This is a genomic window from Luteimonas colneyensis, from assembly GCF_014836665.1.
GTDB classification, from domain to species: domain Bacteria; phylum Pseudomonadota; class Gammaproteobacteria; order Xanthomonadales; family Xanthomonadaceae; genus Luteimonas; species Luteimonas colneyensis.
In genome coordinates, this window is sequence record NZ_JACSQJ010000003.1 from 108,859 (window position 1) to 222,895 (window position 114,037).

The 114,037-nt window shown below is 70.5% G+C and carries 97 protein-coding genes and 1 tRNA gene (2 of these 98 running past the window's edge); 32 read left to right on the plus strand and 66 right to left on the minus strand.

Annotated elements, in window-relative coordinates:
• Together H9645_RS07455 and H9645_RS07460 are read right to left on the minus strand one after the other, a co-directional pair.
• Positions 1-652 carry the 5' portion of a TerC family protein gene (locus H9645_RS07455; RefSeq protein WP_191729073.1) on the minus strand. Its footprint begins 86 nt before the window's first position, so only the first 652 of its 738 coding nucleotides appear in the window; its start codon is at positions 650-652; its stop codon lies beyond the left edge, outside the window.
• 46 nt (positions 653-698) lie between these two features.
• Positions 699-1,079, minus strand: a complete 381-nt coding sequence (locus H9645_RS07460; protein WP_191729074.1) for a diacylglycerol kinase — start codon at positions 1,077-1,079, stop codon at positions 699-701.
• Between the two features lie 252 nt (positions 1,080-1,331).
• On the opposite strand from H9645_RS07460, the gene H9645_RS07465 reads away from it, so the two are divergent.
• Positions 1,332-2,099, plus strand: coding sequence for an SGNH/GDSL hydrolase family protein (locus H9645_RS07465; protein WP_191729075.1), 768 nt, complete (start codon positions 1,332-1,334; stop codon positions 2,097-2,099).
• 159 nt (positions 2,100-2,258) lie between these two features.
• Positions 2,259-2,789: a hypothetical protein gene (locus tag H9645_RS07470; protein WP_191729076.1), complete on the plus strand. Its 531-nt coding sequence runs from the start codon at positions 2,259-2,261 to the stop codon at positions 2,787-2,789.
• 60 nt (positions 2,790-2,849) lie between these two features.
• Here H9645_RS07470 and H9645_RS07475 read toward each other — a convergent pair whose 3' ends face one another.
• The 10 genes from H9645_RS07475 to nudE form a co-directional block, all read right to left on the minus strand.
• Positions 2,850-3,509 carry a LysM peptidoglycan-binding domain-containing protein gene (locus H9645_RS07475; protein WP_191729077.1) on the minus strand — a complete coding sequence of 220 codons (660 nt, stop codon included), beginning with the start codon at positions 3,507-3,509 and terminating at the stop codon, positions 2,850-2,852.
• 108 nt (positions 3,510-3,617) lie between these two features.
• The gene (locus tag H9645_RS07480; RefSeq protein WP_191729078.1) at positions 3,618-4,853 is read right to left on the minus strand and encodes an ABC transporter permease; all 1,236 of its coding nucleotides are present in this window, start codon (positions 4,851-4,853) and stop codon (positions 3,618-3,620) included.
• A complete protein-coding gene (locus tag H9645_RS07485; protein ID WP_191729079.1) occupies positions 4,850-5,554 on the minus strand; it encodes an ABC transporter ATP-binding protein in 705 nt (234 codons plus the stop codon). Before H9645_RS07485 ends, H9645_RS07480 begins: the two co-directional genes overlap by 4 nt.
• Positions 5,551-7,047, minus strand: coding sequence for an efflux RND transporter periplasmic adaptor subunit (locus H9645_RS07490; RefSeq protein WP_191729080.1), 1,497 nt, complete (start codon positions 7,045-7,047; stop codon positions 5,551-5,553). Before H9645_RS07490 ends, H9645_RS07485 begins: the two co-directional genes overlap by 4 nt.
• A gap of 61 nt (positions 7,048-7,108) precedes the next feature.
• Positions 7,109-8,407 carry a sensor histidine kinase gene (locus H9645_RS07495; RefSeq protein WP_191729081.1) on the minus strand — a complete coding sequence of 433 codons (1,299 nt, stop codon included), beginning with the start codon at positions 8,405-8,407 and terminating at the stop codon, positions 7,109-7,111.
• A gap of 17 nt (positions 8,408-8,424) precedes the next feature.
• Positions 8,425-9,138 carry a response regulator transcription factor gene (locus tag H9645_RS07500; RefSeq protein ID WP_189498789.1) on the minus strand — a complete coding sequence of 238 codons (714 nt, stop codon included), beginning with the start codon at positions 9,136-9,138 and terminating at the stop codon, positions 8,425-8,427.
• A gap of 70 nt (positions 9,139-9,208) precedes the next feature.
• A complete protein-coding gene (locus tag H9645_RS07505; protein ID WP_191729082.1) occupies positions 9,209-9,511 on the minus strand; it encodes an Mpo1-like protein in 303 nt (100 codons plus the stop codon).
• A 36-nt stretch (positions 9,512-9,547) separates the two neighbouring features.
• On the minus strand, positions 9,548-10,372 hold the full coding sequence (gene mazG / locus H9645_RS07510; protein ID WP_425490219.1) for a nucleoside triphosphate pyrophosphohydrolase: 825 nt from the start codon (positions 10,370-10,372) through the stop codon (positions 9,548-9,550).
• 239 nt (positions 10,373-10,611) lie between these two features.
• A complete protein-coding gene (gene cysQ / locus H9645_RS07515; RefSeq protein ID WP_191729083.1) occupies positions 10,612-11,406 on the minus strand; it encodes a 3'(2'),5'-bisphosphate nucleotidase CysQ in 795 nt (264 codons plus the stop codon).
• Entirely contained in the window at positions 11,396-11,947 is a 552-nt protein-coding gene (nudE, locus tag H9645_RS07520; RefSeq protein ID WP_191729084.1) for an ADP compounds hydrolase NudE, read from the minus strand. The genes cysQ and nudE overlap by 11 nt, the downstream gene beginning before the upstream one ends.
• Before the next feature lie 38 nt (positions 11,948-11,985).
• On the opposite strand from nudE, the gene bioA reads away from it, so the two are divergent.
• Entirely contained in the window at positions 11,986-13,392 is a 1,407-nt protein-coding gene (bioA, locus tag H9645_RS07525; protein WP_191729085.1) for an adenosylmethionine--8-amino-7-oxononanoate transaminase, read from the plus strand.
• 410 nt (positions 13,393-13,802) lie between these two features.
• Complete coding sequence (locus tag H9645_RS07530) at positions 13,803-14,540, plus strand: 16S rRNA (uracil(1498)-N(3))-methyltransferase (protein ID WP_191729086.1); 738 nt, start codon at positions 13,803-13,805, stop codon at positions 14,538-14,540.
• 26 nt (positions 14,541-14,566) lie between these two features.
• Here the strand turns inward: H9645_RS07530 and H9645_RS07535 are convergent, their stop codons facing one another.
• Genes H9645_RS07535 through pilG form a run of 7 tightly spaced genes read right to left on the minus strand, consistent with a single transcriptional unit; the run spans position 14,567 to position 26,501 of the window.
• Positions 14,567-15,052 carry a chemotaxis protein CheW gene (locus tag H9645_RS07535; RefSeq protein ID WP_191729087.1) on the minus strand — a complete coding sequence of 162 codons (486 nt, stop codon included), beginning with the start codon at positions 15,050-15,052 and terminating at the stop codon, positions 14,567-14,569.
• A gap of 11 nt (positions 15,053-15,063) precedes the next feature.
• Positions 15,064-16,704 (minus strand): chemotaxis protein CheB, encoded by a 1,641-nt coding sequence (locus H9645_RS07540; RefSeq protein WP_191729088.1) that lies wholly within the window; start codon positions 16,702-16,704, stop codon positions 15,064-15,066.
• Positions 16,697-23,095 carry an Hpt domain-containing protein gene (locus H9645_RS07545; RefSeq protein ID WP_191729089.1) on the minus strand — a complete coding sequence of 2,133 codons (6,399 nt, stop codon included), beginning with the start codon at positions 23,093-23,095 and terminating at the stop codon, positions 16,697-16,699. Before H9645_RS07545 ends, H9645_RS07540 begins: the two co-directional genes overlap by 8 nt.
• Positions 23,096-23,105: 10 nt before the next feature.
• On the minus strand, positions 23,106-25,127 hold the full coding sequence (locus tag H9645_RS07550; RefSeq protein ID WP_191729090.1) for a methyl-accepting chemotaxis protein: 2,022 nt from the start codon (positions 25,125-25,127) through the stop codon (positions 23,106-23,108).
• A 31-nt stretch (positions 25,128-25,158) separates the two neighbouring features.
• Positions 25,159-25,713 carry a chemotaxis protein CheW gene (locus H9645_RS07555; protein ID WP_191729091.1) on the minus strand — a complete coding sequence of 185 codons (555 nt, stop codon included), beginning with the start codon at positions 25,711-25,713 and terminating at the stop codon, positions 25,159-25,161.
• 1 nt (position 25,714) lies between these two features.
• Positions 25,715-26,080, minus strand: a complete 366-nt coding sequence (locus tag H9645_RS07560) for a response regulator transcription factor (protein ID WP_191729092.1) — start codon at positions 26,078-26,080, stop codon at positions 25,715-25,717.
• A 19-nt stretch (positions 26,081-26,099) separates the two neighbouring features.
• The gene (gene pilG / locus H9645_RS07565; RefSeq protein ID WP_191729093.1) at positions 26,100-26,501 is read right to left on the minus strand and encodes a twitching motility response regulator PilG; all 402 of its coding nucleotides are present in this window, start codon (positions 26,499-26,501) and stop codon (positions 26,100-26,102) included.
• A 176-nt stretch (positions 26,502-26,677) separates the two neighbouring features.
• Here pilG and gshB point away from each other — a divergent pair, with 176 nt between their 5' ends.
• Together gshB and H9645_RS07575 are read left to right on the plus strand one after the other, a co-directional pair.
• A complete protein-coding gene (gene gshB, locus H9645_RS07570) occupies positions 26,678-27,640 on the plus strand; it encodes a glutathione synthase (protein WP_191729094.1) in 963 nt (320 codons plus the stop codon).
• Between the two features lie 25 nt (positions 27,641-27,665).
• Entirely contained in the window at positions 27,666-28,538 is an 873-nt protein-coding gene (locus H9645_RS07575) for an energy transducer TonB (RefSeq protein WP_191729095.1), read from the plus strand.
• Positions 28,539-28,542: 4 nt separating this feature from the next.
• On the opposite strand, the gene tsaB is transcribed toward H9645_RS07575, so the two are convergent.
• The 4 genes from tsaB to mrcB form a co-directional block, all read right to left on the minus strand.
• On the minus strand, positions 28,543-29,280 hold the full coding sequence (gene tsaB, locus H9645_RS07580; RefSeq protein ID WP_191729096.1) for a tRNA (adenosine(37)-N6)-threonylcarbamoyltransferase complex dimerization subunit type 1 TsaB: 738 nt from the start codon (positions 29,278-29,280) through the stop codon (positions 28,543-28,545).
• A gap of 45 nt (positions 29,281-29,325) precedes the next feature.
• Positions 29,326-31,431 carry a DNA repair helicase YoaA gene (gene yoaA, locus H9645_RS07585; RefSeq protein WP_225218095.1) on the minus strand — a complete coding sequence of 702 codons (2,106 nt, stop codon included), beginning with the start codon at positions 31,429-31,431 and terminating at the stop codon, positions 29,326-29,328.
• A 91-nt stretch (positions 31,432-31,522) separates the two neighbouring features.
• Complete coding sequence (locus tag H9645_RS07590; protein WP_191729097.1) at positions 31,523-32,071, minus strand: tetratricopeptide repeat protein; 549 nt, start codon at positions 32,069-32,071, stop codon at positions 31,523-31,525.
• Entirely contained in the window at positions 32,068-34,497 is a 2,430-nt protein-coding gene (gene mrcB, locus H9645_RS07595) for a penicillin-binding protein 1B (protein WP_191729098.1), read from the minus strand. The genes H9645_RS07590 and mrcB overlap by 4 nt, the downstream gene beginning before the upstream one ends.
• Positions 34,498-34,634: 137 nt before the next feature.
• Between mrcB and H9645_RS07600 the strand changes: the two genes are divergently transcribed.
• The gene (locus tag H9645_RS07600; RefSeq protein WP_191729099.1) at positions 34,635-36,728 is read left to right on the plus strand and encodes a glycosyltransferase; all 2,094 of its coding nucleotides are present in this window, start codon (positions 34,635-34,637) and stop codon (positions 36,726-36,728) included.
• Positions 36,729-36,735: 7 nt separating this feature from the next.
• Here H9645_RS07600 and H9645_RS07605 read toward each other — a convergent pair whose 3' ends face one another.
• Together H9645_RS07605 and H9645_RS07610 are read right to left on the minus strand one after the other, a co-directional pair.
• A complete protein-coding gene (locus H9645_RS07605) occupies positions 36,736-38,115 on the minus strand; it encodes a hypothetical protein (protein ID WP_191729100.1) in 1,380 nt (459 codons plus the stop codon).
• 25 nt (positions 38,116-38,140) lie between these two features.
• Positions 38,141-40,336, minus strand: coding sequence for a bifunctional (p)ppGpp synthetase/guanosine-3',5'-bis(diphosphate) 3'-pyrophosphohydrolase (locus tag H9645_RS07610; RefSeq protein WP_191729101.1), 2,196 nt, complete (start codon positions 40,334-40,336; stop codon positions 38,141-38,143).
• A 55-nt stretch (positions 40,337-40,391) separates the two neighbouring features.
• Between H9645_RS07610 and H9645_RS07615 the strand changes: the two genes are divergently transcribed.
• The gene (locus H9645_RS07615; RefSeq protein WP_191729102.1) at positions 40,392-40,874 is read left to right on the plus strand and encodes a hypothetical protein; all 483 of its coding nucleotides are present in this window, start codon (positions 40,392-40,394) and stop codon (positions 40,872-40,874) included.
• Here H9645_RS07615 and hrpA read toward each other — a convergent pair.
• The gene (gene hrpA / locus H9645_RS07620) at positions 40,867-44,994 is read right to left on the minus strand and encodes an ATP-dependent RNA helicase HrpA (protein ID WP_191729103.1); all 4,128 of its coding nucleotides are present in this window, start codon (positions 44,992-44,994) and stop codon (positions 40,867-40,869) included. The two genes, H9645_RS07615 and hrpA, sit on opposite strands and share 8 nt — an antisense overlap.
• A gap of 81 nt (positions 44,995-45,075) precedes the next feature.
• On the opposite strand from hrpA, the gene H9645_RS07625 reads away from it, so the two are divergent.
• A complete protein-coding gene (locus tag H9645_RS07625) occupies positions 45,076-45,633 on the plus strand; it encodes a Dps family protein (RefSeq protein ID WP_191729104.1) in 558 nt (185 codons plus the stop codon).
• Positions 45,634-45,739: 106 nt separating this feature from the next.
• Positions 45,740-47,575, plus strand: coding sequence for a DNA helicase RecQ (gene recQ, locus H9645_RS07630; protein ID WP_191729105.1), 1,836 nt, complete (start codon positions 45,740-45,742; stop codon positions 47,573-47,575).
• A 31-nt stretch (positions 47,576-47,606) separates the two neighbouring features.
• Here recQ and H9645_RS07635 read toward each other — a convergent pair.
• Positions 47,607-47,682 (minus strand) — tRNA-Lys (locus H9645_RS07635).
• 91 nt (positions 47,683-47,773) lie between these two features.
• Between H9645_RS07635 and H9645_RS07640 the strand changes: the two genes are divergently transcribed.
• The gene (locus tag H9645_RS07640) at positions 47,774-48,268 is read left to right on the plus strand and encodes a group III truncated hemoglobin (protein ID WP_191729106.1); all 495 of its coding nucleotides are present in this window, start codon (positions 47,774-47,776) and stop codon (positions 48,266-48,268) included.
• Here the strand turns inward: H9645_RS07640 and queC are convergent.
• The 24 genes from queC to aspS all read right to left on the minus strand — a co-directional run bounded on the left by queC (position 48,256) and on the right by aspS (position 69,343).
• The gene (gene queC / locus H9645_RS07645) at positions 48,256-48,924 is read right to left on the minus strand and encodes a 7-cyano-7-deazaguanine synthase QueC (protein WP_191729107.1); all 669 of its coding nucleotides are present in this window, start codon (positions 48,922-48,924) and stop codon (positions 48,256-48,258) included. The two genes, H9645_RS07640 and queC, sit on opposite strands and share 13 nt — an antisense overlap.
• A 67-nt stretch (positions 48,925-48,991) precedes the next feature.
• Positions 48,992-49,678, minus strand: a complete 687-nt coding sequence (queE, locus tag H9645_RS07650) for a 7-carboxy-7-deazaguanine synthase QueE (protein WP_191729108.1) — start codon at positions 49,676-49,678, stop codon at positions 48,992-48,994.
• Between the two features lie 61 nt (positions 49,679-49,739).
• Positions 49,740-50,576 carry a tol-pal system protein YbgF gene (gene ybgF, locus H9645_RS07655; RefSeq protein ID WP_191729109.1) on the minus strand — a complete coding sequence of 279 codons (837 nt, stop codon included), beginning with the start codon at positions 50,574-50,576 and terminating at the stop codon, positions 49,740-49,742.
• A gap of 94 nt (positions 50,577-50,670) precedes the next feature.
• Positions 50,671-51,183, minus strand: a complete 513-nt coding sequence (pal, locus tag H9645_RS07660) for a peptidoglycan-associated lipoprotein Pal (RefSeq protein ID WP_189499206.1) — start codon at positions 51,181-51,183, stop codon at positions 50,671-50,673.
• Between the two features lie 64 nt (positions 51,184-51,247).
• A complete protein-coding gene (gene tolB / locus H9645_RS07665; RefSeq protein ID WP_191729110.1) occupies positions 51,248-52,588 on the minus strand; it encodes a Tol-Pal system beta propeller repeat protein TolB in 1,341 nt (446 codons plus the stop codon).
• A 177-nt stretch (positions 52,589-52,765) separates the two neighbouring features.
• Positions 52,766-53,719 (minus strand): TonB C-terminal domain-containing protein, encoded by a 954-nt coding sequence (locus H9645_RS07670; RefSeq protein WP_191729111.1) that lies wholly within the window; start codon positions 53,717-53,719, stop codon positions 52,766-52,768.
• Positions 53,719-54,159, minus strand: a complete 441-nt coding sequence (gene tolR / locus H9645_RS07675; RefSeq protein WP_191729112.1) for a protein TolR — start codon at positions 54,157-54,159, stop codon at positions 53,719-53,721. The genes H9645_RS07670 and tolR overlap by 1 nt, the downstream gene beginning before the upstream one ends.
• A gap of 3 nt (positions 54,160-54,162) precedes the next feature.
• Positions 54,163-54,972, minus strand: a complete 810-nt coding sequence (gene tolQ / locus H9645_RS07680; protein ID WP_191729113.1) for a protein TolQ — start codon at positions 54,970-54,972, stop codon at positions 54,163-54,165.
• Complete coding sequence (gene ybgC, locus H9645_RS07685; protein WP_191729114.1) at positions 54,969-55,409, minus strand: tol-pal system-associated acyl-CoA thioesterase; 441 nt, start codon at positions 55,407-55,409, stop codon at positions 54,969-54,971. Before ybgC ends, tolQ begins: the two co-directional genes overlap by 4 nt.
• Complete coding sequence (gene ruvB / locus H9645_RS07690; RefSeq protein ID WP_191729115.1) at positions 55,406-56,428, minus strand: Holliday junction branch migration DNA helicase RuvB; 1,023 nt, start codon at positions 56,426-56,428, stop codon at positions 55,406-55,408. The genes ybgC and ruvB overlap by 4 nt, the downstream gene beginning before the upstream one ends.
• A gap of 67 nt (positions 56,429-56,495) precedes the next feature.
• Entirely contained in the window at positions 56,496-57,134 is a 639-nt protein-coding gene (locus H9645_RS07695) for a cytochrome c3 family protein (RefSeq protein WP_191729116.1), read from the minus strand.
• Positions 57,131-57,661 carry a nitrate reductase cytochrome c-type subunit gene (locus H9645_RS07700; RefSeq protein WP_191729117.1) on the minus strand — a complete coding sequence of 177 codons (531 nt, stop codon included), beginning with the start codon at positions 57,659-57,661 and terminating at the stop codon, positions 57,131-57,133. Before H9645_RS07700 ends, H9645_RS07695 begins: the two co-directional genes overlap by 4 nt.
• A 1-nt stretch (position 57,662) precedes the next feature.
• A complete protein-coding gene (gene napA / locus H9645_RS07705) occupies positions 57,663-60,161 on the minus strand; it encodes a periplasmic nitrate reductase subunit alpha (protein WP_191729118.1) in 2,499 nt (832 codons plus the stop codon).
• On the minus strand, positions 60,158-60,460 hold the full coding sequence (locus H9645_RS07710) for a chaperone NapD (RefSeq protein WP_225218096.1): 303 nt from the start codon (positions 60,458-60,460) through the stop codon (positions 60,158-60,160). The genes napA and H9645_RS07710 overlap by 4 nt, the downstream gene beginning before the upstream one ends.
• A complete protein-coding gene (gene napF / locus H9645_RS07715) occupies positions 60,450-60,971 on the minus strand; it encodes a ferredoxin-type protein NapF (protein WP_191729119.1) in 522 nt (173 codons plus the stop codon). The genes H9645_RS07710 and napF overlap by 11 nt, the downstream gene beginning before the upstream one ends.
• Positions 60,972-60,987: 16 nt before the next feature.
• The gene (locus H9645_RS07720) at positions 60,988-61,149 is read right to left on the minus strand and encodes a periplasmic nitrate reductase, NapE protein (RefSeq protein WP_189499230.1); all 162 of its coding nucleotides are present in this window, start codon (positions 61,147-61,149) and stop codon (positions 60,988-60,990) included.
• A gap of 137 nt (positions 61,150-61,286) precedes the next feature.
• The gene (locus H9645_RS07725) at positions 61,287-62,276 is read right to left on the minus strand and encodes an LLM class flavin-dependent oxidoreductase (protein ID WP_191729120.1); all 990 of its coding nucleotides are present in this window, start codon (positions 62,274-62,276) and stop codon (positions 61,287-61,289) included.
• A 66-nt stretch (positions 62,277-62,342) separates the two neighbouring features.
• Entirely contained in the window at positions 62,343-64,286 is a 1,944-nt protein-coding gene (locus tag H9645_RS07730) for a potassium transporter Kup (protein ID WP_191729121.1), read from the minus strand.
• A 22-nt stretch (positions 64,287-64,308) separates the two neighbouring features.
• Complete coding sequence (gene ruvA / locus H9645_RS07735; RefSeq protein ID WP_191729122.1) at positions 64,309-64,899, minus strand: Holliday junction branch migration protein RuvA; 591 nt, start codon at positions 64,897-64,899, stop codon at positions 64,309-64,311.
• Entirely contained in the window at positions 64,896-65,432 is a 537-nt protein-coding gene (gene ruvC, locus H9645_RS07740; protein WP_191729123.1) for a crossover junction endodeoxyribonuclease RuvC, read from the minus strand. Before ruvC ends, ruvA begins: the two co-directional genes overlap by 4 nt.
• A 9-nt stretch (positions 65,433-65,441) precedes the next feature.
• Positions 65,442-66,173: a YebC/PmpR family DNA-binding transcriptional regulator gene (locus H9645_RS07745; RefSeq protein ID WP_191729124.1), complete on the minus strand. Its 732-nt coding sequence runs from the start codon at positions 66,171-66,173 to the stop codon at positions 65,442-65,444.
• A 73-nt stretch (positions 66,174-66,246) separates the two neighbouring features.
• On the minus strand, positions 66,247-66,972 hold the full coding sequence (locus tag H9645_RS07750) for an esterase/lipase family protein (protein WP_191729125.1): 726 nt from the start codon (positions 66,970-66,972) through the stop codon (positions 66,247-66,249).
• Positions 66,973-66,988: 16 nt separating this feature from the next.
• Positions 66,989-67,516 carry a GNAT family N-acetyltransferase gene (locus tag H9645_RS07755; protein WP_191729126.1) on the minus strand — a complete coding sequence of 176 codons (528 nt, stop codon included), beginning with the start codon at positions 67,514-67,516 and terminating at the stop codon, positions 66,989-66,991.
• A gap of 57 nt (positions 67,517-67,573) precedes the next feature.
• Positions 67,574-69,343, minus strand: a complete 1,770-nt coding sequence (aspS, locus tag H9645_RS07760) for an aspartate--tRNA ligase (protein WP_191729127.1) — start codon at positions 69,341-69,343, stop codon at positions 67,574-67,576.
• A gap of 682 nt (positions 69,344-70,025) precedes the next feature.
• Between aspS and H9645_RS07765 the strand changes: the two genes are divergently transcribed.
• Positions 70,026-71,309: an MFS transporter gene (locus tag H9645_RS07765; protein WP_191729128.1), complete on the plus strand. Its 1,284-nt coding sequence runs from the start codon at positions 70,026-70,028 to the stop codon at positions 71,307-71,309.
• A 12-nt stretch (positions 71,310-71,321) separates the two neighbouring features.
• Here H9645_RS07765 and H9645_RS07770 read toward each other — a convergent pair whose 3' ends face one another.
• From H9645_RS07770 to H9645_RS07795, 6 genes are all read right to left on the minus strand, one after another.
• Positions 71,322-72,536 carry a cation:proton antiporter gene (locus tag H9645_RS07770; RefSeq protein ID WP_191729129.1) on the minus strand — a complete coding sequence of 405 codons (1,215 nt, stop codon included), beginning with the start codon at positions 72,534-72,536 and terminating at the stop codon, positions 71,322-71,324.
• Complete coding sequence (locus H9645_RS07775) at positions 72,533-72,922, minus strand: FmdB family zinc ribbon protein (protein ID WP_191729130.1); 390 nt, start codon at positions 72,920-72,922, stop codon at positions 72,533-72,535. Before H9645_RS07775 ends, H9645_RS07770 begins: the two co-directional genes overlap by 4 nt.
• Before the next feature lie 126 nt (positions 72,923-73,048).
• Positions 73,049-73,729, minus strand: a complete 681-nt coding sequence (locus tag H9645_RS07780) for a hypothetical protein (RefSeq protein ID WP_225218097.1) — start codon at positions 73,727-73,729, stop codon at positions 73,049-73,051.
• Between the two features lie 77 nt (positions 73,730-73,806).
• The gene (locus H9645_RS07785) at positions 73,807-74,259 is read right to left on the minus strand and encodes a universal stress protein (RefSeq protein ID WP_191729131.1); all 453 of its coding nucleotides are present in this window, start codon (positions 74,257-74,259) and stop codon (positions 73,807-73,809) included.
• A 63-nt stretch (positions 74,260-74,322) separates the two neighbouring features.
• Positions 74,323-75,852 (minus strand): hypothetical protein, encoded by a 1,530-nt coding sequence (locus H9645_RS07790; protein WP_191729132.1) that lies wholly within the window; start codon positions 75,850-75,852, stop codon positions 74,323-74,325.
• Between the two features lie 60 nt (positions 75,853-75,912).
• Positions 75,913-77,841 (minus strand): ABC-F family ATP-binding cassette domain-containing protein, encoded by a 1,929-nt coding sequence (locus tag H9645_RS07795; protein ID WP_191729133.1) that lies wholly within the window; start codon positions 77,839-77,841, stop codon positions 75,913-75,915.
• A 69-nt stretch (positions 77,842-77,910) separates the two neighbouring features.
• Between H9645_RS07795 and H9645_RS14355 the strand changes: the two genes are divergently transcribed.
• The 4 genes from H9645_RS14355 to H9645_RS07815 all read left to right on the plus strand — a co-directional run bounded on the left by H9645_RS14355 (position 77,911) and on the right by H9645_RS07815 (position 83,844).
• Positions 77,911-78,867 (plus strand): 2OG-Fe(II) oxygenase, encoded by a 957-nt coding sequence (locus H9645_RS14355; RefSeq protein ID WP_191729134.1) that lies wholly within the window; start codon positions 77,911-77,913, stop codon positions 78,865-78,867.
• 126 nt (positions 78,868-78,993) lie between these two features.
• Positions 78,994-81,366, plus strand: a complete 2,373-nt coding sequence (locus H9645_RS07805; RefSeq protein WP_191729135.1) for a TonB-dependent receptor plug domain-containing protein — start codon at positions 78,994-78,996, stop codon at positions 81,364-81,366.
• A gap of 85 nt (positions 81,367-81,451) precedes the next feature.
• Entirely contained in the window at positions 81,452-83,239 is a 1,788-nt protein-coding gene (ybaL, locus tag H9645_RS07810; RefSeq protein WP_191729136.1) for a YbaL family putative K(+) efflux transporter, read from the plus strand.
• 125 nt (positions 83,240-83,364) lie between these two features.
• Positions 83,365-83,844, plus strand: a complete 480-nt coding sequence (locus H9645_RS07815; protein WP_191729137.1) for an REP-associated tyrosine transposase — start codon at positions 83,365-83,367, stop codon at positions 83,842-83,844.
• A gap of 178 nt (positions 83,845-84,022) precedes the next feature.
• Here the strand turns inward: H9645_RS07815 and clpB are convergent, their stop codons facing one another.
• Complete coding sequence (gene clpB / locus H9645_RS07820) at positions 84,023-86,608, minus strand: ATP-dependent chaperone ClpB (RefSeq protein WP_191729138.1); 2,586 nt, start codon at positions 86,606-86,608, stop codon at positions 84,023-84,025.
• 213 nt (positions 86,609-86,821) lie between these two features.
• Here clpB and otsB point away from each other — a divergent pair, with 213 nt between their 5' ends.
• Positions 86,822-87,577, plus strand: coding sequence for a trehalose-phosphatase (gene otsB, locus H9645_RS07825; RefSeq protein ID WP_191729139.1), 756 nt, complete (start codon positions 86,822-86,824; stop codon positions 87,575-87,577).
• On the plus strand, positions 87,574-89,355 hold the full coding sequence (locus H9645_RS07830; protein WP_191729140.1) for a glycoside hydrolase family 15 protein: 1,782 nt from the start codon (positions 87,574-87,576) through the stop codon (positions 89,353-89,355). Before otsB ends, H9645_RS07830 begins: the two co-directional genes overlap by 4 nt.
• Before the next feature lie 15 nt (positions 89,356-89,370).
• On the opposite strand, the gene gloA is transcribed toward H9645_RS07830, so the two are convergent.
• The 3 genes from gloA to rluD all read right to left on the minus strand — a co-directional run bounded on the left by gloA (position 89,371) and on the right by rluD (position 91,937).
• On the minus strand, positions 89,371-89,904 hold the full coding sequence (gene gloA, locus H9645_RS07835) for a lactoylglutathione lyase (RefSeq protein WP_191729141.1): 534 nt from the start codon (positions 89,902-89,904) through the stop codon (positions 89,371-89,373).
• A gap of 138 nt (positions 89,905-90,042) precedes the next feature.
• Complete coding sequence (pgeF, locus tag H9645_RS07840) at positions 90,043-90,834, minus strand: peptidoglycan editing factor PgeF (protein ID WP_191729257.1); 792 nt, start codon at positions 90,832-90,834, stop codon at positions 90,043-90,045.
• A 77-nt stretch (positions 90,835-90,911) separates the two neighbouring features.
• On the minus strand, positions 90,912-91,937 hold the full coding sequence (rluD, locus tag H9645_RS07845) for a 23S rRNA pseudouridine(1911/1915/1917) synthase RluD (protein ID WP_191729142.1): 1,026 nt from the start codon (positions 91,935-91,937) through the stop codon (positions 90,912-90,914).
• A 90-nt stretch (positions 91,938-92,027) separates the two neighbouring features.
• Here rluD and H9645_RS07850 point away from each other — a divergent pair, with 90 nt between their 5' ends.
• Positions 92,028-92,882, plus strand: coding sequence for an outer membrane protein assembly factor BamD (locus H9645_RS07850; protein ID WP_191729143.1), 855 nt, complete (start codon positions 92,028-92,030; stop codon positions 92,880-92,882).
• 35 nt (positions 92,883-92,917) lie between these two features.
• Here the strand turns inward: H9645_RS07850 and H9645_RS07855 are convergent, their stop codons facing one another.
• The 5 genes from H9645_RS07855 to sucC all read right to left on the minus strand — a co-directional run bounded on the left by H9645_RS07855 (position 92,918) and on the right by sucC (position 97,507).
• Complete coding sequence (locus tag H9645_RS07855) at positions 92,918-94,555, minus strand: NAD+ synthase (RefSeq protein WP_191729144.1); 1,638 nt, start codon at positions 94,553-94,555, stop codon at positions 92,918-92,920.
• A gap of 1 nt (position 94,556) precedes the next feature.
• On the minus strand, positions 94,557-94,871 hold the full coding sequence (locus tag H9645_RS07860; RefSeq protein ID WP_191729145.1) for a CcdB family protein: 315 nt from the start codon (positions 94,869-94,871) through the stop codon (positions 94,557-94,559).
• The gene (locus H9645_RS07865) at positions 94,868-95,134 is read right to left on the minus strand and encodes a type II toxin-antitoxin system CcdA family antitoxin (protein WP_191729146.1); all 267 of its coding nucleotides are present in this window, start codon (positions 95,132-95,134) and stop codon (positions 94,868-94,870) included. Before H9645_RS07865 ends, H9645_RS07860 begins: the two co-directional genes overlap by 4 nt.
• 186 nt (positions 95,135-95,320) lie before the next feature.
• Positions 95,321-96,199: a succinate--CoA ligase subunit alpha gene (gene sucD, locus H9645_RS07870; protein ID WP_191729147.1), complete on the minus strand. Its 879-nt coding sequence runs from the start codon at positions 96,197-96,199 to the stop codon at positions 95,321-95,323.
• Between the two features lie 141 nt (positions 96,200-96,340).
• Positions 96,341-97,507 (minus strand): ADP-forming succinate--CoA ligase subunit beta, encoded by a 1,167-nt coding sequence (sucC, locus tag H9645_RS07875; RefSeq protein ID WP_191729148.1) that lies wholly within the window; start codon positions 97,505-97,507, stop codon positions 96,341-96,343.
• A 99-nt stretch (positions 97,508-97,606) separates the two neighbouring features.
• Between sucC and H9645_RS07880 the strand changes: the two genes are divergently transcribed.
• The 13 genes from H9645_RS07880 to H9645_RS07940 all read left to right on the plus strand — a co-directional run.
• A complete protein-coding gene (locus tag H9645_RS07880; protein WP_191729258.1) occupies positions 97,607-99,184 on the plus strand; it encodes a sensor histidine kinase in 1,578 nt (525 codons plus the stop codon).
• A gap of 81 nt (positions 99,185-99,265) precedes the next feature.
• Complete coding sequence (locus tag H9645_RS07885) at positions 99,266-100,663, plus strand: sigma-54-dependent transcriptional regulator (protein WP_191729149.1); 1,398 nt, start codon at positions 99,266-99,268, stop codon at positions 100,661-100,663.
• A 383-nt stretch (positions 100,664-101,046) separates the two neighbouring features.
• Positions 101,047-101,475, plus strand: a complete 429-nt coding sequence (locus H9645_RS07890; RefSeq protein WP_191729150.1) for a pilin — start codon at positions 101,047-101,049, stop codon at positions 101,473-101,475.
• Positions 101,476-101,541: 66 nt separating this feature from the next.
• On the plus strand, positions 101,542-103,476 hold the full coding sequence (locus tag H9645_RS07895) for a tetratricopeptide repeat protein (protein ID WP_191729151.1): 1,935 nt from the start codon (positions 101,542-101,544) through the stop codon (positions 103,474-103,476).
• 56 nt (positions 103,477-103,532) lie between these two features.
• The gene (locus H9645_RS07900) at positions 103,533-105,332 is read left to right on the plus strand and encodes a tetratricopeptide repeat protein (RefSeq protein ID WP_191729152.1); all 1,800 of its coding nucleotides are present in this window, start codon (positions 103,533-103,535) and stop codon (positions 105,330-105,332) included.
• Positions 105,333-105,533: 201 nt separating this feature from the next.
• Positions 105,534-105,956, plus strand: coding sequence for a pilin (locus tag H9645_RS07905; protein WP_191729153.1), 423 nt, complete (start codon positions 105,534-105,536; stop codon positions 105,954-105,956).
• 45 nt (positions 105,957-106,001) lie between these two features.
• A complete protein-coding gene (locus H9645_RS07910; RefSeq protein ID WP_191729154.1) occupies positions 106,002-108,044 on the plus strand; it encodes a hypothetical protein in 2,043 nt (680 codons plus the stop codon).
• Complete coding sequence (locus tag H9645_RS07915) at positions 108,041-109,399, plus strand: ArnT family glycosyltransferase (RefSeq protein ID WP_191729155.1); 1,359 nt, start codon at positions 108,041-108,043, stop codon at positions 109,397-109,399. Before H9645_RS07910 ends, H9645_RS07915 begins: the two co-directional genes overlap by 4 nt.
• Positions 109,392-111,122 (plus strand): ABC transporter ATP-binding protein, encoded by a 1,731-nt coding sequence (locus H9645_RS07920; RefSeq protein WP_191729156.1) that lies wholly within the window; start codon positions 109,392-109,394, stop codon positions 111,120-111,122. Before H9645_RS07915 ends, H9645_RS07920 begins: the two co-directional genes overlap by 8 nt.
• 13 nt (positions 111,123-111,135) lie before the next feature.
• Positions 111,136-111,894, plus strand: a complete 759-nt coding sequence (locus H9645_RS07925) for a class I SAM-dependent methyltransferase (protein WP_191729157.1) — start codon at positions 111,136-111,138, stop codon at positions 111,892-111,894.
• Positions 111,891-112,490, plus strand: coding sequence for an HAD-IB family phosphatase (locus tag H9645_RS07930; protein ID WP_191729158.1), 600 nt, complete (start codon positions 111,891-111,893; stop codon positions 112,488-112,490). The genes H9645_RS07925 and H9645_RS07930 overlap by 4 nt, the downstream gene beginning before the upstream one ends.
• 50 nt (positions 112,491-112,540) lie before the next feature.
• Complete coding sequence (locus H9645_RS07935) at positions 112,541-113,149, plus strand: NTP transferase domain-containing protein (RefSeq protein WP_263598380.1); 609 nt, start codon at positions 112,541-112,543, stop codon at positions 113,147-113,149.
• A gap of 38 nt (positions 113,150-113,187) precedes the next feature.
• Positions 113,188-114,037, plus strand: partial view of a LicD family protein gene (locus H9645_RS07940; RefSeq protein WP_191729160.1) — the 5' portion only. It continues 62 nt past the right edge of the window; the window shows 850 of its 912 coding nt (coding positions 1-850); it begins with the start codon at positions 113,188-113,190; its stop codon lies beyond the right edge, outside the window.

The window sequence follows — 114,037 nt, forward strand, 5'->3', positions numbered from 1 at the left end:
AGATGTAACCGCGCGGGATGTGCAGGTCGAAGCCCTCGGTGAGCAGGTACACGCCGATCAGCACGATGAAGGCCAGCGCCAGCATCTTGACCGTGGGGTTGTTGTCGATGAAGCGGCCCAGCGGTTCGGCCGCCAGCAGCATCACGCCGACCGCGATCAGGATCGCCGCGACCATCACCGGGATGTAGTCGCCGGCCATGCCCACCGCCGCGATCACCGAGTCGAGCGAGAACACGATGTCGATGATGGCGATCTGGGTGATGACCATGGCGAACGAGGTCGCGGCCTTGCCCATGCCGTCCAGGTCCTCATGCTCGCCGGCCACCAGCGAGCGGATCTCCATGGCGCCCTTCACGATCAGGAACAGGCCGCCGAGGATCAGCACCAGGTCGCGGACCGAGATCCCCTGCCCGAACAGCGTGAACAGGTCGGACGTCAGCCCGGCCAGCCAGGCCAGCGTCAGCAGCAGGCCCAGGCGGGTGATGCAGGCCACCGCGATGCCGAACTTGCGCGCGAACTCGCGGCGCTCGGCGGGCAGGCGGCTGACCGCGATCGAGATGAACACGAGGTTGTCGATGCCGAGCACGATCTCGATCGTGGCCAGCGTGACCAGCAGGATCCACACCTGCGGGTCGGTGATGAGTTCGATCATGGCTTGCTTGTCCTTCGGGAAACGGGGGCCGCGGCGTACACGGCGGTCATGGCAGGCGTGGCAGCAGGATCGCGCCCCACACCATCAGCACGTTGAGCATCAGCACGAACACGGCGGCCGAGCCCATGTCCTTGGCACGTCCGGCAAGCTCGTGGTGCTCGTCGCCGTAGCGGCCGATCACGGCTTCGATGGCGGAATTCAGCAGTTCGATGGCCAGCACCAGCATCAGGCTGCCCACCAGCAGCGCGCGCTCGACACCGTCCTGCCCCAGCCACCAGCCCAGGGGGGCCAGGACCACGAACAGGTAGGCCTCGAGCCGGAACGACGACTCGTGCAGCCAAGCGGCACGCAGGCCCTGCAGCGACCAGACGGTCGCCTTGAACATGCGTGCGGGACCGCGGGGCAGGTGTCCGGTCTGGTCGGCCATCGTCGTCCCCCGCTCAGCGCGAACCGCTGCGGGGCGGCGGCGCGACCGGCAGGGCGCCGGCAACGCCGGCGGCGGGGATGCGGCTGCCGCGCGGGCACCGCTGGGATGGGAACTGCATGCGAATCAGCCGCCGCGTCCGACCAGTAAGCGGGCAATTTTGCCACAAGGCGGCGTGCGGGACCGGGTCGCCCCGGGTTGCGCCCGGGGACCGGCGCTGCTCCACTCGTGGCAGGCCTTGCCCGGAGTCCACGCATGGATCGCCCCAGCCGCACGCGCGCCACAGACACGCGCATCTCGATCCCCGGCGCCGCGGCCGCCCTGGCCTGCGTGGTCCTGGCGCTGCTGGCCGGCGCCTGCGGCACGACGCCCGCGCCTGCCGCCGGGTCGACTGCGGCATCCGCGCCGCTCGCCGGACGCCTGGATCCCGTGTCATCGCCGGACTGGGAGGCGGACATGGCACGGTTCGCGGCGGAGGACGAGGCGCACGCGCCGCCGTCGGAACCGGTGGTCTTCGCCGGCAGCTCCTCGTTCCGGATGTGGGATTCGCTGCGCGCGGACTTCCCGGGGACGCCGGTGCTCAACCGCGGGTTCGGCGGCTCCCAGGTGCGCGATCTGGCATGGCACGCCGACCCGGTTGCCATCCGCTACCGCCCACGCGTCGTGCTGCTCTACGCCGGCGAGAACGACATCGACGCCGGGCGCACGCCCGCGCAGGTGCTGGCGGACACGCGCCTGCTGGTCGCGCGGTTGCGGACGGCGCTGCCGGACACCCGCATCCTGTGGGTCTCGATCAAGCCCAGTCCCGCGCGCTTCGCGCAGCGGCCGCTGCAGCGCGAGGCCAACGCAAGGGTCGAGGCCTGGCTGCGCGACCAGCCCGGGACGGGCTACGTCGATGTCGCCACGCCGATGCTCGACGCCTCGGGCCAGCCGCGCAGCGAGCTCTTCATTGCCGACCGCCTGCACATGAACGCGCGCGGCTACGCCATCTGGCGGGATGCGATCGCGCCGCTGCTGCGATGAGGCGATGCGTCCGTGGCTGCTTCACGTCCTGCCGCTTCACCCGTTGCCAAGACCGCGCCTGCGATGATGCAGGCGTCGCACAACCGGATCAGGAGGCTGGGCATGCGCCAGGCCGCTGTTATCCTCGGGACGCTCACCGCCCTCGCCCTCGGAGCCGCCATGAATCCTTCGTTCGCACAGGCCAGCCCGCAGGCGCTGGTCGCCGGCGACCCCGACCAGGGCGCGGTTCTCGACGCCGCGCTGGCGCCTTTGCGCGCCGAGTTCGGGACCGTCGACCTCGTGGTCGAACGCATGGACCGCCTGGGCAACTGGGCCTTCGTGATCGGCGACATGCGCTCCCCCGGGGGCGGTCGCCTCGATATGTCGGGCACGCGCTTCGCCGATGCCGCGGAACAGGGCGCGATGTCGAGCGTCTATGTCGCGCTGCTGCGTCGCGAGGGCGACGCGGCAGGCGATGCGTCCGATGCCGCCACGGAATCCACGGCGGCAGGAGCCGGTCCGGCCGCGCCTGCCGAGGCGGCGGCCCGCGACCAGGCCGGCCTGCAGCAGGAGGACGCCGACCCGGCCGTCGCCGCGGAAACCCCGCGCGGCCGCTGGGTGGTGGTGGACTTCGCCATCGGCCCGGGCGACGTGGCCTGGCTGGGCTGGCCGCAGGAGCATGCGGCGCCGCGCGCGCTGTTCGGCTTCTAGCCCCGAACGCAGTGAGCCGGGACGGGACCCGGCTCACTGTGGACCACGGCGCGGATGGGCTCAGCGCGGCGGGGTGATGATCTCGTAGTTGCCCGACGCGCCGCCCCAGCTGATGCGCTGCGAGCCGTCGGCGTTGACGTTGTTGGAGCCGATGAACTTCGGCTGCCCGTTCTCGAAGCCCGCGAACAGCACCACGTGCGACTGCCCGTCGCGCTGCATGAGCACCACGTCGCCGGGGCTGGCGTTGGCCAGCGACACCGTCTGCCAGCCGTCGCCCTTGAGGTTGTTCGCCAGCTGGTCGACCGAGGCGCTGGCCTGGCCGGCATCGATCAGGCCGGCCTTCTGCAGGCACGCCGACACGAAGTTGGCGCAGTTCACGTTGTTGGGCACCCAGCTCTGCATCGGCAGCTCGTCGCTGTGCTTCAGCTCGCCGGCGTTGCGGCCGATGAACTGCTCCGCGATCGCCGCGGCGTTGTTGCCGCTGACCGGACCGCCCCCCTTTACGCCTTCGACGCCGGTGGCGCCGCCCGGGCCGCCGCCGGCGCCCGCGCCGCCCTGGGAACCGGTCGCGCCCGGGATCTTGAGCGAATCGCCGGCGTAGATCAGGTCGGCGTCCTTGATCTGCGAGTTGGCGTCCATCAGCGCGTCGACCGAAGTGCCGTAGCGCTGCGCGATCTGGGACAGGGTGTCGCCCCAGGAGATGCTGTGGATGGCGGTCATCGGTGTCTGCGTCCCGCGGGAGCGGCGTCCGCCGCGATGCAACGAGTCTCCCGCCCGCGCCGGCGGCCGCCAACCCGGGGCCGCCCCCGATGGGGGCGACCCTAGTGCCTACTGCGAGCGCAGCGCCTCGATCGGATCGAGCATCGACGCCTTGCGCGCCGGGTAGTAGCCGAAGAACAGCCCGGTGGCGACGGAGAAGCCGGCGGCCATGGCCACCACCTGCCCGTTCAGTACCACCGGCAGGTCGCCGAAGCGCCCGACCAGCAGGGCACCGGCGACGCCGATCACGATGCCGAGCGCGCCTCCGACCAGCGACAGCAGCATCGCCTCGGCCAGGAACTGCCGGCGCACGTCCGACGGGCCCGCCCCCACGGCCATGCGCAGCCCGATCTCGCGGATGCGCTCGGTCACCGACACCAGCATGATGTTCATGATCCCGATGCCGCCGACGATCAGCGAGATCGTCGCCACCGCGCCCAGCAGCAGCGACATCAGCCGCGTGGTCGCGGTGCGCGTGGCCACGATCTCGGAGATGTTGCGCACGCTGAAGTCGTCCTCCGCGCCAGGGGCAAGACGATGGCGCTGGCGCAGCAGCGATTCCACCTCGCCCTGCACGTAGCCCAGGTCGTCCGCGTCGGCGACGGTCAGCGCGATCTGCATCACCGCGCCCGGCGGCAGGCCCATGGAGCCCAGCAGCCGGCGGCGCGCGGTCTGCATCGGCACCATCACCACGTCGTCCTGGTCCTGGCCCCAGCCGCCCTGGCCCTTGGGCGCGAGCACGCCCACGACCACGAAGGGCACGCGCCCCAGGCGCACGGTCTGGCCGATCGCGGGCTCATCGCCGAACAGCTCGCGGCGCACGGTCTCGCCCACGATCACTTCCTTGGCCGCGCCGCCGTAGTCCTGGGCGTCGAAGGCCTCGCCCTCGGCCAGGGTCCAGGCGTTGATGTCGAAGTAGTCGGGCTGCACGCCCTGCCAGCGGCTGGACCAGTTGTTCTCGGCGTAGACCACCTGGGTGCTGCCGTTGAGCGAGCCGGAGACGTACTGCACTTCCGGGATGTCGCTGCGGATCGCCTCGACGTCGCCCTCGGTGAGCGTGTAGTAGCTCGACGCGCTCTGGCGCACGCCGCCCGGGCCGCGGCGCGAGCCCGGCGAGATGTCCAGGCGCTGCGAGCCCAGGCCCGAGACCATCTTGTCGATCTCCGACTGGGTGCCCTGCCCCACCGAAACCATCACGATCACCGCGGCGATGCCGATGATCACGCCCAGCGAGGTGAGGACGCTGCGCATCCAGTTGCCGCGCAGGGCATGAACGGCCGTGCGGATGACGTCGCTGAACTTCATGCCGCGGCCTCCGCGTGTTCCGGATGCAGTTCGCCGTCGCGGATGACGTAGGTGCGGTCGGCATGCGCGGCGACCTCGGCATCATGGGTGATGAGCACCACCGTGTGGCCCTCGTCGCGCAGCCGCTTGAACAGCGCCAGGATCTCCTCGCCGGTCTTCGAATCCAGCGCGCCGGTGGGCTCGTCGGCCAGCAGCAGCGGCGGGCGGTTCACCAGCGCGCGAGCGATCGCCACGCGCTGCTGCTGGCCACCCGAGAGTTCGTTCGGCCGGTGGCCGGTGCGGCCGCCCAGCCCCACTGCCTCCAGCACCTCGGCGGCCATGCGCTCGCGCTCTTCAGGGGGCACGCGGGCATAGGCCAGGGGCATGGCCACGTTGTCGAGCGCGCTCATCCGCGGCAGCAGGTGGAAGCCCTGGAAGACGAAGCCGATCTTCTCCCGGCGCAGCGCCGCCAACTCTTCCGCATCCAGCGTGGAGACGTCGACGCCGTCGCAGTGGTAGCTGCCGGTGCTGGGCGTGTCCAGGCAGCCGATGAGGTTCATCAGCGTCGACTTGCCGGAGCCCGACGGGCCCATGATCGCGACGAACGCGCCGCGCTCGATGCGCAGGTCGACGTCCTTCAGCGCCACGACCTCGGCCTCGGTGCCGGCCGAGTAGACCTTGCCAAGGGTCCGCGTTTCGATGATCGGGACGGCGGAGGTCATCGCGCCGCGCGCTCGCCGGTCACCAGCACGTCGCCGGCCTGCACGCCGCCGGAGATCTCGGTCATGGTGCCGTCGGAAGCGCCGACGCGGACCACCACCGGCTCGGGCCCGCCGGCAGACAGGCGGTACACCGTCGTCCGCGTCGCCCCGACCAGGCTGGCCACCGCCGCGTCCCAGCGCCGCGCCTGGCCTTCATCGAGGCTGGCGCGGAAGCCGGCGAAATCGTCGCGATAGCGCTGCAGCATGCGCTGGCGGATCTGCGAGGACATGGCCGCCGACGGCGCACCTCCGCCGCCGCGCGGGCCGAAGCCGGGACCTCCGCCGTTCTGCTCCGCGGGAGCCGCCCGGCGCGCTTCCTGCCGGGCCTGGATCGCGGCGATCGCCTCGTCGAAGGCCGCCTGTTGCGCCGGCGCCAGCTCCAAGGCGGCGGCTTCGCGGCGCAGGTCGTCGGTGACGCCGGCGCGCGCGCCCCGGTCCGGGGCCATGGCCACCGGACCCTCGGCGCTGGTGGGCTTGTAGCGCAGCGCGGCGTTGGACACCTTGAGCACGCCGTCGCGGCGGCTGACCTCGATCTCGGCGTTGACCGTCAGCCCCGGCAGCAGCGTGCCGTCGCTGTTGTCGACGGTGACCACGACGGGATAGGTGACCACGTTGCTGGTGTTCGTCGCGGCCAGCCGCACCTGCTCCACGACGCCGGAGAACTCGCGGTCGGCGAAGGCGTCGGCGGTGAAGCTCACCCGTTGCCCGGCCTGGACCTGGCCGATGTCGGCCTCGTCCACGGCGAGCTCGATCTTCATCTTCGACAGGTCTTCCGCGATCGTGAACAGTTCCGGCGCCTGCAGGCTCGCGGCCACGGTCTGGCCCGGCTCGATCGTGCGCGTGAGCACCACGCCGTCCACCGGCGAGCGGATCACCGTGCGCTCGAGGTTGATGCGCGTGGTCTGCGTGGCCGCCGTCTGCTGGCCGATCTGGGCCTGCGCCGAGGCCACCTGCGCGCGCGCCTGGTCGAGCGCCGCGCGCGCCAGGTCGATGTCGCTCTGCGCGACCAGCTGGCGGTCGCCGAGCTCCGCCTTGCGGCGGTAGTCGAGCTCGGCGTTCTTCAGGCTGGCTTGGGCCTGGGCCAGGCTGGCCCGGGCGTTGGCGATCTGCGCCGAGCCCTGTTCGATCTGCGCCTGGTAGCTGCTGGGGTCGATCTTCGCGATCACCTGCCCCTGTTCGACCTTGTCGTTGAAGTCGACCAGCACGTCGGTGACCTGGCCCGAGATCTGGCTGCCCACGACCACGGTCGAGATCGCGCTCAGCGTGCCGGTGGCGGAGATCGCGACGCGGATGTCGCCCTGCTCGACCTCGACGGTGCGCCAGGTGCCGGTATCGGCGCCGGCGTCGCGCTGGACGAGGTACCAGGCACCCGCCGCCACGGCCAGGGCCACGGCGACGATGGCGGCAAGCGGCTTGCGGGAACGCCTGGCGGTGCGCTTGGGACGTGGGCTCATGCTGTGCGGGATCCGGATGGGGTCGGGGAGCCTAACGCACCACGGCCACGCCGGTTGACCGCTAGCGTGCGCGCGGAAAGTTCAGGGTGACCCGGGTGCCCTGTCCCGGCGTGCTGTCGATCGAGATCGTCCAGCTGAAGCGTCCCGCGAGGCGGCGCACCACCGCGAGGCCGAGGCCCCGGCCGCCCACGTACTGGTCGGCGCGGTAGAACGGTTCGAAGACGCGTTCCAGCACGTCGCGATCCATCCCGACGCCGGTATCGTTGACCTCGACACGGTCGTCGCCGACCACGACTTCGATGCGGCCGGCAGCGGTGAAGGTGCAGGCGTTGCGCACCAGCTGCTCGAGGATCACCGACATCGCCCGCCGCGACCCGGACAGGACCGGCGCGGCGCGCTCGACCAGCGCCAGGTCGACGACCGCAGAATGCCCGAGCTCGTCGAGCAGCACGGTACCGATGCGGACCGCCTCCGTGGCCACTTCCAGCACCTCGAATTCCTCGGTCGCGACCGGTTCGTCCTCCCGCGCCAGGATCAGCAGGGCATCGACGACCGCCTCCATGTCGCGCGCGGCCACCTGCACGCGATCCAGCGAGCGCTGCATTCGCGGCGGCAGCTCGGGGTCGCGGCGCAGCATGTCGGTCGCCACGCGCACCACGGTCAGCGGCGTGCGCAGCTCGTGGCTCGCCTCCCGGGTGAAGTCGCGCTCGCGGCGGATGAACGACTGGCTGCGCTCGGCCAGGCCACGGATGGCACCGCCCAGCAGCCGGACCTCGCGTCCGACCTCGCCCGGGAGCTGTCCCGGTTCGATGGCACCGAGGTCAGGCTGGCGCGGATCCCAGCGCGCGACCTCGCTCGCCATCGCGGTCACCGGAAGCACCATCCGGCGCGCGATCCGGTAGCTCAGCCAGCTGACGGCGCCGATCGCCCCCATCGCCACCAGGGCCGCGATCACCAGCGACCAGCTGCCCACGCGGTCCATCAGGTGGAAGGTCACCCGCAGGTAGAGCCGGCCGCCGGGACCGTCCTGGACCAGCAGCCGCTGCGACGGCCCGGGTTCGCGCAGCAGGTGGCGGCCGGGTCCCGCCTTGACGAAGGTGGCGGGCACCCCCAGCGCCAGCGCATCGGCGCCCTCGGGCACGAAATAGCCGTTCACCGACTGTGTCCAGGGCGGCGGATAGGCGGGGTCCCGCGCGAGTTCCTGCCAGAAGCGGTCCGCTTCGGCCTGCATCCAGTCGGACGCGATCCGGGCGCGGGCGAACACGGTCGCCACGTACATGCACGTGACGACCGCGACGATCGCCAACACGGCCTGCAGCACGAACACGCGCCGCAGCTTGCGCGGTAGTCCCTGGGGCATCAGCGGATCCGCTGCCCTCAGGCGGGCGGCTGCTCGATGTCGGCGATCCGGTAGCCGGCGCTCTGGACGGTATGCAGCAGCGGCTTGTCGAAAGGCTTGTCGATGGTCTTGCGCAGGTTGTAGAGATGGCTGCGCAGCGTGTCCGAGTCCGGCAGGCTGTTGCCCCAGATCTCGCGCTCGATCTCCTGCCGGTTCACCACCCGCGGTGACTCCCGCATGAGGATCGTCAGCAGCTTGAGCCCGATCGGCGACAGCTGCAGCTCGGTGCCCGAACGCGTCGCGCGCAGGCTGGCCGGATCGAGCACCAGGTCGGCGACCTTGAGCACTTCCGAGCCCACCTGGCGGCGCTCGCGCCGGATCAGCGCGCGCAGTCGTGCCTCCAGCTCCTGCACCGCGAAGGGCTTGACCAGGTAGTCGTCGGCGCCCGCGCCGAGACCGGTCAGCTTCTCGTCCAGCGTGTCGCGGGCGGTCAGCATCAGCACCGGCGTCGACTTGCGCGCTTCCTCGCGCAGGCGCTTGCAGACCTCGATGCCGTCCAGCCGCGGCAGCATCAGGTCGAGCACGATCACGTCGTAGTTGTTCTCGCTCGCCAGCCGGTAGCCATCGAGGCCGTCGGCCGCGTAGTCCACCTCGAAGCCGCGGCTTTCGAGGTATTCACCCACCATTTCCGAGATGTTCCGGTTGTCCTCGACGATCAGAACAAGGCCACCGGGTTCCTGCGATCCGCGCATGAGTCCTCCACAAGGACAGTCTTCAGCTTTGTGAAAGGCTGCCGCGCGGCCTGTCCAGAGCGCGTGAAGATCAGAAGCGGATCCGGCCGGCCAGGATGTCGCGGAACATCACCCAGTCGCCCGCGAAGGAATACAGGGGATGGCGGAAGGTCGCCGGGCGGTTCTTCTCGAAGAAGACATGGCCGACCCAGGCCAGGGCATAGCCGCAGGCGAGCGCCGCCAGCAGCCACCACGCATTGCCGGTGACGAGCGCCACGACGGCGAAGGCGAGCGCTCCGCAGCTGCCGATGAAGTGCAGGCGCCGCGACGTCCGGTTGCGGTGTTCGCCGAGGTAGTACGGATAGAACTCGCGGAAGCTTGCGAAGCGGGCCATGTCGCCTCCCGTTGCGGCCGACCGCCCGATGATGCCTCAGCCGTCGCCGCTACGCTCGGCGTCCTTCACCCGCGCCCAGAGCGCCTCCTGCGCATCGAGCGTGCGCTCCGACAGCGGCGTGCCCTCGGCGGACGCCAGGGCCTCCATCGCGCGGAAGCGGCGTTCGAACTTGTGGTTGGCCCGCCGCAGCGCCCCGCCGACGTCGACCTTCGCGTGCCGCGCCAGGTTCGCGGCGACGAACAGCAGGTCGCCGAGCTCGTCCTCGAGCCGCGCGCGGGCGCCGGCGTCGTCCGGCGCGACGGCCAGCGCCTCGAACTCGACGCGGACTTCCTCGAGTTCCTCCGCCAGCTTGTCCATCACAGGCTCGGGGCCTGGCCAGTCGAAGCCGGCCCGCGCCGCGCGCGCCTGCAGCTTGAGCGCGCGCTGCCACTCCGGCAGCCCGCGCGCGATTCCCGCCAGCGCCGAGCTGTCGGCGTCGCCCGCGGCCGCGCGCTCGGCCTGCTTGATCTCCTCCCAGCCCGCGCGCACGGCGTCGGCATCCCCGTGCGAAGCGTCACCGAACACGTGCGGATGCCGCCGCTCCATCTTGTCCGCGATCGCGCGCGCCACGTCGTCGAAGCCGAACATCCCGGCCTCGCGCGCCATCTGCGCATGGAACACGACCTGCAGCAGCAGGTCACCGAGTTCGTCGCGCAGGCCGTCCATGTCGCCGCGATCGATCGCGTCGGCGACTTCGTAGGCCTCCTCGATCGTGTACGGCGCGATCGTCGAGAAGTCCTGCGCAAGGTCCCACGGGCACCCGCCCTGCGGATCCCGCAGCTTCGCCATGATCGCCAGCAAGCGGTGCAGCTGTTCGGACACTTCGGGACTCCCGGAAAGGCTTTTGCCACGGATGAACGCGGATGGACGCGGATTTACACGGATCGAGCAGGAAAAGCAGAAAAAGCCAAGAGCATTCTTTCACCGCGGATTTGCGCGGATCTGGCCGAGGCAAGGTTGTTGCCGAAAGCCCATGTGAGGAGACAGCGAGTGCAGAGCGTGGTGTTGGCAACGACCTCGGCCAGATCGGCGTAATCCGCGCAAATCCGTGGCAAACGCTCTTATAGCCACTCTCGCCACGGCAGCCCCGGATCGCCCAGCGCGATGAAGTCGCCGTTGAGCAGGGTGTCGCGCTGGTTGTAGCGGAAGGGGCGACCGCGGAGGTCGAGGACGCAGCCGCCGGCGGCCTCGAGGATGGCCTGGCCGGCGGCGGTGTCCCACTCGCTGGTCGGGCCCATGCGCGGATAGGCGTCCATGCCGCCTTCGGCCAGCAGGCAGAACTTGAGCGAGGAGCCGAGGCCGATGGCGTCGTGCTCGCCGATGCGCTGCAGCAGGGCGGCGGTGCGCGGGTCGAGGTGCGAGCGGCTCGCGGCGACGCGCAGCGGCGCGGTGGCCGGGCTGCGGGTGGCGATGCGGCGTTCGCCGTCGCCGTCGCGGCGGAAGGCGCCCTGCCCCGGCACGCCGTGCCAGACGGCGCCGCTGACCGGTGACTGGATCACGCCGAAGACCGGCACGCCGTCCTCGATGAGCGCGATGTTGACGGTGAACTCGCCGTTGCGCTTCAGGAACTCGCGGGTGCCGTCGAGCGGATCGACCAGCCAGAAGCGCCTCCAGCTGCGCCGCTGCTCCAGCGGAACCGTGTGTGCGGACTCTTCCGACAGTACCGGGATCTCCGGCGTCAGCCGCGCCAGGCCGTCGACGATGCAGCGGTGCGCGGCGAGGTCGGCCGCGGTGACCGGGCTGGCATCGGCCTTGGCGCGCACGGCGAGGTCGTCGCCGTCGTGCACCGCCATGATCGCGACGCCGGCGTCGCCGGCGATGGCGATCACGCCTTCGCGCAGGGACTCATCCAGCATGGTGCTGCAGCCAGTCGCGGGCGATGAACAGCGCGGCGATCGAGCGGCCCTCCGAGAAGTCCTCGCGCAGGATCAGTTCGTGCAGGCGGTCGAGCTTCCACGGCACCACCTCCAGCTCCTCCGGTTCGTCGCCGGGCAGGCGCTCTGGATAGAGGTCGCGCGCGAGCACGAGATGGGTGGAGTGGCTCATGTAGGTCGGCGCGAGGGTGAGCGCGCGCAATACCTCGAGCCGGCGCGCGCCGTAGCCCGCTTCTTCCTTCAGCTCGCGGTCGGCCGCCTGCAGCGGGGTCTCGCCGGCGTCGATGCGGCCCTTGACCAGGCCCAGCTCGTAGCGGTGCACGCCGGCGGCGTACTCGCGCACCAGCAGCACGGTGCCCTCGTCGAGCAGCGGCACCACCACGACCGCGCCGTGGCCGCGGCCGTGCAGGCGCTCGTAGCGGCGCCGTTCGCCGTTGGAGAATTCGAGGTCCAGGCGCTCGAGGCGGTAGGGACCGGCGTCCGACTCGCTGACGCCGTGGATGACCGGCAGGCGGCGGCTCACGGACGCACCCCGGTGGCGCCAGCGGCGATAATGCGGCGATGTCCGACAAGTCTTCCCACGATCCCGCCATTCTAGCCGAGGGCGACGCCTGGCGATCCCGCGACCTCGCCGTGCTCTGGCATCCCTGCACGCAGATGCGCGAACACCCCGGCACCCTGCCGCTGCTTACCGTGTCCCACGGCGACGGCGCCTGGCTGGTCGGCCACGACGGCCGGCGCACGCTGGACGCGGTCAGCAGCTGGTGGACCAACATCCACGGCCACGCCGAGCCGCGCATTGCCGAAGCGATCGCGCGCCAGGCGCGCAGGCTCGAGCACGTCATCCTTGCCGGCGCCACGCATGAAGGTGCGATCGAGCTGGCCGAGCGCCTGCTCGCGATCGCGCCGCGGCAGGCCGACCGGCCGCCGCTGGCCAAGGTCTTCTACGCCGACAACGGCTCGGCCGGCGTCGAGGTCGCGCTGAAGATGGCCTTCCACTGGTTCCGCAACCGCGGCGACGAGCCGCGGCGCACGAAGTTCGTCGCGCTGCAGAACGGGTACCACGGCGAGACCATCGGCGCGCTGTCGGTGGGCGACATCCCGCTGTACCGCCGCATCTACGCGCCGCTGCTGATGGAGGCGATGTTCGCGCCCTCGCCCGACGCCTGGAACGCGCGCCCGGGGCAGTCGGCCGAGGACTGCGCGGAAGAGGCCGCCGACGCGCTTGCCCGGCTGCTCGACGAGCATCCCGGCGAGATCTGCGCGCTGATCCTCGAGCCGCGCCTGCAGTGCGCCGGCGGCATGCGCATGCACCACCCGGTGTACCTGAAGCGCGCGCGCGAGCTCTGCGACGTGCACGGCGTGTTCCTCATCGCCGACGAGATCGCAACCGGCTTCGGCCGCACCGGCACCATGTTCGCCTTCGAACAGGCCGGCGTGATGCCCGACCTGATGTGCGTCTCCAAGGGCCTCACCGGCGGCTTCCTGCCGCTGGCCGCCGTGCTGGCGACGCAATCGATCTACGACGGCTTCCTCGACGACTCGCGCGAGCGCGCCTTCCTGCACTCGCACAGCTACACCGGCAACCCCCTGGCCTGCGCGGCGGCACTGGCCTCGCTCGACATCTTCGAATCCGACGAGCTCATCGCCCGCAACCGCGTGACCGCCGCGAAGATGGCCGACGCCGCGGCGACGCTCGCCGACCTGCCGCACGTGGCCGAGGTGCGCCAGGCCGGCATGGTGGTCGCCTTCGAACTCACCCGCGACGGCAACCGCGACACGCCCTTCGACCCTGCCGAACGCGTCGGACTGCATGCCTACCGCAAGGCCCTGGACCACGGCGTCCTGCTGCGGCCGCTGGGCGACACGCTCTACTGGATGCCGCCCTACTGCATCGACGACGCCCAGCTCGCACTCATGGCCGAAACCACCCGGGCGGCCATTGTCGGGGCAGTACGAAAGGATTAGCCACGGATTTGCACGGATCAGCGCGGATTTACACGGATAGGGCGAAAGCCTTTGCCTTTGCTTTTTGTTGTTTTGTCTTTGCAGGAGCAGCTATAGCTGCCACAGGGCATATCAGGGAAAAGCGCTTTGGCCACGGATGACGCGGATGACGCGGATCTGGCCGAGGCAAGATTCTTGGCGGGAGCCCCATTCCGGATAAAAAGCCGGCTCGGAGCGCGGCCTCTGCACTGGCCTCGCCCAGATCCGGTCATCCGCGTCATCCGTGGCAAAAAAAGTTCCTGGCTGTTGCCCGTGCCTGGTCCAAGCTGCCGCTGCTCCTGCAACGACAAAACCAATAACAAGGGCTTTTGCCCTATCCGTGTAAATCCGCGCTGATCCGTGTAAATCCGTGGCAGAAAAAAGGACCCCCCATGCGCCAGAGCCGTGAGTACGTAGACCAGCCCCTGACCGTCGGGGCGAGCGTGACGCTGCCCGACACCGCCGCGGCGCACCTGCTGCGGGTGCTGCGGCTGGGGGTCGGCGACGCCTGCGTGCTGTTCAACGGCGACGGCTTCGACTACGACTGCAGGATCGCGACCGCCGGCAAGCGCGGCGGCGAGGTCGAGGTGCTGGCGGCACGCGAAGTCGACAACGAGTCGGCGCTGCGCATCGTGCTGCTGCAGGGCGTGGCCCGCGGCGAGAAGATGGACTGGATCCTGCAGAAGGCGACCGAGCTGGGCGTGGCCGGCTTCGTCCCCGTGAACAGCGAGCGCAGCGAGGTGCGGCTCGATGCCGCCCGCGGGGAAAAGCGGCTGGCGCACTGGCAGGGCGTGGTGGCGTCGGCCTGCGGCCAGAGCGGACGCGCCAAGGTGCCTCCGGTGGCGGCACCGGTGCCGCTGGCCGAGGCGCTGGCCGGGCTCCCCGCCGGGGCACTGAAGCTGACGCTGGATCCGACCGCCGATGCCGCGATCCGTGGACTGGCCGATCCGCGCGGGCGCAGCATCGTGGTCGCGATCGGGCCCGAAGGCGGCTGGTCGCCGCGCGACCGGACCGTGCTGTCCGCGGCGGGCTTCGAGGGGCTGCGGCTGGGGCCGCGCATCCTGCGCACCGAGACCGCGGGCATCGCGGCGATCAGCGCGCTGCAGGCGGCATTCGGCGATCTCGCCTGACGCGCGGACCGCGCGCGCCGTCGCGCTCAGGCCGCCAGGGCTCCGCGGATCGCACCCTCGATGGCATCGACGTCGGGCAGCAGCGCCGGTTCGTCGTTGAGCAGCACGTTCATGAGCACGCACGGCGGCAGCGCTTCCGCGCCTTCGCCATCACCCTCGCCGGCGTTCGCCACCAGGGCATCGCGCGACACGGTGACCAGTCGCGGGAAGCCCTTGGTCAGCAGCGCCACGTAGGGCAGGCGCGCGTCGCCGCCGAGGGCCTTGAGCACCACCACCTTGCTGCCCAGGCCGCCGGCTTCGTCGGCGATGCCCGCCAGGCGCGAGAACGAGGCCAGCGGCAGCTGCCAGCCACGCCAGCGGATGCGGCCCAGCAGCCAGTGCGGGGCGTCGGCCACCGGCTCGGGATCGGCGTAGGACAGCACCTCGGCGATCGTGGCGTTGGGCAGCAGCAGGCGCGCGCCCTCGACCTGGATAAGCACGCCGCGGATGTCCTGGATGGCAGTGGAGTTCATGTCGGATCTCGTCAGGGCCAGCGGTCGACCAGGGCCTGGGCCAGGTCGCCGGGCTCGGCGGACACGGCGCCGCGTGCGACCAGCGCGGCCACGGCGGCGCCGTCGTAGCAGCTCTCCGGGGCCTGCGCGAGCACGAGCGCCCCGGCCTCGGCCATCGCCGCCGCGCGCTCGACCCGCTCGACGCTGGCGCCGCTCAGGAAGACCAGCGCGCTGTCGGCGGCCGGGAGTGCGTCGTAACCGGTGGCGCGGCCATCGCCGGCATCGGCGAACCGCAGCCGCGCGCGGTCGTCGACCACCGTGACGCCGGGCGGCAGGAAATAGACGGTGCCGGCTTCGGCTGCGCCGCCGGCTTCGGCCAGCTGTACCGGCAGCACGCTGGCGCGCTGCATCTGCTGCACCAGGCGCTCGTAGCGGCCGCCGTCGAGCTGCAGCCTCACCAGCACCGTGCGCGCAAACGCGTCGCCGAGTCCTCCGAGCAGCTGGCGGACGGCGTCGGGGCCACCCAGCCCCGCTTCCACCACCACGGCGCCGCGGAGCTGGCCATGGCCGTAGCTGTCCGGATCGGCCAGCGAAATGCTGTCCAGGCGCGACGACAGCGCGTCGAGATCGATGGCGCCGCCGCCGGCTTCGCGGGTACCGATCGGTCCCGCATCGTCCTCGGCCAGCGACAGGCCCTGCAGGCGCGACTCGAGCGCCTCGAGGTCGATCGCAGCGGTGGCGTCGCGGACGGCCAGCGGCGCGTCGTCATCGGCGAGCGACAGGCCGTCGCCGAGCGAAAGCGGATCGCGCACGTCCGGTCCGGGCGCTGCGCCGGCCGGCGCTTCCGGCTCGCCCGGAGCGTCATCGCCGGCGACGTGGGAATCCGCAGCCCTGGCGCCGGGACCGGGCGCCAGGACGTCGTCCAGGCCCTGCACGGCTTCGGACGTGTCGCCCTCGTCGTGCCTGCCGCGCGAAGCGGAGGCGCTGGCAAGCAGTTCCGCCAGCGCGGGATCCTCGGCGAGCGAGAGCTCGTCCGTACCGGCCGACGACCAGTCCATGTCCTCCGCGGCGAGCAGGCCGGAGAAGCCGGAGGACGCTTCGGAGGGGGCCTCCGCGGACGGCGACGCTTCGGACGGCGGCGCCGCGCGGAACGGCTCATCGGCGGATGGCGCATCGAAATCGCCCGCGCGCGGCACGTCCGTCGCCAGCTCATGCGCCGCGTCGGCCATCGCACCGACGTCGACGCTCTCCGGATCGAACTCCCGCTCGGGCAGGCCGCCCGGCTCCGGATGCACCGCATCCCCGGATGCGGCGCCCGGCGGCAGCACGTCGGCGTGGCCGTTGAGCTTCGCCGCCAGGTGGCGCACCCAGCGCGCGGCATCCCAGCCGTCGCGGCGCGCGGCCACGTCGGCCTCGTCGAACATCACCAGCACGCCGGGATCCGACAGCAGCGCGTCGTAGCGCTCCAGCGCGTCCTCGATCGCCGGCTCCAGCGCGACCAGCACGGCGCCCGGCTGCAGGGCGACGGCCTCGTCGGGATCGCCCTCCTGCGGATCGACCGAGCGCAGCAGCTCGGCGCCGGCCTCGGCCAGCGCCGCTTCCAGGCGCTGCCTGGCCTCGCCCTCGCGGGCCAGCAGCAGCACGCGCACGGCCTGGGCGCCGTCCTCAGCCATGGCGGACGGTCTTCAGCAGGTCGTTGACGTTGCGCAGCAGCTCGTTCTCCTGGTACGGCTTGCCCAGGTAGCGCTCGACGCCGATCTCGAACGCGCGCTGGCGATGCTTCTCGCCGGTACGCGAGGTGATCATGATGATCGGCACGCTGCGCAGGCGCGGGTCGGCCTTCATGGCCGTGGCCAGCTCGTAGCCGTCCATCCGCGGCATCTCGATGTCGAGCAGCATCAGGTCGGGCACGCGCTCGGCCATGCGCTCCAGCGCGTCGAGGCCGTCCTTCGCGGTCGAGACCTCGAAGTTGTGGCGTTCCAGCACGCGCCCGGTGACCTTGCGCATGGTGATCGAGTCGTCGACCACCATGACCAGCGGCACGCGGCGCTGCTCGGGCGTCTCCACCGGCGCGGCATCGCGCGGCAGGGCGACCTGCTGGCGGCGCACCAGGGGCGCGACGTCCAGGATCACGACCACGCTGCCGTCGCCCATGATGGTCGCGCCGAAGATGCCCGGCACCGAGGCGACCTGGGGACCGACCGGCTTCACCACGATTTCGCGGTTGCCGGTGATCTGGTCCACCGCCACCGCCACGCGCAGCTCGCCGGAGCGGATCAGCAGCAGCGGCATCTGCAGGTGGCCCTCGGCGCGCGCCGCGGCATGGCCGACCAGGCCGCCGAGGTCGTGCACCGCATAGTCCTCGCCACCGTAGGAGTAGGTGGCGCCCTCGCGCTCGAAGTCCTCGCGGGCGATGCGGCCCACGCCGCGCACCGAGGCGATCGGCACCGCGAAGCTGGTTTCACCGATCCTGACGAACACCGCCTGCGTCACCGCCAGCGTCTGCGGCAGGCGCATGGTGAAGGTGGTGCCCTTGCCGCGCTGGCTGGAAATGTCGAGCGCGCCGCCAAGCTGGCGGACTTCGCTGGCCACCACGTCCATGCCGACGCCGCGGCCGGCCAGGCGGCTGACCTCGTCGGCGGTGGAGAAGCCGGGCTGGAAGATCAGGGTGTCGAGGTCGCCGTCGGCCAGCACCGCGTCCTCGCGCAGCAGGCCACGCTCGATGCCGCGGCGGCGGATCGCCTCGCGGTCGAGGCCGCTGCCATCGTCGGCGACTTCCAGCACGACTTCCGAGCCTTCGCGACGCACCGAGATGCGCACCGTGCCCTCGTCGGCCTTGCCGGCGTCACGGCGCACGCCGGGCTTCTCCAGCCCGTGCGCGACGGCGTTGCGGAGCATGTGCTCCAGCGGCGCGGTCATGCGCTCCAGCACGTTGCGGTCGAGCTCGCCCTGGGCGCCGTCGAGCCTGAGCTGGGCATGCTTGCCGGTTTCCGAAGCGGCCTGGCGGACCACGCGGCGCAGGCGCGGCACCAGCGAATCGAAGGGCACCATGCGCGTGCGCATGAGGCCTTCCTGCAGCTCCGAACTCACGCGCGACTGCTGCAGCAGCAGGGTCTCGTACTGGCGGGTCAGGTCGTCGAGGGTGCCCTGCAGGCTCGAGAGGTCGGCCGCGGATTCGCCCAGCGCGCGCGAGAGCTGCTGCAGGGTCGAGAAGCGGTCGAGCTCGAGCGGATCGAAGGCGGCGTCGGCGGTGTCCTGCTCGCGCTGGTAGCGGGCGATGATCTGCGCTTCGGTCTCGATGTCGAGGCGACGGAGCTGGTCGCGCAGACGCATGTTGGTCTGCTCCATCTCGCCCATCGCGCCGCGGAAGGCGCCGAGCTGCTGCTCCAGGCGCGCGCGGTAGATGGCCACCTCGCCGGCGTAGTTCACCAGGCGGTCGAGCAGGTCGGCGCGGATGCGCACCTGCTCCTGCGGCGCGCGGACGGTGATGTCGTCCTCGTCGCCCTGCAGCGGATCGACCATCGGCGCGGTCAGCGGCTTGAGCTCGACCGACGGCGCGGGCATGCGCTGCGCAGGCGCAAGCAGCGCCTCGGCCGACAGCTCCTCGCCGCGCGCGCGGGCGTCGAAGGCGTCGATCAGCGCCTGCGAGGGACTGATCGCACGGCGCTCGCCGACGCGGGTGACCATCGCATGGAGGCGGTCGAAGCCGCGCTCGAGCAGGGGCACGTCGCTGCGCGACAGGTCGAAGCGCTGCTCCGACACCGCCTCGAGCAGCGACTCCATGGAATGCCCGAGTTCGCCGATGGCGAACACGCCGGCCATGCGCGCGCCGCCCTTGAGCGTGTGCAGGTCGCGCTGCAGGCCGACCAGGGATTCGCGGTCGTCCGCCGACTCGCGCAGCTTCGCGAGCAGGCCGTCGGAATGGTCGAGCAGGTCGCGGCCTTCCTCGACGAAGATGTCGACCAGCTCGGTGTCGAGGCCGGTGAAATCGAACTCGGCGTCGGGATCCTCGTCGACCGGGATCGCAGCCAGCATCGCGGCGCTGGCCGCGGCGACGGCGCGATCGGCGTCCATGCGCTCGGCGGCAAGACGCTCGGCTTCGGCACGCTCGGCGGCCAGGCGCGCGGCCTCGAGCCGCTCGGCTTCGGCGCGCTCCGCTTCGAGGCGCTCCGTTTCGAGACGTTCGGCTTCGGCGAGCTGGGCGGCGACGCGCTCGGCTTCGACCCGCTCCGCTTCGAGGCGCTCGGCCTCCAGGCGCTCGCGCTCCAGACGCTCGGCCTCGAGACGTTCGGTTTCGAGCCGCTCCGCTTCGACACGCTCGGCCTCAAGGCGCTCGGCTTCGAGGCGTTCGAGTTCGAGGATCCGGGCTTCGAGCTCGGCGAGCTCCAGGCGTTCGGCTTCGGCGCGTTCGGCTTCGGCGCGTTCGGCTTCGGCGCGTTCGGCCTCCAGGCGCTCGGCTTCTGCACGCTCTGCCTCTGCACGCTCCGCTTCGCAGCGCTCGGCCTCGAGGCGCTCGGCTTCGAGACGCTCGGTCTCGGCACGCTGCGCCTCGGCGCGTTCCGCGTCAAGGCGTTCTGCGGCGATGCGTTCGGCTTCGACCCGCTCCACCTCGAGGCGTTGGGCCTCCAGGCGCTCACGCTCCAGACGCTCGGCGTCGAGGCGTTCCGCTTCAAGGCGCTCGGCTTCGAGGCGTTCGGCTTCGAGGCGTTCGGCTTCCAGACGCTCGGCCTCGACGCGCTCCGCTTCGAGACGCTCGGCCTCAAGACGCTCGGCCTCGAGACGCTCTGCTTCGAGATGCTCAGCCTCAAGACGCTCGGCCTCGAGACGTTCCGCCTCGAGACGTTCCGCTTCAAGGCGCTCGGCTTCGAGGCGTTCCGCCTCGAGAAGTTCCGCTTCAAGGCGCTCGGCTTCGAGGCGTTCCGCTTCGACCCGCTCCGTCTCGAGACGCTCTGCTTCGGCCTGCTCAGCCACGGCACGCGCGGCTTCGGCTTCGGCTTCCGCGTCCACTCCAGCTTCGCTGCCCTCGCCTGCGTCGGCGGCACCCGTGCCGAAGCCCGCGTACTCGCTCAGGTCGATATCGACCAGCTGCGCTCCGGGCATGGCGCTGATGGCCTCGTCCGGATCCTCGGCGCTTTCCGCCATCGCCGCGAAGTCCAGCGGCGCCGGCTCCGGCAGGCTGTCACGAAGCGCCAGCAGGCGCGCGGCCAGGACGGCGGCGACGGGAACCTGCGGGGTCGCCGACTGCAGTCCGACGATCGCGGCGCGGGTGATCGCGGCCAGTTCGCCAATGGCGGCGATGCCATCGTCCGTCGCCGGGCTCCCGGCCGCCAGCAGGCGGCGAACATAGCCTTCCGCGGGTGTGAGCGCCTGGGCGACCGTCGGCAGCTCGGTCATCGCGAACGCGCCGTTCATCGTATGCAGGGCGCGCAGCAGCTCCTCGGACGCCTCGGCACGACCGCCCGCCGCACGCTCCATCCACGCATCGACGGTCACCAGGTGGCCGGTGACTTCGGCGTCGAGAATCTCGAGCAGCAGCGCATCGACCGCCGCCGGCACCATCTCGATGGCGGCTTCCGCGGCGGTGTCCGCCGGCAGCGACGCGGCCTCGACCGCGCCCGCGCCATCGACCTTGTCCTCGGGCTGCGGCGCGTCGGCACCAGCTTCGACCACCTCGGCGGCCGCGTCCTCTTCCACCACCTGCGGCGCGGACAGCGCCGACATGGTGGAGACGGACGCGGCGACGGCCTCCTCGGGCATGGCTTCATCACCAGCGGCGATGCGGTCGGCCGACGCCTGCATGCGCTCGAGGTCGGCCTGCACCGCACCGTCGCCGCGCAGCGCGGCCTGCAGCTGCGGCAGGGTGTAGAACGCCTGGTCGACCATCGCGACCACGGCCGGGCTGGCCACCCGCGTGCCGTCCAGCACGCGGTTCAGCATGTTCTCGATCTTCCAGCTGAACTCGCCGAGCGTGCGCGCGCCCACCAGGCGACCGCTGCCCTTCAGGGTGTGGAACACGCGGCGGATCGGCCGCAGGCGCTCCAGGTCGTCGGGCCGCGCGCGCCAGAGCGGCAGCAGCTGGTCGAGGTTGTCGATCTCCTCGGCGAACTCTTCGAGGAAGACTTCGCGGATCTCGTCGTCGATCTCGTCGCCAGTCGCCTCGAAACCGCCCTGCCCCGCGGCCGTGGCGACCTGGGCCGGTGCCGACGGTTCCGCGGGCACCGCCACGGGGTCCGGCGCTTCGGCGGATCCGGACCCGCCGCGGTCGATCAGCGCCGCGACCGTGCGCTCGATGTCGGCCTCGCTCACCACCGGCGGCGGCACCGGGGCGTCGACGACCTCCCGTGCGGGCGCGCGCTCGGCCGGCAGCGGCCAGTAGCCCAGGCTCTCCAGGCTGTGACGGCTGACGTCCAGGATCTCGTCGCGGTTGAAGCGCCGCTCGCGCAGCGCCTCGAGGTAGTACTCCAGGCTCGCCAGCGCATCGGCGAACGTATCCAGCTGGCGGCCGTTGGGCACGCGGCGGCTGGCGATCAGCTCGTCCTCGATGTAGCGGCGCACGCCGGTCAGGTAGGCCGCCGGCTGCGGCAGCTCCAGCATCTGCAGCGCACCGGACACCTCGCCGAGCAGGCGCGGCACTTCGGCCAGCTCGGCGTGGTCCCAGCCGGTCTCGATGAAGGCGACGAAGGACTGGCGGGCGTCGGCGAAGTTGGCGATCGCCTCGCGCGCGAGCACGTCCAGCACCTTGTCGGCCTCGCCGGCGGCGAGGTCGCCCTGCACGGGCGCGCCCTGGTCGCCCGCGCCCAGGCGCACGACCTGGTCGTCGAGGGTGGCGTCGACGTAGAGCAGCGCGCCGGCGACGTCGAGCAGCGCGCCTTCGTCGGCGGGCTTGCGGCCGTCGACGATGTCCGCCATGGCCGTGCGCTGCTGGTCCACCACCCCGCGCGCGACGCCGAGGCCCAGCATGCCGAGGGTGTCGGCGACGCGGCCCAGCGCCTCGACCTGCGGCGACAGCCGCGACAGGTCGGTCTCGGCGGTGCGCAGGTGCAGGTCGAGGGCGTCCTTGACCCGCAGCAGGTCTTCCTTGACGGCCGCGGCCACGGTGTCGAGCAGGGCGCGGTTGCGGCCGCTCATGCTGCCCTGGGCGTGGCTGATCTCGGAGTCGGTGGGCAGCTGCTGCTGCAGCTCGAAGGTGTCGTGCAGCGCGCGAAGCGCGGGGTGCTCCGCGGTCGCGTGGGCGGCGTGGTAGAGCAGCTGGCGGGTCGGTTCGAGCGCGGACTCGGCGCGCGGCACGCCGAAGCCGTCGTCCTCGAACAGCCGCCGTGACTCGCGTTCGACGCTGGCGAAGGCCTGGCGCAGCGCCGGCGTCACCGGCAGCGCGCCGTCGGCCAGGGCCCTGGCCACCGACGAGGCCACCCAGAGCATGCGCCGCGCGGGTTCGGCCTGGACATGGTCGAGCAGCGACGCGAGGGCGGACGACAGCACGATTGCGTCGGCCGGATCGCCGCCCTCGGGCCACGTTGCCATCGATGCACGCAGGTCGGCCAGCAGCGGCTGGGCGCGCGCATTGCGTACCGGCACCGGATCGTTGGCGACTGCGGCGCGCGGCACGTCGCCCGGCAGCGGGCGCTGCAGGTCGGGCGCGAACAGCACGCTTTCCGACAGCCCGGGCTCGCCGCGCGCGGCGCGCAGGTCGTTGAGCAGCGGCAGCAGGACGATCGGGATGTCCTTGTGGCCGCTCTGCAGGCGTTCGAGGTAGTCGGGCAGCAGCACCACGCCGCGCATCAGCATCGCGCAGGCGCCGTCGCGATCGGCCACGGCGCCGTCCTGCAGCGCCTGGGCCAGGCGCTCCATCTCCTCGGCCACCATCGCCGGCGCATACAGCTCGACCATGCGCAGGGTGCCCTGCACCTGGTGCAGGTAGCCCGCGCAGAAGCGCATGCGGCTGGTGTCGGTGGGGTCGGCGGCGAAGTCCTCGATCTCGATCCGCGCCTGGCGCAGGGTCTCGTCGAGCTCCGGCTTGACCCAGCCGAGCGTGGTGTAGTCGATGGCGTCGCGCAATGCCGTCATGGGACTGGGATCAGGCCGGCAGCTTGAAGTCGGCGACCGAGCGGCGGAGGTCCGCCGCCAGCTGCGCGAGGTTTCCGATCGAGGCCGCCGTCTGGTTGGCGCCCTGCGAGGTCTGCGCGGTGATCGACTGGATCGTGTTCATCGTCTCGGTGATGTTCGACGCCGCCGCGGACTGCTGCTGCGAGGCACTGGAAATGCCTTCGATGAGCGCCGCGAGGCTGGTCGACACGTTCTCGATCTCGCCCAGCGCGGTACCGGCGTCCTCGGCCAGGCGCGCGCCGGCGACCACCTCGGAGGTCGTCTGCTCCATCGAGCTCACGGCCTCGTTGGTGTCGGACTGGATGGTCTCGACGAGCGTCTCGATGCGCTTGGTCGCGTTCGAGGCGCGTTCCGCGAGTCGCTGCACTTCGTCGGCCACGACCGCGAAGCCGCGGCCCGCTTCACCGGCCGACGCCGCCTGGATGGCCGCGTTCAGCGCCAGGATGTTGGTCTGCTCGGAGATGTCGTTGATCAGTTCGACGATCGAGCCGATCTCCTGCGAGCTTTCGCCCAGGCGCTTGATGCGCTTCGAGGTTTCCTGGATCTGGTCGCGGATCGAGTCCATGCCGGCGATCGTCTCGCGCACCACGCCCGCGCCCTTGGTCGCGATCTGCACCGAGCGCTGCGCCACGTCCGCGGACTCGGCGGAGTTGCGCGACACCTGGTTGATCGACTGCGCCATCTCGTTGATGCGGTCGGACGCGGAGTTGATCTCCTGCGCCTGGTGCTCGGCGGCCTCGGCCAGGTGCATGGCGGTGGCCTGCGTCTCCTGGGCGCTGGACGCCACCTGCACCGAGGTGTCGTTGATCGTCTGCACCAGGCTGCGCAGCTGCTCGACGGCGAAGTTGATCGAGTCGGCGATGGCGCCGGTCATGTCCTCGGTCACCGTGGCCTTCACCGTCAGGTCGCCTTCGGCGAGCGAGCCCATCTCGTCCAGCAGGCGCATGATCGCCTCCTGGTTGCGGTTGTTGAGCTCCATCGTGGTCTCGTAGCGCACGCGCTGGTCGCGGCTCAGCTCGCGCAGCAGGCCGACGATGGCCAGCAGCGCCAGCGCGCCGAACACGATCGAGATCCAGATGTTGCCGAGGATGGAGGTGTCGTTGAGCGAGCCGAAGGTCGTCAGCGCCTGGAAGAGCGATTCGCTGTCGGACAGCAGCTTGTTGGAGCCGGTGGCCAGCGCCGCCGCGGCGGTCTGCGCGCCGAAGAGGTTCTGCGAGCTGGACAGGATCGCGTCCAGGTCCTTCTTCATCTCCTCCCACTGCGTGGTCGCCTGGGCCAGGGCGGCCAGGGCGCCGGCGTTGGCCAGCGGCTGCACGTTCATCGCCTCGTCGCCCGAACGCAGGCCGGTCAGCACCTGCTCGAACACGCCGGCGTCGCGCGCCAGCGCATCGCCGGCCACCGACGCCGCGGCGCCGCCGGCCTGGATCTCGGTCACGCGGCGGGCCATGGTCGAGGCCAGCACCACCTCGCGCAGGGCGATGTAGATCTGCGACGAGGGCGAACCGCTCGCCGACATCGCGCGCACCACCTCGTCGAGCTGCGCCTGCAGCTGCGGCACCGCCTGGGTGAAGCGCTGGGCGTTGCCGGCGAAGGCGACGACGGCGCCTTCGGACGCGATCACCTGCTCGGCGCTGGCCGACAGCGGCTCCCAGGTCGCCGCCACCGTGCGGATCTCGCCGGCGACGTCGGGCGTGCCGCCGAAGTTGGCGACCAGCTGCTGGATGTCGCTATCGACCGCGGCCTTGGTGGCCTTGAACGCCGCGTAGGATTCGGTGCTGCCGTCGACCGCTTCCCGGCCCTGGTTGGCCAGGCGCTGCGAATTCACCTGCAGGCTGGAGGCCGCGGTGCTGGCGCCACCCAGGCGCGAGGCCTTGGTCATCGCGTAGATCGTGTTGCCGGCGAAGATCGCCAGCGAGGCGATCAGCAGCCAGATCCAGACCTTGGCGCCGATGGTCCGGGCCTTGCCGGTCCCGTTGTCGATGACGTTGCTCATGCGAAGTCCCCTGGCCTTTCCGATTGCGGCATCAGGCCGCTGCTTGTCTGAATTCCGGAGTGCGCGACAGCCGGTCCAGGCTGAAGACGCCCCATGCGTGGCCGCCTACCTTGTAGGCGCGATCGATGAAGCCCGAATAGCGCCCTTCGGCGAGGGCCTCGTGCGACGACTGCTGCTCTTCCAGGAAGCTGCGCTGGCCGAACAGTTCGTCGATGGTCACCGCGACGTTGCCGCCCGGCTGGCGCACCACCAGGACCCGCTGTCCCTCGTGCATCACCGTGCGCTCGCCCTCGAGGAACAGGCGCAGGTCGACCACCGGCAGCAGGGTGCCGCGGATGTTGGCCACGCCAAGCATCCATGGCTGCGCGCCGGGCACGGGCGTGAGCTGCGGCAGCGGCAGGATCTCCACCACCTCGTCGAAGCCCGAGGCCAGCAGGCGCTGGCCCACGCGGTAGCCGACGCCGCGCCACAGGCCGGGGGCGTCGAGCTGCTCCGGCAGGCCGACGACGTGCGCCAGGCTGCGGCGCTCGAAGCCCGCGAGGACCTCGAAGGGCTCGTCCCGGCGGACGGTGTCGCGCCGACCCACTTCAGCCGCCCAGCAGCGCGTTGATGCGCTCGACCAGGTCGGCTTCGACCGGCGGCTTCACGACGTAGCCGCGCGCCCCCTGGCGCATGCCCCAGGCCTTGTCCGTCTCCATGCCCTTGGTGCTGACGATGAGCACCGGGATGTGGCCGGTCGCCGCGTCGCGCGACAGCGCGCGGGTGGCCTGGAAGCCGTTCATGCCCGGCAGCACCACGTCCATCAGCACGAGATCGGGCAGCTCCGCGCGGGCGGCCTCGATGCCGTCCTCGGCGCTGGAGCGCGCGATCACCTGGTGCCCGTTGCGCTCGAGGAGCTGGGTCAACACCGCGGTGTCGGTCGGCGAATCCTCGATCAGCAGGATCTTTGCCATGGTGTACCTGTCCCCCCGGTCAGGCGTTGACGTGCGTTCGGATCGCGTCGAGGAGTTCCTCGCGCGTGAAAGGTTTGGTGACGTACTGTTCGGAGCCGACGATGCGGCCGCGCGCCTTGTCGAACAGGCCGTCCTTGGAGGACAGCATGATCACCGGCGTCTGCTTGAACACCTGGTTGTTCTTGATCAGCGCGCAGGTCTGGTAGCCGTCCAGGCGCGGCATCATGATGTCGACGAAGATGATCTGTGGCCGCTGGTCGGCGATCTTGGCCAGCGCCTCGAAGCCGTCGGTGGCGGTAACCACCTCGGCGCCTTCGCGGCGCAGCAGCGTCTCCGCGGTACGACGGATGGTTTTCGAGTCATCGATCACCATCACGCGCAGGCCTTCCAGGCTGCCGGCGCGGTTGTGGTCCTGCGTCATCGTGTCTCCCCGTGCATGGCGCCTGCACTTCGGCACCACTGCGAACGCCTATCTTGCAGCCCGACGCAGCAGTGTCAAGCACGTCTTGCCCGTTCAGGGCGCAGGGTCCCGCAATCGGCGCCTGGGCCATCGCGGCAGCTGATAACATTTGTCAGTAACTGCCGTGGATCGCCCGTATGCCGCTTGATGTCGTCGTCGTGATGGACCCGATCGGGTCGATCAAGGTCGCGAAGGATTCCACCTTCGCCATGCTCCTCGAGGCGCAGCGCCGCGGACACCGGCTGCACTACGTCCTGCCCGGCGGACTGTCGATGGACAGCGGACGCGCGCGCGCGATGGCTGCGCCCCTCTCGGTGCGCGACGACGCGAGCGACTGGTACGAACTGGGAACTCCGTCACACCGCGACTTCGCTGCCGGCGACGTCGTGCTGATGCGCACCGACCCCCCGGTCGATGCCGACTACATCCACGACACCCAGATCCTCGACGCCGCGCGCATGGCCGGCGCCAACGTGGTCAACGATCCGCGCGGCCTGCGCGACCTCAACGAGAAACTCGCCGCCCTGCTGTTCCCGCAGTGCTGCCCGCCCACCCTGGTCAGCCGCGATGCCGCCGCGCTCAAGGCCTTCGTGGCCGAGCACGGCCAGGCGGTGCTGAAGCCGCTGGACGGCATGGGCGGGCGCTCGATCTTCCGCGCCGCGGCCGGCGAGTCGAACCTCAACGTGATCCTGGAAACGCTGACCGACGGCGGCCGCCACCTGGCCATGGCCCAGCGCTACCTCCCGGAAATCACCGAGGGCGACAAGCGCATCCTGCTGATCGACGGCGTGCCGGTGGACTACTGCCTGGCGCGGATCCCGCAGGGCGACGAGTTCCGCGGCAACCTCGCCGCCGGCGGACGCGGCGAAGGCCGTCCGCTAAGCGAGCGCGACCGCTGGATCGCCGCTCAGGTGGGCCCGGAGATGGTCCGGCGCGGCATGCGCTTCGTCGGCCTGGACGTGATCGGCGACTGGCTCACCGAGGTCAACGTCACCAGCCCGACCTGCATCCGCGAGCTCGACGCGCAGTTCGGGCTCAACATCGCCGGCCTGCTGTTCGACGCGATCGAGCGCGGCACGCCGGCCGCCTCCGGCGCGTGACGCCCGCGCACGGACCACGGCAGCCGTGAGCACGATGGCCGCCCCCGGGGGCGTCGGCGAACCCCAGCGCCTGGGCGCGACCATGGTGCTGTCGCTGCTGGTGCACGCGATGCTCGTGCTCGGCGTCGGCTTCGCGCTCGAGGAGGCGGCGCCCGTGCTGCCCACGCTCGACGTCATCCTGACCCGCACCACCAGCCCGCTGACCCAGGCCCAGGCCGACTTCCTCGCCCAGGCCAGCAACCAGGGCGGCGGCGAGGACGAGGCCAGCCGCCGCCCGCGCGATGCCCAGGCCGGACACCTGCCGCAGGACGAGGCGGGCGTCGCGCAGCGCGCGGCGCGCGCGCAGACGCCCGACGTCGCGCCGCCGCCGGAAGCACGGGTGGTCGCCAGCCGCCGTGGCGAGGAGGCGATGCCGAGCCCCGAGGCTACGCCCCGGGTCGACGACCAGGCGCTGCCGCCCGGCCCGGAGCGGATCGAACGCGACCTGGCGATGGCGCGCCTGGCCGCCGAGATCCACCTCCAGTCCGAGCGCTACGCCAAGCGCCCCAAGCGCAAGTTCGTGTCCGCGTCGACGCAGGAATGGGCCTACGCCACCTACCTGCGGGCCTGGGTCGACCGGGTCGAGCGCGTGGGCAACCTCAACTATCCCGACGAGGCGCGGCGCCGGCAGCTGGCGGGCACCCTGGTGATCAGCGTCGCGATCCGCCGCGACGGCTCGGTCGAGCGCGCCGAGGTGATCCAGTCCAGCGGCAGCCGCCTGCTCGACGACGCGGCGCTGCGCATCGCGCGCCTTGCCGAGCCCTACCCGCCGCTGCCGCAGACCGAGGAGGAAATCGACGTCCTCCACGTCACCCGCACCTGGAACTTCCTGCCAGGCGGCGAACTGGTCGACGACTGAGCGCTCAGCCGCGGGCCGCGCGCGCCGCGGCCTGTTCGGCCAGGGTCAGGGCGACGGCGTTGCGCAGGTAGGCGGGTTCGACCAGCTCCGGCGCCACCGCGCCGCCGGCCACGATGGCCCGCGCGCCGAGCCGCGCGAGATCGCCTGCGCGCGGCAGCGCGGCGGCATCGACCGACGCCAGCCGGTTACCGAGGCGATGCGCCAACGCGCCGTCCGCGGCCGCGAAGCCGGTACCGGCCCCGATCCAGCGGGCGTCGGCGGGCAGTTCGACCGCCGCGGGCACAGACACCGTTTCCGGCGACAGGGCACGCACCCCGCCATCCTCGCGGACGAAGCCGCCCGCGTAGACCTCGCCCATGCGCGCGTCGATGGCGGCGAGGACGTGGTCGCAGGGCTTCATCTCGACGTCCGCCGCAGCTTCGCCCTGCCCGCGCAGCGCGCCCAGGGCCAGCACCGCCAGCGTCGACACCGGCAGCAGCGGCCGGTCCAGCCCCAGCGCGATGCCCTGGGCGATCGAGATCCCTAGGCGCACGCCGGTGAACGCGCCGGGCCCGCGGCCGACGGCGATCGCGTCCAGGTCGCGGCGGCGCAGGCCGGCCTCGGCCAGCAGCGCCTCCGCCCAGGGCAGCACGAGCTCCGCGTGCCGCCGCGGCGCGAGTTCGAAGCGCTCGCGCACCGCGCCGTCGACCATCACGGCGACGGAGCAGGCTTCGGTGGAGGTCTCGATGGCGAGCAGGCGCATGCGTGGGCAACGGCGGTCAGGGGCGACAAGGGTAGCGCGCCGCGCTCAGTCCTCGTGGAAGAACCCGACCGCGTCGGCGACGTCGCGGGTGCGCGGGAACGGCGGCAGCGAGTCGAGAAAGCGGCGGCCGTAGCCCTTGCCCAGCAGGCGCGGGTCGCAGAGCACCAGCACGCCGCGGTCGGTCTCGGTGCGGATCAGCCGGCCCACGCCCTGCTTGAGCGCGATCACCGCCTGCGGCACCTGCTCGTCGCGGAAGGGATTGCCGCCAGCGCGGCGGATCGCTTCCAGCCGCGCCTCGAACACCGGATCGTCCGGGGACGCGAACGGCAGCTTGTCGATCACCACCACGCTGAGCGCGCCGCCGGCCACGTCCACGCCCTCGCGGAAGCTGGCCGCGCCCAGCAGTACGCCGTTGCCCGATTCGCGGAAGCGCTGCAGCAGCACGTGGCGAGGCGCCTCGCCCTGCACGAACAGCGGCCACGCCCCGTCGCGCAGGCCCTCGGCGGCCTCGCGCAGCGCGCGGTGCGAGGCGAACAGCAGGAAGGCGCGGCCGCCCGAAGCCTCCAGCACCGGCCGCACCGCGGCGGTGATGGCGGCGGTGTAGTCGCGCGAGGACGGCTCCGGCAGGCCCGGCGGCAGGTAGCACAGCGCCTGGGTGGCCCAGTCGAAGGGGCTCGGCACCAGCAGGGTGCGCGGCTGGTACAGGCCCAGCCGGCGCGCGAGATGGTCGAAGCGGCCTTCCACCGCCAGCGTGGCGGAGGTGAACACCCAGGCCGCGCGCGAGCGCTCGCGGTGGGCGCGCAGCGGGCCGGAGACGTCCAGCGGCGTGCGCTGCAGGCGGAAGCCGCGCGGCGAGAGTTCGTACCAGCGCACGTCGTCGTCGCGGGTGGGGGCGGCGTCTTCGGCGTCGTCGCTGTCACCCGCCGCCTCCGCTGCGGCCCGATCGTCGTCCTGTCCGGCGTCGCGGCCGCCATCGTCGAGGTCGCGCCAGCGCCCCAGCCGGCCATGGTGGTCGCGGGCGCGCAGCAGGCAGGCCTCGAGGCCCGGCGCGGCGTCGGCCAGCGGTGCCAGCGCATCGGCCAGCGCCAGCAGCGCGGCCTCGAGCGCGTCGAGTTCCACCACCACCTCGGGCACCGCCAGCAGCTGCGGCCGGGTGCCGCGGGCCGGCAGTACCTCCATCGCCGCGCGCAGCTGGCGCGTGGCCTGCTCCAGCGCCCGCGCCGGCTCCTGCAGCGTCGCCAGCGCGCCCGCGACCTCGCGGCACTCGGAGATCGCGTCGCGGGCCAGCTCCACCAGCGGCCGCGCCGACAGGCCTTCGCCGAAGAACTGCGCCGCCAGCTCCGGCAGCTGGTGGGCCTCGTCGATCACGAAGGCCTCGGCGCCGGGCAGGATCTCGCCGAAGCCTTCCTGCTTCAGCGCCAGGTCGGCCAGCAGCAGATGGTGGTTGACCACCACCACGTCGGCCTCCTGCGCGCGCTGGCGGGCCTGGACCACGAAGCACTCGCCCCAGAACGGGCACTCGCTGCCCAGGCAGTTCTCGGCGGTCGAGGTCACCATCGGCAGCAGCGGCGAATCCTCGGGCAGCGATTCGAGCTCGGCCAGGTCGCCCATCCGTGTGCGCCCGCTCCAGGCCACGATGCGCTGGAAGTGCGAGGCCTGGGCCGGGGTCTGGAAGCGGTTCTCCCCGCGCGCCCGCTCCAGCCGGTGGCGGCAGAGATAGTTGGCGCGGCCCTTCAGCAGCGCGGTGCGCAGGCCGCGGCCCAGGGCGTCGCGCACCCGCGGCAGGTCGCGGTGGTAGAGCTGGTCCTGAAGCGCACGGGTGCCGGTGGAGACGATGGTCTTGCGGCCCGACAGCAGCGCGGGGACCAGGTAGGCGAAGGTCTTGCCGGTGCCCGTGCCGGCCTCGGCCAGCAGCGGCTCGCGGTCCTCGAACGCGGACGCGACCGCGGCCGAGAGGTCCTGCTGGGCGCCGCGCGGCCGGAAGCCCGGCAGCACCGAGGCCAGCAGGCCATCGTCGGACAGCGCGGCGCGGCTCTGGCGGGCGAGCGCGCACTCGCGCGGCGCATCGGCGGCGGTGGCCGCGGCGGCGTCATCGGATGCGGGGTCGTCGAAGGCCGCAGGCATGGCCGCGGTGGATCCGGGAGCGTTCATCAGGTCGACATGATCGCCGCAAACCGCGGCAGGCGGGGTCGCCCGAGCGCGCACGACGCCGTCGGGATTGCCGCCGGCCTGGCGTGTCGCGTCACCAGCGCGGCGGTGGCGCGACCCGGCAGGCCTCGATCGCGGCCTTCGCGGAGGCCGCGGCGGCCGCGTCACCCTGAACCAGGGCGACCCGCTCCAGCGTGGCCTGGTGGCGCCGGCACAGCGGGCCGACGCCGGAGCCGAGCGACTGCGCACGCGCGGCCAGCTCCCCGGCCAGGGCGTGGTCGCCGAGCAGGATCGCGGCCTCCGCGCGCTCCTGCAGCAGCGCCGGATCGTCCGCGACCAGCGCGATGGCCTGGTCGAGGGCCTCCGCGGCGTCGCGGTGGTGCCCCTGCTGCTGCAGGCGCTCCGCCCGCTGGCGCAGGTCCTCGACCTGGCTGTCGCGCAGCGGCTGCACGTCGAGTTCGCCCTCGCCGTCGCCGGCGGCCGCGCGAATGGTCGCGACCATCTCGGCCGGCGTGGCCGTGGTGAGCGACTGCGTCGCCGGCAGCTCCGGCGCGGTCGCGCAGGCCGCGAGCCCGAGCAGCAGGGCGGCGGGGGCGGCGCGCAGCGCGCGCGAGACGAGGAAACGGTTGCGGGGCGGGGTCATGGCTCGATGTCCTGCGGAGGGGGCGGCGGCTGACCGGACGGGTCGTCCGCCGCCGGCTGCGGTTCGGTGGCCGGATCGCGGCCGCGGCCGAAGCCGAACCACTCGCGCCAGCCACCGCCGGAGGCCTCCTCGGGCGGCGGCGCGACGATGCAGGGCTGCCACGGCGGCGCGAAGCCTTCGGCGAAGGCGAACCGCCGCGCACCGGCGCAGTCCGCGTCCGTGCTGTGGTTGTCCACCACCCAGCTCCACTCCAGGCCCTTGGCCTGGACCCGCAGCGGCGCGCTGGGCAGGCGCGCGAACGTCGCCGACCACACGCGCATCGCGCCGGTGGCGCCGTACAGGCCGGTCTGCTCGTTCCTGTCGTTGCCGACCCAGACCACGGCGAGGTGGTCGCCGGTCCAGCCCGCGTACCAGCTGTCGCGGCCATCGTTGCTGGTGCCGGTCTTGCCGGCGGAGGCGAGCCGGCCGAGGCCGTCGTTCACCAGCTGCCGTCCGGTGCCCGAGCTGACCGCGTGCTGCAGCGCCACGGTCACCAGCCGCGCCGCGGTGCGGTCGCCGTCCTCGGGCTGGCGCGGGGCCTTGTCGTAGCGGTTGAGCACCCGGCCTTCGGAATCGAGCACGCCGCGCACGGTGTACAGCGGCTGGATCTCGCCGTCGGACGCGAGGAACTGGTACAGCTGCGCCATCGCGTACGGCGTCTGGTCCACCGAACCCAGGATCAGCGCCGGATTGGCCACTGCCTCGATCCCGGCCAGCTGCTTCATCAGCTGCGCCAGCCGCTCAGGGCGCATCGCCATGCCCACGCGCACGGTGGCCTGGTTGTACGAGCGCGCCAGCGCGTCGATCAGGCGCACGCTGCCGTGGCTCCTGCCGTCTGAATTGCCGGGCGACCAGCGCTTGCCGTTGTCCAGCGTCACCGTCACCGCCGAGTCGTCGACCCAGGTCGCCAGCGAGTAGCGGTCGGGCAGCGCCAGCGCGAGCAGGTAGACGAAGGGCTTGAGCAGCGAACCGACCGGGCGGTGCGCCTCGATCGCGCGGTTGAAGCCGGGCATGGCGTGGTCGCGACTGCCGACCACCGCCACCACCTGGCCGCTGTGCACGTCGGTGACCACGACGCCCGCCTCGAGGTCGGGGCGCTTGCCGCTGTCGAGCGATTCCAGCGTCTTCGTGACCGCGCTCTCCGCGTAGGCCTGGGCCGAGGGCGCCATCGCCGTCATCACCGCCAGGCCCGCGCCCTGCAGTTCGTCGGCGGAGTAGTCGCTGGCGAGGTGGCGGCGGACGACGTCGATATAGGCGGGGAAGGGGTTGGCGGCGATGCTGCCCGGCGCGCTGGTAATGCCCAGCGGCGCGGCCACGGCGCGGTCGTGCGCGGCCTGGTCGATGAGCCCGGTCTCGAGCATCTCGCCGAGCACGAAGTCGCGGCGGGTCTTCGCGCGCTCCGGATGTTTGCGCGGGTCGTAGTACGACGGCCCCCGGATCAGCCCCACCATCAGCGCCACCTGCTCGGTGGACAGGTCGTCGAGCTGGCGCCCGAACCAGTACTCGGCGCCGGCGGCCACGCCGCGGATGGCCTGGTTGCCACGCTGTCCGAGGTAGACCTGGTTGAGATAGGCCTCGAGGATCACGCCCTTGCCGTAGCGCGCCTCGATGATCAGCGCGTACAGGATCTCGTTGATCTTGCGGGTCCAGGTCTGCTCGCGGCCGATGCCGAGCAGGCCGCTGCGCGCGAGCTGCTGGGTCAGGGTGCTGGCGCCCTGGCGCGCCTCGCCGGCCTTGAGGTTGATCCACGCAGCGCGCGCGATGCCGCGCACGTCGATGCCGTGGTGGTGGGCGAAATCGCGGTCCTCGACCGCCTGCAGGGCGTCGGTGAGCTGCTGCGGCACCTCCTGGATACGCACCAGCCGGCGCTCCTCCTGCTGGCGGCCATAAAGCGTGGCGATGCGTGCCGGGTCGAGGCGGACGCGCTCGGCATCGCGATCGGCCACCAGGTCGCGCAGCTTGCCGACGGCGCCCTTCGCCAGTTGCACCTCGACCCGGCTCGCCGGGACCTGGCCGTCGACGTCGGTGAAGCCGCGGCTGGCGATCGTCCAGCGGCCGCCCTCGCTGGCCCAGGTACCAGGCCGGAGGCCGTCGCCTTCGCGGTAGCCGGCCGACTCCAGCTCGAGCTTCAGCGCGCGCGCATCCATGGCCACGCCCGGCGCCAGCTCCAGCGGCCTGGCGTACACGCGGGTCGGCACCTGCCACTGCAGCTGGCCGAAGCGCTCGCCGACCTGGTGGTTCAGGTACAGCATGTACGGAAGGAGGAACCCGAGGCCCAGGCCGGCGATGGCCAGCAGCCAGGTCAGCAGCGTGCGTCGCCAGTCGCGGCCGCCGCCGGCGGTGCCTCCCGGAACGTGGTCGTCTTCGTCGTATTCGATTCGTGCCATGGGGCTCGGTGGCCGTGGAGCGCGACGCCGGCCGGGCGCGCGCGGGATGAGAGAATGCGGGATCCGTGCGAGTCTAGCCCAGCGCCTGTCCCCCGCCCGTCTACCCTCGCCCCACCTTCAGCCGGAGTTGTCGCTGGATGGCTTACTCGCTCGCCGACGCGCGCTTCTTCTTCGCACGCGCCGCCGGCCTCGCCCACCGCAGCCTGCTGAGCCTGCGCACGCGAGGCCTTCGCACGACCTGGGAACGCGTCCGTGCCCAGCTGGCACCTCCGCCGCACGCACTGCGCAGGGACCTGTTCCTGCCGACGCCGGCCGCCTTCGCGCCCTTCGCGCTTCCGACCAGCCCGGAGCCGCGGGCCAGCATCGTGATCCCGGTCTACGGCCAGTTCGCGCATACGCTGGCCTGCTTGCGCGCGCTGGCGGCGCACCCGCCGGATTCGGCCTTCGAAGTGATCGTGGTCGACGATGGCTCGACCGATGAAACGCCCGAGCGCCTGCCGCAGGTGGCTGGACTGCGCTACCACCGGCGCGCACGCAACGGTGGCTTCATCGCCGCCTGCAACGACGGGGCGTTGCTGGCGCGCGGTGAGTACCTGGTCCTGCTCAACAACGACACCGTGCCGCAGCCTGGATGGCTGGACGCGCTGCTGGCCACCTTCGACGGACATCCCCGCACCGGCCTGGCCGGTGCGCAGCTGCTGTATCCCGACGGGCGGCTACAGGAGGCCGGCGGCGTGGTGTTCGACAACGGCGGCGCCTGGAACTACGGCCGCTTCGGCGACCCGGCCGATCCGCGTTACGCCTACGTCCGCGAAGCCGATTACGTCAGCGGCGCGGCCATTGCCATTCCCACGCGGCTCTTCCTCGGACTTGGCGGCTTCGACGCCCGCTATGCGCCCGCCTATTACGAGGACACCGACCTCGCGTTCGCGGTCCGCGCAGCCGGCCTCCGGGTGCTGTACCAGCCGGCGGCGAAGGTGGTCCACGACGAGGGCACCAGCTCCGGCACCAGCATCGACAGCGGAGTGAAGGCCTACCAGACGCGCAACCGGGAGGTCTTCCTGTCCCACCGCCGCGAGGCCCTGGCCCGGCTGCGCCCGCCGCACGAGCCGACGCCAGCCACCCTGCACGCACGCCAGCGCCAGGTCCTGGTGATCGACGCGCTGACCCCGCAGCCGGACCGCGATTCCGGATCGCTGCGCCTGTTCAATCTCATGCGCCTGCTGCGCGAGGAGGGCGCGCACGTCGTCTTCATGCCCGCGCACCGCCGCTACGAGGGGCGGTATACCGATGCCCTGCGCCAGCTGGGCGTGGAAGCGTGGCATGCACCCTACGCCGCGCGCGCGCCGGCCTGGCTGGCCGAGCACGGCCCGCGCTTCGACGTGGTCATGGCCTGCCGCCACTACGTCGCCAGCGAGTTCCTGCCCCTGCTGCGGCGCCACGCGCCACGGGCGAAGCGCGTGTTCGACAGCATCGACCTGCACTACCTGCGCGAATCACGCACGGCGCAGGTCTGCGGCGACCCCGCGCTGGCCCGGGCCGCGGAGCGCACGCGCAAACAGGAGCTCGCCGTGATCGCCGCCGCCGACACCACCCTGGTGGTCAGCGCGGTGGAGCGCGAGGTGCTGGCCGCGGACGCGCCCGGGGCGCGGGTGGAGGTGCTGTCCAACCTGCACAGCGTGGCCGGCCCCGGCCTGCCCTTCGAACAGCGCCGTGACCTGGTCTTCGTCGGCGGCTTCCGCCATCCGCCGAATGTGGACGCGGTGCGCTGGTTCGTGTCCGAGGTGCTGCCGCGGGTGCACGAGCGGCTGCCCGACGTGCGCTTCCACTGCATCGGCGCGGACATGCCGGCGGAAATCGAGGCGCTTGGCGCGCTGCCGGGCGTGGAAATGCACGGCTACGTCCCCGACATCACGCCGTACATGGAGGGCTGCCGGCTGGCGCTGGCGCCGCTGCGCTACGGCGCGGGGGTCAAGGGCAAGGTCAACCTGAGCATGGCCCACGGCCAGCCCGTGGTCGCCACCAGCTGCGCCGCCGAAGGCATGCACCTGGTCGACGGCCGCGACGTGCTCGTGGCCGATGACGCCGGTGGCTTCGCCGATGCGGTGGTCCGGGCCTACGGCGACCCTGCGCTCTGGGAGCGGCTGGCCGCCGGGGGCCTGGACAACATCGAGCGCCACTTTTCCGCCGAGGCGGCGCGCGGAGTGGTCCGGCGCGTGTTCTTCGACTGAGGCGCGCTCAGTCGAACCTGGAGGCGGCGGCCGCCGCGCGCACCCGGCGTTCGAAATCGTCGAGTCCTGGAACCGCCGGATCCACGCGTCGCGCCGCGGCCAGTGCGGTGCGCGCGTTGCCGATCTCCCCCGCGCCCAGGCGCTCGTCGCCAACGGCCAGCCAGCGCTCCGCCAGCTGCCGGCGTGCGGCTGCCAGTTCGCCGGCGTCCTCGCCCAGGCCGGCCCGTGCGTCCAGGCAGGCACCGGCGCTGCGGAGGCTGTTGGCGCGCAGCTCGCGTGCGTGGCACTCGCGCGCCAGGGGCAGCAGCCGCTCCGCCGCTGCGATCGCCCCGGGTGAGCCGGGGTCCAGCGCCAGCGCGGCGGCCACGTGGTCGACCGCGCCGTCCCCGCGCGGATCGAACAGCCTGCCCTCGGCCTCGGCGGCTTCGGCCGCGGCCAGCAGCGCGGAGACGCGGCGCAGCCGCTCGGCCTCGTCCAGGGGCGCGGTCGTGGCGGCGGGATCGGACACGCCTGCAGGGCTCGCGAGCGGGGACCCCGACGCTCCGCCAGCGAGCAGGCGCGACAGCCCTTCGGCATCCAGCCGGGCCTCCTCCATCAGCCGCGCCAGCGTATCCGGCAGGTCGACGTGCCCGGGATCGTAGGTGCGCACCGTGCCGACCAGGCGCGCGGCCTCCGCCACGTCGCCGGCGCGCAGCGCCTCGCGCGCCTGTGCCAGCAGCTCGGCCAGGGCGTCCTCGCGGCCGCGCAGCGCGCCGGGATGCGTCGGCTCGAGCGCGAGCACGTGCGCGTACAGCGGCAGGGCGCTGCCGACGCCGCCATCCAGCCGCCCCGCCGCATGTGCCTCCTCGGCATGGGCGAACAGGCCGTCCACGCCGGCGTGTCCCGCCTCGCGCTGGCGCAGGGCTTCGGCCAGGGCATCGGCCTCGGCGCGCGGCACCGACAGCGCGCGCGCCAGCGCCAGGTGGCGGTGGGCGTCGGCGAAGCGATCACCGGCCAGCGCCACGCGCGCCTGCTCCAGCGCCGCCAGCGCCACGCGCGCGAGTCCCTGCCGGACCTCGGCGCGGTCGGGATCCATCGCCAGCGCGGCCTCGAACAGCTCGCGCGCGCCGCGCCCGTCCTCGTCGCTCAGGCGGCCCTCGGCCAGGGCCTGCTCGGCCTCTTCGCGCAGCGCCTGGGCGCGCGTCTGCGGCCACAGCCAGGCCCCGATGGGCGCGCGCAGCACCGCCAGCAGCACGATCGCCAGCATCGAACCGATCAGCCACCAGCGCCAGTGGCGGACCATGCCCAGGCGCACCGGCAGCGACGAGACCCAGCGCGCGATGGCGCTGGCGCTGGGCGGTTCGGGGAACGGGTCGAGGTGGCCGGGCGAGTTCACGCGCGGCAGCATAAAGCGGGCACGGTGAACGCGCGGCTCAGGCGCGCCGGGCGCGCTCGACCCCGGGCAGCGCCTCGAGCCGGCCCAGCAGCCGCGACAGCTGCCCGAAATCGGCCACCCGCAGCGCCAGCCGCAGCTGCACCCGCCCCTGGGCGCGTCCGGCGCCGCCGCCCTCGATCGACAGCACGTGCGCGTCCTCCTGCGCGATCAGGTTGGTCACGTCCTTGAGCAGGTGCTTGCGGTCGACCGCGTCGAGCACCACCGACGCCTCGTGGCCGCCTCCGGAAGCGCCCCATTCCACCGGAAGCACGCGCTGCGGCTCCTTCGCCGACAGGCGCACGAACGCGGCGCAGTCGGCGCGATGCACGCTGACGCCACGGGTCCGGGTCAGGTAGCCGGCGATCGCCTCGCCGGGCAGGGGCTGGCAGCAGCGCGCGATCTGCACCAGCAGGTTGTCGACGCCGACGACGGTGAAGTCGCGGCTCGCGGCCTTGCGCACGCGCCGGGGCGCACGCACCGCGATCACCCCGTCGTCCGCGGGGCCCGCGGCCGCCTCGCGCTGCGCACGCTCGTGCTCGGCCAGCGCACGCGCGACCTGGTGCGGGCCGACGTCGCCGAGCGCCACCAGCACGTGCAGGTCGTCGGCGGACTCGACGTTGAAGCGCTTCAGCACCGGCGCCAGGTCCGCGTGGCCCAGCCCCACGCGCTTGAGCTCGCGCTCCAGCAGCTCGCGACCGTCCTGCAGGTTGCGCGCGCGATCAAGCTTGTGGAACCAGGCGCGCACCTTCTCGCGCGAACGCGGGCTGGCGAGGTAGCCGCTGGTGGTCATCAGCCAGTCGCGCCGCGGCTCGGAGACCCTGCCGGTGAGGATCTCGACGCGGTCGCCGGAATGCAGCACGTGGTCCAGCGGCACGATGCGGCCGTCGACCTTGGCGCCGCGGCAGCGGTGGCCGACCTCGGTGTGCACGCGGTAGGCGAAGTCGAGCGGAGTCGCACCGCGCGGCAGGTCGATGACCTCGCCCTTCGGCGTCAGCGCGTAGATGCGGTCCTCCACCAGTTCGGTGTCGAAGGCGCCGGCCAGCGCGCCGTGGCCGTCGTCGGCGCCGTCGGTGGTGGCCTCGAGCAGGCTGCGCATCCATTCGATCTTGCGGTTGACCGCGGCCTCGCCGGCCGCCGAGCGCTGGGAGCCGCCGCTCTCCTTGTAGCGCCAGTGAGCGGCCACGCCGCGCTCGGCCTGCTCGTGCATCTCGCGGGTGCGGATCTGCACCTCGAGCGTCTTGCCCTCCGGCCCGACCACGGCGGTGTGCAGCGAGCGGTAGTCGTTGTGCTTGGGACGGGCGATGTAGTCGTCGAACTCGCCCGGCACCGGCGTCCACAGCGCGTGCACCACGCCCAGCGCCGCGTAGCAGGCCTGCACGTCGCCGACCAGCACGCGCACCGCGCGCAGGTCGTAGAGCTCGCCGATGGGCACGTTCTTCTTCTGCATCTTCTTCCAGATGCTGTAGATGTGCTTCGGCCGGCCGGCGATGTCGCCTTCGATGCCCACCGCGCGCAGGGCCTCGCCCAGCATCGCGGTGACGCCTTCGATGTAGCGCTCGCGCCCGGCGCGCTTGTCGTCGAGCAGCTTGGCGATGCGGCGGTAGGTGTCGGGTTCGAGGTGGCGGAACGCCAGGTCCTCCAGCTCCCACTTCAGCTGCCAGATGCCCAGGCGGTTGGCCAGCGGCGCGTGGATGTCGCGGGTGAGCCGCGCCAGCGCCAGGCGCTCGTCCGCGGGCAGTGCGGTGGCGGCGCGCATCCGTGCCAGCTGCCGGGCCAGCAGCACCAGCACCACGCGCAGGTCGCGGACCAGGGCCAGCAGCAGGCGGCGCAGGCCCTCGTGGCCGCGCCCGCCAGCCTGCTCCGCGTGCAGCGCCCACACCTGGCCGGCGGCGTCCTGGCCCTCGAGGAGCGCCGGGATCGCGGCGCCTGGACCGTGACCGGGCGCGACGTGGCGCTGGGCCCAGTCGGGCACCGCATGCAGGATGGCCGCGGCCATCACCTCGGCGTCGGCGTCGAGCAGCGCCAGCGCCTCGAGCGTGTCCTCCAGCACCGCCCGCGTGTCGATGCACGGCGCCGGCCCCCCGGCCGCGGCCGCCCTCAGTAGCGCCGCCACCGGCGCGTGCAGGCCGTGCAGCGCCGGCAGCGCCAGCAGGCCCTCGATGTCCACGGTGTCGACCACGTCGCTGACCGCCAAGGCGGGTGATGGGACGGTCTACACTAGCCCGACCTCGCCATCGGGAACAGACGCCATGCCGGTCCGCATCTTCCTTTTCGCCGCCCTGCTCTTCGTCGCCGCGCCGGTGCTCGCGCAGCAGCAGCCGATCGAAACCAGCATGACGCCCGAGGAGTTCAAGGCCGCCGGCCTGGACAAGCTCGACGCCGCGGAGCTGGCGCGCCTCAACGCCTGGCTGGGCCGCACCATCGAAGGCGAGACCGAGAAGGCGGCGGCCACCGCCAAGCGCAAGGTGGAGGACGAGAACCGCGGCTTCCTCAGCTTCGGCTCGAACGAGCCGGTGACCGGGCGCATCTCCGGCGAGTTCCGCGGCTTCGCCAACGGGCGCGAGTACACGCTCGACAACGGCCAGGTCTGGCGCCAGATCGATTCGGCCACCCTGGCCGGCGTGCGCCGGGACGCGCCGGCCGTCCGCATCACGCCGAGCCTGGTCGGCAACGCCTGGTACATGGCCGTCGAGGGCTCCAACACCCGCGCCAAGGTCCAGCGGATCAAGTAAGCGCTGCCAGCCGCGCCGCCAGCTTTTTCGGCGAGACGCCGCCCCTGGCGCCGAGCTCCTGCGCGAACAGCTGCACGCGCAGTTCCTCCAGCTCCCAGCGCAGCGCCTGCCAGCCCGGATCGCCGACGCGGCCCGCGGCCGTGGCGCGGGCCAGCGCGTCGGCGAACGGCTTCACCTCCAGCATGCGCTGCTGGTCGCGCGCGGGATCGTTGAGCGCGCGGCCGGCGCGGATTGCCAGCGCCTTCAGGTAGCGCGGATAGCCGGCCAGCACGTCGGCCGGCACGTCACGCAGGAACCCCGGGGGCACCAGGGCCGCGAGCTGCGCCTGCATGTCGTCGAGGTTGCCGCGCGCCCAGCCCATCAGCTTGACTTCCAGCGCCGCGCGCACCTCGGCCACCTTCCCCAGGATCGTTTCGGCCTGCTGCAGCCGGCGCATCGCCTCGGGGAACAGCGCCTTGCCGACGGCCTCCGCGTGCGCCGCGAACGCGCCGGGATCGCGGATGTCATCCAGCCCTTCAGCAGTCAGCGCCGCGAAGGCGCCATCCACCAGGTCCTCGCGCAGGGTGTCGGCCGGACGGGGACCGCCGGCCTCGCGCGGCGCGCCGGATTCGATCGCCGCGTACAGCAGCGCCGTCTTCGGCTGCACCGGCAGCTGCCGGCGCGCCTGGCGCATGCGGTCGGCGAGCGCGATCGCCAGCAGCCGGCGCACGCCGCCCGGATGCAGGCGCGCGGCCTCGGCGCGATCGGCATGGACGTCGAGCGAGACCGCGTCGCCCTCGTCCTGCAGCGCCGGCCACGCGGGCACGCCACCCGCGCCCGGCACGGAGACGGGGATCGGCGAGTCGGGGAAGGCGGTGAGCGCTTCGCGCGCCAGGCCGGCCGACGCGTGCGCGGCGAAGGCGTCCGTCGCGCGCGCGCCGAAACGGGCCCGGAGTTCGTCGAGGTCGCGCGACTCGGCCAGCACGCGGCGGCCGTCGGCATCGAGCAGCCTCAGGTTGGCCCGCAGGTGCGGCTCGAGCGCCGGTTCGTCGAAGTCGGTGGCGGCGACATCGGCACCGGTCAGGCGCTTGAGGAAACGCGCCAGGGCGCCGGTGATGCTGTCGGTGGCGGCGTCGGCCGCCCCGTGGGCCTCGGCGAAGGCGCGCGCGAAGTCCGGCGCCGGCACGAAGTTGCGGCGCAGCGCCTTGGGCAGCCCGCGCAGCAGCGCGGTGGCCTTGTCCTGCACGAATCCCGGCGCCAGCCAGCCCAGGCGCGGGGCATCCAGCGCATTGAGCAGGTGCAGCGGCACCACCACGGTCATGCCGTCGTCGGGGGCGCCGGGCTCGAAGCGGTAATGCACCGCCAGCCGCGCGTCGCCGAGGGCGAAGTACGCGGGGAAGCGGTCGGCGTCGCCGGCATCGGCGACCAGCAGGTCGTCGCGCGTCCACTGCAGCGCGCGCCGCGTATCCTTCTCCAGCGTCGCGTACCAGGCATCGAAGGCCTGCGCGCCGGTGATTTCCGTCGGCACGCGGTCGCGGTACCAGCGCAGCATCCAGTCCTCGTCCACCACCAGGCCGGTGCGGCGCTGCTTGGCCTCCTCTTCCTCCGCCGAGGCCAGGGTGCGGCGGTTGCGGGCGACGACGTCGGCGCGCAGGTTGATCTCTCCGGCCACCAGGCCGTCGCGCAGGAACAGTTCGCGCGCCTCTTCGGGATAGTGGGCGCCGTAGTGGAATGGCCGCGCCGCGGCCAGCACCAGCCCGAACAGCGCCACCTGCTCGCTGCCGACCACGCGCCCCTGCCTGCGCGACCAGCGCGGGTCGAAGTGGCGGCGGGACAGCAGGTGGGCGAGTTCGGCCTCGACCCACTCGGGCTCGATCGCGGCATTGGTCAGGGCCCAGACCTTCTCGGTGTCGAGCAGGGTCGCGGACAGCAGCCACGGCGGCGGCTTGGAAGCCAGCGTCGAGCCCGGGAACAGCTGGAAGCGACGCCCACGCGGCCCTTCATAGGCGACCTGGCGGCGCTTGTCGCGCTCCGGCAGGGCATGGCCGACCTGGGTCGGCAGGCCCGCCAGCAGCGCGCGGTGGAGGGCCTGGTAGAGGTCGCGCGCCTGGGCCACGGCGGCCACCTCCTCGGCGTCTCCGCCACGCGACGGGCCGCGCGCCCCGCGACGCCTGCGCCGCGGGCCACGTCGATCCTCCGCGGACGCCGGCGCCTCCGCGGCCAGCGGCTGCGCGGGCTCCGCAGCGCCCGCGGCGAACAGCGCATCGCCCGCGCGCGCCTCTTCGCTCCAGCCGAGCTCGGCGCACTGCAGCTTGAGCTGCCGGTGCAGCTCCCGCCATTCGCGCAGGCGCAGGAAGCCGAGGAAATTCCGGTCGGCCCACTTGCGCAGCTGCGACTGGGTCATGTCCTCGTGCGCGGCGCGATAGGCCTCCCACAGGCGCAGGATGGCGACGAACTCGGACTTCGGATCGGCGAAGGCGGCGTGCGCGGCATCGGCGGCGGCGCGCTGGTCGGCCGGCCGCTCGCGCGGGTCCTGGATGCCGAGGAAGGCGGCGATCACCAGCATCTCGCGCATGCAGTGGTGATCGTGGGCGGCCACCAGCATCCGCGCCAGCTTCACGTCGACCGGCAGCCGGGCCATCTGGCGGCCGATCGCGGTGAGCGCGCGGCGGCCGTCGACGGCGCCGAGTTCGGCCAGCTGCTGCCAGCCGTCGGCCACCGCGCGGGCGTCGGGCGGCTCGAGGAAGGGGAAGTCCTCGATCGCACCCAGGCCCAACGACAGCATGCGCAGGATCACCCCCGCCAGCGAGGCGCGGCGGATCTCGGGATCGGTGAACGCCGGCCGCGCGGCGAAGTCCGCCTCGTCGTACAGCCGGTAGCAGGTGCCGGGCGCCACGCGGCCGCAGCGGCCGGCACGCTGGTTGGCGCTGGCCTGGCTGACCGGTTCGATGTGCAGGCGGTCGAGCTTCTGCCGCGGGCTGTAGCGCTTGACCCGCGCCAGGCCGGGATCGACCACGTAGTGGATCCGCGGCACGGTCAGCGAGGTTTCGGCGACGTTGGTCGCGAGCACGATGCGGCGCTGCGGGCCGGGATTGAACACCCGGTCCTGGTCCTTCGCCGACAGCCGCGCGTACAGCGGCAACACTTCGGTGTGGCGGTACTTGCGGCCTTCCAGCGCGCGGTGCGCGTCGCGGATCTCGCGCTCGCCGGGCAGGAACACCAGCACGTCGCCGCCCATCCCGCTGCCGCCGCGGATGATCTCGTCGCAGGCGGCGACGATGCCCTCGCTGACCGACATGCCGTTGCCGTCGCCGTCGCCCCCCGCCGCGGCGCTGCCGTCCAGCGGCCGGTAGCGGGTGTCCACCGGATAGCCTCGGCCCTCGACTTCGACCACCGGCGCATCGTCGAAGTGCGCGGCGAAGCGCGCGGTGTCGATGGTGGCCGAGGTCACCACCAGCTTCAGGTCCGGGCGTCGCGCCAGCAGCTGCTTCAGGTAGCCAAGGAGGAAGTCGATGTTGAGGCTGCGCTCGTGCGCCTCGTCGATGATCAGGGTGTCGTAGCGCGACAGCCAGCGGTCGGACTGCATCTCCGCCAGCAGGATGCCGTCGGTCATGAACTTGACCGCGGTCTGCTCGCCCACGTTCTCGGTGAAGCGCACCTGGTAGCCGACCGCGCCGCCCAGCGGCACCTGCAGCTCCTCGGCCACGCGCCGCGCCACCGCGCGCGCGGCGATGCGTCGCGGCTGGGTACAGCCGATCATGCCCGCCGCGCCGCGGCCGGCGGCCAGGCACAGCTTGGGCAGCTGGGTGGTCTTGCCGGAGCCGGTCTCGCCGGCCACCACGACCACCTGGTGCGTGCGCAGCAGCTCCACGATGCGGTCGGCCTCGGCGGCGATCGGCAGCGACGGGTCGACCGTCGCCCGCGGCAGGCTGGCGGCACGTGCCTCGCGCTGCGCCAGCGAGCGCGCCAGCGCCTGCTCGAAGGCCTTGCGCGCGGCATCGTCGCCGCGGGCCTGCTCCCAGCGGCGCCACAGCCCGAGCAGGCGCCCGCGGTCGCGGCTCAGCGCGGCGTCCACGGCCTTGCGCGCGGCCCGCCTTGACCCCGGGCTTGCATCGGCAGGACTAGACTCCATCTCGTTCATGCAGGTTCAGACATTCCTGATCGCGTCGTTTCCCCTCCCCATCGCGCGCATTGTCGCGCGCCGAACAGAAAGGACACAGTGATGGCCAAGACCAAAGACAAGCCCAAGACCGCCAAGCGCACCGCCACGCCGGCCGCATCGCCCTCGGCCGCATCGATGGCCCCGGGCGTCGATATCGGGATCGCGGACAAGGATCGCAAGACGATCTCGCAGGACCTCGCGCAGTTCCTCTCCGACAGCTTCACCCTGTACCTGAAGACCCACAACTTCCACTGGAACGTGACCGGGCCGATGTTCAACTCGCTGCACGCGATGTTCATGGACCAGTACACCGAGCAGTGGAACGCGCTGGACGAGACCGCCGAGCGCATCCGCGCGCTGGGCTACAACGCGCCGGGCTCCTACGCGGAGTTCATCAAGCTCTCGACGATCACCGAAGAGCCGGGCCTGACCAAGGCGCCGGACTGGCAGGACATGGTGCGCCAGCTGGTGGAAGGCAACGAGGCCGTCTGCCGCACCGCGCGCAAGGCCCTCAGGCACGCCGACGACGCCGGCGACGACCCGACCGTCGACCTGCTGACCCAGCGCCTGCAGGTGCACGAGAAGAACGCCTGGATGCTGCGCTCGCTGTTGCAGTGATCCCTGCGCGGCCGGGGATCCCCGGCAGGTGCAAGGCGCAACGCCCGACCTCGCGTCGGGCGTTCGCGTTCCGGGGCCTGAGACGCCGGCCGGGTATCCTTGGCGCATGAGCGAGACGGCACCCGACATCCTGCGCGAGGTCTTCGGCCACGAGGCCTTCCGCGGCGAGCAGGCCGCGATCATCGAACATGTGGCCGCCGGCGGCGACGCCCTGGTGCTGATGCCCACCGGCGGCGGCAAGTCGCTGTGCTACCAGGTGCCGGCCCTGCTGCGCGAGGGCTGCGCGATCGTGATCTCGCCGCTGATCGCGCTGATGCAGGACCAGGTCGAGGCGCTGCGCCAGCTCGGCGTGCGCGCGGCCTTCCTCAACTCCACCCTGGACGGCGCCGAGGCCGCTGCGATCGAGCGCGAGCTCCGCGAGGGAACGCTGGACCTGCTTTACGTCGCACCCGAGCGCCTGCTCACGCCGCGCTTCATGTCGCTCCTCGACGCCAGCCGCATTGCCCTGTTCGCGATCGACGAGGCGCACTGCGTCTCGCAGTGGGGCCACGACTTCCGCCGCGAGTACCGCGAGCTGACCGTGCTCCACGAGCGCTGGCCGCATGTCCCGCGCATCGCGCTCACCGCCACCGCCGACCCGCCCACCCAGCGCGAGATCGCCGAGCGCCTGCAGCTGGAGGACGCCCGCCGCTTCACCAGCTCCTTCGACCGGCCGAACATCCGCTACACCGTGGTCCACAAGGAGAACGGCAACCGCCAGCTGCTGGACTTCATCGACGGCCACCGCGACGAGGCCGGCATCGTCTACTGCCTGTCGCGCAACAAGGTCGAGAAGACCGCCGCCATGCTGGTCGAAGCCGGCATCGACGCCCTGCCCTACCACGCCGGCCTGGACGCCTCGGTACGCGCCGCCAACCAGCGTCGCTTCCTGCTCGAAGACGGCGTGGTGGTGGTGGCGACGATCGCCTTCGGCATGGGCATCGACAAGCCCGACGTGCGCTTCGTCGCGCACATGGACCTGCCCAAGTCGATCGAGGGCTACTACCAGGAGACCGGTCGCGCCGGCCGGGACGGTGATCCCGCCGAGGCCTGGATGTGCCACGGCCTGGGCGACGTGGTGCTGCTGCGGCAGATGATCGACCAGTCCGAATCGGGCGAGGAGCGCAAGCGCCTGGAGCACCGCAAGCTCGACGCCCTGGTCGGCTACTGCGAATCCACCCGCTGCCGCCGCCAGGTGCTGCTGGCCTGCTTCGGCGAGAACTACGCCGGCAACGGCCCCGGTGAGCCCTGCGGGAACTGCGACAACTGCCTCTCGCCGCCGGAGACCTGGGACGCGACCGTGGCCGCGCAGAAGGCGCTGTCCTGCGTCTACCGGACCGGCCAGCGCTTCGGCGCCGCGCACCTGATCGACGTGCTGCGGGGTTCGGAGTCCGAGCGCGTGCGCCAGTTCGGCCACGACCGGCTGAGCACCTACGGGATCGGCACCGAGCTCGATGCGCGCGCCTGGCGCGGCGTGTTCCGCCAGTTGGTGGCCGCGGGCCTGCTCGAGGTCGACACCGAGGGCTACGGCGGCCTGCGCCTGACCGCGGACAGCCGCGACGTGCTGCAGGGCCGCCGCGAAGTGCTGCTGCGCAAGGAGGCGCCGCGCCCCGCACGCGGCCGCGCGCGCGACGGCGAGGCCCGCGCCGCGCGGCCCGTCGTGGAGGTGGCGCGCGCGGACCAGCCGCTGTTCGAGTCGCTGCGCGCGATGCGCACGCGCCTGGCGCGCGAACAGAGCGTGCCGCCCTACGTGATCTTCCACGACGCCACCCTGCGCGAGATCGCCCGCCTGCGCCCGCGCACGCCGGGCGATCTGGCGCTGATCGGCGGCATCGGCGCCGGCAAGATCGAGCGCTACGGCGATGAGGTGCTGGACGTGGTGGCGGAGGCCGAGGTGGCCTGAGGCCCGAACGCGGCACCTGCGGCCGGCTTCGTGGTGGGTCGTGATGGATTCGAACCATCGACCAGCGGATTAAAAGTCCGATGCTCTACCGACTGAGCTAACGACCCGGCAGGCCGGGAATTATGTCATGGCCCCGGCGGTTGCTGTGGATGACCTGGATCAGGGACCGACGCCGGCGCGATCGTCGATACTGGCCGCATGCTTCCTCCCGCCCCACCGTCACGACCAGCGGCGGCCGCCACGCACCTCCCCGACGAAGCCGGCATCACCCGCCTGGTCCACGCCTTCTACGCCCGCGCGCGCGCCGACTGGCTGCTGGGCCCGGTCTTCGAAGCCGCCGTCGAGGACTGGGACGAACACCTCGACACCCTCGTGCGCTTCTGGTGCTCGGTATTGCTGCGCGCCGGCACCTATCGTGGCAACCCCATGGCGGAGCATCGGCCGCTGGGCCTGGACGAGCAGCACTTCGCGCGCTGGCTGGCGCTCTGGGACCGCACCGCGCGCGAGGTGCTTCCGCGCGAACAGGCCCGCCACGTCTTCGAAACCGCCGAGCGCATCGGTCGCTCCCTGAGGATCGGGCTGGAGATCGACCCGCTGCGCCGGCTCCGCCGTGCCGGCGGCGAGCCGGCCTGCATCCACCGTCCCGCCGACGCCGGCCGCGCGCCTTCCGGCGAAGGACCTCAGTCGACGTAGCGGGTCGTATCCACGGCCCCGGCCGCCACGAACCCCTCGGCGCGCAGCACGCAGGCGTCGCAGTGCCCGCATGCCCGGCCCCGGTCATCGGCGCGGTAGCACGACACGGTCTGCGCGAAATCCACGCCCAGGCGCAGCCCTTCGCGCACGATGTCGCCCTTGGACAGGTGCTGCAGCGGCGCATGCACGCGGATGCCGGCGCCTTCCACGCCGGCCTGGGTGGCCAGGTTGGCGAGGCGCTGGAAGGCGTCGATGAACTCCGGGCGGCAGTCCGGATAGCCGGAGTAGTCGACCGCGTTGACGCCGCAGAAGATGTCCGCCGCGCCCAGCACTTCGGCCCAGCCGAGCGCGATCGACAGCATGATGGTGTTGCGCGCGGGCACGTAGGTCACCGGGATGCCGTCGGCGCCCGCCTCGGGCACTTCGATGTCGGCGGTCAGCGCCGAGCCGCCGATCGCGCGCAGGTCCACGCCCACGACCTTGTGCTGGACCGCGCCCTGCGCGGCTGCCAGCGCGGCGGCCGCGTCCAGTTCGGAGGTGTGGCGCTGGCCGTAGGCGACGCTCAGCGCGTGCACGGCGAAGCCCTGCTCGCGGGCCATGGCGAGGACGACGGCGGAATCCATGCCGCCGGACACGAGGACGACTGCGTTCTTCAAACCTGCTGCTCCATTGCTGTGTCGGGGACCGCCACGACCGCGGCGCCGTTCTCGAGGTGGCGCGGACTCAGCGCCCCGGCTCGTCGTTCCAGAGGATCTTGTGCAGCTGCATCTGGAAGCGCACCGGCAGCCGGTCTTCGACGATCCAGTCGGCCAGTTCGCGCGCGTCGACCTCCGACTTGCTGGGCGAGAACAGCACGTCGCAGCGCTGGTGGATGGCGTGGCGCGCCACGACCTCGCGCGCCCACTCGTAGTCGGCGCGGCTGCAGACGACGAACTTGACCTGGTCGTGCGGCGTGAGCAGCTCGAGGTTGCTCCAGAGGTTGCGCGCCTCCTCGCCCGAGCCCGGCGTCTTGATATCGAGCACGCGCGAGACCCGCGGGTCGACCCCGGCGATGTCGATCGCGCCCGAGGTCTCGAGCGACACCACGTAGCCGGCGTCGCAGAGCCGGCGGAGCAGGCCGAGGCAGCGCTTCTGCGACAGCGGCTCGCCGCCGGTCACGCAGACATGGCGCACGCCGTGCGCCGCGACTTCGGAGAAGATCGCGTCGACATCGCGCCATTCGCCGCCGTGGAAGGCGTAGGCGGTGTCGCAGTAGGTGCAGCGCAGCGGGCACCCCGTCAGGCGGACGAACACGGTCGGCCAGCCGGCGTCGCGCGCCTCGCCCTGGAGCGACAGGAAGATCTCGGTGATGCGAAGCCGGTCCGGGAGCGCGGCGGCGGCCGCGCCGGACTCGGCGGAGGGGGTATTCATGCCGGCGATTGTACCGCGGCCTCCACCTGCCCCGCGGGCCGGCGGGCGCGGCCGCGGCCCCTCAGCGCAGGCTGTTGAGCTGGATCGAACGCAGGCGGTCGTCGGCGGTGCGCGCGGCGTCGGTGCCCGGGTACTGCTCGGTCACGCGGACCAGGGTGGCCTCGGCGGCGACCAGGTCGCGCTGGCCGTACTGCGACAGGCCGACCTTGAGCAGGGCGCCGGGCGCCTTGTCGTGGGTGGGCCACCGCTCCAGCAGGCTGCGGAACTGCGCTTGTGCGCTGGCATAGTCCTGGGTGACGTAATGGCTCTCGCCCAGCCAGTAGGTGGCATTGGGCGCATAGGAGCCCGTCGGGTACAGGCGCAGGAACTCGGTGAACAGGGCCGCCGCTCCGGCGTAGTCGCCACCGCGCAGGGCGGCGAACGCGGTTTCGTAGGCGCCGCGCTCGTCGGCCGCGTTCGCCAGCAGCCCGGCGTCGCCGAACACGATCGGTGCGTCTGCGGCAGCGGCAGCGGCGGGAGCGGCAGCGGAGGGAGCGGCCGCGGCCGGCGCCGGCGAGGCGGCCGCACCCGCCTCGCCCGCCGGCGGGGCTGCCGCCCCACCCTCGAGGCGGTTCAGGCGGTCGTCGGCGTCGAGGTACTGGTTGCGGACGCTGGTCTCCAGCGCCTGGTTCTGCTGCTGCAGCTCCTCGACCTGGCCGCGAAGCGCGCGCACTTCGCTGCGCAGCGCGGTGAGCTGGTTGAGGAGGTCGATGTTGCCCTGGTTGTTCGAGGCCTGCGCTTCGAGCGCGGCCACGCGCTCGCCGAGGCTGGCGCGCTGCGCGGCGGCCGGAGGCGCCACCAGGGCGGCCGCGGCGGCGGTTGTGAAGACGAGGCTGGTCAGGAGATGGCTGCGGATCATGGCCTTGGGAACCGTTTTTCGGACTCTTGAAAGACAATCGGCAGCTGGCGGGGTTCCCGCCAGCTGCCGACGCATTGCCACCTGTGTCGCCGGTTCAGCGGGCGGTGTAGGTGATCTCGACGCGGCGGTTCTTGGCCCAGCAGTCCTCGCTCGACGCGGTGCAGGTCGGGCGCTCTTCGCCGTAGCTGGTCACGGTCTGCTGGCCGGCGGAGCCACCGTTGGCCTGGAGGGCGGACGACACCGCGTTGCCGCGGCGCTCGCCGAGGCCGAGGTTGTAGTCGCGGCTGCCGCGCTCGTCGGCGTGGCCTTCCAGGGTGATGCGGGCCGAAGGGCGGTCACGCAGGTACTTGGCATGGCAGGCCATCGCGGCCTGGAATTCCGGACGCAGCGACTCCTGGTCGAAGTCGAAGTACACCGTGCGCTGGCGCAGGCAGGCGTCGGTGTCCAGGTCCTCGGGGCCGTAGGCGCCCGGGGTGGTGGCCGGCTGGGTGGTGGTCGGGGTGGTCGGGGTGGTATCGACCGGGGCTTCTTCCTTGACCTTCTTGGAGCAGGCAACGGCGGCCGTGCAGAGCAGGGCCGTGAGCAGTACGCGGGTTGGGGTCTTCATCTCTCGTCGATCCTTCTGCAGATGGGCAGTGCTTCACATTGCTGTATCGGCCGTGTACGCCGCGTCACCGCTGGCGGTACGGCCCCCACGCCGGCTCGCGGACGTTGCCGTCTGCAAGTACCAGCCGCTGGCGCACGCGACCGTCGGCCGAGACTGCGTAAAGGACTCCCCTTGCGCCTTCCCTGCCCGCATACAGGACCATGCTGGCGTTCGGGGCGAAGCTCGGTGATTCATCGAGCGACCCCGGCGACAGCGTGGACCAGCGCGGCGTACCGAGGCTGCGGTCCAGCAGTGCGATACGGTATACGTTTCCTGAACCCTGCGCCACGGCGATCTTGCTGTCGTCGAAGGACACCGTGGGGCTGGCGTTGTAGTTGCCCTGGAAGGTCACCCGCGTGGCGCTGCCGCCGGTGGCCGGGACCTGGTAGACCTGCGGCCGCCCGCCACGGTCGGAGGTGAAGTAGATGCTGCGGCCGTCGGCGCTCCACACCGGCTCGGTGTCGATGCCCATCTGGCTGGTCAGCTGGGTCAGGGCCTTGCTGCCGAGGTCCATCACGTAGATCTCGGGGCTGCCACTGCGCGAGAGCGTCAGCGCCAGGCGGTTGCCGTCGGGCGAGAACGCCGGCGAGCTGTTGATGCCGCGGAAGCTGGCCACGCGCTCGCGCGCGCCGGTGCCCAGGTCCTGGATGTAGATCGCGGAGTTGTTGTTGTGCTCGAAGGAGACGTAGGCCAGGCGGCGCCCGTCCGGGCTCCAGCTCGGCGACATCAGCGGCTCGGTCGAACGCACCACCACCTGCGGATTGTGGCCGTCCGCATCGGCGACCATCAGCGCATAGCGGGTGGCGTCGCCGGTGCCGGTGGAGGTCACGTAGGCGATGCGGGTCCAGAACGCGCCGCGCACGCCGAGGATCTTCTCGTAGATGGCGTCGGCGATCTGGTGGCCGACGTCGCGCATGGCGTTGGCGCGGCCGGTCATCGCGATGCCGAGCAGTCGCTCCTGCTTCGCCACGTCGAACAGTTCGTATTCGACCCGGTAGGCGCCGCCGCCGGCGTCGACCACGCGACCGACGACCAGGAAGTCCTGCCGGAGCGTGCGCCAGGTGGCGTAGTTGACCTCGCCGCCCCGGGTGGGGCGCTCGATCATGTCCTGCTCGGGCAGGCCCCGGAACTGGCCCGAACGCGACAGGTCCTCGCGCACCACGCGGGCGACGTCGGTCTCGGGCGCCGCGCCGCTGCCCTGGTAGGGCATGGGCACCACCGCGATCGGCAGCGCCTGCGCGTTGCCGCCGACGATGTCGATCTCGAGGCCGCCCTGCTGCGCGCTGGCGGCGAACGGCAGGAGGAGTGCAAGACAGGCGATCAGCCACGCGCGCGTGGTGGCCAGCCGGCGTTGGATGCGGGTCATACCGGGCTCCGGGGTTGGATCAGACAAGGCTGACAGGATGGCTGTGAAGGCGCTCACAAGGATGAACGGCGTCCCCAACGACACTCCATGGCCGCGACCTCTTCCGCAACGCGACCGCGGCTTCGCATGGGGTCGGTCGGGGCCATAGCCGCTCCTGCACATGCCGGCGAAGGGGCGCTAGCGATCCTGCGCCTCGAAGTTGAGGTTGAGCTGGCGGTTGAAGACGCTCTCGAAGCCGGCATAGGGCAAGGGCTGCGCCTTGAGCACCGCCGCTTCCACCGAACGCCGGCCGAGCTCGTCGAACGGGCACGAGGGCGCGACCTCCGCCTTGACCACGGTGCCGCCGCGCACCTGGGTGATGACGATCCGGCAGCGCTGGCCCAGCGGCACGTTCTCGGGGCGGGTCCAGTTCTGCAGGATCGCCTCCTGGATCGCCGCGGCGTAGCGCGCGGACAGGCCCGGATCGACGCCCTCGTTGCCCGGCGGCGGCGTGCCGCTGGACGACGCCTGCTCGGACGCCTGCTCGGCCCGGCTCTGCGCGATCCGCTCCAGGCGTCGTTCGGCCTCGCGCTGTTCGCGCTGGGCCTGCTCGCGCTGGCGCCGGATCTCGGCGAGCTTCTGCTCGGCCAGGCGTCGCTTCTGCTCGGCCTCTTCCTGCTTGCGCTCGCGCTCGGTCAGGTCGATCTGCTCCTGGCGGCGCTTCTCCTCCTGCTCGCGCTCGGCGGTCTCGCGCGCGATCGCCTCGCGGCGCACCTCATCCTGGTCCACGGGCGACGGCTCGGGCACCTGCACCTGGGGCGCGGGCTGGGGCTCCACCGGCGCCTCCTCGGGCAGCGGCTCCGGGATCGGCTGCGGCTCGGGCGTGGCATCCTCGACCACCACCGGGTCCGGCTCGGGCACGGGCTCAGGGGTGGGCGGCGTGGGATCCGGCCTTTGCTGCAGCGTTCGCCGCATCGCCGGCGACAGGTCGCTGGCGTCGATGAGCTCGGCGCTGACCGGCGAGCCCGCGGCCGACGGCGGGTTCGCGCTGCGCGTCCACCACAGGCCGGCGAACATCAGCGCGAACAGCGCCACGTGCAGCAGCAGGGCCAGCACCACCGCGCGCGTGGTATCGGCGCGTTGCTCTCGCATCAGGGCGTGCCGTCCTGCCTGGGCTGGCTCATGAGGCCGACCTTCTCCACGCCGGCGTTCTGCAGCAGCGCCATCGCGTCCATCACGTTCTGGTAGCTGCCGGCGCCGTCGGCGGCGACGTACACGGCGAGGTCGGGATTGTTGGCGACCAGCGCGCGCACCTTCGCCTGCAGCGACGCGGTATCAACCGCTTCGTTGCTGCCGGCCTCGATGGCGAGGAAATAGTTGCCGTCACGGTCCACGCTCACCACCACCGGGTCCTTCTGCTCGGTGATCGACTTGGCGTTGGACTGCGGCAGCTGCACGTCCACGCCCAGGTTCATCAGCGGCGCGGTCACCATGAAGATGATCAGCAGCACGAGCATCACGTCGATGTAGGGCACGACGTTGATCTCGTTCTTGAGCTTGCGGCGCTTGCCGCGGCGGGCACGGACGCTCATGGATCAGGCCTCGCCGGCCGTGGACTGGCGCTCCAGGATCGAGGAGAACTCCTCGGAGAAGGCGTCGTAGCGCCCGGCCACGCGCTCGACCTTGGTGGCGAAGCGGTTGTAGGCCCACACCGCCGGGATGGCGGCAAACAGGCCCATCGCGGTCGCGATCAGCGCCTCGGAAATGCCCGGCGCCACGCTGGCGATGGTCGCTTCCTTGACGTTGGCCAGGCCGTGGAAGGCAATCATGATCCCCCACACCGTGCCCAGCAGGCCGACGTAGGGGGCGATCGAGCCGACGTTGGCGAGGAACTCGAGGTTGTGCTCGAGGCCGTCGAGCTCGCGCGAGCTGGCCACGCGCATGCCGCGCTGGGCACCCTCGAGCTGGGCGCGGCTGTCGGCGCCGCGGCGCTGGCGGCTGCGGGTGTATTCGCGGAAGCCGGCCTCGAAGATCGCCTCGAGGCCCTCGACGTCGCGGTTGCGCTCGCTGGCCGAGGCGTAGAGCTTGCCCAGGTCGGCGCCCGACCAGAAGCGCTCCTCGAAGCGGTCGGCCTCCTTCTCGGCGCGGTCGAGCATGCGCTTCTTGCGGAAGATGATCACCCACGAGGCGATCGAGGCCAGCAGCAGGAGCAGCATCACCAGCTGCACCGGGATGGAGGCGTGCAGCACCAGGTGGATCAGGTCCAGCTCGCCGCCGCCCACCGGGGCGTTCGCGGCCTGGCTGGCGGCATCGGCCGCAAGCGCGACGGTGTCCGCCGGCGCCTCCTCGGGCAGGGGTTCCACGCTGCTCGCCTGCATCAGGATGGCCGTTGCCGTTGCACTCATCGATGTTGCTCCGCGTTTGATTCCAGGGATTTGAACTGCTCGTACAGCGCGTCGGGCAGCGCACGCGGCCGGAAGGCCGCGCTGTCGATCGCCGCCACCCGCACCCGCGCCGACGCCAGCCGCTCGCCATCGCGCAGGACGTGCTGCGCGAACTCGACGCTGGCCCGGCGTACCCGCGCCAGCGCCACGGTGACCTCGAGCGCGTCGTCCAGGCGTGCAGGCCAGCGGAAGTCGAGCTGCATGTCACGCACCGCGAACACGAGGCCAAGCCCGTCGATCATGGCCTGCTGGCCATGGCCGAGGCTGCGCATCCATTCGCTGCGCGCGCGCTCGAAGAAGGCCACGTAGCGCGCGTGGTAGACCACGCCACCCGCGTCGGTATCTTCCCAGTAAACCCGGGTCGGCAGACTGAACAGAGTCGATACGGCGTCGTTCAAAACAGCGTCTCCGCGGCCGGGCCCCGGGGCTGCAGTCCCAGGTGGCGCCAGGCCTTGTGGGTGGCCATGCGGCCGCGCGCGGTGCGCACCAGGAAGCCCTGCTGGATGAGGTAGGGCTCGATCACGTCCTCGAGCGTGCCGCGCTCCTCGCTGAGCGCCGCGGCCAGCGACTCCACGCCCACCGGGCCGCCATCGAAGTTCTCGATGATCAGGTTCAGCAGGCGGCGGTCGAGGTCGTCGAAGCCCTCCGGGTCGACCTTGAGCATCTGCATCGCCGCGCCGGCGACCTCGTGGTCGATGCGGCCGGCGGCGCGCACCTGGGCATAGTCGCGCACCCGGCGCAGCAGGCGGTTGGCGATGCGCGGGGTGCCGCGCGACCGGCGCGCGATCTCGTCGGCGCCCTCGGGCACGCAGTCGATGCCGAGGATCTGCGCCGAGCGGCGAACGATCCTGGCCAGCTCGGCGGCGCTGTAGAACTCCAGCCGCTGCACGATGCCGAAGCGGTCGCGCAGGGGCGCGGTCAGCAGGCCGGCGCGCGTGGTGGCGCCGACCAGGGTGAAGGGCGGCAGGTCGAGCTTGATCGAGCGGGCGGCCGGGCCCTCGCCGATCATGATGTCGATCTGGAAGTCCTCCATCGCCGGATACAGCACTTCCTCGACCACGGGCGAGAGGCGGTGGATCTCGTCGATGAACAGCACGTCGTGCGGCTGCAGGTTGGTCAGCAGCGCGGCCAGGTCGCCGGCCTTCTCGATCACCGGGCCGGAGGTGGTGCGCAGGCTCACGCCGAGCTCGTTGGCGATGACGTGGCTGAGCGTGGTCTTGCCCAGGCCGGGGGGCCCGAAGATCAGGACGTGGTCGAGGGCCTCGCCGCGCTGCTTCGCGGCCTGGATGTAGATGTCCAGCTGCTCGCGCACCGGCTGCTGGCCGAGGTAGTCGGCCAGCCGCTGCGGCCGGATCGAGGCTTCGACGGCGTCGTCCTCGCGGGTGGCGCCGGCGCCGATGATTCGCTGTTCTTCCATCCGGCTATGGTCGCATGCCGCCCCAAGGCGTGGGACCACGCCGCCCATGCTCCTGGAAGGGGCGGCCTCAGTGCGGGGACGGCGCGGTGCTGGAGGCCTGGACGCCCTGCGGCACCCCGGTCATGTCCGGCAGCCGGTGCGCGATGCCCTTGTGGCAGTCGATGCAGGTCGCCTGCCCGGTGGCCAGGTAGCTGCGGTGGATGAAGGCCGCGCGGCTGGCCTGGCGGGTCAGGTCCATCGAATCGTAGTCGTGGCAGTTGCGGCATTCGAGCGAGTCGTTGGCCTTCAGCCGCTCCCACTCGTGCTGGGCCAGCTTCAGCCGGTTGTCCAGGAACTTCTCGCGGGTGTTGATGGTGCCGAAGATCTTGCCCCAGACCTCCTTCGAGGCCTGCATCTTGCGCGCCATCTTGTCGGTCCAGTCGTGCGGCACGTGGCAGTCGGGGCAGGTGGCGCGCACGCCGGAGCGGTTGGCGTAGTGGATGGTGCTCTTGAGCTCCTCGAAGACGTTGTCGTCCATCTCGTGGCAGCTCGTGCAGAACACCTCGGTGTTGGTCGCCTCCAGCGCGGTGTTGAAGCCGCCCCAGAACACGATGCCGGCGATGAAGCCGCCCAGCGTCAGGAAGCCGAGGCTCAGGTAGCGGGCCGGGCGGTTGAAGGCGCGCCAGAAGCCGACCACCGTGTCGCGGGCGCGTCGCACGAGGCTCATTGCGCGCGCTCCGCCCGCAGCACCTCGTCGATGTCGCGGAAGCCATTCGCGACCAGCGGCTTCGCATCCGTCTGGGTGACGTGGCACTGCACGCAGAAGTAGCGCCGCGGCGAGACCTCGGCCAGGAACTGGTCGTCACGGTCCATGTAGTGGGTGACGCTCACCGGCGGCGCCTGGAACTGGGCCGCGGTGCTGCGTGCGTGGCAGAGCATGCAGCGGTTCGAGTTCAGGTCGACCTGGTAGCCGTCGATGCTGTGCGGGATGGTGGGCGGCTGCATCGGATAGGCGCGTGCGCGGGTCATGTCGAAGTTCTCGACGGTCGCCATCGGCAGCGGGGTGATCTCGCTGGTGATCGGCACGTGGCGGCGCATCGCGTCGATGTCCTGCGCGGGGTTGCCGCGCGCGCTGATCGGCGCGGCCGGGGCGACGATCACCGGTTCCGGCTCGCGGTCGCCGCAGGCGGTGAGCAGCGGTGCCAGCACCAGCGAGGCCAGGAGCAGCACGAGGGGCTTCAGGGTCCAGCGCATGTCAGGCTCCCACCGCGACGACCTTCGCCGCGCATTTCTTGAAGTCGGTCTGCTTGGAGATCGGGCAGGTCGCGTCCAGCGTGACCTTGTTGATCAGCTGCGCCGCGTCGTACCAGGGCACGAAGATCACGCCGCGTGGCATCCGGTTGCGGCCGCGGGTCTCGACGCGCGTGCGCATGCCGCCGCGGATCGAGGAGACCTCGACTTCGTCGCCGCGCTTGAGCCCGCGCGCACGCGCATCGTCCGGATGCATGTAGACCACCGCCGAGGGCACGGCCTTGTACAGCTCGGGGATGCGCATGGTCATCGAGCCCGAGTGCCAGTGCTCCAGCACGCGGCCTGTGACCAGCCACAGGTCGTATTCCTCGTTGGGCGACTCCGCCGGAGGCTCGTAGGGCAGCGCCCAGATCACCGCGCGTCCGTCGGGGTTGCCGTAGAACTCGAAGCCCGTGCCCGCCTTGACGTAGGGGTCCGCGCCCTCGCGGTAGCGCCAACGGGTCTCCTTGCCGTCGACCACCGGCCAGCGCAGGCCGCGCTCCTGGTGGTAGCGGTCGAAGGGCGCGAGGTCGTGCGCATGGCCGCGCCCGAACTCGGCGTACTCCTCGAACAGGCCCTTCTGCGGGTAGAAGCCGAAGGCCTCGGCCTCGTGGTTGGCGTAGCCGGCCTCGATTTCGTCCACGCCGAAGGCGTCGACCTTGCCGTTGCGGTACAGCACGTCGAAGAGCGTCTTGCCGCGGAACTGCGGATTGGCGGCCAGGATCTCCTCGGGCCAGCACTCGTCGGTGGTGAAGCGCTTGGAGAACTCCATCAGCTGCCAGAGGTCCGACTTCGCCTCTCCGGGCGCATCCACCAGCTGGTGCCAGAAGTGCGTGCGGCGCTCGGCGTTGCCGTAGGCGCCTTCCTTCTCCACCCACATGGCCGTGGGCAGGACCAGGTCGGCGGCCTGGCAGGTGACGGTGGGATAGGCATCGGACACCACGATGAAGTTGTCCGGGTTGCGATAGCCCGGATAGCCCTCCTCGAGGATGTTCGCGCCGGCCTGCATGTTGTTGTTGACCTGCACCCAGTAGGCGTTGAGCAGGCCGTCCTTGAGCGCGCGGTTCTGCTCGGTGGCGGCGTAGCCGATCTTGTCCTTGATGATCCCGCGCGGGATCTTCCAGATGTCCTCGGCCGCGGCCCGGTGCTCGGGATTGGTCACCACCATGTCCGCCGGCAGGCGGTGGGCGAAGGTGCCGACCTCGCGCGCGGTGCCGCAGGCCGAAGGCTGGCCGGTCAGCGAGAACGGGCTGTTGCCCGGCGTCGCGATCTTCCCGGTCAGCAGGTGGATGTTGTAGACCATGTTGTTGGCCCAGGTGCCGCGCGTGTGCTGGTTGAAGCCCATGGTCCAGAACGACATCACCTTGATGTCGGGGTTGGCGTACAGCTCGGCCAGCTGCTCCAGCCAGCCGCGCTCGACGCCGGTCATCTCCACGGCCTTGTCCAGCGTGTAGGGCGCGACGAAGCGCGCGAACTCGTCGAAATCGATCGCCGTGCCGCCGTTGGGATCGTTCGCGTTCTTCGCCGCCACCTGCAGCGGATGCTCGGGGCGCAGGCCGTAGCCGATGTCGTCGTTGCCGCGCTTGAAGGTGGTGTGCCTGTCGACGAAGTCCCTGTTGACCTTGCCCGACTGGATGATGTGGTTGGCGATGTAGTTCAGGATCACCAGGTCCGTCTGCGGCTTGAACACCATCGGGATGTCGGCCAGGTCGAAGCTGCGGTGCTCGTAGGTCGACAGCACCGCGACCTTGACGTGCGGGTTCGACAGCCGGCGGTCGGTGACCCGGGTCCACAGGATCGGGTGCATCTCGGCCATGTTCGAGCCCCAGAGCACGAAGGCGTCGGCGGCCTCGATGTCGTCGTAGCAGCCCATCGGCTCGTCCATGCCGAAGGTGCGCATGAAGCCGGTGACCGCGGACGCCATGCAGTGGCGCGCGTTGGGATCGATGTGGTTGCTGCGGAAGCCGGCCTTCATCAGCTTGTTGGCGGCATAGCCCTCCCACACCGTCCACTGGCCGGAACCGAACATGCCGATGCCGTCGCCGCCCTTGGCCTTGAGCACCGCGCGGAACTTCTCCTCCATCACGTCGAAGGCCTCGTCCCAGGTCACCGGCGTGAAGTCGCCTTCCTTGTCGTAGGCGCCGTTCTTCTTGCGCAGCAGCGGCGTGGTCAGGCGGTCGGCGCCGTACATCACCTTCGACAGGAAATAGCCCTTGACGCAGTTGAGCCCGCGGTTGACCTCGGCCTTGACGTCGCCGTGGGTAGCGACCACGCGGCCGTCGCGCACGGCGACGTTGATGCCGCAGCCGGTGCCGCAGTAGCGGCAGGGCGCCTTGCTCCACTTCAGGCCCTTGTCGCCCTCGACCACGGCCTCCTGGACGTGGCCCGGGACCGGGATGCCGGCGGCGACGGCGGCGCTGGCGATGGCGCTGTTTCGGATGAATTCGCGGCGGCTGGTGCTCATCCGTGGGACTCCTGTGGATCGGATGCGGAAACGTCGCCGGGCGGCGCCTGCCGCTCGACGTGGTGGTAGACGAGGTTGACGGTGATCACGCCGGGCAGCGCCTGCAGCAGGTCGATGCTGGCCATCAGGCTGCGGGTGCCGTCGCTTTCCTGCACCAGCACGCTGCAGGTGTCTTCCTGCAGGGCCAGGTCGAGGCCGGCGGCGCCGGCGACGGCGTCGGCAAGCGCGGGGATTGCCGCGGGATGATGGCGCACCACCAGGCTGGCGACGTGCCACTCGTTCGAAGGTTCAGGCTTCAAGCAGCACCTCGGCGGTCAGCGCGGCCAGCGAGATCGCCGTGGTCGGACAGGCCGGCACGCAGGCACCGCAGCCGGTGCAGCGGTCGCTCTCGATCCGCGGCATCGGCACCGCGCGCGTGGGCGGGAAGGCGATCGCGGACTCGCCGCATGCGTCGCGGCAGCTGGAGCAGACGATGCCGCGACCGGCCAGGCAGGCCTCGCCGACCTGCGCGCGCAGCGACCAGGGCGCCTCATCGAGCGCTGCGAAGGCGTTCGCGTCGCAGGCCCGCGCGCAGTCGCCGCAGAAGGTGCATTCGCCGCGTCCCGGATCGAATTCCGGCAGCCCGCCCTCGCCCGCCACCAGCACGCGCTGCGGGCAGGCTTCGACGCAGGCGTTGCACGCGGTGCACGCGGAGGCGAAGCGGGATTCCTCGAGCGCCCACGGCGGACGCAGCAAAGGGGTCCGGCGCAGCCGTCCACGCAGCAGTGCCCTGCGGTCGCGGTCCGGTGCCTGGTTCCGGGAGGCGGCCATCACGTTCCTGCGTCCCTCAGGCGGTCGGCGGGCCGGCGACGAACATCTGCCAGAACCACACCGCGAAGCCGTAGCCGCCGACGATCATCACCGACAGGATGGGAAACAGCACCACCGTGATGAACAGGAAAAGCGTGAGTTCGTTGCGCTTGCTGGGCTGGCCGGTATCCGCGTCCAAGGCGCGCTCCGCTGGCTGCTGCTGGATGAATACAGCCTAGCGCCAAACGTGCGAAGAGGCCAGAAAATCACGCTGTATTCAAGTAGATACAACGCATCCGCGCGCGGCCTCGGCGCGGCGGAAACCGGATGCCGCGCTTACGACAGCGGGGCGCAGGCCCGGGCCGCCATGGCGAACGAGGCCAAGCGTGCGTCGTGGTCGAAGATGTTGGCGGTCAGCATCAGCTCGTCCGGGCGATGGCGTTCGACGAAGGCCGCGATGCCGTCGCGCAGCGTCGCCTCGTCGCCGACCACCGAGCAGGCCAGGGCCTGGTCCACGCCCGCCTTTTCCTGCGGCGTGCAGTACGCATCGATGTCGTCCACCGGCGGCGGTACCAGGCCGATCTCGCCGCGGCGCAGTCGCACGAAGGTCTGCTGCATGGTGGTGAACAGACGCCGCGCCTCCGCATCGGTGCCGGCGCCGACCACGTTCAGCGCGAGCATCGCGTACGGCGCCGACAGCCGTCCGGACGGTCGGAACTCGTGGCGATACAGCGCCAGCGCCTGCTCCATCATCGCCGGCGCGAAGTGCGAGGCGAAGGCGAAAGGCAGGCCCATGGCCGCGGCCAGGCGCGCGCTGAAGAGGCTCGAACCGAGCAGCCACACCGGCACCTCCATGCCCGCGCCGGGCACCGCCTGCACCTTCTGTCCCGGCCGCACCGGCCCGAAATAGGCCAGCAGTTCGCCGACGTCGTGCGGGAAGGCGTCGGCGGCGTCGTAGTAGCGGCGCAGCGCGCGCGTGGTCGCCTGGTCGGTGCCGGGCGCACGGCCCAGTCCGAGGTCGATGCGGTCGGGATACAGCGAGGCCAGGGTGCCGAACTGCTCGGCCACCTGCAGCGGCGAGTGGTTGGGCAGCATCACCCCGCCGGCGCCGACGCGGATGGTCGAGGTGCCGCCGGCGATGTGGCCGATCAGCACCGAGGTCGCGGCGCTGGCGATGCCGGGCATGTTGTGGTGCTCGGCCAGCCAGAAGCGGCGGTAGCCCTGGGCCTCGGCGTGGCGCGCAAGGTCGAGGCTGTTGGCGAAGGCCTGCGCCGGCGTGTCGCCTTCGCGGACGGGGGCCAGGTCGAGCAGGGAGTACGGGATCATGGCGGGCTCGGGCGACGGGTCTCACCCGGACATGGGGCCGCTCGCCGCGGTTGCCAGCCCCGGGACTCAGATTTCCACCTGCGCTCCCAGCTCGATCAACCGGTTCCCGGGAATGCGGAAATAGGCGTTGGCCGGCGCCGCGTTGCGGTGCATGAGTGCGAACAGCTTGTCGCGCCACACCGGCATGCCGACGCGTCGACGCGACACCACCGTCTCACGGCCGACGAAATAGGTGGTGTCCATGGGGTCGAGGTCCAGGCCCTCGAGGTCGCAGGCACGCATCAGCGCCAGCGGCACGTCGGGCGTCTCCATGAAGCCGAAGCGCACCGTGACCTTGTAGAAGTCGTCGCCGATTCCGCGCAGCTCGAGCCGACGCTCGCGCGGCGCGTAGGGCACGGCCAGGGTCTCGGCGGTCAGGAACAGGTTGCGCTCGTGCAGCACCTTGTTGTGCTTGAGGTTGTGCATGAACGCATGCGGCACCACGCCCGGGTCGCTGGTCATGAAGATCGCCGTGCCGGGCACGCGTACCGGTGGCGCCAGCATCAGCCCGGAGATGAAGGTGTCCAGGCGCAGGCCGTCGGCCTGGACCGCATCACGCAGCAGCTGGCGGCCGCGGCGCCAGGTGCGCAGCATGGTGAACAGCACGATGCCCAGCACCAGCGGGAACCACGCGCCCTGCAGCACCTTGGCACCGTTGGCCACCACGAAGGCGATGTCGATCACGAAGAAGCCGACGCAGCAGGGCAGCACCCAGCGCCGCGCCTTGGGCCACAGCGCGCGCGCGACGATCGCCAGCAGCAGCGTGTCGATCAGCATCGTCATCGACACCGAGATGCCGTAGGCGGCGGCCAGCGACGACGACGAGCGGAAGCTCAGCACCAGCAGGATCACGATCACCGCCATCGACCAGTTGATCGCCGGGATGTAGATCTGGCCGATGGTCTCGCTGGAGGTGTGCTTGATGCGCATGCGCGGGATGTAGCCCAGCTGCATCGCCTGGCGCGCGACCGAGAAGCCGCCGGTGATCACCGCCTGCGAGGCGATCACCGTGGCCGCCGTGGCCAGCAGGATCATCGGCCAGCGTCCCCATTCGGGCACGCCGATGAAGAACGGGTTGCGGATCGCCGCCGGGTCCTCGAGCACCAGCGCGCCCTGTCCCAGGTAGTTCAGCATCAGCGAGGGCAGCACGAACCAGTACCAGCCCAGCCGGATCGGGCGCGCGCCGAAGTGGCCCATGTCGGTGTAGATCGCCTCGCCGCCGGTGACCGCCAGCACCACCGCGCCGAGGATGAAGACGCCGCCCCAGCTGTGCTCCACGAAGAAGCGCGCCGCCCACCACGGATTGATGGCCTTCAGCACCTCGGGCTCGTGGGTGATGTTGAGCACGCCCAGCGCGGCCAGCGACAGGAACCAGATGATGGTGATGGGCCCGAACACGCGACCGACCTTCTCGGTGCCGTAGCGCTGGGTGGCGAACAGCCCGGCCAGCACGCCCACCGTGATCGGCACGATCCAGTCGTGCAGCTGCGGCGCCACCACCTCCAGGCCTTCGACCGCCGACAGCACCGAGATCGCCGGCGTGATCACGCCGTCGCCGAAGAACAGCGAGGCACCGAACACGCCCAGCAGCCCCACCAGGTAGACCGACTTCGACCCGGGCTTCAGGCTGCGCTGGGCCAGCGCCATGAGCGCCATGATGCCGCCCTCGCCCTCGTTGTCGGCGCGCATGATGATGGTGACGTACTTGAACGTCACCACCACCGTCAGCGCCCAGAAGACCAGCGACAGGATGCCGAGCACCGTGTCGTGGTTGGCGGTCAGCCCGTAGTGCGGGTTGAAGGCCTCGCGCAGCGTATACAGCGGGCTGGTGCCGATGTCGCCGAAGACCACGCCGACCGCGCCGACCACCAGGCCGAACAGCCCGATCCTGCCGTGGCCGTGGCCCTGGTCATGACGGTCGCCGCGCGCGGCCTGCGGCGCGGCGGAAGGCGTGGGTGCAGCTGCGGACATGGAGGCTTCGACCCGGCGCGGCTCAGCGAAGCGCGGACTGTAGCGCCTTCCGGATGATGGTTTCCGCAGCGTCGCCGTCGACATGCGCCTGGCGCGCCATGCGCTGGGCCTCGGCGGGCTTGTAGCCCAGCTGCTGCAGCGCCACCGTCGCCTCCGACAGCGGATCGGCCGGAACGCCGGCGGCGGGCACGGCGAGCGCCCCGCCCATGATCGCCTCGGCGCGGTCGCGCAGCTCGACCACGATGCGCTCGGCGGTCTTCTTGCCGATGCCCGGGATCCTCGTGAGCGCGGTGACGTCGCCGGCCTGCACCAGGCGCGCGAACTCCTCGACGCTGGCGCCGGACAGGATCGCCAGCGCGATCTTCGCGCCGATGCCGGTGACCCGCTGCACGTCGCGGAACAGGCGCCGCTCGGCCTCGCTCGCGAAGCCGTACAGCGATACCGAATCCTCCTTCTGCGCGTAGTGGGTGAAGAGCGTGACCTCCTTCCCCAGCACCGGCAGTTCGTAGAAGGTGCTCATCGGCGCCTCCAGCTCATAGCCGACGCCGTTGACGTCCAGCACCAGCCACGGGGGCGACTTGTGCGCGAGCAGGCCGCGCAGGCGTCCGATCATCTCCGGCTCCAGGCCATGCGGGCATCGATGCCCATGCGCTGCGCGCTGGCGCGGGTGTGGGCGTGGGTGATGGCGATCGCCAGCGCGTCGGCGGCGTCGGCCTGCAGGCGGCCCTTGAGGCCGAGGATCGCGCCGACCATGTGCTGCACCTGGACCTTGTCGGCCGCGCCCTTGCCCACCAGGGCAAGCTTCACCTGGCGCGCGCCGTACTCGCTGACCGGCAGCCCGTGCATCACCACGGCGCAGATCGCCGCGCCGCGGGCCTGGCCGAGCTTGAGCGCGGAGTCGGCGTTCTTCGACACGAACACCTGCTCGATCGCGACCTCGTCCGGGCGGTGCTCGTCGATCACCGCACGCAGGCCGTCGAGCAGCCGGCGCAGGCGCTGCGGCAGGTCGCCGGGAACGGCCGTGGCACCGGCCAGCAGGTCCAGCGGCGCGTGGTACACGTGCGTGGCGCGGCCGGCGGCATCGACGTCGATGATGCCGACGCCGGTGCGCTGCGAGCCGGGGTCGATGCCGAGGATCCTGGTCACGCCGCCAGTCTACGCGTACGCGTCGTCGCCGAGGTCGGCGTTCGAATACACGTCCTGCACGTCGTCGAGGTCTTCCAGCCAGCGCAGCAGCTTGACCACCTGCTGCGCGGTCTCGCCTTCGACGGCGATGTCGTTGTCGGCGCGCAGGGTGACCTCCGCATGTGCGGCCGGCAGGCCGGCGGCGGCCATGGCGTCGCGCACGGCGGCGAAGTCCTCGGGCGCGGTCAGCACGTCGATGGCGCCATCTTCGGGATAGACCACCACGTCCTCGGCGCCGGCCTCGATGGCGGCGTTGGTCACCGCGTCCTCGTCGGCGCCGGCGTCGTAGCGCAGGATGCCCTGCTTGTTGAACATGAAGGCCACCGAGCCGTCGGTGCCGAGGTTGCCGCCGAACTTGCCGAAGGCATGGCGCACGTCGGCCACCGTGCGGACCTTGTTGTCGGTCAGGCAGTCGACGATCACGGCGACGCCGCCCGGGGCATAGCCCTCGTAGCGGATCTCTTCGTAGTCGACGCCTTCCAGCTCGCCGGTGGCCTTCTTGACCGCACGCTCGATCACGTCCTTGGTCATGTTGGCCGACAGAGCCTTGTCGATGGCGCTGCGCAGCCGCGGGTTGCCCCCGGGGTCACCTCCACCAGCGCGCGCGGAGACCGAGATCTCGCGGATCAGCTTGGTGAAGATCTTCCCGCGACGCGCGTCTTCCGCGTTCTTGCGGGCCTCGATCGAGGGACCCCTGCCCATGCGTAGCACCCTTTCTTCAATGCTGGAACGAGCCCGGATTCTACTCCTTCCGGGCACGCGGGCCGCCGCGGCGTCAGCGCGGGAAGCGCCCCTCGCGCAGGAAGCCGAGCGCCTGCCGCGCGGCCTCGGCGCCGAGGACCAGGCCGGTGTGCGAGGCGTCGATGACGACATGGTCGGCCAGCCCCGGGACCCGGGTCTCCCCGAGCGCCACCGTGCCGTCGTGCACGCCCTCGAAGCGCGCCACCAGCGCGCCCAGGCCGCGCGGGCGGCGGCCGGCGACCATGCCGACCTCGACGCCGGCCGGAAGCACCGCGCATCCACTCCGCAGCAGGGCCGCGCTGCGCCCGAGGTAGAGCGTGGTCAGGGCGTGCCGCGACATCGTCTGCGCCACCCTGCTGCCGCACAGCGGCGTGCCCAGGCAGACGAGGCGCGCGACCGGAAGCGTCGGCTCGACGCGCAGGGCCTCCAGGGCCATCAGGCCGCCGAGGCTGTGTCCGACGACATGGGTCGGCGGGCCGCCGCGCAGGCGCTCGCGGACGGCATCCACGGCCGCGGCGGTACTGCCGACGATGCTGCGGTAGCCGAGCACGCCGGTATCGAAGCCGTGCGCGCGCAGGCGCGCCGCGAAGCGCCACATGGACAGCGGCGGCATCCACAGGCCGTGGACGAGGAGGACGCGGGACGCCTGCGGGCCGGAGCCGCGGCCGGGACCGGGACCGGGGCCGGGACCGGGACCGGGGCCGGGGCCGGGGCCGGAATCGCCGGCAGGCGGCGGAACGGGAGGATCTCCTGCGCGCATGCGGTCGCAGTCGCGGCTACGCGGCCAGCGCCGCGTCGCGGCGGAGGATGAACTCGCGGTCGCGGGTCGCGCCGACGGGGAACAGGTACTCGCCCACTGACTCGAAGCCACGCCGCGCGTAGAAGCGCTGCGCACCGGAGTTCCCCGACCACACGCCGATCCACAGCCTGCGCGGGCCATCGCGCTCCAGCCAGGCGATCGCGGTGTCGAACAGCCGCCCGCCCCAGCCGTCGCCCTGGTGCGAAGCCAGCAGGTAGAGGCGCTTGAGCTCGCCGTCGCCCGGAGCAACGTCGGGATGCGGCAGGCCGCAGGGACCCGCCGCGGCATGACCCACCGCCTCGCCAGCGTCCTCCAGCAGCCAGACCGCGTAGTCGGGATGCGACAGGATCACGCGCTGGCGCTCCTCGGCGTAGGCCTCGGCGATGAAGGCGGCGAGGTCCTCCGGCGGATAGAGATGGCCGAAGGTCTCGGTGAACGTATGCGCGGAGAGCCGGGACAGGATCCCGGCGTCCTCGGGCGTTGCGCGGCGGATGGCGGGCGGCATGACGCGCATCATCTCCGATCGGTCGGGGACATCCGGCTATCGCGGCTGCAGCCGCTCCTACGCGGCCGGCTGGGCCTTCGGGCGGACGGCGACGTGGACTTCCGCCAGCTGCGCGTCCTCGATCGGCGACGGCGCGCCGGTCATCAGGCACTGCGCGGTGGTGGTCTTGGGGAAAGCGATGACGTCGCGGATCGACTCGGTCCCCGCCATCAGCGCGGCGATGCGGTCGATGCCGAAGGCGATGCCGCCGTGCGGCGGTGCGCCGTACTTCAGCGCGTCGAGCAGGAAGCCGAACTTGGCCTGCTGCTCCTCCGCGCCGATGCCCAGCAGCTCGAACACCGCCGCCTGCATCCGCGGGCGATGGATGCGGATCGAACCGCCGCCGATCTCGTTGCCGTTGAGCACCATGTCGTAGCCGCGGCTGGTGGCGGTGCGCGCGTTGGCGCGCAGGTCGTCGATGTCGTCCACCGCCGGCGCGGTGAAGGGGTGGTGCAGCGCGACGTAGCGCTGGGCCTCGTCGTCGAACTCGAACATCGGGAAGTCGGTGACCCAGAGCGGCTTCCAGCCGTCCTCGACCAGGCCGAAGTCCTTGCCCGCCTTGAGCCGCACCGCGCCCATGAAGTCGCTGACCGTGTTGTAGGCGCCGGCGCCGAAGAACACGATGTCGCCGTTCGACGCGCCCACATGCTGCAGCAGCGCCGCGAACGCGGCCTCGTCGAAGAACTTCGCCACCGGCGAATTCACCGCGCCGTCCTCGCCGATCTTCGCGTAGGCAAGTCCCTTGGCGCCGTACTTCGCGGCGTGGGCGGCGTACTCGTCGATCTGCTTGCGGCTGAGCGCGGCGCCGCCGGGAATGCGCAGCGCGCACACGCGCAGGCCGTCCACGCCGGCGACGTCGGTGAAGACCTTGAACTGCGAACCGCGCACCTGGTCGTCCACGTCCACCAGCTCCAGCGCGATGCGCAGGTCCGGCTTGTCGGAGCCGTAGCGACGCATGGCCTCGGCCCAGGTCATGCGCGGGAAGGCGCCCAGCTCGACGCCGACCACCTCGCGGAACACGTCCTGCATCATCTGCTCGACCGTGTCCTGCACGATCGCCTCGTCGACCCAGGCGAACTCCATGTCGAGCTGGGTGAACTCGAGCTGGCGGTCGGCGCGCAGGGCCTCGTCGCGGAAGCAGCGCGCGATCTGGTAGTAGCGGTCGAAGCCCGCCATCATCAGGATCTGCTTGAACAGCTGCGGGCTCTGCGGCAGGGCGTAGAACTCGCCCTCGTGCATGCGCGCAGGCACCAGGAAGTCGCGCGCGCCCTCGGGCGTCGCCTTCGTCAGGATCGGGGTCTCGATGTCCTGGAAATCGCGCGCGTCCAGCCAGCGGCGCAGCGCCGCGACCAGCTTCGTGCGCGTGCGCATGCGGCGCTGCATCTCGGGGCTGCGCAGGTCGAGGTAGCGGTACTTCAGGCGGATGTCCTCGCCCGGGTTCTCGTGGTGGTGGAAGGGCAGCGGCTCGGCCTTGTTCAGCACTTCGATCGCGGTGGCGACCACTTCCACCTGGCCGGTGCGGATCTTCGGGTTCACCGATTCGCGGCGGCGCACGGTGCCGGTCACGCGCAGGCAGTCCTCGTAGCCCACCTTCGCGGCGGTGGTGACCACGTCGGCATTGCCCTCTGCGTCCGACGGTTCGGCCACCACCTGGACGATGCCTTCGTGGTCGCGCAGGTCGATGAAGCACAGGCCGCCGAGGTCGCGGGCGACGTCGGCCCAGCCGCAGAGGGTGACGGTCCGGCCGACCATCGACTCGTCGATCAGGCCGCAGAAATGGGTACGCATGGAAACTCCGGAATGACCGCGCCGCGCGGCAAGCCGGGGATTTTAACGGGTCGGGGCTTGGGAGTCCGCTTCGGTGCTCGTGGCTTGGCGTGCCGAGAGCATCGGCTTCGGGCGAGAGGCGTGGCGCTGCAGGGGGGGGGTATGGACCGGCACATCAGCCATCCATGGCTGAAGTGCCTACCGCGCACGTCCTTGTGCGCTGTCCATACCCCCCCCTGCAGCGCCCCGCCCCGCAAGGTTGGAGGGTTCGGCTTCGGTGGCGATCGCACTTCCGGACTGTGGGATGGGCCCGGGGATTCGAACCCCACGCCCTGCGGCGTGCGCCGATGCTGGCCAGAGCGTGCTGTTGCGCTCTTCCCGAAGCCGGCGAAGGTGGTGCGGGAGGTGGATGGCGGGGGGAGTGCGGAGAGTGGGCCAGGGACGGCCCACGCCCCCGCTTCCAGCCATGGATGGCTGGCGGCGGGGCGGAGCACTCCCCCCGTCAGCCGCCTCCCGCGGCGCGGACTGTCCCGAAGAGCCGTCACAGGCTGCGTTCACCCAGCGCGCCTGCCATAAGGGCGACACTGTCGGAACGTATCGCCGCTTCGAGGACCGGTTTGACCGCCCTGCTGCATCGCATCGCCCGAATCCGTGCCACCTGTTCCGCCCGCGTCCCCACGAAGTCACGCCGGAGCATTCCGCGATGATCGCGGCCGTCCGGCCCCTCGCCGCCCTGCTTGCCGGCGTGGCCCTGCTGCTCGCGGGCAGCGGCCTGCTCAGCACCCTGCTCGCGGTGCGCGGGCGCATCGAGGGCTATGACGACCAGGTGCTGGGCCTGGTGATGTCGGCCTATTTCGCCGGCTTCTTCTTCGGCACCTACGCCGCCCCCGGGCTGATCCAGCGCATCGGCCACATCCGCGCCTTCGCCTTCTATGCCTGCCTGTGCGCCGCCACGGTGCTGCTGCATCCCATCCTCGTCTCGCCCTGGGCCTGGGGCCTGCTGCGGCTGGGCACGGGCGTGGCGCTGGTGGGGCTGTACACGGTGATCGAGAGCTGGCTGAACGTGCAGGCGCCGCCCGGGCAGCGCAGCCAGGTGTTCGCGGCCTACATGGTGGTGAACCTGTTCGCGCTGGCCGCCGGCCAGTGGCTGGTGGGCGTGGCCGATCCGGCCGGGTTCGCACTCTTCAGCCTGGTGGCGATCCTGGTCTGCCTGGCGGCGCTGCCGGTCACCGCCAGCCGCATGGTCCAGCCGGAGCTGCCGGCCATGCCGCGCCTGGCGCTGAAGGCGCTGTTCCGCGCGGCGCCGGCGGCCACGCTGGGCGCGCTGCTGGCGGGGATGACGCTGGGCGGCTTCTGGGGCCTGGCGGCGGTGTTCGCCACCCGCATCGGGCTCGACGTCACTGGCGTGGCGCTGCTGATGAGCACCACCATCATCGGCGGCGCGGCGCTGCAGTGGCCCATCGGCCGCCTGTCCGACGGCGGCGACCGCCGCACGGCCCTGGTCATCGTCTGCCTGCTGGCGGCGGGCGCGGCGGTGGCGATGATGCTGCCGGCCGGACAGTCGGGCTGGCCGCTGTACGCGCTGTGCTTCTGCTTCGGCGGGCTGGCGTTCGCGATCTATCCGATCTGCATGGCCCACCTGCTCGACCACCTGCCGCCCGAGGACACGCTGTCGGCCGGCAGCAGCCTGCTGCTCCTCAACGGCGTGGGCTCGGCGATCGGGCCGGCGGTGGCGGGCGTGGCGATGACGCGCTACGGCGCCGGCGCGCTGCCGGCGTTCTACGCCACCACCCTGGTGCTGGCGGCGCTGGTCGCGGGCGGACGCAGGCTGCTGCGCCACCGCGACAACAGCCATCCGTCCGTCTTCCACGCGATGCTGCGGACCACGCCGACGGCGATCGAGCTTCTGCCCGACGTCGACGTCCCGGCATCGGACGACGCGCCGGAGCCAGGCGCCGTCGCCCCGGACGCCAGGCCCGCCGCCTGACGATCCGCGTCCTCAGGCGGCCGGGGGCCTGGCGTCGTGCGGGGCGGCACCGTGCGCCGCGAGCTGCGCCTCGGCGCCCCGCGCCAGCGCCTCGTCCGCCGGATCCACGTCGAACGGCGCCTTCAGCACCAGCGAGGGCAGCAGGGTGTTGATCGCGGTGTAGAGCAGCAGCGCGCCGTAGATCACCGGCGGCAGGTCGAAGCGCTGGTACAGGATGCCGGCCAGCACCAGCGTGAACACCAGGGTCGGCGCCAGCGCCACCGAGACCTTGAGCGTGCCGGCGTGCGCTTCCCGGAACAGCACCCGGCGCTGCAGCCAGACCACGCCGATCCGCAGCGGCAGCACCACCATCGTCAGGGCCACGCCCAGCAGCACCGCCTCCCAGGACAGCGCCTCGCGCGGGATGCCGGTGCCGGCGTGGAAGAAGTAGAAGGGCACGAAGAAGCTGGCGAACAGGCGCAGCGCATGGATGTTGTCGTCCGAGGCCAGGCGTGGCATGCGGATGCGCAGCAGCCGGGCCACCAGACCGGCGATGAAGGCGCCGACCAGGTAGTACACGCCCATCGAATAGGTGATGTAGGCCGCCACCATGCCCACCATCACCAGCAGCGAGAACTCCGAGCCCGGCGCGTGCGGCACCACCCAGCGCCCCATCGCCACGAACAGCAGCGGCAGGCCGACCAGCATCGCCACCAGCACGCCGGTGTTGACGGCCATCATCAGCGGATCGCCGGCCTGCAGCACCACGAACAGCGCCGCCAGCGCCAGCAGCTCGCCGGCGATCGCCTTGCTGGTAACCCAGAAGCGCTCATCCTCGCCCAGCCCCAGGCGCTCGAGCGTGTCGAGGATGAAACCGGTGGACGGCGTCAGCAGGGCCAGCGCCAGCAGGGTCGCGGCCTGCCAGCCCAGGTCGAGGTAGCGCCAGGCCAGCCAGGCGGCGCCGGCCAGCGTGGCGCAGCGGATCAGCAGGTGGGCGAGCAGCGGCCCGGCGCCGCGGCGCAGCTCCCGGGGATCGACCTCCAGGCCCGCGAACAGGAACAGCGACGAGATGCCCAGCGTCGACAGCAGGATCACCACCGGATCGTGCACCCGGTCGCCCCAGGCCAGCATCGCCAGCAGGCCGAACAGCAGGCAGGTCAGCGGTGCCGGCAGCTTCCAGCGCTGCAGCGCCCGCGGCACCACCAGCAGGGCGAAGATCAGGATGAGGTAGAGCAGCTCCTGCTTCATCCGCCCGCAGGCTTGGCGGCGGCGGGCGCGCTTGCCGAAGCCGGGCTCGCGGAGGGGCCGCTGGTGGAAGGTGCGGTCGCGGCGTTCCCCGGCTTCACGGCGGCCCCGGCCGCCGGGCTCGCGGCCGGCGCATCGCCCTTGGCGCCGTCGGCCTTGCCTGCGCCCTCGCCGCCTTCGGCGAGGTTGCGCTTCGTATCGCCGTCCTTCTTGAAGTCGGTCTCGTACCAGCCGCTGCCGGCCAAGCGGAAGGCCGGCGCGGTCAGCTTGCGGCCGACCCCACCCTGCGCCGCGCACGCCGGACAGGTGTCCGGATCCGGGTCGGACAGCTTCTGCAGACGGTCGAATTCATGGCCGCAGGCGGCGCAGCGGAAGGCGTAGATGGGCATGGCGGGAACCGGAAACAGCGGAATGCTGCGCGCATTCTGCGGTTCCATCGCCGCAAATCAAGACACCACCCCTCTCCCTGCAAGGCGGGGAAAGGGGTTGCGGAGGCTTTGGAGCAGTGCGCCGGGTCAGTCGGTGCTGCCCCACGGCGCGGGCGGCAGTTCGACCGGCGTGGTCAGGTCGAACTCGACCTGGAAGAGGCGCCCCTGCGGGTTCACCTCGTCTTCCGGGCGCGAGAGCTCGTAGAGGAAGCGCTGGCCCGGCTCGATCTCCATCGCCCAGGTGTTGGTGGTGGAGACGTTGGCACCGGTGCGGCCAAAGAGTTCGATCGATTCGGCGTCGACGGGGAACTCCTGGCGCACGGCGGTGCCCGCGGCCACGCTCTCGCCGCCGTACATGGTCTGCTCGTCCGGCGTGCCGTCCTCGTGGCGATGGTCGTGCTTCAGGCGCAGGCCGGTGCCGGTGCGCGTGATCACCCAGGTGCGCGAATGGTCGTCGCCGACGTGGAACGGGACCAGCAGCTGCTTCGATGGCTCGTCGCAGCCGCGGACGTGCATCACCAGGGCCTTGCCCTCGAAGGCGTCGGGTGCCGGCGACGCCGGCTCGTTGGCGACGATGCGGCCGGCGAAGGCCTGGCCGCAGTGGCTGGCCAGCGCCGCCATGAAGGCGTCGGCTGGCTGGTCGGCGGGCGCGGGTGCGCCGGCCGTCGCGACCGCGGCGGCGTCGCCGCCGGCGGGCGTCACCGGCGCGGACTCGGTGGACGGCGCGCAGGCCACCAGGGCCGGCAGCGCGAGGGAGAGGGCGGACATCCGGATCGTATTCATCCGTCCACCCTAACCGCCGCGCGGGCGGCGGGCAATCCGCATGACAGCGAGCCCGGCTGGGCTCAGCGCGGCTTCGGCTCGCGGTACACCAGCACCGGGATCGTCGAATGCGTCAGCACCTTGAGCGTCTCGCTGCCCAGCACCAGCGCACCGAGTCCGCGGCGGCCATGCGAGGCCATCGCGATCAGGTCGCAGCCGGCGTCGTTGGCGGCGTTGATGATCGCCTCCCAGGCGTGGTCGCTCTCGACCATGCTGGAGGTGCACGGCACGCCGGCCGCGGTCGCGTGCGCCTCGGCCGCGGCCAGGCGGCGCGCGCCCTCGTCGCGGGCCGCCCGGGTGTAGTCGTCGTAGCCGCCCACCAGCGCCTCGCCGGTCACGCCATAGACGTGGATGGGCGCGGTCACGGTGAAGAAGTGCACGCTGGCGCCGGTCTCCTTCGCGAACGCGACGCCCTGGTCGATGGCGGCCAGCGACAGCTGGCTGCCGTCGGTGGGGATCAGGATCTGCCTGTACATGACGTTCCTCCTCTTGCTCTCCCGCAGCGTGCATCCGGTCTTTCCCGGCCGCATTGATCCAGGTCAGTGGACGCCGCCGCCGTAGCGCGGGCCGGCGCGCACCCGCCCGCCTGCCGGAGCCGCGGCCTCCCGCGCTGCGCCGGCGCCGAGGACGCGGCTGGCGTGGCCGCTGCCGGTCGCCGTATAGCCGTGGAGTTCGGCTTCGCCCACCCAGGCCACGGTCTGGACAACGCCGTCCCCAGCGTCGATCAGCCACTGCCGCGACACGCGCCCGCCGCCGTAGTCGAAGCGGATCGCCCCGCTCGCCTCCCGGCCCCAGGTGAGCGCCAGCGGTGCCTCTCCGGCGGGATGGGCCATGCCGCTGCCATCGCGCGCCAGCACGTGGTCGGCACGGCCGCAGGCTTCCACCACCAGATGGTGCGGATAGTCCACGCCGCAGGTCATCGGCAGCGAATGGCGGCCGACCAGCTTCGCCGGCACGTCGTGGGTGCGGGCGCGCGGAAGTTCGGGCGAGGCCCACAGCTCGATCCAGCGCTCCTGCCAGGGCTGCGGATCCGGGCAGTCGGGCTGCTCGTAGCGGATGTCGGACCCGAACTGCCACAGCGACACGCCCTGCCCGCGCCAGTGCCTGCGCAGGTCGCGCGCGAGCACGGTCGCCACCAGCATGCCGGTCGCTTCGGGATCGGAGCGGCAGGACGAATAGCCCACCCACGTCGGCACGGACTGCAGCGGCAGCAGCTGCAGCGCCCCGTCCGCATCGGGCAGCGCCGAGTACGCCTTCGGACGATGGTCCATCCCGTGCAGGATGAGGGCGCCCTGCCCGTCCGGCTCCAGCAGCAGCCCGTGGTTGCTCTCCACCGGCGTGCCCGGGGCGCCGTGCGGCTGCGCGAAGGCGCGCACCGGTCGCACGTCGTCCGGCGCGACGGAGGTCACCGGCATAGGATCGAACACCAGCTGCGGCGACGAGGCCAGCTGCGGATCGGCGCGAAGGGCGGCGTTGAACGCCTCGATGTCCTCGACCAGCGACAGGCCGTCCGGGACGCCGGGCGGCAGTCGGGCGGGGTCGACGGCAAGGCGCTCCAGCGCGGTCGCCACCACCCGGATGTCGGAGCCCCAGGCCGCGCGGATGGCGGCGGCGAAGGCCGCGTCCGTGGCCGGCGGCACGCCGTCGACCGTCGACGCAAGCACGGCGACGGCGGTCGACAGCGGCGAGACGCGCAGGCCGTCCTCGTCGTCCGGAGTCACCCGGCCGTCGCTGCCGGCCAGTCCGGCCAGCCGCCGCCGGCCACCCAGCAGCGACCTGAGCCGCAGCCCCGGCGCAACGTAGTCGAGGCTCACCATGCCGGCGTCGGTAGTGGCGGGCAGTTCGATCTGGAACGGGCCCTGCCCGGCAGGCACCTGGGCCTGGAGGGCGCCGTCGAGCCGCAGCTCGAGCACGCCGGCATGCACGCCTCCCACGTTGACCTCGCCGACCAGCAGCACGGTCCCGGGCGGCGGCGGCGGGGTGCGCAGGCGTGCCGCCTGCGCGCCCTCCGACGTCATCGCCATCAGCGCGGCAAGCGCGGCCGCGGCCCAGGCTGCGGATCGTTGCATGCCCTGCCCCTTCCTCGTGCTGGAGCCCCGACTATAGGCCTGGCACGGGGCGGCCGGCATTCAGCCGTAGAGGTCGAGCAGCGCCTCCTCGGCCTCCTGCAGCTCCCTGCGCAGCGCCTGCTGCCGGCGCGTGAGCTCCTGCCCGCGCGTACCGCCGTCGGCATAGATCGCGGGATCGGCGAGTTCGGCTTCGATCCCGGCGAGTCCGGCTTCAAGCTCCGCGACCCGCGCTTCCGCCTTCGACAGCCGGTGCGGATTGACCTTGGACTTCGCTGCGGGCGCAGGCGGCGCGGGCGCGGGTGCCGCGGCCTCCGCCTGCTTCGCCGCGGACGCACCGCCCGACGCCTCGGCCGCCTTCGCGTCCTGCGGCCGCGAGCGCAGCCAGGCCGCGTAGTCGTCGAGGTCGCCATCGAAGGGCTGGACCACGCCGTCGGCCACGCGCCAGTAGGTGTCGCTGACCAGGCCGATGAGGTGCCGGTCGTGCGAGACGAGCACGATCGCGCCGGGGAAGTCACTGAGCGCCTCGGCCAGGGCCTCGCGCATCTCCAGGTCGAGATGGTTGGTGGGCTCGTCGAGCAGCAGCACGTTGGGCTGGCGCCAGGCGATCAACGCCAGCGCCAGGCGCGCGCGCTCGCCGCCGCTGAAGCCGTCGATCGACTCGAAGGCACGGTCGCCGGGGAAGCTCCACTTGCCGAGGAAATTGCGGAAGTCCTGGGTGGAGGCGCTGGGCGAGATCTCGCGCAGATGGTCGATCGGCGAAGTGCCGGCCACCAGCGCCTCGACCGTGTGCTGGGCGAAGTAGCCGATGCGCAGGTCCGGGTGCGCGTAGCGCTCGCCGCCGAGCAGGGCAAGGTCGCCGACCAGCGACTTCACCAGCGTCGACTTGCCGGCGCCGTTGGGGCCGAGCAGGCCGATGCGGTCGCCCGCTTCCAGGCCGAAGTTGGCGTCGCGCAGGATGACCGTCGCCGCACCGGCATCCCCTGCATCCCCTGCGCCCCCTGCAGGGAGGGAGGCCGCGGGGGGATAGCCGCAGTCGGCGTGGTTCAGGCGCAGCAGCGCGTGCGGCAGCTTCACCGGCGCGGGGAAGTCGATCCGCACCTCGCGCTCGGCGCGCACCGCTTCGGTGTCGGCCAGCTTGGCCAGGCGCTTGACCCGCGACTGCGCCTGCGCGGCCTTGGCGGCGCTGGCCTTGAAGCGGTCGATGAAGCTCTGCAGGTGCGCGCGCTCGGCCTGCACCTTCTCGTGCTGGATCTGCTGCTGGCGCAGCTGCTCGGCGCGCTGGCGCTCGAAGGCGGTGTAGTTGCCGATGTACAGCTTCGCCCGGCCGCCGTGCAGGTGCAGGGTGTGGGTGTTGACGTTGTCGAGGAACTCGCGGTCGTGCGAGATCAGCAGCAGGGTGCCCTGGTACTTCATCAGCCACTGCTCGAGCCAGAGCACGGCGTCGAGGTCGAGGTGGTTGGTGGGCTCGTCGAGCAGCAGCACGTCGGACGGCGTCATCAGCGCGCGTGCCAGGTTCAGGCGCACGCGCCAGCCGCCGGAAAAGCTCGACACCGGACGCTGCTGCGCCTCGCCCGGGAAGCCCAGGCCGTGCAGCAGCTTCCCCGCGCGCGCGGCGCCGTCGTAGCCGCCCACTTCTTCCAGCTTCTGGTGCGCCTCGGCCACGGCCTCCCAGTCCTCGGCGGCGAAGGCGTTGGCCTCGGCCTGCAGCGCGGCATGCACCGCGGCGTCGCCGGCCAGCACGAAGTCGATGGCGGGATCGGGCAGCGAGGGCATCTCCTGCGCGATCGAGGCGATGCGCAGGCGCGAGGGCAGGTCGAGGTCGCCCCGGTCGGCCTCGACCTCGCCGCGCACGGCGGCGAACAGGGACGACTTGCCGGTGCCGTTGCGGCCGACCACGCCCACGCGCCAGCCGGCATGGAGCGAGAGGTCGACGTCGGACAGCAGCAGGCGCTCGCCGCGGCGCAGGGCGAAATTGCGGAAGGAAATCATCCCGGCAGTTTACCGGGCTGCGCGGTCCTGCCGGCCTGCGGTAACGTCGGTTCCGTGCCGGAGGGGCGCGTGGCGGAGGGCAAGGCGATGGCGATGCAGCTCAGCGTACAGGTGGCGTCCTGGCTCCACGCGCAGGTGACCGGCGGCGCGCCGCTGGACCAGGTGCTGCCCGCCCTGCTGCGCCAGGGCTTCGACGAACTGCAGGTGCGCCGGATCTACAACGCGGTGCTGTCCGATCCCGACGGCTTCAAGGCCGGGTTCTCGCGCGCGGCCGCCGGCCAGCCCGCGGTCGCCCACCGGCTGCCGCAGGGCCAGGTCACCGCCCCCGTGGCCCCGGCGGACGGCACCGTCCCGGCGCAGCTGCCGTTCCATCCGGTGGCGATGATCCCCGCCGACGCCCGCACCATCGCCTGCGACCACGGCGGAGTCCACGTCGCGTTCCGCCTGCAGCGCCCGCACGTGGTCCTGTTCGAGAACGTGCTGACCGGCGAAGAGTGCGATGCGCTGGTCGCCGAGGCCGGACCGCGGCTCCAGCGCGCCGGCGTGGTCGATTCCGAGCGCGGCGGCAGCAGGATCGACGAGCGCCGTACCAGCGAACTCGCCGTGGTCCGACGCGGCGCCTCGCCGCTGGTCGCGCGCCTGGACGCCCGCATCGCCGCGATCACCGGCGTGCCGCTGGCGCAGGGCGAACCGCTGCAGGTCATGCGCTATGGCGTCGGCGCCGAATACCAGCCGCACTACGACTACTTCGACCTCGGTCGCCCCGGGCAGGCCGCGCACCTGCGCAACGGGGGGCAGCGCATCGCCAGCCTGGTGATCTACCTCAACGACGTCGAGGCCGGCGGCGAAACCACCTTCCCGCGCTGCGCCCTCTCCGTCGGCCCGCGCAAGGGCAGCGCCGTGTTCTTCGCCTACACCGACGCCCAGTCGCGCACCGACCCGATGTCCTTCCATGCCGGCGCCCCGGTGACGCGCGGCGAGAAGTGGATCGCGACGCGCTGGATGCGGGAACGCGAGTTCACCTGAGGGTCGTTCCACAAGCAGAACGACCATGCACAGGATCCTGGCGGATTGACCACCCGTTCAGCGGGTGTTAAAGCGAAGATGCCCCCGCCGGAACGCGGAGGGCCTCGTCCCCCACAGGAGTTCCGCATGCCACGCCACCCGCTCGGCCTCGCCCTGCTTGCCGTCCTCGCGCCCGCCGTCGTCCATGCCCAGGACACCCGCCCGGCGACCAGCCTCGACAACGTCATCGTCACCGGCACCCGCGTCAGCGATCGCACCGTGGCCGAATCGCAGTCGCCGATCGACATCATCACCAGCGACGCGCTGCAGGCGACCGGCACCACCGAGCTCGCCACCGCGCTGGCGCGCGCCCTGCCCTCGCTCAACTTCCCGCGCCCGGCCCTGACCGACGGCACCAGCGCGATCCGCCCGGCGCAGCTGCGCGGCCTCGCCCCCGACCAGGTGCTGGTGCTGGTCAACGGCAAGCGCCGCCACGCGTCCTCGCTGCTGAATCTCAACGGCACCATCGGCCGCGGCTCGGCGCCGGTGGACCTCAACACCATCCCGGTCTCGGCGATCGAGCGCGTGGAGGTGCTGCGCGACGGCGCCTCGGCGCAGTACGGCTCCGACGCCATCGCCGGCGTGGTCAACGTGGTGCTCAAGGGCGCCAGCGAAGGCGGCAGCCTGGCGCTCAGCCACGGCCGGTACTCGGCCGGCGACGGTGCCCAGACCCAGCTCGGCGGCGATGCCGGCCTGTCGCTGGGCGATGGTCGCGGCTTCCTGCACCTGTCGGGCCAGGTCAACCAGCAGGACAACACCAATCGCGCCCGGCCCTTCGCCGGCACGCCCTCGCCGACCCAGCCCGAACCCGGCCAGAAGGCCTTCGTCATCGGCGACCCCGAGGTCGATGCCGCCGCGGCCTCGTTCAACGCCGGCTTCGACATCAGCGACACCCTGTCGGCCTACGCCTTCGGCTCGATCAGCAACCGCGACATCACCTCGTTCGCGTTCTTCCGCGCGCCGGGCAACCCGAACCAGAACATCCCCTCGATCCATCCGGACGGCTTCTTGCCCGAAATCAACAACGTCTCCCGCGACCGTGCCATCGTCGCCGGCCTCAAGGGCCGCTTCGGCGAGGCCTGGGACTGGGACCTGAGCTTCAACCACGGCTACAACAACCTCGAGTTCTTCACCCGCAACACGCTCAACGCCAGCATCGGCGCCGACTCGCCGACCTCGTTCTACGACGGCGCGCTGGAGACCACCCAGAACATCGCCAACTTCGACCTCAGCCGGCAGCTCGACTGGGGCCTGGCCTATCCGGCCACGCTGGCCCTGGGCGTCGAGTTCCGCAACGAGAAGTGGAACCAGTCGCCGGGCGAATGGGGCTCCTACGCCCAGCCCGACCTCGGCCGCCCGGGCGGCGCACAGGGCTTCGGCGGCTTCGCGCCCGAAGTGTCGGGCGCGTACTCGCGTGACAGCCACGCCGTCTATGCCGGGCTGGAGGCCGACTTCACGGAGAAGTTCTCCGGCGGCATCGCCGGCCGCTACGAGGACTACGACGACTTCGGCAGCCAGGCCTCGGGCAAGCTCTCCGCGCGCTACGCCTTCACCGACGCGGTCGCCCTGCGCGGCACGGTGTCCAGCGGCTTCCGCGCGCCCTCGCTGGCGCAGCAGTACTTCCAGACCATCAGCACGATCTACCTGGCCGGCATTCCCGAGCCCTTCGAGATCCGCACCTTCCCGGCCTCCAGCGCGGTGGCGCAGGCCTTCGGCGCCGAGCCGCTGCAGCCGGAGGAATCGCTGTCCTACAGCCTGGGCCTGGTGCTGCAGCCGGCCGACCGCCTGTACGTCACCATCGATGCCTACCACATCGAGGTCGACGACCGGATCGCGCTGTCGTCAAACCTCACCGGGGACGCGGTGCGCGCGCTGCTGGAATCGCGGGGCATCTTCGGGGTGAACGGCGGCCGCTACTTCACCAACGCCATCGACACCCGCACGCAGGGCATCGACGTGGTCGCCAACTACGGCCTGGACGTCGGCGGCGGAACCCTCGACCTGACCGCGGCCTGGAACTGGACCGACACCGAGATCACCCGCATCGCGCCCAACCCGGAGGAGCTGGAGCAGGCCGGGCTGAGCCTCGAGCGCATCGACCGCACCGAAATCGGCCGCATCGAGGACGGCTTCCCGAACACCAAGCTGCTGCTCTCGGGCACCTGGTCGCTGGAAGCCTGGGACTTCAACCTGGCCGCGACCCGCTACGGCAGCGTCACCACCCGCCCGGCCAACGCCGCCAACGACCAGACCTACGGCGCCAAATGGCTGCTCGACGCCTCGGCGGCGTACCGCTTCGACAGATGGACCTTCACGCTCGGCGCCGACAACCTGCTCAACGAGTACCCGGACGAGAACAGCTTCGCCAACTCGACCAACGGGCAGTTCCCGTACAGCAACCTGTCGCCGTTCGGTTTCAACGGGGCGTTCGTGTACGGCCGGATCGCCTACGCCTGGTAAGCGCGTGACCTGCGCCCGGTGACCGCCGTCCAACCGCGGTCACCGGGCCTCCTCTATCCTGTCCGCACCCCGACCGGACATCCGGATGCCGCACCACACCGAGCTCATCGCGATCCTCACCGTCGGCTTCGTGCTGGCCTACGCGCTGGGCCTGGCCGCGCATCGCCTGCGCCTGTCGCCGCTGGTGGGCTACCTGGTCGCGGGCATCATCGCCGGGCCGTTCACGCCCGGCTTCGTCGGCGACCAGGCCCTGGCGCCGCAGCTGGCCGAAATCGGCGTGATCCTCCTGATGTTCGGCGTCGGCCTGCACTTCTCCATCCGCGACCTGATGGCGGTGAAGCACATCGCCATTCCCGGCGCCGTGGTGCAGATCACGGTGGCGACCCTGCTCGGCTGGGGCCTGGCGACGCTGATGGGATGGCCGACGCTGCAGGGCATCGTCTTCGGCTTCTCGCTGGCCACGGCCAGCACGGTGGTGCTCCTGAGGGCGATGGAGCAGCGGCGTCTGCTGGACACCACGCGCGGCCGGATCGCGGTCGGCTGGCTGATCGTGGAGGACCTCGCCTGCGTCATCGCCCTGGTGCTGATGCCGGCGGTGGCGAGCGTGTTCGGCGACGCCGCCGGCGGGCCGGTGCCGGCGGGCGCAGTGGCGCTGGAGATCGGCAAGACCCTGGTGCAGGTGGCGCTGTTCGTGGCGGTGATGCTGGTGGTCGGGCGCCGGGTGATCCCGTGGATGCTGGAGCGCACCGCGGGCACCGGCTCGCGCGAGCTGTTCACGCTCGCGGTGCTGTCGATCGCGCTGGGCATCGCGCTGGGCTCGGCGGAGCTGTTCGGGGTGTCGTTCGCGCTGGGCGCGTTCTTCGCCGGCATGCTGCTCAACGAGTCCGAGCTCAGCCACAAGGCGGCGCAGGACTCGCTGCCGATGCGCGACGCCTTCGCGGTGCTGTTCTTCGTCTCGGTCGGCATGCTGTTCGACCCGGCAATCCTGGTGCGCGAGCCGCTGCTGGTGCTGGCCACCACGCTCATCATCATGTTCGGCAAGTCCGCCGCGGCCTACCTGATCGTGCGCGCCTTCGGGCATCCGAAGTCGACCGCGCTGACGATCTCGGCCAGCCTGGCGCAGATCGGCGAGTTCGCCTTCATCATCGCGGCGCTGGGCGTGTCGCTGGGCATCCTGCCCGAGAAAGGCCAGGACCTGGTGCTGGCCGGCGCGCTGATCTCGATCATGCTCAACCCGGTGTCGTTCGCGGTGGTGGACCGCTGGATCGCGCGCCAGGAGGCCTCGGCCCGCGACGAGGCGAGCGTCGCGCGCGAGCGCGAGGTCGCGGCCGATGCCGCCAGCCACCACCTTCCGGATGCGCTGTCCGGGCACGCCGTGGTGGTCGGTTACGGCCGCGTCGGCCAGCAGCTGGCGAGCCTGCTGCACGGCCGCGGCGTGCCGGTGGTCGTGGTGGAGGAGGACGCCGACCGCGTCGACGCCGCGCGCAGCGCCGGCCTGCACGCGGTGCGCGGCAACGTGGCCTCCGAAGCGGTCATGCTGGAGACCGCGCCGCGGCGCGCGGCGATGGCGGTGTTCGCCATCCCCAACGCGCTGGAGGCCGGCGAGACCATCACGCGGCTCAAGGCGCTGAACCCCGCGATCACCGTGCTCGCGCGCGCGCACAGCGACGCGGAGGTGAAGCACCTGCTCGAGCACGGCGCCGACGGTGCCGTGCTGGCCGAGCGCGAGCTGGCCTACTCGCTCGCCGAAATGGTGATGGCCACCCCTCCCTACCGCCCCGCCCGCCCGGACGCCCCTCCCACGCCGTCGCCTCCCGCGCCGTCGCCTCCCGCCTCGACGCCCCCCGCGCCTACGCCTCCCTCAGCACTGTAGGAGCAGCTATAGCTGCGACCGCTGTTCTGCGCAGGACCATCCAGGGTCGCAGCTATAGCTGCTCCTACAGGAAAGGGGCGGGTTGGCTGATGGTGCCTGGCGGGTGGCGGCGACATGCTCGTCGCATGCCCGGACAATGCTCGCACGCCCTCCGCCGCGGCCGCTGGTCACAGCCAGGAGGCATCTACCTGATCACCTTTGCCTGCGCGGGACGGCGGCCCTGGTTCGCGGAATGGGACGCCGCCTCGCGGGTCGCACGCGCGCTTGCCAGCGCCGAAGCCTGGGGTGACGCCAGCCTGCTGTGCTGGGTGCTGATGCCCGACCACTGGCACGGCGTGCTGCAGCTCGGCGAGCGCGAAACCCTTTCGCGCTGCGTCGGCCGTGCGCGGGCGCACGCGACGCGGGCGTGGAAGCCGAAAGACCAAGGCCGCCAGCTCTGGCAGCGGAGTTTCCACGACCGCGCGCTGCGGGCGGAGGAGCGGCTGGTGGACGTCGCGCGCTATGTGGTGATGAATCCGCTGCGCGCAGGCCTGGTGGGCCGCATCGGCGACTATCCGTACTGGGATGCGGTGTGGATCACTCCGGACACTTCGCCGACGATGTAGCCCGGCGGCCACCTTCCCGGGATCATCTCCGCCGCGACCATCTCCCGCGACCATCTCCCGCGACCACATTCCGCTGTAGGAGAGCTATGGCTGCGACCGGGGCCTGGGCCAGAAACGGTCGCAGCTATAGCTGCTCCTACAGGGGAGGGGAGCGGGGGGCCGGGGAGGGATCGGGGGGTCAGGCTTTGGCGAAGGCCAGCTTTCCGGCGTCGGCGTCGATGCGGATGGTGTCGCCGTTGCCGAACTCGCCGGCCAGGATCTTCTGCGCCAGCGGGTTCTCCAGCTGCTGCTGGATCGCACGCTTCAGCGGCCGCGCGCCGTACACCGGGTCGAAGCCGACGTTGCCCAGCAGCTCGAACGCGGCGTCCGAGACCTCGATGCGGATCCCGCGCTCGCCCAGCCGCTTCTCCAGCCCGCGCATCTGGATGCGCGCGATCTCGCGGATCTGCGCCTTGTCCAGCGAGTGGAAGACCACGATGTCGTCCAGGCGGTTGATGAACTCCGGCCGGAAGTGCGACTGCACCACCGCCATCACCCCCGCCTTCATCTGGGTATAGGCCTCGGGCGAGTCGTCGCCGTCGAGCTCCTGGATCATCTGGCTGCCGAGGTTGGACGTCATCACGATCACGGTGTTGCGGAAGTCCACCGTGCGCCCCTGGCCATCGGTGAGCCGTCCGTCGTCCAGCACCTGCAGCAGGATGTTGAACACGTCCGGATGCGCCTTCTCCACCTCGTCGAGCAGGATCACGCTGTAGGGGCGGCGGCGCACGGCCTCGGTCAGGTACCCGCCCTCCTCGTAGCCGACGTAGCCCGGGGGCGCGCCGACCAGCCGGCTCACCGAATGCTTCTCCATGAACTCGCTCATGTCGATGCGCACCATGGCGTCGCTGGAGTCGAACAGGAACTCGGCCAGCGCCTTGCACAGCTCGGTCTTGCCGACGCCGGTGGGCCCCAGGAACAGGAAGGAACCGGTCGGGCGCGCCGGATCGGACAGGCCCGCGCGGGAGCGGCGGATCGCGTCCGACACCACGGTCACCGCCTCGTCCTGGCCGACCACGCGCGCGTGCAGCACCTCTTCCATGCGCAGCAGCTTGTCGCGCTCGCCTTCCAGCATCTTGCTGACCGGGATGCCGGTCCAGCGCGCGACCACCTCGGCGATCTCCTCGGCGGTCACCTTGTCCTGCAGCAGGGTGAAGCCGGTGGTCTCGGCCTCCTGCGCGGCCCTGAGCTGCTTCTCCAGCTCCGGCAGGCGGCCGTACTGGATCTCGCTCATCTTCGCGTAGTCCTGGGCGCGCTGGGCCGATTCGAGCTCGAGGCGCGCGGCTTCGATGCGCTCCTTGATCTTCGTCGCGCCCTGCACGGTGGCCTTCTCGGCCTTCCAGACCTCCTCCAGGTCGTTGTATTCGCGCTCCAGCCCCTCGATCTCGCCCTCGAGGTCGGCCAGGCGCTGCTTCGACTCGGCGTCCTTCTCCTTCTTCAGCGCCTCGCGCTGGATCTTGAGCTGGATGAGGCGGCGCTCCTTGCGGTCGAGCTCCTCGGGCTTGGAGTCGATTTCCATGCGGATGCGCGAAGCCGCCTCGTCCATCAGGTCGATGGCCTTGTCGGGCAGCTTGCGGTCGGCGATGTAGCGGTGGCTGAGCGTGGCCGCGGCCACGATCGCCGGGTCGGTGATCTCCACCCCGTGGTGCACCGCGTACTTCTCCTTCAGTCCGCGCAGGATCGCGATCGTGTCCTCCACGCTCGGCTCGCCCACGAACACCTTCTGGAAGCGCCGCTCCAGCGCCGCGTCCTTCTCCACGTACTTGCGGTATTCGTCCAGCGTGGTCGCGCCGATGCAGTGCAGCTCGCCGCGGGCCAGCGCGGGCTTCAGCATGTTGCCGGCATCCATCGAGCCCTCGGCCTTGCCGGCGCCGACCATGGTGTGCAGCTCGTCGATGAACAGGATGATCTGGCCCTCGTTCTTGGCCAGGTCGTTGAGCACCGCCTTCAGACGCTCCTCGAACTCGCCGCGGAACTTGGCGCCGGCGATCAGCGCGCCCATGTCCAGCGACAGCACGCGCTTGCCGCGCAGGCCTTCGGGCACCTCGTTGTTGACGATGCGCTGGGCCAGGCCCTCGACGATCGCGGTCTTGCCCACGCCGGGCTCGCCGATCAGCACCGGGTTGTTCTTGGTGCGCCGCTGCAGCACCTGGATGGTGCGGCGGATCTCCTCGTCGCGGCCGATCACCGGGTCGAGCTTGCCGCGCTCGCTGCGCGCGGTCAGGTCGATGGTGTACTTCTCCAGCGCCTGGCGTGCCTCCTCGGCGCTGGCCTCGTCGACCTTCTCGCCGCCGCGCATGGCGTCGATCGCCGCTTCGAGCCGGGCCTTGTCGGCGCCCGTGGCCTTGAGCGCGCGGCCGGCGTCGCCGCCGTCGTCGAGCGCGGCCAGCAGGAACAGCTCGGAGGCGATGAAGCCGTCGCCGCGCTGCTGCGCCAGCTTGTCGGTGAGGTTCAGCAGCCGCCCGAGGTCGTTGCCCAGCGACACCTGCCCGGCCTGGCCGGACACCTTGGGCAGCCGTTCGAGGATCTCGCCCAGGCGCTCGCGCAGCACCGGCACGTTCACGCCGGCCTGCGCCAGCAGCGGCCCGCTGCCCCCGCCGGGCTGGTCGAGCAGGGCCGCCAGCACGTGCGCGGGTTCGATCAGGTTGTGGTCGCGGCCCACGGCCAGCGACTGCGCGTCGGCCAGCGCCTGCTGGAAACGCGAGGTGAGCTTGTCCATTCGCATCGGAGTGCCTCGGAAGTCGGGGCCGGCGCCCGCCGGCGATACCCGGGACATGCGGTCCCCGGCGCTTGATTCAAGGCGCCGAAGCGCAGGGTCCCCGCGATCCCCCCTGTAGGAGCAGCTACAGCTGCGACTGCAATCCCGTCGTGGCCCGCCATCGCAGCCATGGCTGCTCCTACAGGAAACGCTCACATCGCCTCGGCCAGACTCGCCCCCATGGCCGCGATCACCGCGCTCCCGCCACCTCCACCGATCGACGACGGCTGCGCGCTGTTCCTCGACGTCGACGGCACCCTGCTGGAGTTCGCGCCCCGGCCGGACGAGGTCGAGGTGCCGCAGCAGCTGCGCGAGGCGCTGGCGGCGCTGCATGCGCGCCTTCAGGGCGCCGTGGCCCTGGTCAGCGGACGCTCGATCGCCGTGCTCGACATCCTGCTGGCGCCGCCGCGGCTGCCCGCCTCGGGCCTGCACGGCCTCGAGCGCAGGCACGGTCGCCGCATCCACCACGCGCCGCGCGCCCCCGAGGCGCTGGACCGCGTGCGCAGCGAGGCGGTGCGCGTGGCCGCCCGCCATCCGGGCGCGGTGGTCGAGGACAAGGGCGCGGCACTGGCGCTGCACTGGCGCGCCGCGCCGCAGGCCGGAGGCGAGCTGCAGGCCTTCGCACGCGCGGCGCTGCCACGGCTCCCCGGCTATCGGCTGCAGCCCGGCAACGACGTCATCGAGCTGCGCCCGGCCGTGCGCCGCGGCGTACGCGCGGACAAGGGCGCCGCCATCCTGGCCTTCATGCAGGAGCCCCCGTTCGCGGGTCGCCGTCCGGTGTTCGCCGGCGACGACATCACCGACGAGGCCGGCTTCGCCGCGGTCAACTCGCGTGGGGGCATCAGCGTGCTGGTCGGCCCACCGCGCGAGAGCGCCGCGCACTTCGCGCTGGCCGGCACGGCCGAGGTGCACGCCTGGATCGGAGCATCGGCATGACGACCACCGCCGCCCTCGACCTCGGGCTGGTCGGCAACGGCAGCATCGCCGCGCTGGTCGATGCCCGCGCCTGCGTGAACTGGTGCTGCATCCCCGCCTTCGACGGCGACCCCGCGTTCTGCGCGCTGCTGTCGCCGCGGGCCGGCGGCGGCGACTACGCCATCGAACTCGAGGACTTCGAAAGCGCCACCCAGGAGTACGTCAAGAACACCGCGATCCTGCGCACCGTGCTGCGCGACCGCCACGGCGGCGCGGTCGAGATCACCGACTTCGCGCCGCGCTGGCGCCAGCACGGTCGCTTCTACCGCCCGGTGATGCTGGTGCGCCGGCTGCGGCCGCTCTCGGGCCGTCCGCGCATCCGCGTCGTGCTGCGGCCGCTGGCGAACTACGGCGCCGACGTGCCCGCCCAGACCTGGGGCAGCAACCACGTCCGCTACCTGCTGCCGGACTTCACCCTGCGCCTGACCAGCGACGTGCCCGTGCGCCTGCTGCGCGAGTCGCTGCCGTTCGAGCTCGACGGCGAGCGCCACCTGGTGCTCGGCCCGGACGAGACCCTGGCACAGCCGGTGGACGGCTTCGCCCGCAGTGCCGAGCGCCAGACACTCGAGTACTGGCGCGACTGGGTGCGCTACCTGTCGATTCCGCTCGAATGGCAGGACGCGGTGATCCGCAGCGCGATCACGCTCAAGCTGTGCCAGTACGAGGAGACCGGCGCGATCGTCGCCGCCATCACCACCTCGATTCCCGAGGCGCCGCACAGCCAGCGCAACTGGGACTACCGCTACTGCTGGCTGCGCGATTCGGCCTTCGTGGTGCGCGCGCTCAACCGCCTCGGCGCCACGCGCACGATGGAAGGCTACCTGCGCTACGTGCTCAACCTCGCCACCGGCGCCGACGGCCTGCAGCCGCTGTACGGCATCGCCTTCGAGAAGGAACTGGAAGAGCACGAGGTGCCGGACCTGGCCGGCTACCGCGGCATGGGCCCGGTGCGCCGCGGCAACCTGGCCTGGGTGCAGCGCCAGCACGACGTGTACGGCAGCGTGGTGCTGGCCGCCACCCAGCTGTTCTTCGACCAACGCCTCGCGCGCCCCGGCGACATCGACGCCTTCCACCGGCTGGAGCCCGTCGGCGAGCAGGCCTGGGCGCTGTACGACCAGCCCGACGCCGGGATCTGGGAATTCCGCGGCCGCGCCGAGGTGCATACCTATTCCAGCGTCATGTGCTGGGCCGCCTGCGACCGCCTGGCGCGCATCGCGACGCACCTGGGACTGGCCGCGCGCGCCGCGCATTGGCGCGGGCGCGCCGACGCGATGCGCGAAGCGATCCTGGCCCGCGCCTGGGACGCGGAGCTGGGCCACTTCGTCGAATCCGCCGAGGGCCGCCGCCTCGATGCCAGCCTGCTGCTGCTTGCCGAGCTGGGCTTCGTGGACGCGGACGACCCGCGCTTCGTGGCCACGGTCGAGGCCATCGGCACCCAGCTGCGGCGCGGCGACGGCCTGTTCCGCTACATCGCCCCCGACGACTTCGGTTCGCCGGAAACCAGCTTCACCATCTGCAGCTTCTGGTACATCGACGCGCTGGCCGCGATCGGCCGCGTCGACGAGGCGCGCCAGCAGTTCGAAAGCCTGCTGGCGCGGCGCAACCACCTCGGCCTGCTGTCCGAGGACATGGCCTTCGAGGACGGCGAGGCCTGGGGCAACTTCCCCCAGACCTACTCGCACGTGGGCGTGGTGATCGCCGCGATGCGGCTTTCGCGGCCCTGGTCCGACGCCGTCTGACCTCCGCGCCGCGCCTTACGCGTCGGCGAGCGGCGTCGGCTGGATCACTTCCACCCAGTAGCCGTCGGGATCCTTGATGAAGGCGATATCGCGCATCCGGCCGTCGGTCAGGCGCTTCTGGAATGGCACGCCCAGGTCCTCGAAGCGCGCGCAGGCCGCACGCAGGTCGGGGACGCTCACGCAGATATGGCCGAAGCCGCGCGGCTCGCTGTTGCCGTCGTGGTACACGGGTCCGTCCTGCGACTCGGTGCCGTGGTTGTGGGTCAGCTCGAGCACGCCCTGCAGGCCGGCCACCCAGGCCTTGCGCTGCGCATCATCGTCCGGGATCTCCGCCGGATCGACGATGGCGAGGAAATACAGCGAGAACGCCGCCTCGGGGAAATCGCTGTGGCGCACCAGGCTGAAGCCGAGCACGCGGGTGTAGAAGTCCAGCGAGGCCTTCGCGTCCTTCACCCGCAGCATGGTGTGGTTGAAGACGAAGCCCTGCGTGGCCGCCTCGCGCGCGGAGACGCCGGGGACGCTGGCGAGGGTGGCGGCGGTATCGGTCATGGTTGGAATCCTCGGTGTGGGGGGGGGATCTTTCTTTCTGTAGGAGCGGCTATAACCGCGACCGGACGTTTTGCGGTACCGGAACGCTGGTCGCGGCTATAGCCGCTTCTACAGTGTCGGATGTCGGCGACGGCCAGCTCACGCCAGCCAGGCCACCGTGGCGAGGCGGCCGCTGCGGCCGTCGCGCCGGTGCGAGAAGAAGCGCTTCGGGTCCGAGATCGTGCACAGGCCACCGCCGTGGATGTCGGCGTCCGCGAGCCCGGCGGCGCGCAGCCGACGCCGCGCCAGCGCGTACAGGTCCATGCGCCAGTGCCCCGGGCGGGTGGCCACGAAGGCCGCCGCCGCTCCCGGATCCGGACCCACGAAGGCCTCGCGGACCTCGGCGCCGATCTCGTAGGCCTCCGGCCCTGCCGCCGGGCCCAGCCAGGCGAGCAGCCCGTCCGCCGGCACGGGCATCGCGGCGACGGTCGCCTCGAGCACGCCCGCGGCCAGCCCGCGCCAGCCCGCATGGGCCACGCCGATTGCGCTGCCGTCGCGCGCGGCGAACACCACCGGCAGGCAGTCGGCGGTCAGCACGGCGAGCACCGCGCCGCGGACCGTCGTCACCGCGGCGTCGGCCTCGGGCTCGGCGGCCATGCGCCGGAGCTCCGTGGTGGCGTCGCCTTCCGGAAGCGCCTCTTCGACGCGCAGCACGCCGGTGCCGTGGACCTGGCGCAGCCAGTGCGGGGCCGAGGGCAGGCCGGCGCGCAGGGTGAACTCGGCGCGGTTGGCGGCCACGACGATCGGGTCGTCGCCGGCCTCGCCGCGCGCATTGCCGAGGTTGAAGCGGTCGAACGGCACCATCGAGGCGCCGGCTCCGTGGCGCAGGGTCGCCAGCGCGTGCACCCCGGGCGGCGCCGACCAGTCGGCCTCGAGCCAGGCCCGGCGCATCGCTTGCGTACCGCCACCGTCCGCCATCGCGCCCGCATTGGCGCCACCGGTCGGCCCGGAACCGGCGCCGTTCGCGCTCATCGCCGCGCCCCGGTGCCGGTCACGGCGTGCGCGGCGGCGTCGGTGCGCAACTCGCGCAGCAGGGCCTGCAGGTCGTCGGGCAGCGGCGCCTCGCAGCGCACCGGCTCGCCGGTCGCCGGGTGCACGAATTCCAGCACCTGCGCGTGCAGGGCCTGGCGCTTGAAGCCACGCAGCGCCGTGGCCAGCTCGTCGGACGCGCCGCGGGGCAGCTTCAGCGGACCGCCGTACAGCGGGTCGCCGACAATCGGATGCCTCAGGTGCGCCATGTGCACGCGGATCTGGTGCGTGCGCCCGGTTTCCAGCCGGCACTCCAGCGCGGTGTGCGCACGGAAGCGCTCCTGCAGGCGGTAGTGGGTGGTGGCCTCGCGGCCGTCCTCGCGCACGGCCATGCGCAGGCGGTCGCGCGGATGGCGGTCGATGGGCTCGCTGACGGTACCGCCGGACACCAGCGCGCCCACCACCACGGCCAGGTACTGCCGGTGCACCTCGCGCGCGGACAGCTGGGCCACCAGCGCGGCCTGCGCCTGCAGGGTGCGGGCGACGACCATCACGCCCGAGGTGTCCTTGTCGAGGCGGTGCACGATGCCGGCGCGCGGCACCGCGGCAATCGCCGGATCCCGGAACAGCAGGGCGTTGACCAGGGTCCCGGTGTGGTTGCCGGCGCCGGGGTGCACCACCAGGCCCGCGGGCTTGTCGATCACCAGGACCTCGGCGTCCTCGTACAGCACCGACAGCGGGATGTCCTCCGGGCCGGCGCTGACCTGGGGCTCGAGGGTGGCGGTGAGCACGACCTCCTGCCCTGCGCGCACGGCCTCGCGCGGGCGCACGGTGGCGCCATCCAGCAGCACGTCGCCGGATTTCACCCAGGCCGACAGCCGCGATCGCGAGTATTCGGGGAACAGTTCCGCCAGCACCGCGTCGAAGCGGCGCCCGGCCAGGGCGTCCGGCACGCGGGCCGAACGGGGGGCGTCGGGGGCGGCGTCCGCCGCTTCGCTGGCGTCGGTGTCGTGGTCGTCGGTCATGGGGCTGGGTCCGGTTCAGGCGTGGCCGCTGGCCACGCGGGGCTGGCTGCTATTATCCCCGCTCCACGCCATCCCCGTCCCGGACGCACCATGACCCGAAGCCCCACCCTGTTCCGCCGCGCCCTGCTGATCGTGCTGCTGGCGGCACTCGCGACCTCCGGCTGCGCGCGGATGAAGGGCGCGTTCAAGGACGAGGATGCCAACGAGGGCGTGGCCGTCGAGGAGCTCTACGACCGCGGCCACGCGCTGATGCGCAAGGGCAACTGGAGCGGCGCCACCACCGTGTACCGCCGCCTGGTGGCGCAGTACCCCTACGGCAACCACACCGAGCAGGCGCTGATGGAAACGGCCTATGCCCAGTACAAGATGGGCCGCCACGACGACGCCGTCTCGACCATCGACCGCTTCATCCGCACCTATCCCACGCACCGCCACGTGCCCTACATGTACTACCTGCGCGGCCTGGTGAACTCGAGCCGCGACACGGTATTCCTGCAGCGCGCCTGGAACCTCGACGCCAGCCGCCGCGACCTGGCCACGCCGATGCAGGGCTACAACGACCTGCGCACCGTGACCGAGCGCTACCCCAACAGCCGCTACGCCGCCGACGCCGCCAACCGCATGGTCGCGCTGCGCAACATGTTCGCCCGCCACGAGATCGAGACCGCGCTGTACTACATGCGCCGCGAGGCCTGGGTGGGCGCCACCGAGCGCGCGCGCTACCTGCTGGAAACCTACCCGCAGAGCGAGTACCAGAACGACGCCGTCGCCGTGCTCGCCGCCGCCTACACCGAGCTGGGCAACGACACCCTCGCCGCCGACGCCCGCCGCGTGCTCGAGCTCAACGAGCCCGACCACCCGTACCTGACGGGCGACTGGCCGGACTACCCCTGGACCATCCGCAAGCTGAACCCCTTCGCGCCCGAAAGGACCGCGATCCAGTAGCCCCCGCGCAGGCCGCTCCCCTTCGGGGCGGCCGCTCAGTGGGGATAGCGGTTGGTGATCGGATACCGCCGCTCGCGGCCGAAGGCGCGGCGCGAGATCTTCGGCCCCGGCGCGGCCTGCTGGCGCTTCCATTCGCTGTTGCGCACCAGCTTCACCACGCGGTCCACCACGGCGGCATCGAAGCCAGCGGCGCGGACTTCCTCGGCGGACTGCTCCTGGTCCACGAAGCGCATCAGGATGGCATCCAGCACGTCGTAGGGCGGCAGCGAGTCCTGGTCGAGCTGGTTGGCGCGCAGCTCCGCCGACGGGGGCCGCGCGATCACCGCCGGCGGTATCACCGGCGCCCCGCCCACGGTGTTGCGCCACTTCGACAGCCCGTAGACCTCGGTCTTGTACAGGTCCTTGATCGGCGCATAGGCACCGCACATGTCGCCGTAGATGGTGGCGTAGCCGACCGCGTACTCGCTCTTGTTGCCGGTGGTCAGCACCAGGCCGCCGAGCTTGTTCGACAGCGCCATCAGGATCACGCCGCGCGCACGCGACTGCAGGTTCTCCTCGGTCACGTCGACCTCGCGGCCCTCGAAGGCCTCGCCCAGGCTGCCAAGCAGGCCGTCGAACGCCTGCTCGATCGGCACCGTGATCATCTCCACCCCCAGCGCGCGGCACTGCTCGGCGGCCAGGTCGTTGCTGAGGCCGGCGGTGTAGCGCGAGGGCATGCGCACCGCGGTGACGTTCCCGGCACCCAGGGCCTCTACCGCCATCGCCAGCACGATCGAGGAATCGATGCCGCCCGACAGCCCCAGCCAGGCGCGGCGGAAGCCGTTCTTGCCGAAGTAGTCGCGGATCCCTCGCACCACCGCGCGCCAGGCCAGGGCGTCCATGCTTTCGTCGCCGTCGTCCATCCAGACGACCGGCGTGAACGCACGGCTGGCCGCGTCGTAGTCGACCACCAGCCACTGGTCGGTGAACGCGGCCGCGGCCGGATGCACCGTGCCGTCGCCGTCGGCGACCACAGACGAGCCGTCGAACACCAGCGCGTCCTGCCCGCCGACCACGTTGAGATAGGCCAGCGCCGCGCCGGTGTCGCGCGTGTGCGCGGCGATCATGGCGTCGCGCTGGGCGTGCTTGCCGCGCTCGAAGGGCGAGGCGTTGGGCACCAGCACCAGCTGCGCGCCCTGCTTCACGGTGTCGGCGATGGGCTCGGCGAACCACAGGTCCTCGCAGACCAGCAGTCCCACCGGCACGCCCTTGACCTCGAACACGCAGCTGCCGCCGTCGGGATCGACGTGGAAGTAGCGGCGCTCGTCGAAGACGTTGTAGTTGGGCAGCTCGCGCTTGCGGTAGGTGCGCTCGATGCGCCCGTCGCGCAGCACGCTGGCCGAGTTGTACAGCACGCTTCCGGCCGATTCCGGCCAGCCGACGATGGCGACGATGCCGGTGGCGGCGTCGGCGATGGTGCGCAGCGCCTGCTCGCAGTCGGCCAGGAACTGCGGCCGCATCAGCAGGTCCTCGGGCGGATAGCCGCTGATCGCCAGTTCGGGGAACACCACGATGTCGGCGCCGTACTCGTCGCGCGCCTCGCCGATCATCGCGGCGATGCGCTGCGCGTTGCCGGCCACGTCGCCCACGGGAAAGTCGAACTGGGCCAGGGCGATGCGGAGGGTGTCGGTCATGTCAGATTCCATGCGTCAGGAAGTCCAGTGCGCCCATGATCGCCGAGCGGTCGGCGGACAGGTCCGCCAGCTGCCTGCCGAGCATCTGCATCGGCACGTTCGTGATCTGGGCAGTGTCCATCACCAGCGCCTTTCCGGCGACGGTCAGGACCGGCATCAGGCCGGCGAGCGGCGTCCCCGCGCGCTCGGGCAGGATCAGGGGCACGACCACGCGGGATTCGGCGATGTCGATGAGGTCGCTCTGGACGTTGAGCCAGCAGGGGATGGCGCGCCGCGAGGTCGGGTCGGCGTTTGCGTGGACGCAAAACTGGCTCATGGCTTGAGCGCTGCCTTGAATGCACGCACGTGGTCACCGGCCAGGCCGTCGCGCGCGATGCGCTCGTTGTACGCGGCGATGGCCTCGCGATTTTCCTCCAGCCACTTCTTGCGCCTGCAGGCACGGACTTCGGCGCACAGCGCCTTTTCCAGCGTGGCGGACAGGTTGATGTCGAGCGCGCGCGCGGCCTCCAGCAGGCCCTCGTTGATGCTGAGGTTGGTGGCGCGCTTGCCGTAGCCGGCGTACTCGTCGCGGATACGCATGGCAATGCCTCCCATTCGATGCGCATTGATCATGCGCATTGCCGTTGCCCCTGTCAAACAGCGGCCAAAAGGAAGGCCGCCCAAGGGCAGCCTTCTTGTTCCGCTTTTTTTGTAGGAGCAGCTACAGCTGCGACCGGATTTGCAGGTCGCAGCTATAGCTGCTCCTACAAGAGGGGCGCCGGGGCGTCAGCCGTTCAGGCGCTTCGCGATCGCGGCACCCAGGTCGCCCGGCGAACGGACGGTGGTGACACCGGCCTTCTCCATCGCGGCGAACTTGCCCTCGGCCGTGCCCGAGCCGCCCGAGGCGATCGCGCCGGCGTGGCCCATGCGCTTGCCCTTCGGGGCCGACGCACCGGCGATGAAGCCCACCACCGGCTTGGTCACGTACTCGGCGATGAACTCGGCCGCTTCTTCCTCGGCCGAACCGCCGATCTCGCCGACCATGATGATGCCCTCGGTCTGCTCGTCGTCCTGGAACAGCTTCAGGCAGTCGATGAAGTTCAGGCCGTTGATCGGGTCGCCGCCGATGCCGATCACCGTCGACTGGCCGAGGCCGGCGTCGGTGGTCTGCTTGACTGCTTCATAGGTCAGCGTGCCCGAGCGCGACACGATCGCGACCTTGCCCGGCTTGTGGATGTGGCCCGGCATGATGCCGATCTTGCACTCGCCCGGGGTGATGATGCCGGGGCAGTTCGGGCCCACCAGCACGGTCTCCGGATAGGTGTGCACCAGGGTCTTCTTGACGCGCAGCATGTCGAGCACCGGGATGCCCTCGGTGATGCATACGATGACCTGGATGCCGGCCTCGGCCGCTTCCAGGATCGCGTCGGCCGCGAACGGCGGCGGCACGTAGATCACCGACGCGTTGGCGCCGGTCCCGCTGACGGCATCGGCCACGGTGTTGAAGACCGGCAGGCCGAGGTGCTCGGTGCCGCCCTTGCCCGGCGTGACGCCGCCGACGACCTTGGTGCCGTAGTCCAGCATCTGCTCGGCGTGGAAGGTGCCCTGCTGGCCGGTGAAGCCCTGCACGATCACCTTGGTGTTCTTGTTGACGAGAACGCTCATGTGTTTCCTCGATGGTCTCTTTCCCGTCCTTCGGTCCTGTAGGAGCAGCTATAGCTGCGACCTGCCTGGGCTTCGGACGGGGCTGTGGGTCGCAGCTATAGCTGCTCCTACAGGAAGAAGAAGGGTGTGTGTGGGTTCGGCTCAGGCGGCCTTGGCCGCTTCGACGGCCTTGCGGGCACCGTCGTTGATGTTGTCGGCGGGGGTGATGGCCAGGCCGGAGTTCTTCAGCATCTCCTTGCCCGCGTCCACATTCGTGCCCTCGAGGCGCACGATCACCGGCACCTTGACGTCGACTTCCTTGACCGCGGCGATGATGCCCTCGGCGATCATGTCGCAGCGCACGATGCCGCCGAAGATGTTGACGAAGATCGCCTTCACGTCGTCCGACGACAGGATCAGCTTGAACGCCTCGGTCACGCGCTCCTTGGTGGCGCCGCCGCCGACGTCGAGGAAGTTGGCCGGCGAGCCGCCCTCCAGCTGGATTACGTCCATCGTCGCCATCGCCAGGCCCGCGCCGTTGACCATGCAGCCGATGTTGCCGTCCATGGTCACGTAGTTCAGGTCGTGCTGGCTGGCCTTGACCTCGGTCTCGTCCTCCTGGCGGATGTCGCGCATCGCGACCAGCTCCGGGTGGCGGAACGCGGCGTTGTCGTCGGAGTCGACCTTGCCGTCGAGCACGGCCAGGTTGCCGTCGGTGAGGATCGCCAGCGGGTTCAGTTCGACCAGCGCCAGGTCCTTCTCGTTGAACAGCTTGTACAGGCCCATCATGATCTTCGTCAGCTGGTTGACCTGCTTGCCGGTCAGGCCCAGCGCGAAGCCGATGTCGCGGCACTGGTAGGGCTGCAGGCCCTGGATGAAGTTGACGTTGAGCGACTGGATCTTCTCGGGCGTCTCGGCCGCGACCTGCTCGATGTCCATGCCGCCTTCGCTGGAGGCGATGAAGGTGATCGACTGCGTGGAGCGGTCGACCAGCACCGACAGGTACAGCTCCTTGTCGATGTCCGTGGCCTGGGTCACCAGCACCGAGTCGATCGGCAGCTCGATGCCGGCGGTCTGGTAGGTGGCCATCTTCTGGCCGAGCATGCCCTTGGCGTGCTCGCGTACCTCGTCGAGGCTGCGGCACAGCTTGACGCCGCCGGCCTTGCCGCGGCCGCCAGCGTGGATCTGGGCCTTGACCACCCAGAAGTCGCCGCCGATGGCCTTGGCGGCGTCGACCGCCTCTTCGGGGGTGCGGGCAACGCGCCCGGCGGGAACTGCGATGCCGTAATCGGCGAAGAGCTGCTTCGCCTGGTACTCGTGGAAGTTCATGTGGGGTCCGTCGTGGGAAAGTGGGACACAGCGCCAGCCATTATAGTGCCCCGACGCCCCCGGAGCCCGCCCGTGCCCCCAGATGCCCCCGATCGCGCCATGCGGCGCGAGCTGTACCTGCTGGCCCTGTACCGGACGCTCGAGGCGGCGATGCTCGCGCTGGCGGTGTTCGGCCCGCTGAAGGGCGCCTTCGGCGGCGAGGCCCGCGACCAGGCCCTGGCCACCGCCGTGGCCGCCACCTACCTGGTCGCCGCCGCGGTGCTGCTGCTGCTGTCGGGGCGCAGGTCGGTGCCGCTGGCCTCGCACGTCGTGGTGGGCGTCCTCATCGACATCACCGTGGCCACCCTGGCCACCCATGCCCTGCCCTTCGCCGGGCCCGGCATCGCGATGATGCTGCTGTTCAACGTCGGCGCCGCCGCCCTGCTGCTGCCGCTGCACCTGGGCCTGGCCGCGGCCGCGCTGGCCTCGGGCGCGCTGGTGGTCCAGTACGTCATGGTGCTGGCTGATGGCAACACGCTGCGCGAGCGCCCGCTGGCCGAGGTGCTGATGTTCTCGGTCAGCTACCTGGCCATGGCCACGCTGACCAACCTGCTGGGCCGCGACATGCGCGAAAGCCGCGACCTCGCGCACCGGCGCGGCGCCGAGGCCGCCAACCTGGCCGAGGTCAACGAGCTGATCATCCGCCGCATGCGCGTGGGCGTGCTGATGGTCGACGGCGCCGGCCGCATCCGCATGGCCAACGAGGCCGCGCGGATCCTGCTGGGCGAATCCGGCCCCGACCCCGAGGCCGCCCCGCGCACCCTGCCGCAGATCTCCCCGGCGCTGGCCATGCGCGTGGCCGAATGGCGCCGCAGCGGCCAGGCCGACGACACCCCGCTGACCATCGGCGACGACGGCAACGAGGTGCTGCCGCGCTTCACCCGCCTGCTGGCGACCGACGACACCACCCTGATCTTCCTCGACGACACCGCCCTGGTCTCGCGCCGCGCCGAATCCCTGACCCTGGCCGCGATGGGCCGCTTCTCCGCCAGCCTCGCCCACGAGATCCGCAACCCGCTGGCCGCGATCAGCTACGCCACCCAGCTGCTGGAGGAATCGCGCGACATCGGCGACAGCGACCGCCGCCTGCTGCAGATCGTCCACCAGCAGTGCATGCGCACCAACGCCATCGTCGAGAGCGTGCTGGGCCTGGCCCGGCGCGAGCGCGCCCAGCCCGAACAGGTCGACCTGGTCGGCCTGGTGCGGGCCTTCATCGCCGACTACCGCCAGACCTGCCCGGAGGAGAACGCCAGCATCCGCCAGGGCGGCCAGCTGCCGGAAGTGCCGGCCATGGTCGACCCGCGCCACCTGCAGCAGATCCTGACCTCGCTGGCCAACAACGCCGTGCGCCACGGCCACCAGCCCGGCGAGCCGGCGCGGATCACCATCCATGTCGACCTGCTGGACGGCCGCCCGGTGATCGACATCACCGACCGCGGCCCCGGCATCCCCGATGCCGTGAGCCACCAGCTGTTCCGGCCCTTCTTCACCACCTCCGAGCAGGGCACCGGCCTGGGGCTGTACATCGCCCACGAGCTCTGTCGCGCCAACGACGGGCGGCTGGAGTATGTCTCCGTGCCCGGCGGCGGCGCCTGCTTCCGGATCACCCTGCGCGGGGGATCGGTGATGCTGGGCTGAGCCCAAGCCTTTGACACTCGTCACAGTCTCGTGAAAAGTGCCAAAATTGGTCACCCGGACCGGAAGCCAGCCTTTTCAACCATGACCGAAGCCCGCAGCGCCCTCATCGTCGACGACGAGCACGACATCCGCGAGCTCCTGGTCCTGACCCTCGGCCGCATGGGCCTGCGCACCGACACCGCCGCCAGCCTGGGCACCGCCCGGCAGATGCTCGCGCAGAACCGATACGACCTCTGCCTGACCGACATGCGCCTGCCCGACGGCTCCGGCCTCGAGCTGGTCAGCGACATCACCACCCGCTTCCCCGACACCCCCGTGGCGATGATCACCGCCTACGGCAACGTCGAAGCCGCCGTGGAAGCCCTGAAGGCCGGCGCCTTCGACTTCGTCTCCAAGCCCGTGGACATCAACGTGCTGCGCGGCCTGGTGCGCCAGGCGCTGGAGCTCAACACCCACCGCCAGGCCCGCCCCGACGATGCCGGCCGCCTGCTCGGCGGCTCGCCGGCGATGGTCGCCCTGCGCGACACCATCGCCAAGGTGTCCCGCAGCCAGGCGCCCGTGCACATCAGCGGCGAGTCCGGCACCGGCAAGGAACTGGTGGCCCGCACCATCCACGCCCAGGGCTCGCGCGCCAACGGCCCCTTCATCCCGGTCAACTGCGGCGCCATCCCGACCGAGCTGATGGAGAGCGAATTCTTCGGCCACAAGAAGGGCAGCTTCACCGGCGCGCATGCCGACAAGCCCGGCCTGTTCCAGAGCGCCGACGGCGGCACCCTGTTCCTGGACGAAGTGGCCGAGCTGCCGCTGGCGATGCAGGTCAAGCTGCTGCGCGCCATCCAGGAGAAGAAGGTGCGCCCGGTGGGCGCGCAGAACGAGATCGACGTGGACGTGCGCATCCTGTCCGCGACCCACAAGGACCTGGGCGCCCTGGTCAACGGCGGCAGCTTCCGCCACGACCTGTACTACCGCATCAACGTGATCGAACTGCACGTGCCCGCCCTGCGCGACCGCGACGGCGACCTGCCGATCCTGTCCGAGGCGATCTTCGCCCGGCTGGGGCAGGCGATGCATCGCGGCGCCCCCAAGCTGGGCGCCGACGCCCTGGCCGCGCTGGAGGGCTACGCCTTCCCGGGCAACGTGCGCGAGCTGGAAAACATCCTCGAGCGCGCGATGGCCATGGCCGACGGCGACACCATCACCGCCGCCGACCTGCGGCTTCCGGGCGGCAGCGTCATCAGCAGCCCCGCGCGCGCCGTGCCGATGCCGGGCGCGACGCCCGGCGCCGCCGCCAACCCGGCCAGCCTCAACCCGCGCGAAACCGCCTCCAGCGCCCTGCCCTCGTACATCGAGGAGATCGAGCGCGCCGCGATCCAGCAGGCGCTGCAGGAGAGCAAGTACAACAAGACCAAGGCGGCGGCGGCGCTGGGGATCACGTTCAGGGCGCTGCGGTACAAGCTGAAGAAGCTCGGGATCGACTGATCCCGGAGCAGCGGATCAAGGGGCCGCTGACGCTGACGCTGGCGGGTCGGGACGGGCGCGGCGAGCTCTCGGGTTTCGCGCAAGCCATGACGACCGGATTCAAGATTCCGTGAAATTGGTCACAAAATCGCGTCGCCTTGTGCCCTTTCGCGTCACTTCAGGCCACAAAAAGTGACGCATCGCGTCTGCAATTTCCCGCCAGTGACACTCCGGATCGTGAATCCGGTTGCATATCCGTTCATCCGCGGTCGAGAACCCACACTTGGCACGGGTTCTGCATACACTTCCCTGCACGTGCGGCATCGCACGGCATCAGCGGTTCCGGAACCCAAGCCGGCACCGCCGCACGTGAAGTTCAAATCAACCCTAGGGGAGTTACCCAAATGAAGAAGCAGTCTGGTTTTACCCTGATCGAACTGATGATCGTGGTTGCGATCATCGCCATCCTGGCCGCGATTGCGCTGCCGGCTTACCAGGACTATGTGGCCCGCTCGCAGGTTTCGGAGGCCAACTCGCTGGCATCGGGCGCCAAGACCGCTGTGGCTGAGGAGTACGCCAACACGGGTGCCTTCACGGGCATCGATAACACCACCGCCGGCCTTGCCGTCGCGGGCAGCATCACCGGTGACTACGTCACCGGGGTCGCCGTGAGCGGCGGCGTGATCAGCGCCACGATGGGCAACAGCGCCAGCGCCAAGGTCAGCGGCGACAACCTCGTCCTGAGCCCGATCGACCAGGGCGGCTCGATCTCCTGGACCTGCACCGAGAGCACCATCGAGACCAAGTACCTGCCGAGCGTCTGCCGCGACTGATCGCACAGCACTACTGTTGTATATGCAAGGGCCGCAATGCGGCCCTTGCTTTTTTAGAGCCATCCAATGTCCACCCGCGACCCAACACTCCGCCGCGTTGCTCCCCTGCTGCTGATTCCAGCCATCTGGCTGGTATGGCACATGGCGCTCCCGGGTGGATTTATTTTTGACGACTTCCCGAACCTGGTCCGGGCCAGCGGCTGGAAAGCGGATTCCCTGTCACCCCGGGCACTGCTTGACGCCATGAACAGCGGACTGACCAGCGATGGTGGACGGCCGCTGTCGATGCTCAGCTTCGCCATCAACCACGCGACAACCGGCCTTGACCCCTGGTGGCTCAAGGCGACGTCGCTGGCGCTGCACGCCATCAACGGTGTACTTGTCGCCCTGCTCGTTCACCGCGTTCTTGCAGCCCGTCCCTTGCCATCCAGCACGCCGCTGTCACTGGCGCCGGCAGCCTGGCTGATCGCATTTGCATGGGCAGCCCACCCCGTCCAGGCGTCCACGGTCGCCTACACGGTGCAGCGCATGGAGATCGGCGCAGCCACCGGAGTCCTTCTCTCCCTGCTGTCCTACGTCACCTTCCGTCGGCGGCAACTGGCAGGCGACAGAGCCTGGCCATTCCTCGTGCTGACCGCGGCCACGTGGGCAATCGGGCTTGGCTTCAAGGAAAGCGCAGCCATAGCCCCCGCCCTGGCCGTGCTGGTCGAATGGATATGCTTCGGCTTCCGAAACCGGAGCGGCATGCCCGACCGCCTGCTCATTGGGGCTTTCGCGACAGGCGGCCTCGCTGCGCTGGCGGCGTTCATCATCATGGTCCTGCCGCTCACCAGCGCTGCCGCGTATGCGCCACGCGCGTTCGACGCGGCAGGGCGAACAAGCACCCAGTTTCCGGTCCTGTGCCACTACCTGGCCCTGATCTTCTGGCCGGCGTCCGACACCTTCCGGTTCTATTACGACGACTTCCCGGTTTCACTGACCCCTTGGCATGACGCCCGGACGATCCTGTCCATCGCGGCGATCCTTGCAGCCGTGCTCGGAGCCTGGGCACTGCGACGGCGCTGGCCATTGGTAACGTTCGGCACGGCGTGGTTTTTCGCCTGCCACGCCATCACCAGCAGCCCGATCCCCTTGGAGCTTGCCTTCGAACACCGAAACTACCTGGCACTGCTGGGTCCGCTGCTCGTCATTGCCAGCCTCCTCGCCACGGCCACGAAACGCCTGCATGGAGACGCCCGTCTCACTCTTGCGGCAACCGTGACCCTGGCGATTTCGGCCTTGGGTGCAATACAGGGTGCAACCTGGGGCAATCCAGCCAAGCTCGCGCTGACGCTTGAAAACCGGGCTCCCGGCTCCGCTCGGGCCGCGTATGGGTTCGCCACCCAGATGGTGGAAGCCGCACACGGTGACCCTTCCTCGCCGGCATGGTCACTCGGCATGGGCACACTGCAGCGCGCAAGCCACTTGCCCTCGGCATCACCGCTGATTCCGCAGGCGATCATCGTGCTCAGCGGCCAACAGGGCACCCCCCCACCCGCAGGCACCTGGGATCAGTTTCGTCGACTTCTGCTGCAGCGCCAATTGGGACCGGAAGGCATCGGGTCCCTGTACGCCGTCATCCAGTGCCGGGTTTCCGGTACCTGCCAGCTGCAGGACGACGAGCTGCTCGCCACCCTGCTCCAGGTCATCGCCGCGAACCCGCGCAACGCAAGGCTGCACACGTTGTATGCCAACGTTGCCTGGAACATCCTGGGCGACCGCGAGCTCGCCATCCGCATGCAGCGCGAAGCGGTCGCCTTGAGTGGGAGCGGCACATCCGCACTGCTTGGCCTGGCAGAGTTCCTGCTGGCCTCCGGTGAGCCCGACGCGATCGCCGAAGGACGGAACCTTCTGGAGTCGATACGCCGGAACCCGACAAGCGGCAGGACCTCGAGCGCCCTGTCCGCGCTCGAAGCCCGCTATCCGGCTTCATCTGCCCACTTTGACGATCAGTCTCCGTGACGTACCCGCTTGACCAGAGCCCCGCCTTGCTTCCGGCACGCCGCAGGACCCCAAGCGTGGCAGCGGACGACAAGCTCGTATTCGCATCGGCAGTTGTGGCCGCGACGGCCCTGGTGCTACTGGTCTACTGGCCCGTTACCAAGGCCGGCTACGTCTGGGACGACCTGCTGACGTTCCAGCAGCGCGGGTGGCTGTACCACGGCGATGCCTGGAAGCACTACATTTTCACCGGCTTCAACGAGTGGACACATTATTTCAGGCCGCTCGTCGTGGCCCTGTTCGTGCTCCAGGCCCGGCTGTTTGGCGGTGCACCCGAGCCGATGCACATGGTCACCCTGGGGATGCATCTGGCCAACGTCACCCTTGTGGCAGTGCTCGCCAAGTCGCTCACGCCCCCGGAATGGAAGTGGCGCAAGCTCCTCCCGCCGCTCAGCGGGCTGCTGTACGGCCTGCACCCCATGCTGGTCGAATCCGTCACCTGGATCGGCTGCCAGTTCGACCAGGTCCAGGTCATGGCGGCACTCGCAGGCCTGCTGTGCTCCCGTCGCATCGACAATCCCTGGCTGCGCGCGTTGGCCGTGGCCGGTTGCTTCCTGCTCAGCGCAGGTGCCAAGGAATCCGCGGCCAGCTTTCCCGCAATCGTCTTCCTCTTTGATTGGCTGCAGCGCAGCGATCGCAACCTTGCTCCTGCCACCCGGATCTTTGCACTGCTGCGTCGCAACTGGCCCGTGTACACGGCACTTTTGCTCGCAGGGCTCCTCTATCTGGGGCTGCGCCGCACCATGATGGGCGCAACGATCGCTGGCCTCGAGCCCTGGATGCTGACCCCCGACCAAGCCCGGCTGGATGCCATCGCCTATGTCTATCTCAAGTACTGGTCGGTCGTGATCGGCATCCCGACCGACCTGAATCCGCTGCATCCGATCGGATCCGTGCAATTCGGCACCAGCGCTTGGCTGATGGGCCTGCGCATCCTTGGAGCCCTGGGTATTCTGGGTCTGGGCTTCCTGGCGCTGTCCAGGCGTTTCCCGGCGCTCGGGGTACTCGTGCTCGCCGCGACGGCCTACCTCCTTCCCGTGCTTGGAATCATTCCGATCCAGTTCGACGGCAGTATCTACCACGAACGCTACGCCATCGGAGCGATTGCGCTCGCATGCACCCTCCTGCCCTTGATCATCCATGAGTTCCGCCACGTACTCGCCGGAATGCCCCTGCTTTCGAAGCTGCTGCCAGTCCTCGCACTCGCGTGGCTGGCCTGGGCAATCCCCAACATCCGCACCACCATCCCGCTATGGTCGAACAACGTGGCTCTTTGGGAATGGACCGTTCGGGGCAACCCCGGGAGTCCGCACGCGCTCGGGAACCTCATCAGCGCCTACATATTCGTCGGTGACGACGACAACGCGCGGAAGCTGGTCAGGCAGGCACTCGACGACGGAACGGCCTGCGACAACTGCTACGTCAACGGCTTCATGATCGCCGTGCGCGATGGTGACACCGACATGATCGAGGGCACACTGGAGCGAATCAGGACCTCCCCGACCCTCTTCCAGGATAGCGGCCACCGCTATTTCTATTTCAGGGCGGTCGGCCACCTGGAACTTCGCCTCGGCAACCCGGAGTCTGCGATGAATGCACTCCGCGCCGCGATGGACATCGAGCCTCAAGAGCCTTTTGCCCACATGCTCATGGCAGAGGCCCTGATGGCTCGGGGCTCGGCCGCCGAGGCCAAGGCAGAGGCCGCACTGGCAGTGGAGCTGTCGCCCCCCAAGGACAGGAACGGCAGGCGCCAGCTGTCCCATCGCATTCTTGCAGGCGAGTCCGTACACGGCACTGCGCTCACACCCCCGGATTGAGATCCCCGACAAGGGGGTTGGCAAGCTTCTTGCACAGTCATTGATGGAGCAGGGGGCGCGATATGGGGTATCGACGCGGCATGCGTCGACGTCACGACCGCCGGGTCCCGCCTTTCAGTTCCGGTATGCGCCAGCAAGCGCAACGGCCTGACGCAACGCGTCGGATACAGACGAAGAATGGCAGCTACAGGGGGGGGCCATATGAAACGCGCCCAAGGCTTTACGCTGATCGAACTGATGATCGTGGTGGCGATCATCGCCATCCTGGCTGCAATCGCCTTGCCGGCCTACCAGGACTACGTCGCCCGCTCGCAGGTAAGCGAGGGCTTTTCGCTGTCCACCGACGCGCGCATGGCGATCGTGGTCTACCACGCCGACAGGGCCAGCTACCCCGTCGACAACACTCAGGCCGGCATCTCCACGGCAGCGTCGATCGTCGGCGATTACGTGGAGTCCGTCACCATCGGGAATGGGAATGGCCAGATCGACGTCCTGTTTGGCAACGAGGCAAGTGCAAAGATTGCAGGCCAGTCGCTGGTCATGACGATGGTGGACGAAGGTGGAGCCTTCCATTGGCGCTGTTCCGGGCTGGAGTCGAAGTACTTGCCTTCCGTCTGCCGCTAAACTGTCGGCTATGCGGGCCCCGCTACCCGCCAAGCCTTTCCGTCCATGGCAAACCCACGCGTCCGCGCACGACTGCCGCTGTCCGCGCGTCCGCTGGTCTGGTGGCTCGGTGGGCTGATCCTCGCGTCGGCCGCAGTGCTCGTATACTGGCCGGGGACCAGCGGCGACTTCCTGTTCGATGACTTCGCCAACCTGCCCGCGCTGGGCCGCTACGGCGGCGTGCGCGACCTGCAGACTTTCCTGTATTACCTCGCTTCGGGCATCGCGGATCCGACCGGCCGCCCGGTATCGATGCTGTCCTTCCTGATCGATGCCAGGGACTGGCCTGCCGATCCCTTCTCCTTCAAGCGCACCGGCATCCTGCTGCACGCCGTCAATGGCCTGATGCTCTACGGCATCCTGTCCGCCCTCGGGCGACGCCTGTCCGCGGACGCCACCCGGGTTCGCGCAGCCGCACTCATGGCCGCGGCACTGTGGCTGCTGCATCCGCTGTGGGCATCCACCGTCCTGTACATCATCCAGCGGCAGGCGATGCTGGCGGCATTCTTCGTGCTGGCGGGCATTCGCGCCTGGATCGCCAGCCGCGACGCCTTCGACGAAGGACGCCCCCGGGCCGGCTGGACGTGGGCCATCGCCGCAATGCCGTTTCTCGGACTGCTCGCAGGCTTGAGCAAGGCCAATGGCTTCCTGCTTCCGCTGCTGTTGCTCGTCCTGCAAGTAACCGTACTACGTCCCTCCCGGGCCGAAGACGGCCCTGCACGCAGGTCCCGGTTCCTGCTGGCAACTGCCCCGTCGATGGCCATCTTCGCCGCGCTGGCCGCGCTGGGTTGGGAGGCGTCCGGAGGCAATGCCCGGCGCAGCTTCGACCTTGGCCAACGCCTGCTGAGTCAGCCACGGGCGCTGGTCGATTACCTGCACCAACTGTTCGTCCCTGGCCTGGGCAACACGGGCGTGTTCGCGGACAGCTTCGTCGCCTCTTCAGGGCTGTTCTCGCCGTGGAGCACCCTTCCCGCGCTTTTTCTGGTCCTTGCGATGGCATTGACCGGTTGGGGACTGCGTCGATCCAGGCCCATACTGGCCTGCGCCCTGCTGTTCTTCCTCGCGGGGCACGCTCTGGAAAGCGGACCGCTTATGCTCGAACTCTATTTCGAGCATCGCAATTATCTCCCGGCGACCCTCATTTTCTGGCCTGTTGCGTGGTGGCTGTGCGCGCCCGGACGTTATCGAACCTTCCGAATCGCCGGCGGAACCGCGGCCACGTTACTGCTGTTGATGCTCACCTTCGCCCAGGCCACCCTTTGGAGCGACCCCCTCGCGCTCGCCCGGGACTGGGCCACCCGCAATCCGGAATCCGCAAGGGCACAGACCTACGCTGCGCAACAAGAGCTCTCGCACGGCCACGTGGCCACCGCCGAACGGCGCCTGGTCGACAACCTGGCCCGCCATCCTGGAGAAGCCCAGTTCGCCCTCAATCTCCTGAACCTGAGGTGCCAGAGAGAAATGGTTGCACGCTCCGACCTTGAGAAAGCCGGCCACGCCATCGGGGCCGAAGGCATCAGACTGGACATCGTCAACCAATGGCTCGGGAGCGTACTGGCGCCAGGCTCCCGGCATCCATGCACAGGCCTTCCGGATACCGCCGTGACCGAGCTACTCCAGCGCGCTATTCCCGAGCGCCCGGCATCTGCCGAGGAACAGGCACGCATCGCGGACCTGCTGGGCCTGCAGGCGCTGCGTCGCCATCAATGCCATGAGGCGGAAATGTTCTTCTCCGTTCGGCTGCGTGCGCAGCCCCGCCCCGAAGCTGTCCAGAACCAGACGGCCTTGCTGGCAACACATTGCAGTCCGGCGGTGGCACTGGGGCACCTCGAGCGCTACCTGGATGCCGGGGCCCCCGTGGCACGGGCCTCGAGCCCGGCCCTCCGGATGCGGGACAGAATGGCGGAATCGTCCTGGACGAGGCACTGGGACGAACTGCTGGAACAATTGCGCGAAGACAGCTCCGCCAGCCAGACCGGAGGAGAGGCAGGACCACCCTCCCTGCAAGATGGTCCTGGCTCCACTGCAACCGGGAGCATTGACCCATGACCGCCGATCCCGATCAGAACAGCCGTGGGTCCCTCCGCTGGTTTCCGGCTGCGGCGGCACTGGTCACGCTCGTCGCGCTGGCGATGCGCGGCATCTACCTCATTGGTGCGGATACACCCATCCAGATCGCGGGTGATATCAACGACTACGTCAACTACGCAAGGAATCTCGGCGAGTACGGGGTGTACTCCTCCTCCGCGCCAAGCGCAGCGGCACCAACGCCGGATGGCTTCAGGCCGCCGGGCTATCCATTGTTCCTGCTGCTGCCGATGAAGCTTGCCGGCTTCGGGCCTGCGTGGCTGCCCGGTGCGCAGGCACTGCAGGTGCTCTTCAGCAGCGCAACGGTGCTGCTGACCATGATCCTGGGCCGGGAATGGCTGAAGCCGGGCTTCGCAGTCGCAGCCGGTGCGCTCCTGGCAGTCTGGCCGCACCATGTGGTATTCGCCTCCACGCTGCTGAGCGAGACCATGCTGGGATTCTCCGTGGTGCTGGCGCTCTGGCTGACCGCCGTCGCCTGGCGCAGGCAGTCACCCTGGCTCGCCCTCGCGGCAGGACTCGCGTTCGGTTACGCCTCACTTGTGAACACGCTGGTAGTCCTGTTCCCCGTTGCCCTGGTGGCCCTGGGCCTGCTGCGAAGACACCCGAAGATACCTCTCACGCTTGCAGCGGGGCTTGTAGCCGTGATGGCGGCATGGTCCACGGTGAGCCCCGCACAGGTCGAAGGCAGCCGCTCGAACGCGCACCGGGCACAAATGAACTTCGTCCAGGGCTCCTGGCCGCTGTACCACGCCGCCTGGCGTGCCCGCCGCCAGCATGAGTCCGCGCAAAAGGTCATCGAGGCGATCGACGAGGAAATCATCCTGGTCACGCAATCTCCGCGGGAAGGCCTCGCCGCGATCCATTCACGCGTGGCCCACGCCCCCCTGCGATACGCGAGCTGGTACCTTCTTGAGAAGCCATTTCTGCTGTGGGACTGGGACATTCGCCTCGGTTCGGGAGGCTTCCACTTCCTCCCCCCCCGCGCCAGTCCGTACGACAACCAGCCCGTCTTCAGGGCTACCGCGACGATGCTCAGACTGGGGAATCCGTTGCTGTTCGCATTGGCCGGGCTTGCCGCGTTGGCGTGCTCACGCGGATGGCTTCCGAAGTCCAGCATCCCCTTCGCGCCGGTCATGGTCGCAACCTTCGTGGTCTACGTCACCCTTGTCCACACCATTCTCCAGGCCGAGCCGCGCTACTCCATTCCCTACAGACCGGAACAACTGCTGCTGGCAATGGGTGGCTTGTCACTGCTGTCTTCCGCCACCGTGCGGCTGATTGCATGGACTTCCCGCAGGTGGAAAGGAAATGAATGAAACACTGAGGAAGACATGGGGCCTGTTCACGCCGCCCGAGCAGCGCAAGGCCCTGCTGATGCTCGCCCTCGTAGTCCTGATGGCCCTTGTCGAGACCCTCGGCGTGGTCTCGATCATGCCTTTCCTCTCCGTGCTCGGCCGACCCGAGGTCGTGGACGAGCACCCGTTGCTCCGGCAAGTGCATGCCTGGACGGGGGCCAACGATATCCAGACTTTCATCGTCATGCTCGGCCTGGCGTCCATGGTCGTGGTCGTGCTGTCCTCGATCTTCAAAACGGTGACCATCCACCTGCTGAACCGCTTCATCCATCTCCAGCGCCACTCGCTGAGCAGCCGGCTTCTCGGTGCATACCTCCACCAGCCCTACGAATTTTTCCTCGGAAACAATTCCTCAACGCTGTCGAAGAACGTGCTGTCCGAGGTCGACCAGGTCACATTCGAACTGCTCCAGCCGCTGTCGCAGCTGATCGCCCAGGGTGCGATCGTGCTGGCGATGGTGCTGCTGGTGTTCGCATACGACCCTCTCGTTGCCGTCCATATCGTTGCCACCGTGACCGTTCTTTACGGAACGATCTATCTGTTCGTACGAAAGCGTTTGGCACGCATCGGCGGCGAGCGCCAAGCCGCAAATGCCCAACGCTATCAGGCTTGTAACGAGGCGTTGAGCGGCATCAAGGAGGTGAAGGTCACTCAGTCCGAAGCAGCGTGCCTTCAGGACTTCTCCGCGCACTCCCGCAACTTCTCACGACACTTCGCCACCGCTGAGACGCTGAGCCACTCCCCTCTCTATCTGGTAGAGGCCGTCGGCTATTCCGGCCTTATCGGAATCGCGCTGTATCTGCTTATCCGGTCGAACGACATCGCCCAGGTGCTTCCCGCACTCGGCCTGTATGGTTTTTCCGCCTATCGCCTGCTACCTGCAGTGCAGATCATGTACAGGGGATTCGCCCGCCTCCGCTTCTCTTCCGCGTCCCTGCACGCGATCCATCACGATTTGAGTCTCCCGATAACACGGCACGCCGACGCGACCGAAAATGCAATTACCCTGGCGAAAGAAATAAGGCTGCACGGCATCCATTACACCTACCCGTCAGCCCGCTCCAGACCGGTTCTCAAGGATCTCGATCTGCAGATCCCGATCAATACCAGCCTCGGCATCTCCGGCCGCAGCGGCTCGGGGAAAAGCACGCTCATGGATATCCTGCTGGGTCTGCTCGAACCTCAAGCCGGCACGCTTACGGTCGATGGAATCCAAATAACCCGCAACAATCTACGCGCATGGCAGCGCTCCATCGGATATGTCCCACAACACGTCTACCTGACCGACGCGAGCATCGCTCAAAACATCGCTTTTGGCGTCAAGCCGGAGGAAATCGACGTTACTTCCGTACTACGCGCTGCACGCATCGCCCAAATCCATGACTTCATCACGAAAGATCTGCCGGATGGATACGACACTAGGATCGGCGAACGGGGAGTCCGTCTGTCAGGTGGACAGAGGCAGCGACTCGGAATCGCTCGCGCGCTCTACAGAGATCCGCCAGTATTGTTCATGGATGAAGCCACCAGCGCCTTGGATCCCGAGACTGAAGCAGCTTTCAACAGCGCCATCGAGCAGCTGTCCGGCAGGAAAACCGTCGTCATCATCGCGCACAAGGAAAGCTCCTTGCGCAGCTGTCAGGAAATCATAGAACTTTCGGACCTGTCCACACTTCGCTCTTGACTCATCAGCAGACATGACAAAGCACATTACACGCGACCAGAGCGACGCAAAGCCCCGGATTCATAGGGATAACACGCTTAAGTTCTTCGAGCAGCGGGCAGCGAGAGCCCAGGAACTCGGAGCGATCAAAGCAGTCCTGTACCAGGACAAGCATCCAACCTTGGCGGAGGCACGCGACCGCGCGGAGAAGGAAGCCCTTCTACCGGTGCTGGATACCAGACCCGGCGACCGAGTGCTGGATGTCGGATGCGGGGTTGGGCGCTGGACATCCATCCTGAGCGAGCGCTGCAGCTATTACCATGGCCTCGACTTCAGCCCGGGACTGATAGATTACGCAAGACGGTCCCACGCGCACCGAACCAATGTGCAATTCTCGGTTGCATCGGCTGACGATTTTTCGCTCAGTTCCCTAGGTTCACAGGCGCCGTTCGACCTGATTCTCTGCTGCGGCATCTATATTTATCTCAACGACGAAGAGATAGTGAGTTCCGGCCGCTGCATCGCCGACGCAGCCGGCCACAACGCACGAGCGATCTTCCGCGAACCTATCGCCCTGAAGCAGCGCCTGACCATCAAAGATCACTACTCCGAGGAACTGGAGGCCGACTACAATGCGATATACAGGAGCAAGGAAGATCTGATGTCACTCCTTTCCCTACATATGGCTCCGGCCGGATTCAAGCTGATACACGATGCCCCTATGTACGACGACCCTGCCCTGAACAACAGGACGGACACCAAGCAGCACTTCTTCGTATTGGAGCGGTCGTGAGTACGGCGTACTGCTTTGATTATGACGGCACGTTGACAACGACGGAACTTCTTCCCAGCATCGCCGCAGAACTGGGGTTGTCCGGGGAGATTGCCTTACTCACGAAGTTGACCATGGACGGTCTGATTCCGTTCGAGGACTCGATGCGGTTACGCGTTGCCCTGCTTTCACAGGTCGAGACATCGAAAGTCGAGGACATCGTCCAGGAAATCCCTGTCGATGAGCGAATAGCTTCCTTCATCGGCAGCAACCCAGACAATTGCTTCGTGATAAGCGGCAACCTAGACATCTGGCTGCGGAAGGCGCTAGCGCCACTGAATTGCGAATACTTCCTGTCCACCGCTTACAGATCCAACGGAAAGATCACCCTAACGAGCGTCTTGAACAAGGCGGCCGCGGTCACAGTCCTGCGCAAACAGGGATTTGAACGCATCATCGCGATTGGTGACGGCGCCAACGACGTTCCGATGTTCGAGCGCGCTGATATCTCCATTGCCTACGGCGGCGTACACAGCCCCGCTGCCGCCGCGATCGCCGCATCCGACTTTGTTGTGCACGACGGAGGAACCTTGTGCAGCCTGTTGAGAACGCTGTAATCGCAGCAGCCGGCCTCGGCTCCCGTTTGGGACATGGCCTACCAAAGTGCATGCTTGAGATCGGCGGCAGGACGCTGTTGAGCAGGATGATCGACAGTCTGACGCCGCACGTCAGGCGGATCCATGTGGTTGTCGGTTACAGGGAAGATCTGGTCATCAACCTGTGTTCGAACCTTCACAGAAACGTGGTGATCGTCAGGAACCCTGATTTCCGCAGTACCAATACAGTTCAGAGCATGGCCTCGGGCGCCAGAGGATTGAGCGGAAAAACCATATTCTTGGATGGCGACCTGATCATAGATCCGTCCTCGCTGGGCGACTTCGCACGCATGGCCGCCGAACACGACACCGTCGCCGCCATTGCACTAAGCCGCAGCGAGAATGCCGTGAATGTCGACCTGTCCGCCCCCCCTGGTGCTGAGGAAACGACTTTCATTAGCGGCTTTACGCGAGAGGCGGACAGGCTTTATGAGTGGGCAAACGTTGTTTCTGGTGACTCCCGGCTGCTCGACCACGGATCAGGTTATGTCTATGAGGAACTCGAGAAACTCACGCCACTATGCGCCAGCCTGCTTGAGCTGAGAGAGATCGATACACCGCGCGACTTGGAGATGGCAGAAAAATTTGCCAAGCACCTCGATGCCGGAAACCAGCTCTAGTCATGCAGCAAAGTCCAGCCAGCCCGTCGATTCCCGACTTGGACCATACCGCACAAAGCACCCTGCGCGCGGTCCAACTCGTCCAACTCGGCATACTTAGGATTATTGACCGCATTTGTCTTGAAAATGGAATCAGGTACTGGCTCGATGGAGGAACACTGCTTGGTGCCGTTCGTCATCGCGGCTTCATACCGTGGGACGACGATATCGACATCGCTATGCCACGGCCCGACTACGAGCGGTTTCTTAGAATCGCGCCAACTGTCCTTCCAAGCCATCTCCAGCTCGAAGACTCGGATCAGATCGACGGACATGCATGCTATGCCGTGCCCTGCAAGATCAGGGACGTCCATAGCAAGATCACTGAAGCCCACCCTGAAAGCATGGCTGACCAGGGGAAAGGGCTGTTCGTAGACATCCTTCCCATCGATGCCTTCCACGCCCGGCCGATGGGCTTCAGAATCGACATGGCACTGAAATGGCTCTATCGCAATCTATCAAAGATCAACGACGCCAAGGATTCATCCCTGCCTTGGACGTATAAGTTTGCGAACAGATGCCTGGAAGTTCTGCACCCTCTGGCCGGCGCCGGAACGCCGATAAAAATGTATCGGTCGATACTCCGGCGAACGAGGCTGAATCGTGTTTTCAGAGGATCATCGCCGCTCGTCGGATACGGGTTTGACGTGCACTGGACGCGAGTGTTCAAGGCGACGGATATCTTTCCTCTGCAACGCATGGATTTCGAGGGGCTACAGTTCCTCGCCCCTAGGCGGCCTGACAACGTTCTGCAGGTTTTTTATGGAGCCGATTACCTCACCCCACCTCCTGCCATGCTCCGCTGCCCCAAGCACCTGTTCCTAGTCAATCTCGATACCAGATTGGGGA

Bases quoted from the DNA above. Each gene is read 5' to 3' on its own strand.
- tolB (WP_191729110.1), bottom strand. From the start codon at position 52,588: ATGACCCGCATCCAACGCCGGCTGGCCACCACGCGCGCGTGGCTGATC.
- H9645_RS07815 (WP_191729137.1), top strand. From the start codon at position 83,365: ATGCCCGGACAATGCTCGCACGCCCTCCGCCGCGGCCGCTGGTCACAG.
- H9645_RS07670 (WP_191729111.1), bottom strand. From the start codon at position 53,719: ATGCGAGAGCAACGCGCCGATACCACGCGCGCGGTGGTGCTGGCCCTG.
- H9645_RS07545 (WP_191729089.1), bottom strand. From the start codon at position 23,095: ATGACGGCATTGCGCGACGCCATCGACTACACCACGCTCGGCTGGGTC.
- clpB (WP_191729138.1), bottom strand. From the start codon at position 86,608: ATGCGAATGGACAAGCTCACCTCGCGTTTCCAGCAGGCGCTGGCCGAC.
- H9645_RS07725 (WP_191729120.1), bottom strand. From the start codon at position 62,276: ATGATCCCGTACTCCCTGCTCGACCTGGCCCCCGTCCGCGAAGGCGAC.
- H9645_RS07855 (WP_191729144.1), bottom strand. From the start codon at position 94,555: ATGACCGACACCCTCCGCATCGCCCTGGCCCAGTTCGACTTTCCCGTG.
- H9645_RS07495 (WP_191729081.1), bottom strand. From the start codon at position 8,407: ATGCCCCAGGGACTACCGCGCAAGCTGCGGCGCGTGTTCGTGCTGCAG.
- yoaA (WP_225218095.1), bottom strand. From the start codon at position 31,431: ATGAACGCTCCCGGATCCACCGCGGCCATGCCTGCGGCCTTCGACGAC.
- H9645_RS07785 (WP_191729131.1), bottom strand. From the start codon at position 74,259: ATGTACAGGCAGATCCTGATCCCCACCGACGGCAGCCAGCTGTCGCTG.
- H9645_RS07780 (WP_225218097.1), bottom strand. From the start codon at position 73,729: ATGTCCGCCCTCTCCCTCGCGCTGCCGGCCCTGGTGGCCTGCGCGCCG.
- H9645_RS07795 (WP_191729133.1), bottom strand. From the start codon at position 77,841: ATGATTTCCTTCCGCAATTTCGCCCTGCGCCGCGGCGAGCGCCTGCTG.
- pilG (WP_191729093.1), bottom strand. From the start codon at position 26,501: ATGACGCAGGACCACAACCGCGCCGGCAGCCTGGAAGGCCTGCGCGTG.
- napF (WP_191729119.1), bottom strand. From the start codon at position 60,971: ATGGCCGCCTCCCGGAACCAGGCACCGGACCGCGACCGCAGGGCACTG.
- H9645_RS07905 (WP_191729153.1), top strand. From the start codon at position 105,534: ATGAAACGCGCCCAAGGCTTTACGCTGATCGAACTGATGATCGTGGTG.
- napA (WP_191729118.1), bottom strand. From the start codon at position 60,161: ATGAGCACCAGCCGCCGCGAATTCATCCGAAACAGCGCCATCGCCAGC.
- H9645_RS07640 (WP_191729106.1), top strand. From the start codon at position 47,774: ATGCTTCCTCCCGCCCCACCGTCACGACCAGCGGCGGCCGCCACGCAC.
- H9645_RS07600 (WP_191729099.1), top strand. From the start codon at position 34,635: ATGGCTTACTCGCTCGCCGACGCGCGCTTCTTCTTCGCACGCGCCGCC.
- H9645_RS07550 (WP_191729090.1), bottom strand. From the start codon at position 25,127: ATGAGCAACGTCATCGACAACGGGACCGGCAAGGCCCGGACCATCGGC.
- H9645_RS07910 (WP_191729154.1), top strand. From the start codon at position 106,002: ATGGCAAACCCACGCGTCCGCGCACGACTGCCGCTGTCCGCGCGTCCG.
- H9645_RS07805 (WP_191729135.1), top strand. From the start codon at position 78,994: ATGCCACGCCACCCGCTCGGCCTCGCCCTGCTTGCCGTCCTCGCGCCC.
- H9645_RS07480 (WP_191729078.1), bottom strand. From the start codon at position 4,853: ATGAAGTTCAGCGACGTCATCCGCACGGCCGTTCATGCCCTGCGCGGC.
- H9645_RS07470 (WP_191729076.1), top strand. From the start codon at position 2,259: ATGAATCCTTCGTTCGCACAGGCCAGCCCGCAGGCGCTGGTCGCCGGC.
- H9645_RS07755 (WP_191729126.1), bottom strand. From the start codon at position 67,516: ATGCCGCCCGCCATCCGCCGCGCAACGCCCGAGGACGCCGGGATCCTG.
- H9645_RS07770 (WP_191729129.1), bottom strand. From the start codon at position 72,536: ATGAAGCAGGAGCTGCTCTACCTCATCCTGATCTTCGCCCTGCTGGTG.
- H9645_RS07860 (WP_191729145.1), bottom strand. From the start codon at position 94,871: ATGAGCCAGTTTTGCGTCCACGCAAACGCCGACCCGACCTCGCGGCGC.
- cysQ (WP_191729083.1), bottom strand. From the start codon at position 11,406: ATGCTGGATGAGTCCCTGCGCGAAGGCGTGATCGCCATCGCCGGCGAC.
- H9645_RS07765 (WP_191729128.1), top strand. From the start codon at position 70,026: ATGATCGCGGCCGTCCGGCCCCTCGCCGCCCTGCTTGCCGGCGTGGCC.
- H9645_RS07460 (WP_191729074.1), bottom strand. From the start codon at position 1,079: ATGGCCGACCAGACCGGACACCTGCCCCGCGGTCCCGCACGCATGTTC.
- rluD (WP_191729142.1), bottom strand. From the start codon at position 91,937: ATGACCGACGACCACGACACCGACGCCAGCGAAGCGGCGGACGCCGCC.
- bioA (WP_191729085.1), top strand. From the start codon at position 11,986: ATGTCCGACAAGTCTTCCCACGATCCCGCCATTCTAGCCGAGGGCGAC.
- H9645_RS07890 (WP_191729150.1), top strand. From the start codon at position 101,047: ATGAAGAAGCAGTCTGGTTTTACCCTGATCGAACTGATGATCGTGGTT.
- hrpA (WP_191729103.1), bottom strand. From the start codon at position 44,994: ATGAACGAGATGGAGTCTAGTCCTGCCGATGCAAGCCCGGGGTCAAGG.
- H9645_RS07530 (WP_191729086.1), top strand. From the start codon at position 13,803: ATGCGCCAGAGCCGTGAGTACGTAGACCAGCCCCTGACCGTCGGGGCG.
- ybaL (WP_191729136.1), top strand. From the start codon at position 81,452: ATGCCGCACCACACCGAGCTCATCGCGATCCTCACCGTCGGCTTCGTG.
- ruvB (WP_191729115.1), bottom strand. From the start codon at position 56,428: ATGGAAGAACAGCGAATCATCGGCGCCGGCGCCACCCGCGAGGACGAC.
- H9645_RS07490 (WP_191729080.1), bottom strand. From the start codon at position 7,047: ATGAGCCCACGTCCCAAGCGCACCGCCAGGCGTTCCCGCAAGCCGCTT.
- H9645_RS07790 (WP_191729132.1), bottom strand. From the start codon at position 75,852: ATGCAACGATCCGCAGCCTGGGCCGCGGCCGCGCTTGCCGCGCTGATG.
- H9645_RS07500 (WP_189498789.1), bottom strand. From the start codon at position 9,138: ATGCGCGGATCGCAGGAACCCGGTGGCCTTGTTCTGATCGTCGAGGAC.
- H9645_RS07615 (WP_191729102.1), top strand. From the start codon at position 40,392: ATGCCGGTCCGCATCTTCCTTTTCGCCGCCCTGCTCTTCGTCGCCGCG.
- H9645_RS07775 (WP_191729130.1), bottom strand. From the start codon at position 72,922: ATGCCCATCTACGCCTTCCGCTGCGCCGCCTGCGGCCATGAATTCGAC.
- tsaB (WP_191729096.1), bottom strand. From the start codon at position 29,280: ATGCGCCTGCTCGCCATCGAGACCTCCACCGAAGCCTGCTCCGTCGCC.
- H9645_RS07745 (WP_191729124.1), bottom strand. From the start codon at position 66,173: ATGGGCAGGGGTCCCTCGATCGAGGCCCGCAAGAACGCGGAAGACGCG.
- tolR (WP_191729112.1), bottom strand. From the start codon at position 54,159: ATGAGCGTCCGTGCCCGCCGCGGCAAGCGCCGCAAGCTCAAGAACGAG.
- ruvA (WP_191729122.1), bottom strand. From the start codon at position 64,899: ATGATCGGACGCCTGCGCGGCCTGCTCGCGCACAAGTCGCCCCCGTGG.
- H9645_RS07540 (WP_191729088.1), bottom strand. From the start codon at position 16,704: ATGGCTGAGGACGGCGCCCAGGCCGTGCGCGTGCTGCTGCTGGCCCGC.
- H9645_RS07885 (WP_191729149.1), top strand. From the start codon at position 99,266: ATGACCGAAGCCCGCAGCGCCCTCATCGTCGACGACGAGCACGACATC.
- H9645_RS07560 (WP_191729092.1), bottom strand. From the start codon at position 26,080: ATGGCAAAGATCCTGCTGATCGAGGATTCGCCGACCGACACCGCGGTG.
- gloA (WP_191729141.1), bottom strand. From the start codon at position 89,904: ATGACCGATACCGCCGCCACCCTCGCCAGCGTCCCCGGCGTCTCCGCG.
- sucD (WP_191729147.1), bottom strand. From the start codon at position 96,199: ATGAGCGTTCTCGTCAACAAGAACACCAAGGTGATCGTGCAGGGCTTC.
- H9645_RS07915 (WP_191729155.1), top strand. From the start codon at position 108,041: ATGACCGCCGATCCCGATCAGAACAGCCGTGGGTCCCTCCGCTGGTTT.
- pgeF (WP_191729257.1), bottom strand. From the start codon at position 90,834: ATGCGCCGGGCCTGGCTCGAGGCCGACTGGTCGGCGCCGCCCGGGGTG.
- H9645_RS07590 (WP_191729097.1), bottom strand. From the start codon at position 32,071: ATGACCCCGCCCCGCAACCGTTTCCTCGTCTCGCGCGCGCTGCGCGCC.
- sucC (WP_191729148.1), bottom strand. From the start codon at position 97,507: ATGAACTTCCACGAGTACCAGGCGAAGCAGCTCTTCGCCGATTACGGC.
- H9645_RS07625 (WP_191729104.1), top strand. From the start codon at position 45,076: ATGGCCAAGACCAAAGACAAGCCCAAGACCGCCAAGCGCACCGCCACG.
- H9645_RS07935 (WP_263598380.1), top strand. From the start codon at position 112,541: ATGCTTGAGATCGGCGGCAGGACGCTGTTGAGCAGGATGATCGACAGT.
- queE (WP_191729108.1), bottom strand. From the start codon at position 49,678: ATGAATACCCCCTCCGCCGAGTCCGGCGCGGCCGCCGCCGCGCTCCCG.
- H9645_RS07505 (WP_191729082.1), bottom strand. From the start codon at position 9,511: ATGGCCCGCTTCGCAAGCTTCCGCGAGTTCTATCCGTACTACCTCGGC.
- otsB (WP_191729139.1), top strand. From the start codon at position 86,822: ATGGCCGCGATCACCGCGCTCCCGCCACCTCCACCGATCGACGACGGC.
- H9645_RS07895 (WP_191729151.1), top strand. From the start codon at position 101,542: ATGTCCACCCGCGACCCAACACTCCGCCGCGTTGCTCCCCTGCTGCTG.
- tolQ (WP_191729113.1), bottom strand. From the start codon at position 54,972: ATGAGTGCAACGGCAACGGCCATCCTGATGCAGGCGAGCAGCGTGGAA.
- H9645_RS07695 (WP_191729116.1), bottom strand. From the start codon at position 57,134: ATGAGCCTCGTGCGACGCGCCCGCGACACGGTGGTCGGCTTCTGGCGC.
- ybgF (WP_191729109.1), bottom strand. From the start codon at position 50,576: ATGATCCGCAGCCATCTCCTGACCAGCCTCGTCTTCACAACCGCCGCC.
- H9645_RS07475 (WP_191729077.1), bottom strand. From the start codon at position 3,509: ATGACCGCCATCCACAGCATCTCCTGGGGCGACACCCTGTCCCAGATC.
- gshB (WP_191729094.1), top strand. From the start codon at position 26,678: ATGCCGCTTGATGTCGTCGTCGTGATGGACCCGATCGGGTCGATCAAG.
- H9645_RS07750 (WP_191729125.1), bottom strand. From the start codon at position 66,972: ATGCGCGCAGGAGATCCTCCCGTTCCGCCGCCTGCCGGCGATTCCGGC.
- H9645_RS07465 (WP_191729075.1), top strand. From the start codon at position 1,332: ATGGATCGCCCCAGCCGCACGCGCGCCACAGACACGCGCATCTCGATC.
- H9645_RS07485 (WP_191729079.1), bottom strand. From the start codon at position 5,554: ATGACCTCCGCCGTCCCGATCATCGAAACGCGGACCCTTGGCAAGGTC.
- H9645_RS07920 (WP_191729156.1), top strand. From the start codon at position 109,392: ATGAATGAAACACTGAGGAAGACATGGGGCCTGTTCACGCCGCCCGAG.
- aspS (WP_191729127.1), bottom strand. From the start codon at position 69,343: ATGCGTACCCATTTCTGCGGCCTGATCGACGAGTCGATGGTCGGCCGG.
- recQ (WP_191729105.1), top strand. From the start codon at position 45,740: ATGAGCGAGACGGCACCCGACATCCTGCGCGAGGTCTTCGGCCACGAG.
- H9645_RS07605 (WP_191729100.1), bottom strand. From the start codon at position 38,115: ATGCTGCCGCGCGTGAACTCGCCCGGCCACCTCGACCCGTTCCCCGAA.
- H9645_RS07700 (WP_191729117.1), bottom strand. From the start codon at position 57,661: ATGCGCTGGACCCTGAAGCCCCTCGTGCTGCTCCTGGCCTCGCTGGTG.
- H9645_RS07730 (WP_191729121.1), bottom strand. From the start codon at position 64,286: ATGTCCGCAGCTGCACCCACGCCTTCCGCCGCGCCGCAGGCCGCGCGC.
- H9645_RS07925 (WP_191729157.1), top strand. From the start codon at position 111,136: ATGACAAAGCACATTACACGCGACCAGAGCGACGCAAAGCCCCGGATT.
- H9645_RS07880 (WP_191729258.1), top strand. From the start codon at position 97,607: ATGCGGCGCGAGCTGTACCTGCTGGCCCTGTACCGGACGCTCGAGGCG.
- mrcB (WP_191729098.1), bottom strand. From the start codon at position 34,497: ATGGCACGAATCGAATACGACGAAGACGACCACGTTCCGGGAGGCACC.
- H9645_RS07865 (WP_191729146.1), bottom strand. From the start codon at position 95,134: ATGCGTATCCGCGACGAGTACGCCGGCTACGGCAAGCGCGCCACCAAC.
- H9645_RS07850 (WP_191729143.1), top strand. From the start codon at position 92,028: ATGACCCGAAGCCCCACCCTGTTCCGCCGCGCCCTGCTGATCGTGCTG.
- pal (WP_189499206.1), bottom strand. From the start codon at position 51,183: ATGAAGACCCCAACCCGCGTACTGCTCACGGCCCTGCTCTGCACGGCC.
- H9645_RS07535 (WP_191729087.1), bottom strand. From the start codon at position 15,052: ATGAACTCCACTGCCATCCAGGACATCCGCGGCGTGCTTATCCAGGTC.
- H9645_RS07830 (WP_191729140.1), top strand. From the start codon at position 87,574: ATGACGACCACCGCCGCCCTCGACCTCGGGCTGGTCGGCAACGGCAGC.